This is a genomic window from Agrobacterium sp. El2ro-1b, from assembly GCF_048298475.1.
Taxonomy (GTDB): domain Bacteria; phylum Pseudomonadota; class Alphaproteobacteria; order Rhizobiales; family Rhizobiaceae; genus Agrobacterium; species Agrobacterium fabrum.
Window position 1 is genome coordinate 1,808,670 of sequence record NZ_CP103458.1, and the last position, 115,343, is coordinate 1,924,012.

General features: G+C 59.4%; 103 protein-coding genes and 1 tRNA gene (2 of these 104 cut by a window edge). 56 read left to right on the forward strand and 48 right to left on the reverse strand.

Annotated elements, in window-relative coordinates; all coding sequences use genetic code 11:
- The 4 genes from NYR50_RS09070 to NYR50_RS09085 form a co-directional block, all read left to right on the forward strand.
- Positions 1-978, forward strand: partial view of a DUF3419 family protein gene (locus NYR50_RS09070; protein ID WP_174008886.1) — the 3' portion only. The gene continues 273 nt to the left of window position 1, outside the view; 978 of the gene's 1,251 nt are visible here — the last part of the coding sequence; the start codon falls outside the window, past its left edge; its stop codon occupies positions 976-978.
- The gene (locus tag NYR50_RS09075) at positions 975-1,694 is read left to right on the forward strand and encodes a class I SAM-dependent methyltransferase (protein ID WP_418135700.1); all 720 of its coding nucleotides are present in this window, start codon (positions 975-977) and stop codon (positions 1,692-1,694) included. Before NYR50_RS09070 ends, NYR50_RS09075 begins: the two co-directional genes overlap by 4 nt.
- 236 nt (positions 1,695-1,930) lie before the next feature.
- Positions 1,931-2,710: a GH25 family lysozyme gene (locus tag NYR50_RS09080; RefSeq protein ID WP_162688266.1), complete on the forward strand. Its 780-nt coding sequence runs from the start codon at positions 1,931-1,933 to the stop codon at positions 2,708-2,710.
- Positions 2,711-2,832: 122 nt separating this feature from the next.
- Complete coding sequence (locus tag NYR50_RS09085) at positions 2,833-4,059, forward strand: lytic murein transglycosylase (protein WP_418135701.1); 1,227 nt, start codon at positions 2,833-2,835, stop codon at positions 4,057-4,059.
- 466 nt (positions 4,060-4,525) lie between these two features.
- Here the strand turns inward: NYR50_RS09085 and metF are convergent, their stop codons facing one another.
- The 3 genes from metF to ettA form a co-directional block, all read right to left on the reverse strand.
- Positions 4,526-5,419 carry a methylenetetrahydrofolate reductase [NAD(P)H] gene (gene metF, locus NYR50_RS09090; protein WP_418135702.1) on the reverse strand — a complete coding sequence of 298 codons (894 nt, stop codon included), beginning with the start codon at positions 5,417-5,419 and terminating at the stop codon, positions 4,526-4,528.
- 1 nt (position 5,420) lies between these two features.
- Positions 5,421-6,434, reverse strand: a complete 1,014-nt coding sequence (locus NYR50_RS09095) for an ArsR/SmtB family transcription factor (RefSeq protein WP_418135703.1) — start codon at positions 6,432-6,434, stop codon at positions 5,421-5,423.
- 161 nt (positions 6,435-6,595) lie between these two features.
- Positions 6,596-8,245: an energy-dependent translational throttle protein EttA gene (gene ettA, locus NYR50_RS09100; protein WP_080807832.1), complete on the reverse strand. Its 1,650-nt coding sequence runs from the start codon at positions 8,243-8,245 to the stop codon at positions 6,596-6,598.
- 147 nt (positions 8,246-8,392) lie between these two features.
- On the opposite strand from ettA, the gene NYR50_RS09105 reads away from it, so the two are divergent.
- The 4 genes from NYR50_RS09105 (at position 8,393) to NYR50_RS09120 (ending at position 13,248) form a co-directional block, all read left to right on the forward strand.
- Positions 8,393-9,343, forward strand: a complete 951-nt coding sequence (locus NYR50_RS09105; RefSeq protein WP_418137277.1) for an alpha/beta fold hydrolase — start codon at positions 8,393-8,395, stop codon at positions 9,341-9,343.
- Between the two features lie 101 nt (positions 9,344-9,444).
- Complete coding sequence (locus NYR50_RS09110) at positions 9,445-10,647, forward strand: CaiB/BaiF CoA transferase family protein (RefSeq protein ID WP_418135704.1); 1,203 nt, start codon at positions 9,445-9,447, stop codon at positions 10,645-10,647.
- On the forward strand, positions 10,644-12,296 hold the full coding sequence (locus NYR50_RS09115; protein ID WP_418135705.1) for a thiamine pyrophosphate-binding protein: 1,653 nt from the start codon (positions 10,644-10,646) through the stop codon (positions 12,294-12,296). The genes NYR50_RS09110 and NYR50_RS09115 overlap by 4 nt, the downstream gene beginning before the upstream one ends.
- Before the next feature lie 187 nt (positions 12,297-12,483).
- Positions 12,484-13,248, forward strand: coding sequence for a HugZ family protein (locus NYR50_RS09120; RefSeq protein ID WP_418135706.1), 765 nt, complete (start codon positions 12,484-12,486; stop codon positions 13,246-13,248).
- Positions 13,249-13,402: 154 nt separating this feature from the next.
- Here the strand turns inward: NYR50_RS09120 and NYR50_RS09125 are convergent, their stop codons facing one another.
- From NYR50_RS09125 to NYR50_RS09135, 3 genes are all read right to left on the reverse strand, one after another.
- Entirely contained in the window at positions 13,403-13,744 is a 342-nt protein-coding gene (locus tag NYR50_RS09125; protein WP_006310481.1) for a RidA family protein, read from the reverse strand.
- 47 nt (positions 13,745-13,791) lie between these two features.
- Positions 13,792-14,130, reverse strand: a complete 339-nt coding sequence (locus NYR50_RS09130) for a TIGR01244 family sulfur transferase (protein ID WP_080811858.1) — start codon at positions 14,128-14,130, stop codon at positions 13,792-13,794.
- 97 nt (positions 14,131-14,227) lie between these two features.
- Positions 14,228-15,061 (reverse strand): aldose 1-epimerase family protein, encoded by an 834-nt coding sequence (locus NYR50_RS09135; RefSeq protein ID WP_418135707.1) that lies wholly within the window; start codon positions 15,059-15,061, stop codon positions 14,228-14,230.
- Between the two features lie 155 nt (positions 15,062-15,216).
- Here NYR50_RS09135 and NYR50_RS09140 point away from each other — a divergent pair, with 155 nt between their 5' ends.
- A complete protein-coding gene (locus NYR50_RS09140) occupies positions 15,217-16,611 on the forward strand; it encodes a L,D-transpeptidase family protein (RefSeq protein WP_418135708.1) in 1,395 nt (464 codons plus the stop codon).
- Positions 16,612-16,678: 67 nt separating this feature from the next.
- Here the strand turns inward: NYR50_RS09140 and NYR50_RS09145 are convergent, their stop codons facing one another.
- From NYR50_RS09145 to NYR50_RS09180, 8 genes are all read right to left on the reverse strand, one after another.
- Positions 16,679-17,884: an MFS transporter gene (locus NYR50_RS09145; protein ID WP_418135709.1), complete on the reverse strand. Its 1,206-nt coding sequence runs from the start codon at positions 17,882-17,884 to the stop codon at positions 16,679-16,681.
- Between the two features lie 46 nt (positions 17,885-17,930).
- A complete protein-coding gene (locus NYR50_RS09150) occupies positions 17,931-18,578 on the reverse strand; it encodes a TetR/AcrR family transcriptional regulator (protein ID WP_418135710.1) in 648 nt (215 codons plus the stop codon).
- Between the two features lie 144 nt (positions 18,579-18,722).
- Positions 18,723-19,439: a ParA family protein gene (locus NYR50_RS09155; protein WP_230059523.1), complete on the reverse strand. Its 717-nt coding sequence runs from the start codon at positions 19,437-19,439 to the stop codon at positions 18,723-18,725.
- A 377-nt stretch (positions 19,440-19,816) separates the two neighbouring features.
- Positions 19,817-20,962, reverse strand: coding sequence for an iron-containing alcohol dehydrogenase (locus NYR50_RS09160; protein WP_418135711.1), 1,146 nt, complete (start codon positions 20,960-20,962; stop codon positions 19,817-19,819).
- Entirely contained in the window at positions 20,959-22,347 is a 1,389-nt protein-coding gene (locus NYR50_RS09165) for an aldehyde dehydrogenase family protein (RefSeq protein WP_418135712.1), read from the reverse strand. Before NYR50_RS09165 ends, NYR50_RS09160 begins: the two co-directional genes overlap by 4 nt.
- A gap of 18 nt (positions 22,348-22,365) precedes the next feature.
- A complete protein-coding gene (locus NYR50_RS09170; RefSeq protein ID WP_418135713.1) occupies positions 22,366-23,733 on the reverse strand; it encodes a glutamine synthetase family protein in 1,368 nt (455 codons plus the stop codon).
- Positions 23,734-23,796: 63 nt separating this feature from the next.
- A complete protein-coding gene (locus tag NYR50_RS09175; RefSeq protein ID WP_174008903.1) occupies positions 23,797-25,311 on the reverse strand; it encodes an amino acid permease in 1,515 nt (504 codons plus the stop codon).
- Positions 25,312-25,535: 224 nt separating this feature from the next.
- Entirely contained in the window at positions 25,536-26,309 is a 774-nt protein-coding gene (locus tag NYR50_RS09180) for an N-formylglutamate amidohydrolase (protein WP_418135714.1), read from the reverse strand.
- Positions 26,310-26,480: 171 nt separating this feature from the next.
- On the opposite strand from NYR50_RS09180, the gene NYR50_RS09185 reads away from it, so the two are divergent.
- From NYR50_RS09185 to NYR50_RS09210, 6 genes are all read left to right on the forward strand, one after another.
- The gene (locus tag NYR50_RS09185; RefSeq protein ID WP_418135715.1) at positions 26,481-27,359 is read left to right on the forward strand and encodes a MurR/RpiR family transcriptional regulator; all 879 of its coding nucleotides are present in this window, start codon (positions 26,481-26,483) and stop codon (positions 27,357-27,359) included.
- Positions 27,360-27,649: 290 nt separating this feature from the next.
- Positions 27,650-28,756: an ABC transporter substrate-binding protein gene (locus NYR50_RS09190; protein ID WP_010972095.1), complete on the forward strand. Its 1,107-nt coding sequence runs from the start codon at positions 27,650-27,652 to the stop codon at positions 28,754-28,756.
- Positions 28,757-28,959: 203 nt separating this feature from the next.
- A complete protein-coding gene (locus tag NYR50_RS09195; protein ID WP_080807805.1) occupies positions 28,960-29,844 on the forward strand; it encodes an ABC transporter permease in 885 nt (294 codons plus the stop codon).
- Positions 29,841-30,623, forward strand: coding sequence for an ABC transporter permease (locus tag NYR50_RS09200; RefSeq protein ID WP_080807802.1), 783 nt, complete (start codon positions 29,841-29,843; stop codon positions 30,621-30,623). The genes NYR50_RS09195 and NYR50_RS09200 overlap by 4 nt, the downstream gene beginning before the upstream one ends.
- 13 nt (positions 30,624-30,636) lie before the next feature.
- On the forward strand, positions 30,637-31,695 hold the full coding sequence (locus tag NYR50_RS09205; RefSeq protein WP_418135716.1) for an ABC transporter ATP-binding protein: 1,059 nt from the start codon (positions 30,637-30,639) through the stop codon (positions 31,693-31,695).
- Between the two features lie 97 nt (positions 31,696-31,792).
- Positions 31,793-32,836 (forward strand): zinc-dependent alcohol dehydrogenase family protein, encoded by a 1,044-nt coding sequence (locus tag NYR50_RS09210; RefSeq protein WP_418137278.1) that lies wholly within the window; start codon positions 31,793-31,795, stop codon positions 32,834-32,836.
- A gap of 27 nt (positions 32,837-32,863) precedes the next feature.
- Here the strand turns inward: NYR50_RS09210 and NYR50_RS09215 are convergent, their stop codons facing one another.
- Positions 32,864-33,505: a hypothetical protein gene (locus NYR50_RS09215; RefSeq protein ID WP_418135717.1), complete on the reverse strand. Its 642-nt coding sequence runs from the start codon at positions 33,503-33,505 to the stop codon at positions 32,864-32,866.
- A 332-nt stretch (positions 33,506-33,837) separates the two neighbouring features.
- Between NYR50_RS09215 and NYR50_RS09220 the strand changes: the two genes are divergently transcribed.
- Together NYR50_RS09220 and NYR50_RS09225 are read left to right on the forward strand one after the other, a co-directional pair.
- Positions 33,838-34,614, forward strand: a complete 777-nt coding sequence (locus NYR50_RS09220) for an AAA family ATPase (protein WP_418135718.1) — start codon at positions 33,838-33,840, stop codon at positions 34,612-34,614.
- A gap of 78 nt (positions 34,615-34,692) precedes the next feature.
- Complete coding sequence (locus NYR50_RS09225) at positions 34,693-36,024, forward strand: MFS transporter (RefSeq protein WP_080807791.1); 1,332 nt, start codon at positions 34,693-34,695, stop codon at positions 36,022-36,024.
- Between the two features lie 72 nt (positions 36,025-36,096).
- Here NYR50_RS09225 and metH read toward each other — a convergent pair whose 3' ends face one another.
- Entirely contained in the window at positions 36,097-39,870 is a 3,774-nt protein-coding gene (gene metH, locus NYR50_RS09230) for a methionine synthase (RefSeq protein ID WP_418135719.1), read from the reverse strand.
- Between the two features lie 179 nt (positions 39,871-40,049).
- On the opposite strand from metH, the gene NYR50_RS09235 reads away from it, so the two are divergent.
- A complete protein-coding gene (locus tag NYR50_RS09235) occupies positions 40,050-41,309 on the forward strand; it encodes an AGE family epimerase/isomerase (protein WP_418135720.1) in 1,260 nt (419 codons plus the stop codon).
- A gap of 136 nt (positions 41,310-41,445) precedes the next feature.
- Here NYR50_RS09235 and NYR50_RS09240 read toward each other — a convergent pair whose 3' ends face one another.
- The gene (locus tag NYR50_RS09240; protein WP_418135721.1) at positions 41,446-42,006 is read right to left on the reverse strand and encodes a dual specificity protein phosphatase family protein; all 561 of its coding nucleotides are present in this window, start codon (positions 42,004-42,006) and stop codon (positions 41,446-41,448) included.
- A 36-nt stretch (positions 42,007-42,042) separates the two neighbouring features.
- Between NYR50_RS09240 and NYR50_RS09245 the strand changes: the two genes are divergently transcribed.
- Positions 42,043-42,183 carry a hypothetical protein gene (locus NYR50_RS09245; protein ID WP_418135722.1) on the forward strand — a complete coding sequence of 47 codons (141 nt, stop codon included), beginning with the start codon at positions 42,043-42,045 and terminating at the stop codon, positions 42,181-42,183.
- 23 nt (positions 42,184-42,206) lie between these two features.
- Here the strand turns inward: NYR50_RS09245 and NYR50_RS09250 are convergent, their stop codons facing one another.
- Positions 42,207-42,659, reverse strand: coding sequence for a hypothetical protein (locus tag NYR50_RS09250; protein ID WP_418135723.1), 453 nt, complete (start codon positions 42,657-42,659; stop codon positions 42,207-42,209).
- A gap of 440 nt (positions 42,660-43,099) precedes the next feature.
- Here NYR50_RS09250 and NYR50_RS09255 point away from each other — a divergent pair, with 440 nt between their 5' ends.
- Entirely contained in the window at positions 43,100-43,729 is a 630-nt protein-coding gene (locus NYR50_RS09255; protein WP_010972103.1) for an outer membrane protein, read from the forward strand.
- A 205-nt stretch (positions 43,730-43,934) separates the two neighbouring features.
- Positions 43,935-44,306: a hypothetical protein gene (locus NYR50_RS09260; RefSeq protein WP_174008913.1), complete on the forward strand. Its 372-nt coding sequence runs from the start codon at positions 43,935-43,937 to the stop codon at positions 44,304-44,306.
- Positions 44,307-44,433: 127 nt separating this feature from the next.
- Here the strand turns inward: NYR50_RS09260 and NYR50_RS09265 are convergent.
- Positions 44,434-44,509: transfer RNA gene (locus NYR50_RS09265), tRNA-Ile, on the reverse strand.
- Between the two features lie 179 nt (positions 44,510-44,688).
- Between NYR50_RS09265 and NYR50_RS09270 the strand changes: the two genes are divergently transcribed.
- On the forward strand, positions 44,689-45,432 hold the full coding sequence (locus NYR50_RS09270; RefSeq protein WP_418135724.1) for an SIMPL domain-containing protein: 744 nt from the start codon (positions 44,689-44,691) through the stop codon (positions 45,430-45,432).
- Between the two features lie 150 nt (positions 45,433-45,582).
- Here the strand turns inward: NYR50_RS09270 and NYR50_RS09275 are convergent, their stop codons facing one another.
- Together NYR50_RS09275 and NYR50_RS09280 are read right to left on the reverse strand one after the other, a co-directional pair.
- Positions 45,583-45,918: a hypothetical protein gene (locus NYR50_RS09275; RefSeq protein ID WP_418135726.1), complete on the reverse strand. Its 336-nt coding sequence runs from the start codon at positions 45,916-45,918 to the stop codon at positions 45,583-45,585.
- Positions 45,919-46,068: 150 nt separating this feature from the next.
- On the reverse strand, positions 46,069-46,491 hold the full coding sequence (locus NYR50_RS09280; RefSeq protein ID WP_418135727.1) for a secondary thiamine-phosphate synthase enzyme YjbQ: 423 nt from the start codon (positions 46,489-46,491) through the stop codon (positions 46,069-46,071).
- A 243-nt stretch (positions 46,492-46,734) separates the two neighbouring features.
- On the opposite strand from NYR50_RS09280, the gene NYR50_RS09285 reads away from it, so the two are divergent.
- Positions 46,735-49,287 carry an HWE histidine kinase domain-containing protein gene (locus NYR50_RS09285; protein WP_418135728.1) on the forward strand — a complete coding sequence of 851 codons (2,553 nt, stop codon included), beginning with the start codon at positions 46,735-46,737 and terminating at the stop codon, positions 49,285-49,287.
- Positions 49,288-49,350: 63 nt separating this feature from the next.
- On the opposite strand, the gene NYR50_RS09290 is transcribed toward NYR50_RS09285, so the two are convergent.
- From NYR50_RS09290 to dnaG, 3 genes are all read right to left on the reverse strand, one after another.
- Positions 49,351-50,268 carry a DUF930 domain-containing protein gene (locus tag NYR50_RS09290; RefSeq protein ID WP_418137279.1) on the reverse strand — a complete coding sequence of 306 codons (918 nt, stop codon included), beginning with the start codon at positions 50,266-50,268 and terminating at the stop codon, positions 49,351-49,353.
- 195 nt (positions 50,269-50,463) lie between these two features.
- Positions 50,464-52,518, reverse strand: a complete 2,055-nt coding sequence (gene rpoD, locus NYR50_RS09295) for an RNA polymerase sigma factor RpoD (RefSeq protein WP_010972109.1) — start codon at positions 52,516-52,518, stop codon at positions 50,464-50,466.
- Between the two features lie 393 nt (positions 52,519-52,911).
- Positions 52,912-54,897: a DNA primase gene (dnaG, locus tag NYR50_RS09300; protein ID WP_080807771.1), complete on the reverse strand. Its 1,986-nt coding sequence runs from the start codon at positions 54,895-54,897 to the stop codon at positions 52,912-52,914.
- 185 nt (positions 54,898-55,082) lie between these two features.
- Between dnaG and NYR50_RS09305 the strand changes: the two genes are divergently transcribed.
- Together NYR50_RS09305 and NYR50_RS09310 are read left to right on the forward strand one after the other, a co-directional pair.
- A complete protein-coding gene (locus NYR50_RS09305; RefSeq protein ID WP_080811848.1) occupies positions 55,083-55,364 on the forward strand; it encodes a BrnT family toxin in 282 nt (93 codons plus the stop codon).
- The gene (locus tag NYR50_RS09310) at positions 55,327-55,656 is read left to right on the forward strand and encodes a BrnA antitoxin family protein (protein ID WP_418135729.1); all 330 of its coding nucleotides are present in this window, start codon (positions 55,327-55,329) and stop codon (positions 55,654-55,656) included. The genes NYR50_RS09305 and NYR50_RS09310 overlap by 38 nt, the downstream gene beginning before the upstream one ends.
- A 291-nt stretch (positions 55,657-55,947) precedes the next feature.
- Here NYR50_RS09310 and NYR50_RS09315 read toward each other — a convergent pair whose 3' ends face one another.
- Positions 55,948-56,400, reverse strand: a complete 453-nt coding sequence (locus NYR50_RS09315; protein WP_006310543.1) for a GatB/YqeY domain-containing protein — start codon at positions 56,398-56,400, stop codon at positions 55,948-55,950.
- 335 nt (positions 56,401-56,735) lie between these two features.
- On the opposite strand from NYR50_RS09315, the gene carA reads away from it, so the two are divergent.
- Positions 56,736-57,941 carry a glutamine-hydrolyzing carbamoyl-phosphate synthase small subunit gene (gene carA / locus NYR50_RS09320; protein WP_418135730.1) on the forward strand — a complete coding sequence of 402 codons (1,206 nt, stop codon included), beginning with the start codon at positions 56,736-56,738 and terminating at the stop codon, positions 57,939-57,941.
- A gap of 36 nt (positions 57,942-57,977) precedes the next feature.
- On the opposite strand, the gene NYR50_RS09325 is transcribed toward carA, so the two are convergent.
- Complete coding sequence (locus NYR50_RS09325; protein ID WP_418135731.1) at positions 57,978-59,375, reverse strand: MATE family efflux transporter; 1,398 nt, start codon at positions 59,373-59,375, stop codon at positions 57,978-57,980.
- A 329-nt stretch (positions 59,376-59,704) separates the two neighbouring features.
- Between NYR50_RS09325 and NYR50_RS09330 the strand changes: the two genes are divergently transcribed.
- Together NYR50_RS09330 and NYR50_RS09335 are read left to right on the forward strand one after the other, a co-directional pair.
- On the forward strand, positions 59,705-61,795 hold the full coding sequence (locus NYR50_RS09330; protein ID WP_418135732.1) for a methyl-accepting chemotaxis protein: 2,091 nt from the start codon (positions 59,705-59,707) through the stop codon (positions 61,793-61,795).
- Between the two features lie 307 nt (positions 61,796-62,102).
- On the forward strand, positions 62,103-62,582 hold the full coding sequence (locus NYR50_RS09335; RefSeq protein WP_418135733.1) for a DUF2938 domain-containing protein: 480 nt from the start codon (positions 62,103-62,105) through the stop codon (positions 62,580-62,582).
- A gap of 41 nt (positions 62,583-62,623) precedes the next feature.
- Here the strand turns inward: NYR50_RS09335 and NYR50_RS09340 are convergent, their stop codons facing one another.
- On the reverse strand, positions 62,624-63,541 hold the full coding sequence (locus NYR50_RS09340) for a neutral zinc metallopeptidase (RefSeq protein ID WP_092770875.1): 918 nt from the start codon (positions 63,539-63,541) through the stop codon (positions 62,624-62,626).
- A 98-nt stretch (positions 63,542-63,639) separates the two neighbouring features.
- Positions 63,640-64,128, reverse strand: a complete 489-nt coding sequence (locus NYR50_RS09345; RefSeq protein WP_418135734.1) for a DUF2306 domain-containing protein — start codon at positions 64,126-64,128, stop codon at positions 63,640-63,642.
- Between the two features lie 47 nt (positions 64,129-64,175).
- On the opposite strand from NYR50_RS09345, the gene NYR50_RS09350 reads away from it, so the two are divergent.
- The 3 genes from NYR50_RS09350 (at position 64,176) to NYR50_RS09360 (ending at position 69,085) form a co-directional block, all read left to right on the forward strand.
- Positions 64,176-65,042, forward strand: coding sequence for a LytTR family DNA-binding domain-containing protein (locus NYR50_RS09350; RefSeq protein WP_418135735.1), 867 nt, complete (start codon positions 64,176-64,178; stop codon positions 65,040-65,042).
- Between the two features lie 156 nt (positions 65,043-65,198).
- Positions 65,199-68,687 (forward strand): carbamoyl-phosphate synthase large subunit, encoded by a 3,489-nt coding sequence (gene carB / locus NYR50_RS09355; protein ID WP_418135736.1) that lies wholly within the window; start codon positions 65,199-65,201, stop codon positions 68,685-68,687.
- Positions 68,688-68,926: 239 nt separating this feature from the next.
- On the forward strand, positions 68,927-69,085 hold the full coding sequence (locus tag NYR50_RS09360) for a hypothetical protein (RefSeq protein ID WP_418135737.1): 159 nt from the start codon (positions 68,927-68,929) through the stop codon (positions 69,083-69,085).
- 47 nt (positions 69,086-69,132) lie between these two features.
- Here NYR50_RS09360 and NYR50_RS09365 read toward each other — a convergent pair whose 3' ends face one another.
- From NYR50_RS09365 to NYR50_RS09375, 3 genes are all read right to left on the reverse strand, one after another.
- Entirely contained in the window at positions 69,133-70,272 is a 1,140-nt protein-coding gene (locus NYR50_RS09365; RefSeq protein ID WP_174008929.1) for a GGDEF domain-containing protein, read from the reverse strand.
- A gap of 152 nt (positions 70,273-70,424) precedes the next feature.
- Positions 70,425-71,870 carry a UdgX family uracil-DNA binding protein gene (locus tag NYR50_RS09370; protein ID WP_418135738.1) on the reverse strand — a complete coding sequence of 482 codons (1,446 nt, stop codon included), beginning with the start codon at positions 71,868-71,870 and terminating at the stop codon, positions 70,425-70,427.
- On the reverse strand, positions 71,870-73,102 hold the full coding sequence (locus tag NYR50_RS09375; RefSeq protein ID WP_418135739.1) for a putative DNA modification/repair radical SAM protein: 1,233 nt from the start codon (positions 73,100-73,102) through the stop codon (positions 71,870-71,872). Before NYR50_RS09375 ends, NYR50_RS09370 begins: the two co-directional genes overlap by 1 nt.
- 220 nt (positions 73,103-73,322) lie before the next feature.
- Between NYR50_RS09375 and greA the strand changes: the two genes are divergently transcribed.
- Both greA and NYR50_RS09385 read left to right on the forward strand, forming a co-directional pair.
- Entirely contained in the window at positions 73,323-73,799 is a 477-nt protein-coding gene (gene greA / locus NYR50_RS09380) for a transcription elongation factor GreA (RefSeq protein ID WP_418135740.1), read from the forward strand.
- Between the two features lie 95 nt (positions 73,800-73,894).
- The gene (locus NYR50_RS09385; RefSeq protein WP_418137280.1) at positions 73,895-74,935 is read left to right on the forward strand and encodes a glycosyltransferase family 4 protein; all 1,041 of its coding nucleotides are present in this window, start codon (positions 73,895-73,897) and stop codon (positions 74,933-74,935) included.
- Positions 74,936-74,965: 30 nt separating this feature from the next.
- Here NYR50_RS09385 and NYR50_RS09390 read toward each other — a convergent pair whose 3' ends face one another.
- Positions 74,966-75,433 carry an Lrp/AsnC family transcriptional regulator gene (locus NYR50_RS09390; protein ID WP_006310592.1) on the reverse strand — a complete coding sequence of 156 codons (468 nt, stop codon included), beginning with the start codon at positions 75,431-75,433 and terminating at the stop codon, positions 74,966-74,968.
- Between the two features lie 254 nt (positions 75,434-75,687).
- Here NYR50_RS09390 and trxB point away from each other — a divergent pair, with 254 nt between their 5' ends.
- The 4 genes from trxB to NYR50_RS09410 all read left to right on the forward strand — a co-directional run bounded on the left by trxB (position 75,688) and on the right by NYR50_RS09410 (position 79,713).
- Positions 75,688-76,662, forward strand: a complete 975-nt coding sequence (gene trxB, locus NYR50_RS09395; protein ID WP_418135741.1) for a thioredoxin-disulfide reductase — start codon at positions 75,688-75,690, stop codon at positions 76,660-76,662.
- A gap of 24 nt (positions 76,663-76,686) precedes the next feature.
- Positions 76,687-77,583, forward strand: a complete 897-nt coding sequence (locus NYR50_RS09400; RefSeq protein ID WP_035214662.1) for a LysR family transcriptional regulator VtlR — start codon at positions 76,687-76,689, stop codon at positions 77,581-77,583.
- 604 nt (positions 77,584-78,187) lie between these two features.
- A complete protein-coding gene (locus tag NYR50_RS09405; protein ID WP_418137281.1) occupies positions 78,188-78,478 on the forward strand; it encodes an ArsR/SmtB family transcription factor in 291 nt (96 codons plus the stop codon).
- A 122-nt stretch (positions 78,479-78,600) separates the two neighbouring features.
- The gene (locus NYR50_RS09410) at positions 78,601-79,713 is read left to right on the forward strand and encodes an alkene reductase (protein ID WP_111808126.1); all 1,113 of its coding nucleotides are present in this window, start codon (positions 78,601-78,603) and stop codon (positions 79,711-79,713) included.
- A gap of 45 nt (positions 79,714-79,758) precedes the next feature.
- Here the strand turns inward: NYR50_RS09410 and NYR50_RS09415 are convergent, their stop codons facing one another.
- Positions 79,759-80,148 (reverse strand): DUF6220 domain-containing protein, encoded by a 390-nt coding sequence (locus NYR50_RS09415; protein WP_418135742.1) that lies wholly within the window; start codon positions 80,146-80,148, stop codon positions 79,759-79,761.
- Complete coding sequence (locus NYR50_RS09420) at positions 80,148-81,185, reverse strand: NAD-dependent epimerase/dehydratase family protein (RefSeq protein WP_418135743.1); 1,038 nt, start codon at positions 81,183-81,185, stop codon at positions 80,148-80,150. The genes NYR50_RS09415 and NYR50_RS09420 overlap by 1 nt, the downstream gene beginning before the upstream one ends.
- 90 nt (positions 81,186-81,275) lie before the next feature.
- Between NYR50_RS09420 and NYR50_RS09425 the strand changes: the two genes are divergently transcribed.
- Positions 81,276-82,220: a LysR family transcriptional regulator gene (locus NYR50_RS09425; protein ID WP_418135744.1), complete on the forward strand. Its 945-nt coding sequence runs from the start codon at positions 81,276-81,278 to the stop codon at positions 82,218-82,220.
- Positions 82,221-82,550: 330 nt separating this feature from the next.
- On the opposite strand, the gene NYR50_RS09430 is transcribed toward NYR50_RS09425, so the two are convergent.
- Positions 82,551-82,817 (reverse strand): DUF2188 domain-containing protein, encoded by a 267-nt coding sequence (locus NYR50_RS09430; RefSeq protein WP_006316370.1) that lies wholly within the window; start codon positions 82,815-82,817, stop codon positions 82,551-82,553.
- Between the two features lie 196 nt (positions 82,818-83,013).
- Here NYR50_RS09430 and NYR50_RS09435 point away from each other — a divergent pair, with 196 nt between their 5' ends.
- A complete protein-coding gene (locus tag NYR50_RS09435; RefSeq protein WP_418135745.1) occupies positions 83,014-84,120 on the forward strand; it encodes a calcium:proton antiporter in 1,107 nt (368 codons plus the stop codon).
- 58 nt (positions 84,121-84,178) lie between these two features.
- Here NYR50_RS09435 and NYR50_RS09440 read toward each other — a convergent pair whose 3' ends face one another.
- A complete protein-coding gene (locus tag NYR50_RS09440; protein WP_418135746.1) occupies positions 84,179-85,381 on the reverse strand; it encodes a pyridoxal phosphate-dependent aminotransferase in 1,203 nt (400 codons plus the stop codon).
- A 211-nt stretch (positions 85,382-85,592) separates the two neighbouring features.
- On the opposite strand from NYR50_RS09440, the gene NYR50_RS09445 reads away from it, so the two are divergent.
- The 4 genes from NYR50_RS09445 (at position 85,593) to NYR50_RS09460 (ending at position 88,699) form a co-directional block, all read left to right on the forward strand.
- Positions 85,593-86,519 carry an EAL domain-containing protein gene (locus NYR50_RS09445; RefSeq protein ID WP_418135747.1) on the forward strand — a complete coding sequence of 309 codons (927 nt, stop codon included), beginning with the start codon at positions 85,593-85,595 and terminating at the stop codon, positions 86,517-86,519.
- A 147-nt stretch (positions 86,520-86,666) separates the two neighbouring features.
- Entirely contained in the window at positions 86,667-86,978 is a 312-nt protein-coding gene (locus tag NYR50_RS09450; protein WP_236776999.1) for a hypothetical protein, read from the forward strand.
- 157 nt (positions 86,979-87,135) lie between these two features.
- Positions 87,136-88,038, forward strand: coding sequence for a DMT family transporter (locus NYR50_RS09455; RefSeq protein ID WP_418135749.1), 903 nt, complete (start codon positions 87,136-87,138; stop codon positions 88,036-88,038).
- Positions 88,039-88,483: 445 nt separating this feature from the next.
- The gene (locus NYR50_RS09460) at positions 88,484-88,699 is read left to right on the forward strand and encodes a cold-shock protein (protein ID WP_003494703.1); all 216 of its coding nucleotides are present in this window, start codon (positions 88,484-88,486) and stop codon (positions 88,697-88,699) included.
- Positions 88,700-88,783: 84 nt separating this feature from the next.
- Here the strand turns inward: NYR50_RS09460 and NYR50_RS09465 are convergent, their stop codons facing one another.
- Positions 88,784-89,428: an MBL fold metallo-hydrolase gene (locus NYR50_RS09465; RefSeq protein ID WP_418135750.1), complete on the reverse strand. Its 645-nt coding sequence runs from the start codon at positions 89,426-89,428 to the stop codon at positions 88,784-88,786.
- 231 nt (positions 89,429-89,659) lie between these two features.
- Here NYR50_RS09465 and NYR50_RS09470 point away from each other — a divergent pair, with 231 nt between their 5' ends.
- From NYR50_RS09470 to NYR50_RS09485, 4 genes are all read left to right on the forward strand, one after another.
- Complete coding sequence (locus tag NYR50_RS09470) at positions 89,660-90,259, forward strand: DUF1236 domain-containing protein (protein ID WP_174008940.1); 600 nt, start codon at positions 89,660-89,662, stop codon at positions 90,257-90,259.
- A 240-nt stretch (positions 90,260-90,499) separates the two neighbouring features.
- On the forward strand, positions 90,500-90,997 hold the full coding sequence (locus NYR50_RS09475) for a MarR family winged helix-turn-helix transcriptional regulator (RefSeq protein WP_006316379.1): 498 nt from the start codon (positions 90,500-90,502) through the stop codon (positions 90,995-90,997).
- A 2-nt stretch (positions 90,998-90,999) separates the two neighbouring features.
- The gene (locus NYR50_RS09480; RefSeq protein ID WP_418137282.1) at positions 91,000-91,713 is read left to right on the forward strand and encodes a response regulator; all 714 of its coding nucleotides are present in this window, start codon (positions 91,000-91,002) and stop codon (positions 91,711-91,713) included.
- Positions 91,714-91,744: 31 nt separating this feature from the next.
- Entirely contained in the window at positions 91,745-93,124 is a 1,380-nt protein-coding gene (locus NYR50_RS09485) for an ATP-binding protein (protein WP_418135751.1), read from the forward strand.
- Between the two features lie 13 nt (positions 93,125-93,137).
- On the opposite strand, the gene NYR50_RS09490 is transcribed toward NYR50_RS09485, so the two are convergent.
- The 4 genes from NYR50_RS09490 to NYR50_RS09505 form a co-directional block, all read right to left on the reverse strand.
- The gene (locus NYR50_RS09490; protein WP_092770846.1) at positions 93,138-93,479 is read right to left on the reverse strand and encodes a tRNA-binding protein; all 342 of its coding nucleotides are present in this window, start codon (positions 93,477-93,479) and stop codon (positions 93,138-93,140) included.
- Between the two features lie 11 nt (positions 93,480-93,490).
- Positions 93,491-94,309, reverse strand: coding sequence for a pyrroline-5-carboxylate reductase (gene proC / locus NYR50_RS09495; RefSeq protein ID WP_174008942.1), 819 nt, complete (start codon positions 94,307-94,309; stop codon positions 93,491-93,493).
- A gap of 2 nt (positions 94,310-94,311) precedes the next feature.
- Positions 94,312-94,812, reverse strand: coding sequence for a YbjN domain-containing protein (locus NYR50_RS09500; RefSeq protein ID WP_006311131.1), 501 nt, complete (start codon positions 94,810-94,812; stop codon positions 94,312-94,314).
- A gap of 425 nt (positions 94,813-95,237) precedes the next feature.
- Positions 95,238-95,501 carry an accessory factor UbiK family protein gene (locus NYR50_RS09505; protein WP_418135752.1) on the reverse strand — a complete coding sequence of 88 codons (264 nt, stop codon included), beginning with the start codon at positions 95,499-95,501 and terminating at the stop codon, positions 95,238-95,240.
- A gap of 310 nt (positions 95,502-95,811) precedes the next feature.
- Here NYR50_RS09505 and lgt point away from each other — a divergent pair, with 310 nt between their 5' ends.
- The 6 genes from lgt to NYR50_RS09535 all read left to right on the forward strand — a co-directional run bounded on the left by lgt (position 95,812) and on the right by NYR50_RS09535 (position 101,826).
- A complete protein-coding gene (gene lgt, locus NYR50_RS09510; RefSeq protein ID WP_174009136.1) occupies positions 95,812-96,624 on the forward strand; it encodes a prolipoprotein diacylglyceryl transferase in 813 nt (270 codons plus the stop codon).
- Positions 96,625-96,639: 15 nt separating this feature from the next.
- Positions 96,640-97,740 carry a class I SAM-dependent methyltransferase gene (locus tag NYR50_RS09515; protein ID WP_174008944.1) on the forward strand — a complete coding sequence of 367 codons (1,101 nt, stop codon included), beginning with the start codon at positions 96,640-96,642 and terminating at the stop codon, positions 97,738-97,740.
- A gap of 150 nt (positions 97,741-97,890) precedes the next feature.
- Positions 97,891-98,685, forward strand: a complete 795-nt coding sequence (pgeF, locus tag NYR50_RS09520) for a peptidoglycan editing factor PgeF (RefSeq protein WP_174008945.1) — start codon at positions 97,891-97,893, stop codon at positions 98,683-98,685.
- 1 nt (position 98,686) lies between these two features.
- Complete coding sequence (locus tag NYR50_RS09525; protein ID WP_418135753.1) at positions 98,687-99,838, forward strand: M24 family metallopeptidase; 1,152 nt, start codon at positions 98,687-98,689, stop codon at positions 99,836-99,838.
- 90 nt (positions 99,839-99,928) lie between these two features.
- Positions 99,929-100,672, forward strand: a complete 744-nt coding sequence (locus NYR50_RS09530) for a hypothetical protein (protein WP_418135754.1) — start codon at positions 99,929-99,931, stop codon at positions 100,670-100,672.
- Between the two features lie 221 nt (positions 100,673-100,893).
- Complete coding sequence (locus NYR50_RS09535; RefSeq protein WP_010972147.1) at positions 100,894-101,826, forward strand: ribose-phosphate pyrophosphokinase; 933 nt, start codon at positions 100,894-100,896, stop codon at positions 101,824-101,826.
- 253 nt (positions 101,827-102,079) lie between these two features.
- On the opposite strand, the gene NYR50_RS09540 is transcribed toward NYR50_RS09535, so the two are convergent.
- From NYR50_RS09540 to NYR50_RS09555, 4 genes are read right to left on the reverse strand one after another with little or no spacing between them, the layout of a single operon-like run.
- A complete protein-coding gene (locus NYR50_RS09540; RefSeq protein WP_418135755.1) occupies positions 102,080-102,925 on the reverse strand; it encodes a phosphatase PAP2 family protein in 846 nt (281 codons plus the stop codon).
- Positions 102,915-104,423 (reverse strand): ArnT family glycosyltransferase, encoded by a 1,509-nt coding sequence (locus NYR50_RS09545; protein ID WP_418135756.1) that lies wholly within the window; start codon positions 104,421-104,423, stop codon positions 102,915-102,917. The genes NYR50_RS09540 and NYR50_RS09545 overlap by 11 nt, the downstream gene beginning before the upstream one ends.
- Positions 104,398-104,685, reverse strand: a complete 288-nt coding sequence (locus NYR50_RS09550) for a lipid-A-disaccharide synthase N-terminal domain-containing protein (RefSeq protein WP_010972149.1) — start codon at positions 104,683-104,685, stop codon at positions 104,398-104,400. Before NYR50_RS09550 ends, NYR50_RS09545 begins: the two co-directional genes overlap by 26 nt.
- A gap of 20 nt (positions 104,686-104,705) precedes the next feature.
- The gene (locus tag NYR50_RS09555; protein ID WP_418135757.1) at positions 104,706-105,545 is read right to left on the reverse strand and encodes a glycosyltransferase family 2 protein; all 840 of its coding nucleotides are present in this window, start codon (positions 105,543-105,545) and stop codon (positions 104,706-104,708) included.
- A gap of 198 nt (positions 105,546-105,743) precedes the next feature.
- Between NYR50_RS09555 and NYR50_RS09560 the strand changes: the two genes are divergently transcribed.
- Positions 105,744-108,008: a methyl-accepting chemotaxis protein gene (locus NYR50_RS09560; protein ID WP_418135758.1), complete on the forward strand. Its 2,265-nt coding sequence runs from the start codon at positions 105,744-105,746 to the stop codon at positions 108,006-108,008.
- A 143-nt stretch (positions 108,009-108,151) separates the two neighbouring features.
- Here NYR50_RS09560 and adh read toward each other — a convergent pair whose 3' ends face one another.
- The 3 genes from adh to NYR50_RS09575 form a co-directional block, all read right to left on the reverse strand.
- On the reverse strand, positions 108,152-109,669 hold the full coding sequence (gene adh / locus NYR50_RS09565; RefSeq protein WP_010972152.1) for an aldehyde dehydrogenase: 1,518 nt from the start codon (positions 109,667-109,669) through the stop codon (positions 108,152-108,154).
- Between the two features lie 173 nt (positions 109,670-109,842).
- Positions 109,843-110,802, reverse strand: coding sequence for a helix-turn-helix domain-containing protein (locus tag NYR50_RS09570; RefSeq protein ID WP_121651067.1), 960 nt, complete (start codon positions 110,800-110,802; stop codon positions 109,843-109,845).
- 105 nt (positions 110,803-110,907) lie between these two features.
- Complete coding sequence (locus tag NYR50_RS09575; RefSeq protein ID WP_174009137.1) at positions 110,908-112,992, reverse strand: putative bifunctional diguanylate cyclase/phosphodiesterase; 2,085 nt, start codon at positions 112,990-112,992, stop codon at positions 110,908-110,910.
- Between the two features lie 303 nt (positions 112,993-113,295).
- Here NYR50_RS09575 and NYR50_RS09580 point away from each other — a divergent pair, with 303 nt between their 5' ends.
- Positions 113,296-113,904: a 50S ribosomal protein L25/general stress protein Ctc gene (locus tag NYR50_RS09580; protein WP_006311165.1), complete on the forward strand. Its 609-nt coding sequence runs from the start codon at positions 113,296-113,298 to the stop codon at positions 113,902-113,904.
- 300 nt (positions 113,905-114,204) lie between these two features.
- A protein-coding gene (locus NYR50_RS09585; protein ID WP_418135759.1) for an EAL domain-containing protein crosses the window boundary here: on the forward strand, positions 114,205-115,343 show its 5' end (the start). It continues 1,249 nt past the right edge of the window; only the first 1,139 of its 2,388 coding nucleotides appear in the window; its start codon is at positions 114,205-114,207; the stop codon falls past the right edge of the window.

Genomic DNA, 115,343 nt, shown 5'->3' on the forward strand with positions numbered 1-115,343 from the left:
GACCTCAACCCGCATCACATCGCGCTGAACAAGCTGAAGCTCGCCGCCTTCCGCCATCTGCCCGCCCATCAGGATGTGGTGCGCCACTTCGGACGCGCCGGCACCCGCAGCAACAGCATCGGTTACGACCGTTTCATCGCCGAGCATCTGGATGCCACCACCAAGGCATACTGGTCGAAACGCACCCTTTCCGGCCGCCGTCGCATTTCGGTGTTCGACAGGAACATCTACCGGACCGGCCTGCTCGGCCGTTTCATCGGCGCCGGCCACATCATGGCCCGCCTGCACGGCGTGAAACTCACCGAAATGGCCAAGACCCGGACGCTGGACGAACAGCGCCAGTTTTTTGACAGCAAGGTCGCGCCACTGTTCGACAAGCCGGTGGTGCGCTGGCTGACGAAGCGCAAGAGCTCGCTTTTCGGCCTCGGCATTCCGCCGCGCCAGTATGACGAGCTGGCAAGCCTTTCCAGCGACGGCACGGTTGCCTCCGTCCTCAAGGAGCGGCTGGAAAAGCTTGCCTGCAACTTCCCGCTCAGCGACAATTATTTCGCCTGGCAGGCCTTTGCGCGCCGTTATCCCGAGCCGCATGAGGGTGCCCTGCCCGCCTATCTCAAGCCGGAATATTACGAAACGATCCGCAACAACACCGCGCGCGTCGCGGTGCATCATGCCACCTATACCGAGCTGCTTTCCCGCAAGCCCGCAAGTGGCGTCGACCGCTATATCCTGCTCGATGCGCAGGACTGGATGACGGATGTGCAGCTCAACGAGTTGTGGTCGCAGATCAGCCGCACCGCCGCGCCCAATGCGCGCGTCATCTTCCGCACCGCGGCCGAAAAGAGCGTCATCGAAGGCCGGCTTTCGCCTGACATCCGCAACCAGTGGGTCTATCTCGAAGAGCGCTCCAACGAACTCAACGCCATGGACCGCTCGGCCATTTATGGCGGCTTCCATATCTATCAGAGGGCTATGGCATGAAAACCATCGGCGAGAATGTGGGCCTTGCAGACAGCGCGCATGCCGGCCTGATGGACCGCATGTATCGCCACCAGCGCCATATCTACGATATCACCCGCAAATATTATCTTCTGGGCCGTGACCGGACCATTTCCGGCCTCGACGTGCCAAAGGGCGGCACGCTGCTGGAAATCGGCTGCGGCACCGGCCGCAACCTGCTGCTGGCCAGCCGCCGGTTTCCCGACGCCAGGCTCTTCGGCCTCGATATATCAGCCGAAATGCTGCTGACCGCCTCCGAGAATTTTGCCGGCAAAGCCGAGCGGCCCATTCTGCGTGTCGCCGATGCCACCGCTTTCCGGTCTTCGGAATTCGGCCAGCCCGACGGCTTCGACCGCGTCATGATCCCCTATGCGCTGTCGATGATACCGGACTGGGAAAAAGCGATCGAACAGGCGCTCACGGCGCTGAAACCCGGCGGCTCGCTGCATATCGTCGATTTCGGCCAGCAAGAACAATTGCCGAAGTGGTTCCGCACCCTTCTGCAAGCCTGGCTCACCCGTTTTCACGTTACGCCCCGCGCCAATCTTCGTTACGTTCTTGCCAATATGGCCGGCCGTTTCGACGGTAATCTCGTCTTCGAGGAAATCGCGAGGGGTTATGCATGGCGGGCTGTCATCACGCTTCCGGTTGCCGAAGCCCCGCTACCGAAGATCCACCGCTTATTGGCCGACGCCTGATTCCCGGCGGATTGCGAAACCCGACCGACCGTATGCGGCATCGTCCGCAAGGCTTCTACCGGGCCAAATCTCCGCACTAAAACCGCAAATCGCTTGGAATCCAGCGACTTGCGAGGTGCAAAAAAACGCGCTCCCCCTTGCCATATCAGTTTGTTTACCATGTTATGCGTAAATCGGGAGATGCAGCGCGCCGTTTTGCGGCCGCGGGATGGGCAACAATAATCATCAGGGTTCCAATGCGGCTGCGTTTTTCGGCACTATTGTCGGCTTTGCTGTTGATCAGCGGCTGCACATCCACCAGTTACGACCTGCTGGAAACCGCATCCGTTTCCAAGCCGAAATTTTCCGATACCGACCCGCAGGATTTCGGCGTCAACAACCCGCACCGCCATGAGGTGCACGGCATCGACGTGTCCAAATGGAATGGCGATGTCGACTGGCAAACCGTACGCAAATCAGGCGTCTCCTTCGTTTTCATCAAGGCAACGGAAGGGTCGGACCGCATCGATCCAAAATTCGGCGATCATTGGCGCAGTGCGGCCTCGGCGAATATTCTTCATGCGCCTTACCACTTCTATTATTTCTGTTCGACGGCGGACGCTCAGGCCGACTGGTTCATCAGCAACGTGCCGAAGGAAGCCGTCACCCTGCCGCCGGTTCTCGACGTGGAATGGAACCCCTCTTCCCCCACCTGCAAGACCCGTCCTGCGCCGGGCATCGTGCGCGCCGAAATGCAGCGTTTCCTCGATCGCCTCGAGGCCCATTACGGCAAGCGCCCGATCATCTATACCTCGGTCGATTTCCACCGTGACAATCTCGTCGGCCAGTTCAAGGACTACCATTTCTGGGTGCGTTCCGTTGCCGCCCATCCGGCCAAGATTTACGAAGACCGGAAATGGGCCTTCTGGCAATATACCGCAACCGGCGTCGTGCCAGGCGTCAACGGCCCCACCGACATCAATGTCTTCGCCGGAAGTGAGAAAAACTGGCGGAAATGGATCGCTTCCGCCAAATAATACGGCCAAGAAGCAACACATTCGAAAAATCGGCGTTGTTCTGCACCGGCAGATCGCTGGACCCGTTTTTTTGTCGCAAACATGTGGGTAAAGCGGGCTAACAACCTATCGAGGAAATTCCCATGCCCACTTTTCGGTCGCGCAGCATTGTTTTTGCCGCCGCTTTGTCGCTTCTCTCCGCCGGCTCCGCCCTCGCCACGCCGCCTGTGGCTTCGCCTGACGATCCAAAGCAGGTTGCCTGCGGTGGCGATCTCGGCGCATTTCTCGAGGGCGTGAAGGCTGAGGCCGCTGCCAAGGGCGTTCCGGCCGCTGCCATCGAAAAGGCGCTGGCCGGCGCTCAGATCGATCCGAAAGTGCTTTCGCGTGACCGCGCCCAGGGCGTCTTCCGCCAGACCTTCTTGGAGTTCTCCCAGCGCACCGTCAGCCAGGCGCGTCTCGATATCGGCCGCAAGAAGCTGCAGGAACTCTCCTCCACCTTCGCCCGCGCCGACAATGAGTTCGGCGTACCCGCCGGCGTCATCGCCGCCTTCTGGGCCATGGAAACCGATTTCGGTGCCGTTCAGGGCGATTTCAACACCCGCAACGCGCTGGTGACCCTGTCGCATGATTGCCGCCGCCCGGAGCTTTTCCGCCCGCAATTGCTGGCGCTCATTGAAATGGTCCAGCATGGCGATCTCGATCCCGCTACCAATACGGGTGCATGGGCCGGCGAAATCGGCCAGGTGCAGATGCTGCCCAAGGACATCATCGCCTTTGGTGTCGATGGTGATGGCGACGGCCATATAAACGTCAAGAGCAGCGCACCCGATGCCATCCTGACCGCGGCGAAATTCATCCAGCATCTCGGTTTCAAAAAGGGTGAACCCTGGGTCCAGGAAGTCTCCCTGCCGGAAAACCTGCCCTGGGAAAAGACCGGTCTTGGCGGCCCGCTGACGGCCGGCGAGTGGTTCGCGCTCGGCGTGACCCCGCGCGACGGCAACAAGAACTTCGCCTCCCTGCCTGCCGCCCTCATCATGCCGCAGGGCCGCAAGGGGCCGACCTTCATCACCTATCCGAACTTCAACATCTATCTAGAATGGAACCAGTCGTTCATTTACACGACCTCGGCCGCCTATTTCGCCACCCGCCTGATGGGCTCGCCCGTCTACGAAAAGGGCAACCCGGACCCCGGCTTCGATGACGCGACCATGAAAGAGCTTCAGACCAAGCTCGAAGCGCGCGGACACAATGTCGGCAAGGTGGATGGCATTCTCGGTTCCGGCACCCGCGTCGCCATTCAGAAAGAGCAGCAGCGCCTCGGCCTGCCCGCGGATGGCTGGCCTACGGCCGCGCTTCTCCAGGCGCTTTAATCAGTCTTAACGACGCTTTCCGGCCTTTAATATCTCGGCCGGAATCAAGGCGGAAATCGTTAATCTCGACCGGATGACTGGGGATAACACCCCGGTCATTTACTTTTTTTAAACTTATGAAGCACTGCGTGATAGAGAAATAATCTTTTATTTTCAATTAATTACAGAAAGCGCTTTTTTACGATACGCCAAGCCGTGCTGCACCGCATCACAGAAACCGCTTTTCAAGTGCCACAAAACGGTCATATTATCGAACCTGTCAACAACAGGAGGCACCCATGGGACTTACAAAATCTCTCAATGCCTTGGCAGTCGGTTTGGCGTTTTTGTTCGTAGCGATGATGCTTTTCATCTGACGCGACGTGAAGACCAAACGCAGTTAAGAACCGTAGATGACACGAATTTAAAAAGCGCAGGGCCTTAAGGGACCTGCGCTTTTTTCATGTCGGCAATCGGCTTTCCGGCGTCAGGCGGCGCTGCGGCGCAGGCGCTGCAGCCCGAGGTTTTCCAGCACCGCGTCGACCAGCGGAGCGCGGTTCATAGTGTAGAGGTGGAACTCGTTGAAGCCACGCCGTTGCAGATCGGCGATCTGCTCGGCCGCAACTTCAGCGGCCACGCGGGCGCGCCCTTCCAGATCCTCGTCATAGCCTTCAAAACGCTCATCCAGAAATCCGGGAACGCTGGTGCCGCAGCGGCCGGCGAAACGCTTGAGCTGGGTCAGGTTCTGGATCGGCATGATGCCCGGAACCACCGGAATGGTGATGCCCGCCACGGTGACGCGCTCCATGTAACGTTCAAACACATCATTATCGAAGAAGAACTGGGTCAGCGCCCGGGTCGCGCCATTATCGGCCTTGCGCTTCAGCATGTCGATATCGACCGTCTCGCTTGCGCTTTCAGGATGTTTTTCCGGATAGGCGGAAACGGAAATCTCGAAATCGCCAATCTCGCGCAGTCCCTTCACCAGTGCTGCGGCGTTCTCGTAACCTTCCGGATGCGGCTGGTAAGCCGTGCCGATGCCGGTGGAGGGATCGCCACGCAGCGCCACGAAATGGCGAACGCCGGCGCTGCGAAACTCTTCGATGACTTGATGGACGTCGTCACGGCTTGCGTCGACGCAGGTCAGATGCGCAGCGGTCGGCAGATGGCTGTCACCGATCATGCGGCGCACGGCATCCAGCGTCGGCGCCTTGGTGGAACCACCAGCGCCATAAGTGACGGACACGAAATCCGGATCCCACTTCTTCAGCTCGGCAACCGTTTCCCAGAGCTGGGCTTCCATCTCGGCGTTCTTCGGCGGGAAAAACTCGAAAGACAACCGGATATCGCCGTCACGGCGTGCGGTTTCAGACCTCAACATATCATGCCCTCCCGGAGCGAAGTAAAACCGCCTCTTGCACCATATCGTCTGCCATCAGCAGCCGCTGGTCGCGGGCAACCCATATCGTCACGTCCAGAGCCTCGTCGGACGCTTTTTCAGAATGAAGATCGACAGCGCGCTCCAGCGAAAGCCCGGCCTTTTTCATCCATTCTTCCATCAATGGATGCGAGAAGCCGAGCCGCACATGCGCATGTTCATCACGAAGATATTCGAAGGAATGCGGTGCAAGATCGATGACGATCAACCGCCCGCCCGGTCGCAGCATGCGCGCAGCTTCGGAAAGCGCAATTTCCGGCTGGTCGAGAAAATGCAGAACCTGATGGATGACGATCAGATCGAAATCCTGTCCCTCCAGCGGCAGGTTGAGAATATCGCCATGGCGCACGGATGCATTTCCCACGCCCGCCTTGTCCAGATTGGCGCGCGCCACAGAGAGCATGTCGCGGCTGGCATCCACGCCGATCGCGCGGCGGTAGATGCCGCTCAGAAGCTGGAGGATGCGGCCGGTGCCGGTGCCGAGATCAAGAAGCGAATCGATCGGCGTTGTGCCCACCAGCTTCAACAGCGCGCCTTCCACGGCCTCGTCGCTGACATGCAGGCGGCGCAGCTCGTCCCAGGCAGAGGCGTTACGGCTGAAATAATCCTGCGCCCGCTCCGCCCGCACCCGCTTGACGGTGGCGAGACGTTCGCTGTCACGCTGGAGAACGGCGTCAGACGGCGATGCGGCGCCAAGCAGCTGCCTGACGACAACGGCGGGCTCACCATCCTGCCGAAGCCGGAAATAGGCCCAGGCGCCTTCCTGATAACGCTCGATCAGCCCCTCTTCCGTCAAAAGCTTGAGATGGCGGGAGATGCGCGGCTGCGACTGGCCGAGAATTTCGGTAAGGTCAGTGACGGTCAGATCGCCGGCGGACAGAAGCGCCAGCAAACGGAAGCGCGTCGGCTCGCCCGCCGCCTTCAAGAGATCCACCAATTTGTCCAAACCGAACGCCACTTTGCCGCGCCTCGCACACTAATCAAGATATAAAGATATCTTTATGTCGATGTCGCGTTCGATGCAAGCGCAAAGTGCCATGCGCCGTCTTCAAGTCGAATTATTGCGCGAAAAAAGGCCCGCTTTGCGGCGGGCCTTTCCGAAGAGATGCGACAAGAGGATCAGCGCGTCAGGCGCTTGTAGCTCACGCGGCCGGGCTTGATGCTTTCCGGGCCGAGGCGGCGGACCTTGTCCTTTTCGTAGTCTTCGAAGTTGCCTTCGAACCATTCCACATGGCTGTCACCCTCGAAAGCAAGGATGTGGGTGGCCAGACGGTCGAGGAACATGCGGTCGTGGCTGATGATAACGGCGCAACCGGCGAAGGCCTCCAGCGCTTCTTCGAGCGCTGCCAGTGTTTCCGTATCAAGGTCGTTGGTCGGTTCGTCGAGCAGCAGAACGTTGCCGCCGGCCTTCAGCATCTTGGCGAGATGCACGCGGTTACGCTGACCGCCGGAGAGATTGCCGACCTTCTGCTGCTGGTCGCCGCCCTTGAAGTTAAAGGCGCCACAATAGGCGCGCGAGTTCACTTCGAACTTGCCGAGCTTGATGATGTCGTTGCCGCCGGAGATTTCCTCCCAGACGGTCTTGTCACCGGCGAGCGTATCGCGGCTCTGGTCGACGTAACCGAGGTGCACAGTTTCGCCAACGGTCACCGAACCGCTATCGGGCTGTTCCTGACCGGTGATCATGCGAAACAGCGTGGTCTTACCAGCACCGTTCGGGCCGATGACACCGACAATGCCGCCCGGAGGCAGCTTGAAGGTGAGGTTTTCGATCAGAACCCGATCGCCATAGGACTTGGTGAGGTTTTCCGCTTCGATAACGACACGGCCCAGACGCTCGGCAACCGGAATGACGATCTGCGCGTCGCCGGGACGACGGTTTTCAGCGGCTTCCACCAGCTCGTCATAAGCGCGGATACGCGCCTTGGACTTCGTCTGGCGAGCCTTGGGGCTGGAAGCGATCCATTCCTGTTCGCGGCTGATGGCCTTCTGGCGCGAGGCGTCTTCACGGGCTTCCTGCTGCATGCGCTTGGCTTTTGCCTGCAGATAGGCGGAATAGTTGCCTTCGTAAGGAATGCCGCGGCCACGGTCGAGTTCGAGAATCCAGCCGGTGACGTTGTCGAGGAAGTAGCGATCGTGGGTGATCATCATCACGGCGCCGGGATAGTCGCGCAGGTGCTTTTCGAGCCAGGCGATGGTTTCGGCGTCCAGATGGTTGGTCGGTTCGTCGAGCAGCAAGAGGTCAGGCTGCGAAAGCAAGAGCTTGCAAAGCGCCACACGGCGGCGCTCACCACCCGAAAGGCCTGTAACAGCCGAGTCGCCGGGCGGGCAACGCAGCGCATCCATGGCCATTTCGACCTGATTTTCCAGATCCCACAGGTTCTGGCTGTCGATCATGTCCTGGAGCTTTGCGCCCTCATCCGCCGTTTCGTCGGAATAGTTCATCATCAATTCGTTGTAGCGGTCAACGATTGCCGTCTTATGCGCCACGCCTTCCATGACGTTTTCCATCACGGTCTTGTTCTCGTCGAGCTTCGGCTCCTGCTCGAGATAACCAAGCGTTGCACCCTCGGCGAGCCAGGCTTCACCGGTATATTCCTTGTCGAGGCCGGCCATGATTTTGAGAACGGTCGACTTACCGGCGCCGTTCGGGCCGAGGATACCGATCTTGGCATCGGGATAGAAGGAGAGATGGACGTTCTCCAGAACCTTCTTCGCGCCATAGGACTTGTTCAGCCCAGCCATGTGATAGATGAATTGACGTGCCATTGTAGCGAATGCTCCACATCGGATTTTTAAGAGTACGTATCGGGAAATTTGCCGCTATGTAGGGTAAATAGGACCTTGGGGCAACCTCTGGCACGATTATGACCCCATGAATATGACAGGCTGCGTGATGAGGCGATGGGTGCGATGATGAATGAGACGACCGATAACTTCGCGTTCAGCCAGATCCAGAGGCTGGAAGCCCCTTCCGGCGCATCGATCGCCTTCCGCCATCAGCCTTCCGCTCTATCCCCCGCCCGTGGCGTGCTGATGATCTGCCACGGCCTTGTCGAGCACGCCGGCCGCTACCGCCGTTTTGCCGATGTCATGGCGAAACAGGGTTTCGAGGTCTATGCCCATGACCATCGCGGCCACGGCCGCACCAAAGCGGCGGATGCGCCTCTCGGCCGCTTCGCCTGGAAGGACGGCGCGGAAAAGGTCGTTGCCGACGTCATGGCGATGCGCGTGATGGTCGGGGAAAGACATCCCGGCCTGGCAACGATCCTGTTCGGCCATTCCATGGGTGGCCTCGTGGCGCTCAATACCGCCGTCAGCCACCCGGATGCCTTCGATGGCCTGTCGATCTGGAATTCCAATCTCAATCCGGGCGTGATGGGCCGCCTCGCACAGGTCGTGCTCCGGCTTGAAAAGATGCTGAAGGGATCGGACGTGCCGAGCGCCATCCTGCCGAAGGCGACCTTCCGCGCCTGGAATGCAAAAATGCCGGAAAAACGCACCCATGCCGACTGGCTGAGCCACGACAAGGCGGCGGTGGATGCCTATGTGGAGGATCCGCTCTGCCAGTTCGAGGCCAGCGTCTCCCTCTGGCAGGATGTCTTCGAACTCTCCTATCGCGCGCCAAAACTCATCGAGCGCCTGCCAAAGACCTTGCCGCTTCTCCTCGTCAGCGGCGATCAGGATGCCGCTACCAATGATGGTAGGGAGATCGTGTGGCTGGCCGAACGTTTCCGCCAGGCGGGCTTCAGCAATGTCGAACACACGATCTACAAGGGCATGCGGCACGAGACGCTGAACGAGATCGGCTGGCAGGCCGTGGCGGCGGATTTCGCCGCCTGGTGCGGCCGGGTCGTCAAAGACTGAGGGCGTCTTTGCCGAAACGGAATAAGTCCATGAGATAAAATCACATGCGGCGCGGCAAGCAGCGGTCTATAAACCGGCAAGCAGAAAATCCCGGGGGACAGATGACCGACATGCCGAACAGGAAACCGCCGCTCTCAGGCATTCGCGTCATTGAACTGGCGCGTGTTCTGGCCGGTCCCTGGGCGGGGCAGATGCTGGCCGACATGGGCGCTGACGTCATCAAGGTGGAAAACCCCGAAGGTGGCGACGATACCCGCGCATGGGGGCCGCCCTTCGTTGAAGGTGCTGATGGAGAAAACCTGTCCGCCGCCTATTACCACGCCACCAATCGTGGCAAACGCTCCATCGTCGCCGATCTGAAAACGCCCGAAGGCTGCGCGCTGGTGCGCCGGCTGGTCCGCACCGCCGATGTCGTGATCGAGAACTTCAAGCGCGGCGGGCTTGCCAAATATGGCCTCGATTACGAGAGCCTGAGGGTGCTCAATCCGAAGCTGATCTATTGCTCCATCACCGGTTTCGGCCAGACCGGGCCCTATGCCGATTTTGCCGGATACGACTATATCGTGCAGGGCATGTCCGGTTTCATGTCGATTACGGGCGAACCGGACGGCCAGCCGATGAAGGCCGGCGTGGCGGTTGCCGATATCTTTACCGGCATCTATTCCGTGTCAGCCATTCAGGCCGCCCTCATCCACGCCATGCGGTCAGGCGAAGGCCAGCACATCGACATGGCGCTTCTGGATGTGCAATCGGCCGTGCTCGCCAACCAGAACATGAATTATCTGATTTCCGGCAGGCCGCCCGTCCGGCTCGGCAATGCCCATCCGAATATTTCCCCCTATGAGGTGGTGCCGACGGCCGATGGGTTCCTGATCCTTGCGGTCGGCAATGACGGCCAGTTCCGCCGCCTCTGCAACATTCTCGGCATTGGCGCGATTGCCGATGACGAACGTTATGCAACGAACAAGGCCCGCGTAGCGCATAAGGTCGAAGTCCGGCAGATCGTTTCCACCGAAACGCTGAAATGGAACAAGCGCGATCTTCTGACCGCTTGCGAAACGAACGCCGTGCCGGCCGGGCCGATCAACTCCATCGAGGAGATGTTCGCCGATCCGCAGGTTCAGGCACGCGGCCTTCGCGTTGATCTCGAGGCGGAAGACGGCACCGTCATCCCCGGTGTGCGGACACCGATTATCATGTCACAGACGCCGCTGCGTTATGAGCGCCCGAGCCCGAAACTCGGCGAACATCAGGCGCAGGTGCTGGCCGAACTGGAAACTATCGAAAGGACCACGACGCCATGAAAAGAACAGGCGGGCAATTGATCGTCGAAGCGCTGAAGGCCAATGGCGTCTCCCGCGTTTCCTGCGTTCCGGGCGAAAGCTATCTGGCGGTGCTGGACGCGCTTTATGAAAGCGGCATCGAGACCGTGGTCTGCCGCCAGGAAGGTGGCGCTGCCATGATGGCTGACACCTGGGGCCGCCTGACCGGCGAACCAGGCATCTGCATGGTGACGCGCGGACCGGGCGCCACCAACGCCTCGGCCGGGCTGCACATTGCACGGCAGGATTCCATTCCGATGATCCTGTTCATCGGCCAGGTCCAGCGCGAAGCCCGCGAGCGCGAGGCATTCCAGGAAGTCGAATACCGCCGCGCCTTCACCGAATTCGCCAAATGGGTGGGCGAGATCGACGATGCCCGCCGCATCCCCGAATTCGTCACCCGCGCCTTTGCCGTCGCCACCTCCGGCCGCCCCGGCCCGGTGGTTCTGACGCTGCCCGAAGATATGCTGGTGGAAGAGGTCGAAGCGCCCGAGGCAAAGCCCTATATGCCGGTCGAAGCGCATCCCGGTCCTTCGCAGATGACGGCCTTCGCAAAAATGCTCGGCGAGGCGAAACGGCCGATTTTCATTATCGGCGGCACGCGCTGGTCCGAGGAAAGCGTCGCAGGCCTCCGGGCTTTCGCCGAAAAACACAAACTGCCCGTCGGCTGCTCCTTCCGACGCCAGATGCTGTTCGACCATTTGAGCCCCTCTTATGCTGGCGATGTCGGTATCGGCATCAACCCGGCGCTGGCGAAGGAGATCAAGGAATCCGATCTGGTGGTGCTGCTCGGCGGCCGCCTCTCGGAAATGCCGTCCTCCGGTTATACGCTCATCGACATCCCCTACCCGTCGCAGAAGCTGATTCATATTTATCCCGAAGCCGAAGAGCTCGGCCGCGTCTATCGCCCCGATCTGGCGATCTGTGCTGCACCGGAAGACTTCGTCGCCGCCCTCTCCTCGCTCACGCTTTCCGGCGACGCCTCATGGGCCGAGCGCACCGCCGCGATGCACGGGGCTTACCTCAACTGGTCGACGCCGCCGCAGACCGGCCCCGGCGCGGTGCACATGGGTCCGATCATGGACTGGATCGAGGCCAATGTGGCCGATGACGCCATCTTCACCAATGGCGCGGGCAACTATGCCACCTGGCTCCACCGCTTCCACCGTTTCCGCCGCTACAACACGCAATCGGCTCCGACGTCCGGTTCGATGGGCTACGGCCTGCCGGCGGCCGTCGCCGCCAAGCATCTGTTCCCGGAACGCGAAGTGGTCTGCTTTGCCGGTGACGGCTGTTTCATGATGCACGGGCAGGAATTCATCACCGCCGTGCGCTACGGCTTGGCCGTCATCACCGTGCTGGTCAACAATGGCACCTATGGCACCATTCGCATGCATCAGGAGCGGGAATATCCCGGCCGTGTCAGCGGCACCGATCTCGTCAATCCGGATTTCAACGCTTTTGCCAAGGCCTATGGCGGCCATGGCGAAACGGTGGAAAAGACCGAAGACTTCGCCGCCGCCTTCGAGCGGGCGCGTGCAAGCGGCAAACCCGCCATCATCGAGGTGAAGCTGGACCCGGAAGCAATCACGCCGACGCGCACGCTGACCCAGATCAGGACAAAAAGCTGACATGACGCATGGACATGCCTCCGGCATGGTGTAAAGCCTGACGCTCGCTGGACGTCATCCTCGGGCTTGTCCCGAGGATCCAACCACGTCGCGTTAAATCGATCGGTTGCAGATACTCGGGACAGGCCCGAGCATGACGTGGAGAGGTTTTACGCTTCTCTCAGCATCCACTAACTCAGGATACGACATGCCGGATGTTGCCCCTCCCGTCATCACCCCACGCGGCGCGAAGATCGAACCCTCGGCCGGCGCGCCTTTCGAGGCCGTGCGCGTCGCCCGCGATGTGCTGCATACATCCCGCACGGCAGCGCTCGCCACGCTCGACCCGCTCAGCGGTTATCCCTATACGACCGCCACCAATATCGGCATCGAGCCGGATGGCACGCCGTTCTTTTTCGCGGCCGGGCTGACATTGCATGCCCGCAACATGGAGGCAGACCCGCGCATCTCGCTGACGCTCGCGCCCTTCGGCAAGGGCGATGCGCTGACGCTGCCGCGGCTGACGCTGGTGGGGAAAGCGGAGCAGCTCAGCCCCGATGAGACGCAACTTGGCATCAGGCGCTACATTGCCCGTTATCCCAAAGCGAAGCTTTACCTCTCCCTTCCCGACACGAGGCTTTACCGACTGCGGACGGAAGGTGTGCAGATCAATGGCGGCCCGGCCCGCAATGCCAGCAATATTACGCCTGCCGATCTGCGCACCGATCTTTCCGGCGCAGAGGAACTGCTGGCTGTAGCGGAAAGCGAAGCGGCCCGCCTCAACGCCATCAAGGGCGAGGCGTCGCGGCTCGCCGTTCTCGCCGGCGCAAAGGCCGGCCGGTGGACGATCACTTCCATCGACCCTGACGGCATCGATCTCGCTTCGGCCAGCGATCTGGCCCGATTGTGGTTCGAAGAGCGGGTAGAAACCTTGAAGCAGTTTGAGAAGGCGCTCGCTCAGCTTTTGAAGTGAAGGGCTCAAGCGATTCACAAATCTGGGACAATCGCCTCTCTTCCGTCATGCTCGGGCCTGTCCCGAGCATGACGAAGCGACGTTTCGAGTTTGCCCATCAAAAAAGGCCGGGCCGCTTCCGCGACCCGGCCTTTCCCAAAAATCAAACCGTCGCTCAGAGAGCAGCGGTCACGATAAACTCAACCTTGTAGTCCGGCGTCGCCAGTGCTGCTTCGCTGGTGGCGCGGGCTGGCGGGTTTGCCGGGTCGATCCAGCCTTCCCAGACGGCGTTCATTTCGCCGAAGGTGGACATGTCGGAGAGGTAGATGATGGTCTGCAGGATCTTCGACTTGTCGGAACCGGCAGCGGCCAGCAGGCGGTCGACTTCAGCGAGAGCCGACTTGCTCTGTTCGGTCACACCAGTGCCTTCGCCAACCTGGCCGGCCAGATAAACGGTGTTGCCGTGAACGACGGCGCCGCTCATGCGCTTGCCCGGCTCGATACGCTTGATGGTCATGGAAAACTCCTGTTGATTGGCATTAAAAATCGAAGATGCGCGGAAAATCAGCCGCGCAGGTGATGTGTCTTTTCGTAGATTGCCGTCGAGCGCGCGCCGGAACGGCAATAGCCGAGCATCGGGCGCTGCAATTCGTCAAGCGCGTCCACCATGCCGGTAACGGCATCGGCGTCGACGCCGTAACGACCGACAGGCACATGCATGATGGTAAGCCCGAGCTGCTCTGCACGCTCGGCGATGTCGGCGAAAAGCGGCTGGCCGTCTTCTTCGCCGTCGGGGCGGTGGCAGACGATCGACTTGAAGCCGAGTGCCTTGACCTCATCCAGATCGGCGACGCTGATCTGACCCGTTACGGAATATTCGTCGTCTATGCGCCTGATATCCATTTTCATGCCTCCGCTGGCCGTCACCCTTGAAATCCGCATCCGATGTAAGCGGTCAAAACCCCTGCGTCAATGACGGGACATCTTCATTCGGTACGGCTCAGAGGATGGAAAAGCGCAGGCCGAAGGAACGGCTTTCGCCCGGTTGGAGAATATTGAACTCGCCGGCCGCCTCCAGCTCGCTGCGCCCCACCCAGCGATGCGAAACCGGTTCGATGCCAAGCACATTGGCCGGCTCCTGCTGGTTGCGCCACATCTGCAGATAGGGCAAGGTCTCGGTGCGAAAACCGACGGTCAGCGTCTTGCCGCCGATGGCCGCGATCGGGCCCAGCTTCAATTCCGCCCACTCGTTCTTGCCGGCGGAGACGCAGAAAACGTTGCCCGGCTCCTCGCCAAACCGCCAGCCGTGGCCGCCACCATCCAGCATCGCGCCTTCAAGCCGCACGGCATCGTCAAACAGGCGCGCGCCGATGTTCATGTGATACATCAGGAACACCGGGATTGGCCGGTCCGATGTATTGACGACCCTGTCATCGAGGCTGACTTCGCCGCTTTCGCCATCGATACGCCATGTCCGCTCCAGAATTGCTGTACCACCATCGGCAAGCTTCACGGGAACCTCAACGCGCGCCAGCGCATTGGTCTCATGAACATCGAAGGCGATGATGGTCGCGGGATGCGAGGAGAAGGAGCCATGCAACGGATACCGGCGCCCCTCAACGTCTCCCTCGATCGGCTCGGGATGGCGGATATGATCAGGGCCGCAGGTGAACAGAAAACCTTCGAGCGAATGATCGATGCGCGCATCGCCATCGTCGGGAATGGCGCGGCCGGGCGCGATATCGATTCCATCGACGATACAGGCGCCGATATCGAAAACGGAGGTTTCATCGAGGAAAATGCGTGGCGATCTGCCGGCCTGAAACGAACGCAAGACAACCTCCCTATGGCAGTAAAAACGCAGAAATCACAGAAACGCTACTAACTGTAAGGAAAATTAAGATTGCATTAACCGCGAATTCACCTTTTTCACAATAGGGTCAAGATTAGCGTGTGTTTATCGGTGACGAAGCAAGGGATAGCAGTATCGTGAAACATTTTCTTAACGCCGCTCTGGGTCTGACGGTCGCGCTGGCGTCGGTTTTCGCGCCGCTACAGGCGGGCGCGCAGCAGCGTTATGGCGACCAACAGCAAACCATGCTGGTTACACCGGATGGTCGTGTTCTCGATTTCATGCCCGAGCGTGGCGATATCGTCATCAGCCGTGACACGATGGGCCGCACGGTATTTTACGACCGCTACGGCAATCTGCTGGCCACCGAAATGCCCTCCGGCTATCAGCAGCGCCAGCAGGCGCGCCAGCAGCAGGACACCACCTATTATCCGCCCGCCCCCGGCGGCCAGTACCGCGAGCCGCAGCGCGACTATGGCTATCAGGACAATGGAAGCGTGCGCGATTATCGCGAATATCGCGGCGACGGCACAGACGATAACGTCTATACCGGCTCCGTTCCCGCCCCCGGCGCGGTTGAAAGCGGGCCACTTGGCCAGCCGATGCCGGACGAAAGCACCACGGCCGCCGTTCCGCAGCCGGAGCACCTGATCGAACGCCACACACCGGTGACCACGCCGGTCAACCGTTCGCGCCAGGAAATCGTCGCGCTCCAGACCTTCCTCGACCGCGAGGGCATTTCGCCCGGCGTCATCGACGGCAAGATGGGTGACAACGTCAACAAGGCGATTGCCGCCTGGCAGGACATGACCGGCGAAAAGCTCGACCCGAACAATTCCGACGATATTCTGGAACGCCTGCGCGCTTCCGGTGGCATGCCGATCGTGGATTATACGATTACCGCCGCCGATGCCGCTGGCCCCTATGTCGCGTCAATTCCGGACGACTACGCCGAAAAATCCCAGCTGCCGGCGCTCTCCTTCACGTCGACGACGGAAGCGCTGGCCGAGCGGTTCCACATGGATGAAAACTACCTGAAAGAGCTGAATCCGGGTATTGACTTCTCCATCCCCGGCACCATCATCAAGGTCGTTAATCCAGGCGAGGCGAAAAAGGGACAGGTTGCCCGCATCGTTGCCCATAAGGGCATAAAACAGGTCTTCGCTTACGATCAGGGCGGTAATCTCATTGCCGCATACCCCGCCACTATCGGCTCCACCGACACCCCCTCGCCGAGCGGCACGCATACCGTGGAGCGCATCGCGCTCAATCCGGGCTACACCTACAATCCGAAGATCAACTTCAAGCAGGGCCAGAACGACAAGATCCTGCAAATTCCGCCGGGCCCGAATGGCCCCGTTGGCACGGTCTGGATCGCCCTGTCGAAGCCGACCTACGGCATTCACGGCACCCCGGAACCGTCCAAGATCGGCAAGACCAACAGCCACGGCTGTATCCGCCTGACCAACTGGGACGCGACCGAACTGGCGAAAATGGTCCGCCCCGGTGTCGTGGTCGAATTCGCCGAATAAAGCGACGGCAGGAAAAAAAGAAAGCCCGGCGGATTATGGTCCGCCGGGCTTTTTCGTTGATGGCGCTTTATGCCCGCTTTTCCGTCAGGAAATACAGGAGCGCCGCTACCGGCAAGGCGAAACCAATCCACGAGGCGGCTGGCCATTCGCCGACCGCATAGGCCCAGCCACCCACGGCGGAACCTATCGCACCGCCCATGAAAAACGTGGCCATGTAAATTCCGTTCAGGCGACTGCGGAATTCCGCTCCAAGCGTGAAGATCGCCCGCTGGCCGAGCACCAGATTGGTGGTGACGCCGAAATCCAGAACGATTGCCGCGACGACCAGAATGGCGAGCGCCAGATGCGAACCTTCAGGCGCCAGATGCGTGACGGCGAAAGAGAGCGCCACCGACACCAGCGCAAAGAGCGTGGCCACACGGGTCCAGCCACGATCGGCCATCCGCCCGGCAATTGGTGCGGCCACGGTGCCGGCCGCGCCCGCCAGTGCGAAGAGCGCGATCTCACCTTGGCTGAGATTGAAATGCGGCCCGCTCAGATAAAGCGGCGTCGTCGTCCAGAACAGGCTGAAGGCGGCAAAGAGGAAAGCGTGGTAGATCGCCCGCCGCCGCAGGATCGGAGTATGCAAGGCAAGCCTGCCCATCGAGGCCATCAACGCGCTGTAGCTCAGCCGCGCTTCGGGCATACGGACGGGCAGAAGTCGGAAAAGCACCACGGCAAGAAGCGCCATGACCGCTGCGGACGTCAGAAAGACGCCGCGCCAGGAAACCACTTCCGATAGCAGGCTGGAGACCGGCCGCGCCAGCATGATGCCGGCCATCAGCCCGCTCATGACATTGCCGACCACCCGCCCCCGAATGGCGTGCGGCGCCATATGCGCAGCATAGGGAACGATGACCTGTACCGCCACGGAACTGACGCCAACCAGGAAGGCGGCGATCAGGAACGGCGCCGCATGCGGCGCAAACGCAGCAGCGACGAGCGACAACACCGCCATCGAGACCGAACTGACCACCAGCTTGCGGTTTTCGACGAGATCACCGAGGGGCACGACGAACAGCAGACCGATACCATAGCCGATCTGCGTCAGCGTCACGATCAGGCCAGTCGCGCCTGCGGAAAGACCAAGTTCCGCCCCGATGATGCCGGCAAGCGGCTGGCCATAATAAAGATTGGCTGCAATCAGCCCGCAGGCTGTCGCCAGCAAAAAGGTCAGAGCCGGGGAAATGGATGTTGCCTCAACATCCTCCCCTTCAATTACACGCGTCGTCATCATTTTCTCCAATATGGAAACAAATGTTTCCTAAATATTCACAAAATTACGCGGCAAGCTTCATGGCGATATCCACCACGGCAACCATGTCTTTCAGGCTGCGCCCGGTTTTTCCCACCACGCGCATGCCGTACATCATGCACAGCATCGCCCGGGCGAGATCATCCGGGTCGGCATTCGACTGCACTGAACCATCCTTCTGCCCTTCGGTGATGATACGGGCGACGATCCGTTCCCTCGCCTTCACCGCCCGCTCGACCACGACGGCAATGTCGTCGTCCAGGGCAGCCAGATCGGCAGCGGCACCCACCACCAGACACCCGTCCGAGCCCACACCGCCATGGGATCGTTCGGCATAAAACATCAGCCCGGCTCTCAGACGTTCATAACCGGTCTCGAAACCGGCCACTGCCGCTTCGAAACGTTCGGTCTGCACGATCCTGTAGCGTTCCATCGTGGCGATGAAGATGGCTTTCTTATCCTTGAAGGCCTTGTAGAGACTGCCCTGCGCCAACTCCATCGCATCGGTGAGATTACCGACCGAGGTGGCGTGATATCCGCGCCGGGAAAAGACACGGATCGCGCCGTCAAGCGCACGATCGAGATCGAACTCGCGTGGCCGGCCGCGATGGCGCTGCTCTCGGGAATGAGTTTGGGTCGTATTGGTCATGACCGCAATATAGGAAACGATCATTTCCAAATCAAGCGAAAAACGCGTGCCATGAGGAGGCGATGGGAAGCGCCTCATAACGACGCCTCTCCTCAGCAATTTGTGGGGTGCCAATTTCATCCAACCGCGGCAACGTCGCTGCAACCAGCCGGAAATCGCAAGGTGGGGTCAGGCAGCCTTGCGCGTCACGAGACGTGCTAGGTGCGCAACGCGCCTCGGAAGTCTTTTCGGCAGGAGGTTGATGACTTCTTCGGCAAAGGCCGTCGCGTTTTCGACCGCCTTGTCGATATTGCTGACCTTCTTACAGTCCAGACAGAGGAGTGTGCCGCCATAGTCGAAAATATCGCGATAGGCCGCCCGCTCGACAATCGCCGTATTGAGCACGGAGACGTTCTTTTCCGCCAGCAGCATCTTGACGAGCAGCAGCGAACGCGTCGCCACCATGGCGTTGACCCGCGTCAGCACGATGGAATGGGCGATCTCCTTGCCCATCCTGCGGTTCAGGAATTCGATGTGATCGAGCACTTCGGCAGCGCCCCGCGCATCCATGGCAGAGCCCTGAACGGGGATCAGAACATGATCGGAGATACCGAGCGCCATGGTCAGAAGCGGCGTTTTCGCACCCGGCAGGTCGATGATGAAACAGTCGGTATTGGCCTTGTTCTCGCGAATATGGCCCTCGAGCGAGGCCATCGTCACATGCGAAATAACCGAGAGGTTTTCGATCTCACCGGAGAGTTCATGCCAGCGGGAAATCCACAATTGCGGATCGGCATCCAGAACCGTCACGCGATGGCCGCTGCGGGCCAGTTCGGTTGCCAGAAGCAGCACGGCCGTGGTTTTCCCGGCCCCGCCCTTGGTATTGGCAAAAGTGATGACTGACATGATGCCCCCTGTTGGTCAGAGCCATTTCATGCTCATTCACGCACCGACGCCTTCATGGTGCTTTCCACAATCTTAACGAACAGGGTTAATAAAACACTAAGAACCGTGAAGCGGCGCAACAAAAAGCCCGCGATGGGGTCATCGCGGGCTTCATGGATTGGAGGTCGTATCCTGGCTCGGTCCGGCAAGACGTTGCCACTCGCTTCTTCTCCCCGCCGGGGAGAAGGTGGCCCGAAGGGTCGGATGAGGGGGCAACGTTGCCGGATTTCGGAGAGCTTGCCCCCTCATCCCGCTGCCGCGGACTTCTCCCCCACGGGGAGAAGAAACAGGCGGCCCCCTCTCAACCTCTCACAAAACTGACGAATAAAGGTAGCTCCTTAAAAGCAATCCTCGAACAACTTCCTCGTATTTTCCAGAGTCATCGGCACCGGATTACCACCGCAGCTCGGATCCTTGATCGCTTCTGCCGCAAGCTCGTCGATACGATCCGGCTTGATGCCCATGGCGGTCAGGTTTTCCGGCACGCCGAGTTCCCTGCGAAGATCCAGCACGTAGTCATAAAAACCGTCAAAACCGCCGGAAATGCCGAGATAGGCGGCCGCACGCGCGATCTTGTCTTCGATAGCGGGACGGTTGAAACGCAGCACCGCCGGCATGACGACGGCATTGGTCATGCCGTGATGGGTGTTGTAGACAGCACCGATCGGGTGCGAGAGCGAGTGAATGGCGCCGAGTCCCTTCTGGAAGGCAACCGCCCCCATCGCCGCCGCCGCCATCATATTGGTGCGGGCTTCAATATCCGTGCCATCCTTATAGGCGCGCGGCAGGAACTCCTTGACGAGCCGCAGCCCTTCCAGCGCGACGCCGGCGCTCATCGGATGGAAGAACGGCGACGAATAGGCTTCGAGGCAATGGGCAAAGGCATCCATGCCGGTGCCCGCCGTGATGACCTTCGGCATGCCGACCGTCAGTTCCGGATCGCAGATGACGACCCCAGGCAAAAGCTTCGGATGGAAGATGATCTTCTTCACATGCGTCTGCGAATTGGTGATGACGCTGGCGCGACCGACTTCCGAACCGGTGCCCGCCGTCGTCGGAACGGCGACGATGGGCGCGATCTTCGAGGCGTCCGCCCGTGTCCACCAGTCGCCGATATCCTCGAAATCCCAGACCGGGCGCGTCTGCCCGGCCATGAAGGCGATCATCTTGCCAAGATCGAGGCCCGAGCCGCCGCCAAAGGCGACGACGCCGTCATGACCGCCATCGCGGTAAGCTTTTACGCCGGCTTCCATGTTGATTTCGTTGGGGTTCGGATCAACCTCGGCGAAGATCGCCCGCCCAAGACCCGCCTCTTCCAGCACATCCAGCGCGTGCGCGGTGATCGCCATATTAGCAAGGCCACGATCCGTGACGAGCAGCGGCTTCTTGATACCGAGCGTTTTGCAGGCTTCCGCCAGTTCCTTGATCCGGCCACGGCCAAGCTTGACGGCGGTGGGGTAGCTCCAGTTGGCGACGATATTCATTTCGTGACTTTCTTCAGATGGTAGGATTTCGGGCGGGTCAGATTCTGGAAACCGAGGACGGAGAGCGAACCGCCACGGCCGGTTTCCTTGACGCCGGTCCAGCAAAGCGCAGGATCGAGATAATCGGCACGGTTCATGAAGACGGTACCGGTTTCGATTTCGCGGCCGATCCGGGCAGCCCGCGCCGCATCCTGCGTCCACAGCGAAGCCGTGAGGCCATATTTGCTGTCATTCATCAGGGCGATGGCTTCGTCGTCATTTTTGACCTTCATGATGCCGATAGCAGGGCCGAAAGTCTCTTCAGTCATGAATTCCATGGAATGATCGACATTGACGAGGATCTGCGGCGCGACATAGGCACTCTCGCCATCGTCGGCCGGGAAAAGCTTCTGATCGACCAGTGCCTTGGCGCCCTTCGAAACCGCGTCCGCAATCTGCGTCCGCACCACCTTGGCGAAACGCTTGTTGGCCATCGGCCCGAGCGTCGTTTCCTGTTCCAGCGGATTACCGAGCTTGTAGTTCGAAACCCACGCCACCGACTTCTCTACGAATTCGTCATAGAGGTTTTCATTGACGTAGATGCGCTCGATACCGCAGCAGCATTGCCCGGAATTATAAGTGCCGCCGTCCATCAGCGTGTCGACGGCGGCGTCGAGATCGGCATCCTCCATCACGTAACCGGGGTCCTTACCGCCAAGCTCAAGCCCGAGGCCGGTGAAGGTGCCGGCAGCCGCGCGCTCGATGGCACGGCCGCCCTCCACCGAACCGGTGAAGTTGACGAAGTTGAAAAGGCCTTCGGAAATCAGCGCCGAGGTCGTGGCGTGATCGAGGAAGACGTTGATGAAGACATCCTCCGGCACGCCAGCCTCGACAAAGGCCCGCACCATGCGCTCGCCCACCAGCAGCGTCTGCGCCGCGTGCTTGATGACTACCGTATTCCCAGCCATCAGGGCAGGCGCGACGGTGTTGATCGCCGTCATGTAGGGATAATTCCACGGCGCGATGACAAAAACCACGCCATGCGCCTCGCGCTCGATACGGCGTTCGAAATTGCCGCTTTCTTCGATGACGAGTGGAGCCAGCGCATCGGCGGCAATCGAGGCGACATAATTGGAGCGCTCGTTGAATCCCCTAAACTCGCCGCCATAACGAACCGGACGGCCCATCATATGCGCCAGTTCCGGCACGACTTCCGCCACCATTTCATTGAGGCGTGCGACACCCTTCAGAACCAGTTGAACGCGGTCCTCTAGCGGACGTCGAGCCCAGTCCTTTTGCGCCTTGCGCGCTTTAGAAACGGCGGCCCGCGCCGCCTCCAGCGACATCGCCTCCCGCTCGGCATAAACCGAGCCATCGATGGGCGAGATATTCTGGATCATGGTCATGATGTTTTCCCGTAATGATTAGGCCCGTTCGAAACCGCGCGCCACTTCCCAGTCGGTCACGCGGCGGTCGTATTCTTCCTGCTCCCACCGTCCGGCATGGACGTAATGATCGATCACATCGTCGCCAAAGGCGTTGCGCAACATTTTCGATCCGTCCAGAAAAGCAGTGGCGTCGCGCAATGTCTTGGGTATCTCGCGCACGCCATTGCCGCCATAGGCATCACCGACAAAAGCGGGCTCAAGTTCGAGTTTATTTTCGATGCCGTCAATGCCCGCCGCAAGAAGAGCAGCCATGGCGAGATAGGGATTGAGATCGGACCCGCCGACACGGCATTCGATGCGGATGCCTTTGGTGCCTTCGCCGCACAGGCGATATCCCGCCGTGCGGTTGTCGAGGCTCCAGATCGCCTTGGTGGGCGCAAACGTGCCGGCCATGAAGCGCTTGTAGGAATTGATATAGGGCGCCAGAAAATAGGTGATCTCGCTGGCATGGGCGAGAAGCCCGGCAACATAATGCCGCATCAACTCCGACATGCCATGCTGGGCGTCCTTGTCCAGAAACGCCGGGGTCTTGCCGTCGAGGCTCCACAGCGACTGGTGAATATGCGAGGAACTGCCAGCGGCGTTGTAGTTCCACTTGGCAAGGAAGGTCACCGCCTTGCCCTTCGACCAGGCGATCTCCTTGGTCGCATTCTTGATGATGGCGTGCCGGTCGGCCATGGTCAGCGCCTCGGCATAACGCACATTGATTTCCGCCTGGCCGGGAGAGGCCTCGCCCTTGGAATTCTCGACCGGAATTCCCGCACCCTGCAGACCCTTGCGTAGCGCCCGCATGACGTCCTCTTCCTTGGTCGTCTGGAAGATGTGGTAATCCTCGTTATAGCCGCTGGCGAGGTTCAAATCCTTATAGCCGCTGGCGCGGGCTGCGTTGAAGGTCTGGTCGAACAGAAAGAATTCCAGTTCGGTCGCCATAAAGGCCTTCAGCCCCATGGCCTCCAGCCGCGCCACCTGCTTTTTCAAAAGCGCGCGCGGCGAGTGCGGCACTTCTTCATGGGTATGGTGATCAAGCACGTCGCAGAGGACAAGCGCCGTACCTTCCAGCCACGGCACGCGCCGCAGCGTCGAAAGGTCGGGTTTCAGCACATAATCGCCATACCCCTTTTCCCAACTGGATGATTTGTAGCCGGGAACGGTTTCCATCTCCATGTCGGTCGCAAGCACATAGTTGCAGCTATGGGTTTCCTCATAGGCGCTTTCGACGAAGAATTCGGCCTGGAACCGCTTGCCCATCAGACGCCCCTGCATGTCGACAAGGCAGGCCAGAACCGTGTCGATGCGCCCTTCGGCGACATCCATCTTAAGCGCGTCGAATGTATAGCTCGTCATTTTGTCCGTTCCCTTTAATGTGGCGACCGGGCGGCCGCATGCGGCCGCCCGTTTGTTTGAGTATCAGGCCTTTGCAGCCGCCGCTGCCATGGCAGCCTGCTTGTGCTCCAGCGCGAATTCCTCTTCCGGCGACAGGATGAGGCGATGGCGTCCGATGAAGGCGAAATAGGCGATCGCCACGGCAAACCAGACAGCTACCCACAGCACGCCCTTGCTGAAGTTCGGATCCTGGATCTGGTAAAGCAGCGTGACGATGGCGATGACGATCGTCAGCACCGCACCCGGAATACCGAAGGGCGACCGGAACGGCCGCTCGATATGCGGCAGGTTCTTCCGAAGCAGGATGAAGGAAATCGCCTGCAGGATATAGGAGAACATCGCACCGAACACGGCCATGTTCAGAAGCACGCTGCCGATGATGCTGCCGCCCTGTTCCGCGCCCAGTGCGAACCAGATGACCAGCATGACCGCAAGACCAACGAGAGCGCCGGCGATATTGGCCACGAAGGGAGTGCGATATTTCGAGTGGGTGATGGAAAGTACGGTCGGGAAGTACCCGGCCCGCGACAGCGAATAGATCTGCCGGCCCTGCGCATAAAGGATCGTATGGAAGCTGGCGATCAGGCCGGTGAGCGCGACGATGCCAAGCAGCACCACGCCGCCATCGCCGTAGATCGCCTTGAAGCCATCCAGCAGCGGCTCAAGCGAAGAGCTGAGATGGAAGGCGCCAACGCCCGGCAGGGACGGATTGAGCAAGACGATCATGAAGGCCGAGACCATCAGCGTGATGACGCCGAGGATGATGCCCTTCGGCATATCGCGCTTCGGATCGACCGATTCTTCGGCCGCCAGCGGCAATTGTTCGATGGCGAGGAACAGCCAGACCGCGAAAGGCAGCGTGGCGAGAACGCCCGAAAAACCGAAGGGGAAGAACGAACCGCCGCCCTCCGGCAGCTCGACCGCCTTGCCATCAGGACCGACGCCGATGTTCAGCGCATAACGGGAGAAATCCATGTTCGGAATGGCGCTGATCCAGAAGAACACCAGAACGCCGAGCGAAATCAGCGTGATGACCAGTGTCACCTTGAAGGAAAGTTCCAGCCCGAAAACATTGAGCGCCAGAAAGATCACATAGAACCCTATCCACACGAAGGGTGAATAGGCTGGATCAAGCCCCAGAATGGAGTTCATATAGGCCGTGATGAAGGTCACGATGACCGCCGGCGTCAGTACATATTCGACATTCTCACAAAGGCCGGTGACGAAGCCGCCCCACGGCCCCATCGCCGTGCGGGCGAAGGAATAGGCCGCGCCGGTATGCGGCAGGGCCGGGCTCATTTCCGCGATCGAAAATGTCAGCCCGAGATACATGACGGCGATGATGATGCCCGCCACCAGCATGCCGCCCCAGCCGCCGGTGGAGAATCCGAAATTCCATCCGGAAAAATGCCCTGATATAACCGCCCCGACGCCAAGCGCCCAAAGCGACCACACCCCCGCATAACGGGAAAGCCCGCGTTTTTCGAAATAGGATGCATCAGCCTTCTTGTAGCTGACGCCCGATGATGAACTGTCCATGCCCTTCTCTCCTGATAAGAAAAAAACAAGCCAGTCAGCCATTATTGGCCGATTGTGCCCCAGTTTTCAGCGTTACGCGGGTGCTCCCCGCGCTCTGCCGCACGCACTGCTGTTCCCTTGCCGTTTCGCGTCTTCCCGGCTTCTCTGGCCGGCTTTGTTGAATGACGGCAGTCTCCTTTTGAAGCCGGCCCCGGCGTTTTCACCATCGACCGGCCCTTGCTCCCTCACTCTTCAATCGATGAGAGCGCCTTCCCCATAAGTTCGTGGAGGAAACCGGCAATGGTCGCCTGTTCCCCTTCATTGGTGATGAGATCGTTGCGGATTTCGATCATGACATTCAAAAGACCGTCCGGCAGCGCATGCAGCCGGAGCGTATGCGTCACACCGTCTTCCGGCCCGTAAGGATCGTTGCGCCTGACCGTCAGCGAGGCGCCTTCGGCACTCGCCAGCATCGCGTCCGCCAGGCGGCTGTCGCTATCGTGCAAAATGCCGATTTCAACCTCGCGGAACCGGCCGTGATAAACCGGCGTGAAACTGTGGATGGTCACCACCACCGCCTTGCGGCCGGCGGCCTGCCGCTCCGTGATGATCTCGCTCACCCGGTCATGAAACGGCACGTAAAGCGCTGACGTGCGCGCGAAACGTTCCGCTTCGTCGAGATCGAAATTGCCGGGAATATCGTAAATCTCGCTCTTCACCGGCATCGCGGACGGCGATTCGGGCGGGCGGTTGCAATCATAGACCAGACGCGAAAACCGCTGATAGACGAGCGTGGCGTCGAATTTTTCAGATAGCAGACGGGCAACGGCAAGAGCACCCGGGTCCCAGGCCGCATGGCTTGAAAGCACATCCGCCGAAAGACACAATGTGCCGTATTTCTGCGGAATGGTGGCGGAGGCATGTTCGCAGACGAGAAGAACATCGCCCTTCGCCGTCGCATTCTCGACGCCGACGGCCTGCCCCTCCGCTTCTGTAAAAAACCGTGAACGCACCGTCATGCACGACCCCGCCCGGAACCCGCTATCCCGCCAATGACGAAAAGAATTCTTCACATTATTGCGAGTGTCAAATGGAATTTGAAATTTTCTCTTCATTTTTCCATTGACTCGATGGCTGGCGCAGATGTTTATTTTAGCCATGCACCGGCAGAAGACCGGAAGGGGAAAAGTTTGCGCAGCACGACGGCCACCGTCTCGGATGTCATCCATGCCCATTACGACGCACTGACCCGTTCGGAAAAACGGCTGGCGGAAAGCCTGCTCGGCAACTACCCGGTTTCGGGCCTCGGCAGCATCACCACCATCGCCGAAAATGCCGGCGTTTCGACGCCGACGGTGGCGCGCATGGTGCAGAAGCTCGGTTATAAGGGCTATCCGGAATTCCAGGCGCATCTGCATCAGGAGCTGGAGGCGACGATCTCAGGCCCGGTCGCCAAACACGACCGCTGGGCGACCAATGCCCCGGGGCTGCACATTCTCAACCGCTTCGCCGACGCCATCACCGGCAATCTGCGCGATACGCTTGGTGATCTCGACACCGCCGCCTTCGACAATGCGGCAAGGCTGCTCTCGGACCGCAAGCGCAGCATCTATTTCGTCGGCGGGCGCATCACCGGTGCGATTGCCGAATATTTCTTCACCCACATGCAGGTGATTCGGCCGAAAACGACGCTGATGTCGTCCAATTCCAGCGCCTGGCCGCAATATATGCTGAACATGAGCGCAGGCGACGTGCTGGTCATTTTCGACATCCGCCGTTACGAGCACGACATGACGACGCTGGCCGAGGTGGCCAAGGCAAACGGCGTGCAGATCATCCTCTTCACCGACCAATGGACATCGCCGGTGGCCCGCCATGCGCTGCACACCTTCCGGGTCCGGATCGAGGCTCCCTCGGCATGGGACTCCTCCGTCGTCACCCTGTTCGTGGTCGAAGCCCTGATCGAAGCGGTGCAGAACGGCACCTGGGATGAAACCAAGGAACGCATGAACGCACTCGAGGGGCTGTTCGAACAGACACGGCTGTTCCGCAGGCCGGAAAGAACATGAAACTATCTAGCCGGCAACTTACTTGACGCGGATGCCGCACGCTGATTGGATACCTGTAATCGCTACCAGCACGATAAAACAGGATAATAGACCAAGCTGGGGAACATATCTGGACAATCGGACAACGAGGGGAATCTCCCGCAATTGCAGGCACAAAAGCCTGATAATGGCGGAAAACGAGTGTAAAGTGGCGGAATCCGGATAAATAAATTGCAATCCAGCCGTCACATTAGCTTCATTGAGACTCCGTATCAGCGTCCGCAATATGAGAACACGAAGAGGAGAAAAAAGTGATCTCTCACTGCCGCCGACTGCTTGCTACGACCACCGCACTGGTCATCGCCTCCACCGCGATTGCCGCCGCTGAACCGAGCGCTGAACTGATCGCTGCCGCCAAGAAGGAAGGCATGCTGACCACCGTCGCGCTGCCGCACGACTGGTGCGGTTATGGCGACGTGATCGCCGCGTTCAAGGCAAAATATCCGGAAATCACCGTCAACGAACTGAACCCCGACGCCGGCTCTGCGGATGAAGTGGAAGCGGTCAAGGCGAACAAGGACAATAAGGGCCCGCAGGCTCCTGACGTTGTCGACGTCGGTCTCGCCTTCGGCCCGCAGATGAAGGCCGAAGGCCTGCTGCAGCCCTACAAGGTCTCCACCTGGGCCGAAATCCCTGACAACGTCAAGGACGCCGACGGTTACTGGTACGGCGACTATTACGGCGTCATGTCGATGTTCGTGAACAAGGACCTCGTCAAGAACGTGCCGAAGGATTGGGCCGACCTGCTGAAGCCGGAATATTCCGGTCAGGTAGCGCTCGCTGGCGACCCGCGCGCCTCCAACCAGGCGATCCTCGGCGTTCTCGCCGCCGGGCTTTCCACCGGCGCAAAGTCCGGCAAGGAAGCCGGTGAAGCTGGCCTGAAGTATTTCGCCGACCTCAACAAGGCTGGTAACTTCCTTCCGGTCATCGGCAAGGCTGGCACGCTGGCACAGGGCGCAACCCCGATCATCGTCGCCTGGGACTACAACGCCCTCTCCTGGAAGAAAACGCTGAACGACAACCCGCCGACCGAAGTCGTCGTGCCTGAAAAGGGTGTTCTCGCCGGCGTTTACGTTCAGGGCATTTCCGCCTACGCACCGCATCCGAACGCTGCAAAGCTCTGGATGGAGCATCTCTATTCGGACGACGGTCAGCTCGGCTGGCTGAAGGGCTATTGCCACCCGATCCGCTTCAACGCCATGGTCAAGGCCGGCAAGGTTCCGCAGGAACTGATCGACAGCCTGCCGCCGGCAGCAGCCTATGAAAAGGCGATCTTCCCGACACTCGAGGAAGTTGATGCCAACAAGGCTGCCGTCACCGGCGGCTGGGACAAAGTCGTCGGCGCAAACGTGAAGTAAACTGCTGAAAACGCACCCCGGCCAATCGAAAGCCGGGGTGCTTCTTTAAAAGCATTTCCAGTAAAAGTGCGTCGCGGTTTTACGTCCGGAAAATGCGCAAGACAAAAATCGAGCGCGCGTCCGACATTTCCGTTTTAACCGGATGTGCTCGAGAAAGACCTTTAGAGACAGACCGTTTCGAAAACGGCGTTTGGGGACAAGGCATGCCATCAACCAACACCGGCGGACCATCCGACGCGGGCAGAAAGTTGCCGCTGAACTGGATAGGCGTCGTACCTTTTGCCGTCTTTGTTATGCTGTTCCTGATCCTGCCGACGATGAAGATCGTCATCGGCGCGTTTCAGCAAACGGACGGCAGCTTCACGCTTGATAACATTGCCGGGCTTTTCACCTCTTCGATCCTTGCTGCCTACTGGATCTCGATCAAGATCAGCCTCGCCTCCGCGGCGCTGGGCTGCCTGATCGGTTTTGCCGTGGCCGCAGCCGTCGTTTTGGGTGGCCTGCCGCAACGTATCCGCGGCCCGCTTCTCACCTTTTCCGGTGTCGCCTCGCAATTTGCCGGCGTGCCGCTCGCCTTCGCCTTCATCGCCACACTTGGCCCGGTCGGCCTGCTCACCGTCTTCCTGAAGACGCAGATCGGCATTGATCTGAGGCTCCTCGGTTTCAACATCCTGTCTTTCTGGGGCCTGACGGTCACCTATCTGTTTTTCCAGATACCACTGATGATCCTGATCATCACACCGGCGCTGGACGGGCTGAAGCGTGAATGGCGTGAGGCGGCCGAAATTCTCGGCGCCACCGGCCTGCAATATTGGCGCATGGTGGCTTTCCCGATCCTGTTGCCGTCGCTGCTCGGCACCATGTCACTGCTGTTTGCCAATGCCTTCGGCGCAGTGGCCACCGCGATCGCGCTCACCGGCTCCTCGCTCAACATCGTGCCGATCCTGCTCTTCGCGCAAATCCGCGGCGACGTTCTGGGCAATCCGCATCTGGGTTACGCGCTCGCCTTCGGCATGATCGTCCTGACCGGCATCGCTAATGCACTTTATATCTGGCTGCGCGCCCGCAGCGAAAGGTGGCTGAAATGAAGCGTTTCTTCGCCTGGGGCGCGCTGGCATTCGGCCTGCTTTATTTCGCTCTGCCGCTGATTGGCATGACCAACTTTTCGCTGAAGATGCGGCGCGGCGAATATTCCTTCGACGCCTATGGCAAGGTGCTCACCGATCCGCGCTTTCAGGAAACCTTCAGCTATTCGGTGGTGATGGCGCTGTTCACCATCGTTTTCGGGGTTCTTCTGGTGGTGCCGACAGCCTATTGGGTGCGTCTGAAACTGCCGGGCCTGCGCCCCTATATCGAATTCATCACGCTGCTGCCGCTGGTCATTCCGGCCATCGTCATCGTGTTCGGTTATATCAGGCTCTACAACACCTCGAGCTGGTTACCGCTGACCGGCACGACCTTCGGCACCAACCTGCTTTTGATGTTCGGTTATGCCACGCTTGCCCTGCCCTATATGTACCGCGCCGTCGACACGGGTCTTAGAACCATCGACGTCTCGACGCTCACGGAAGCGGCGCAGAGCCTTGGCGCGGGCTGGACGACCATTCTGTCGCGCATCATTCTGCCCAATGTACTGGTCGCCGTGCTTTCGGGCGCGTTCTTGACCTTCGCCATCGTCATCGGTGAATTCACCATGGCGGCCCTTTTGAACCGCCCGGCCTTTGGCCCCTACATGCAGCTGCTTGGCGCCAACCGCGCCTATGAACCGGCCGCACTTGCCGTGATTTCCTTCGGCATCACCTGGGGTTGCCTCGGTCTGATCCAACTCGTTTCCCGCTATCAGAAGGGCGCGCCTCCCAAGGCCTGAGGACAAGATTTTCATGAGCTTTTTGACACTTAGCAACATCAAGAAATCCTTCGGCTCCGTGCAGGTCGTGCATGATTTCAACATGGCCATCGAAAAAGGCGAATTCGTCTCCTTTCTCGGACCATCGGGCTGCGGCAAGACCACCGTGCTGCGCATGATCGCCGGTTTCGAAATCCCGACCGGCGGATCGATCGTCATCAACGGCAAGGACCAGACGACGCTCAGACCGAACCAGCGTAATATCGGCATGGTGTTCCAGGCCTATGCCCTGTTCCCGAACATGAATGTATATGAAAACGTCGCCTTCGGTCTCAAAGTCGCCGGCAAGCCAAAAGCCGAGATCGATACCCGCGTGAAGGAAATGCTCCAGCTCATCCATCTGGAACATCTGGCGGACCGTTATCCCTATCAGATGTCGGGTGGCCAGCAGCAGCGCGTGGCGCTTGCCCGCGCGCTTGCGCCGAAGCCGGAAGTGCTTCTGCTGGACGAGCCGCTCTCCGCGCTCGATGCCAAGATCCGTGTCTCGCTGCGTGAGGAAATCCGCCAGATCCAGCAGAAACTCGGCATCACCACCATTTTCGTGACCCACGATCAGGAAGAGGCCCTGTCGATATCCGACCGCATCGTCGTGATGAATGGTGGCCGTGCCGACCAGATCGGTTCGCCCTTCGATATCTACAACAAACCCGCCACCCGCTTCGTCGCGTCCTTCGTCGGCACGTTGAACCTCATCGACGCCACCGTGGTGGATTCCTCGTCCAATGCCATCCGTGTCGGAGAGCAGCAGATCGCCCTGCCCAAGCCGGTAGATGCGGCGAATGGCGAAAAAATCACGCTGGCGCTTCGCCCCGAAGCAGGTTCCCTCGGCAGCGATGCGAAAGGCGACGTTGCCATTTCCGGCCTCGTCACCTCCAGCCAGTTCCTCGGCTCCGTCATCCGCACCCGCCTTGATCTGGGCGGTTCGACGCTGTCCTTCGACATGTTCAACGATCCCGGCACAGCGCCGCCCGCTGTCGGTGAGCAGGTGACACTGAAATTCGCAGCCGGCGACCTGATGCTCATCAAGGACTGAAGCGCTTCTCCTGACGTAAAACGGCTTCGCACTTTTGCTGAAAATGCTCTAGAGCAGGTTGGGATTTGAACCTGCGGACCAATGATGTGAGGCCATGATGCGCGCGCTTTATTACGAACGATTCGGCGAGACCCCTGTAGTCGCGTCCCTGCCCGATCCGGAACCGAGCGATGGCGGCGTGGTGATTGCGGTGAAGGCAACCGGCCTCTGCCGCAGCGACTGGCATGGCTGGATGGGACATGACACGGATATCCGCCTGCCACATGTCCCCGGCCACGAGTTCGCCGGCGTCATCTCCGCCGTCGGCAGAAACGTCACCCGATTCAAGACGGGTGATCGCGTTACCGTGCCCTTCGTCTCCGGCTGCGGCCATTGCCATGAGTGCCGCTCCGGCAACCAGCAGGTCTGCGAAACGCAGTTCCAGCCCGGCTTCACCCATTGGGGTTCCTTCGCCGAATATGTCGCCATCGACTATGCCGATCAGAACCTTGTGCACCTGCCGGAATCGATGAGTTATGCCACCGCCGCCGGTCTCGGTTGCCGTTTCGCCACCTCCTTCCGGGCGGTGACGGATCAGGGACGCCTGAAGGGCGGCGAATGGCTGGCGGTCCACGGCTGCGGCGGTGTTGGCCTCTCCGCCATCATGATCGGCGTAGGTCTTGGCGCACAGGTCGTCGCCATCGACATTGCCGAAGACAAGCTCGAACTCGCCCGGACGTTGGGTGCAACCGCAACCATCAACAGCCGCTCCGTTGCCGATGTCGCCGAAGCGGTCCGCGACATCACCGGTGGCGGCGCGCATGTGTCGGTGGATGCGCTTGGCCATCCACAGACCTGCTGCAATTCCATCAGCAACCTGCGCCGGCGCGGACGCCATGTGCAGGTGGGGCTGATGCTGGCCGACCATGCCATGCCGGCCATTCCCATGGCCCGGGTGATCGCCCATGAGCTGGAGATCTATGGCAGCCACGGCATGCAGGCATGGCGTTACGAGGACATGCTGGCCATGATCGAAAGCGGCAGGCTTGCGCCGGAAAAGCTGATTGGCCGCCATATCTCGCTGACCGAAGCGGCCGTCGCCCTGCCCGGAATGGATCGGTTCCAGGAGAGTGGAATCAGCATCATCGACCGGTTCGAATAGTACCGGTCGAAGCCATTCGGCTTCGCTTCACTTGTTCCTGCGCCCAAAAGCCCGTGCCGTGCCGTCTGTCGGCGGCGAGGACTCCACCGGCGGTGGCGCCGGGCGGGCAGCAACGGAATCTGTCCTCGGCTGGCTGTACTGACGTCTCACCAGCCGCTTCTTGCGACCTTTGAGTGGATCGTAAGGCTCTGCCGCCTGCCCTTTGTCAGTGTCGACGAGCATTGTCAGCAATCGCCAGAACCACCGGACGGCGTCCAGCCCCTTAAGGACGACCAGAAAAAAGCCGACCACCAGCACGACGAAAAAAATAGCCAGATTCCAGCGCTCATTCTGCTTTTCGCGGGCTGCGCGTTCCAGGCGGTGCTGGATCGTCGGATCGAAACCAAGCCTGGTCTTCAAGCGCGCAACATCGGCATCACTGAGCCTAGTATAACGGTCGCCATAATACAGAACATAACCGCTGCCACTGTCGCTGTTCAGAAAACCGAGATCGAGCGTGTTTCCCTCCGCCAGAAAAGCGGGGGTATTCGGCAAATCGTAGACGAGAGCAATCGTCTCGCCGCCACCGGATTCGGAGATGGCGAATAAACGATCCTTCCGCGCTTCAGCCACACTCGCGAATATCACGGAAAACAAGGCTGCGGCTGAAAATAGCGCTGTGTAACCCATCCATTCCTCAAAATAGAAAAAAGAATGAACAACTAATAGAATATCTCGCTTAAACTGACATTTACATCGGAATTATAGTTTTAACAATACCATATATATTTATGGTAGATCGAATAGACGTGATTATTTATTTTAAATACCTGAATTATTATTTCACGCCTCTCTAAATAACCACAAGATTCAACACGGTGGAGCATACTGAATGGGCCGTTGGCGCGGGCCACGCGACGGGTTAAGCTCCGGCCACACTCACCCGCTCCGGTGCACGGGCCTCGAACAGGCCTCCGGGCGAAACATCTCCGGACAGGATAAATATTGGCAAGGACTGCGACATGCTGTTTCTCGACAGCGTAGCCATGAAGGAAAAGCCGGAGGGACGGGAGGAATATCCTTTTTCCGTTCCGGCCATGCGCCATCTGGAACGCCTCGAATTCAAGACACCGATCACCTTTTTCGCCGGCAATAACGGTTCCGGCAAATCGACATTGCTGGAAGGGCTGGCGGCGGGAATGACGGCCTATGCCATCGGCAATCATGGCGAGGTCAAGGGTGACCTCTATCTCCAGCACGCCGAGACCGTGGCGAAGGCCTTCTATTTCGCCCGCAAGAAATATCCGAAGATACGCATGTTTCTGCGCGCCGAAGATTTGCTGGGCTATATCCGCCGGCAGAACGAGGATGCGCTGGACGATTTTCGCTGGGAGCGGGAAAAGGCCCTGAAGAAAGGCGAGGATTTTCCCGAGGAAACGCCGGAGACCTTTCGCGGGATTGTCAGGAACAACAGCCTCGACCGACGGTCACATGGTGAAGGCTTCCTCGATATCATGCACCGGCGGCTGCACGGCGCCGGCCTTTATTTTCTCGACGAACCGGAAAGTCCGCTTTCGCCGCAAAAGCAGCTGGAACTGGCGGCAATCATCCGCCAAGCGGCCGATGGCGGCGGGCAATTGATCATCGCCACCCACTCACCCGTGCTTTTAGCCATTCCAGAGGCGACGATTTATTATTTCGATGAGGATGGCATTACAGAACGGCTCTATGACGAACTGGAAAACATCGCCTTTCTGCGCCGCTTTCTCGATCGTCCGTCGAAATACCTCGACGATTGAGGATCGATAAGGCTTGAAATCCCGCCGCGCTTGCCGCATTCCCATAAGTAATACGTAATTTAGAAAAGAAGCAGGCTCATGTCTCCCACCACCACACCGGCGGCGGCCCGTCCCCTCAACAGCCAGGATTTCAGAACGCTCGGTCTTTCGGCCCTCGGCGGCGCGCTCGAATTTTACGACTTCATCATTTTCGTATTTTTCGCCACCGTCATCGGCCATCTGTTTTTCCCGCCGGAAATGCCGGACTGGCTGGTGATGATCCAGACCTTCGGCATCTTCGCCGCCGGTTATCTGGTGCGGCCGCTGGGCGGCATCGTGCTGGCGCATTATGGCGACCGGTATGGACGCAAGCGCGTCTTCGCCTTCTCCATCCTCCTGATGGCGCTCTCCACACTCGGCATGGCGCTGATGCCGACCTATGCCACCATCGGCGTGGCGGCACCCATCCTGCTCATCATCCTGCGCATGCTGCAGGGCGCTGCCATCGGCGGCGAGGTGCCGGGGGCGTGGACCTTCGTTGCCGAACATGTGCCCTTCCGCCGCGTTGGCCTCGCCTGCGGTTTCCTCACCTCCGGGCTTTCGTTCGGCATCATGCTGGGGTCGCTGATCGCCTTTGCCATCAACTCGCTCTTCACACCGGAAGACGTGGCCGGCTACGCCTGGCGCATCCCGTTCCTGCTTGGCGGCGTTTTCGGCCTCATCGCCGTCTATCTGCGCCGTTGGCTGGAAGAGACGCCGATCTTCATGGAAATGAAGAAGTCGAAGTCGCTCACCGACAAGCTGCCGCTTGGTCTCGTGCTGAAGCATCACAGGCGCGGCGTGATCATCTCTGCCCTGTTGACCTGGGTTCTATCGGCGGCCATCGTCGTCACCACGCTGATGACGGCCACCTTCCTGCAGAAGCTCTACGGTTACACCCCGACGCAGGCCTTAGCCGGTACCAGCTTCGGCACGTTGTTCCTGATCTTCGGCGTCATCATCGCCGGCGCGCTGATCGACCGCATCGGCTCCGGCATCTTCTTCATGGGCGCCAGCATCTTCTTCGGCATCGCCACCTTCACCTTCTACAGCTATGCCGGCACCTCGCTTCAGACCATGTTCGTGCTTTATGGCGTGATGGGCCTTTCGGTCGGCATGGCCGGCGCCGTGCCCTATGTCATGGTGCGGGCCTTCCCGGCATCGGTCCGCTTTTCCGGTCTCTCCTTCGCCTATAACGTCTCTTATGCCGTCTTCGGCGGGCTGACGCCGATCGGCGTAACGACGGCGCTTGCCATCAATCCGATGGCCCACGCCTGGTATCTGGTCTTCATCGCCGTCCTTGCCTTCGCGATCGGCCTCTACCTCTATCTGCGCGGCAGCGAGGTCGAAAGCCATGTCGGCATTGAGGAACTGGCGGCATTGCGGTCGTAAGCTCAACTGAAAACACAAAAAAGCGCGGGCAGGACCCGCGCTTTTTTATTTGTCCCGGCGATGCGTGAAACATCACGCAGCGCTGTCGATTTTTTCCTCGCCGTTGGTTGGCACGTAGTTGAGCACCGGCCCGAGCCAGCGCTCCACCTCTGTGACTGGCATATCCTTGCGGCGCGCATAGTCGAGAACCTGGTCGCGCTCCACCTTGGCAACGCCGAAATAATAGCTTTCGGGATGGCCGATATAGAGGCCCGAAACCGACGAGCCGGGCCACATGGCATAGCTTTCCGTCAGCTCCACACCCGCCGCATTGGTGGCGTCCAGCAGGGCAAACAGCGTCTTCTTTTCGGTGTGGTCCGGCTGGGCCGGATAACCCGGTGCCGGGCGAATACCGGCATAGGCCTCGCCAATCAGATCGTCACCGGCAAGAGCCTCGTCCGGCGCATAACCCCAGAACTCCTTGCGCACGCGCTCATGCATACGCTCGGCAAAGGCTTCGGCAAAACGGTCCGCCAACGCCTTGACGAGGATGGACGAATAATCGTCATTGGCCCGCTCGAAGCGCTCGGCAATCGCCACCTCTTCGATACCCGCCGTCACCACGAAACCGCCGACATAATCAGCAACGCCGCTTTCGACAGGCGCGACGAAGTCGGACAGCGCCACGTTCGGACGGCCATCGCGCTTGGAAAGCTGCTGGCGCAGCGTGAAGAAGGTGGCAAGCTCTTCGCCGCGGCCTTCATCCGTAAACAGCCTGATATCGTCACCCACGGCATTGGCCGGCCAGAAGCCGATCACCGCGCGTGGTCGGAACCACTTTTCCTCGATGATCTTCGCAAGCATGGCCTGCGCATCGGCATAAAGCTGCCGCGCCGCCTCGCCCTGCTTTTCGTCTTCAAGGATCGCCGGGAAGCGGCCCTTCAATTCCCAGGTCTGGAAGAACGGCGTCCAGTCGATGTAACGGGAAAGCTCCTCCAGATCATAGGTCTCGAACACCCTGGTGCCGAAGAACTGCGGCTTGACGACGCTGTAGCTCGACCAGTCGATCTTGTGCGCATTCTCCCGGGCGCGGGAAAGCGGCAGACGCTGCTTTTCGCGCTCGTTGCGGGCATGGGCTTCCGCCACCTTGGCATATTCGGCTCGGATGCCGTCGATATAAGCGGGCTTCTGGTCGGCCGAGAGAAGCGCGGACACGACACCCACCGCACGCGAGGCATCGGTGACATAGATCGCCTGCCCCTGCTCGTAACGCGGATGGATTTTTACCGCCGTATGCACACGGCTGGTCGTTGCACCGCCGATCAGCAGCGGTATGTCGAAACCCTGCCGTTCCATTTCGGCCGCCACATGCACCATCTCATCCAGCGACGGCGTAATGAGACCGGAGAGGCCGATCACATCTACCTTTTCGGCGATCGCCGTTTCGAGGATTTTCGTCGTCGGCACCATCACGCCGAGATCGATGATCTCGTAATTGTTGCAGGCGAGAACGACGCCGACGATGTTCTTGCCGATATCGTGCACATCGCCCTTCACGGTCGCCATTAGCACCTTGCCGGCAGCACTGCGCTCGGAACCGCCATTCAGGCGCTTTTCCTCTTCCATGTAAGGCAGCAGAACGGCAACGGCCTGTTTCATTACACGGGCGGATTTCACCACCTGCGGCAGGAACATCTTGCCGGAACCGAACAGGTCACCCACCACATTCATACCGGCCATCAGCGGCCCTTCGATGACATGCAGCGGGCGGGCGGCCTGCTGGCGCGCCTCTTCCGTGTCAGCCTCGATATAGTCGGTAATGCCGTTGACCAGAGCATGCTCCAGCCGCTTTTCAACGGGAAGCTCGCGCCAGGAAAGGTCCTGAGCCTTCGCCTGTTTTTCACCCGTACCACGGAAACGCTCTGCCACCTCAAGCAGCCGCTCCGTCGCATCGTCGCGGCGGTTCAGCACCACATCTTCGCAGGCCTCGCGCAGTTCCGCATCGATATTGTCGTAAACCGCAAGCTGGCCGGCGTTAACGATGCCCATATCCATGCCGACCTGAATGGCGTGGTAGAGGAACACGGCATGCATCGCCTCCCGCACCGGCTCGTTGCCGCGGAAGGAGAAGGACAGGTTGGAAACGCCCCCGGAAATATGCGTGAGCGGCATGGTTTCGCGGATGGTCTTGGTCGCCTCGATGAAGTCCACGCCGTAATTATTGTGCTCCTCGATACCGGTCGCCACCGCAAACACGTTCGGATCGAAGATGATGTCTTCCGGAGACAGACCGGCCTTTTCGGTCAGCAGCTTGTAGGCGCGCGCGCAGATTTCCACCTTGCGCTGATAGGTGTCCGCTTGCCCGACCTCGTCAAAGGCCATGACGACAACCGCCGCACCGTAATTATGAACGAGACGCGCCTGCTGGAGAAACTTCTCCTCGCCTTCCTTCAGCGAAATCGAATTTACGATCGACTTGCCCTGCACGCATTTCAGGCCAGCCTCGATGATCTCGAATTTCGACGAGTCGATCATCACAGGCACGCGGGCGATATCAGGCTCGGCGGCGATGAGGTTCAGGAACTCGACCATCGCCTTTTCGGAATCGATCAAGCCCTCATCCATGTTGATGTCGATGATCTGTGCGCCGTTTTCCACCTGATCACGGGCAACCGCCAGCGCCGCCGTATAGTCGCCGGCGGTGATGAGCTTGCGGAAGCGGGCGGAGCCGGTAACGTTGGTGCGCTCGCCGACATTGACGAAGGGAATGTCCTTGGTCAGCACAAAAGGCTCAAGGCCCGACAGCGACATGAACGGCTTGTGTTCAGGAATTTCGCGCGGCTTGTAACCCTTCACGGCCTCGGCAATCGCCCGGATATGTTCCGGCGTCGAACCACAGCAACCGCCGACGATGTTGACGAGACCGTCACGAACGAAGCCCTCAACCTGGCGCGCCATCATCTCGGGCGTTTCGTCATATTGGCCGAACTCGTTTGGCAGGCCGGCATTTGGATAGGCGCAGACAAAGGTGTCGGCCACGTCAGACAGTTCCTGCAGATGCGGGCGCATGGCATCCGCACCGAGCGCGCAGTTAAGCCCGATGGTGAAGGGGTTGGCGTGGCGCACCGAGTTCCAGAATGCCGAAGGCGTCTGGCCGGAGAGCGTGCGGCCGGAAAGGTCGGTGATCGTGCCTGAAATCATCACCGGCAGGCGAATGCCCTTTGCCTCGAAACGTTCCTCGCAGGCAAAGATCGCCGCCTTGGCGTTCAGCGTATCGAAGATCGTCTCGATGAGGATGATATCGGCACCACCATCGATCAGGCCGTCGATCTGCTCGCCATAGGCAATGCGCAGATCGTCGAAACTGACAGCACGGTAACCGGGATTGTTGACGTCAGGCGAAATCGAGGCCGTGCGGTTGGTCGGGCCGATGGCACCGGCCACGAAACGGCGACGGCCATCCTCCCGCTCGGCGCGCTGAGCTGCACGGCGCACGATCGCCGCCCCCTCGCGGTTGAGGTCGTAGACGGCATTCTCCATCTCGTAATCGGCCTGCGCAATGCGGGTCGACGAAAACGTGTTGGTTTCGAGAATATCCGCGCCCGCCATGGCGTAGCGATAGTGGATTTCCTCGATGGCATCGGGCTGGGTCAGGATCAGAAGGTCGTTATTGCCCTTCTGATGACAGGCGCAGCCGATAAAACGGTCGCCACGAAAATGATCCTCGTCAAAACCCAGACCCTGGATCTGCGTGCCCATGGCGCCATCGAGAATGAGGATGCGTTCGCTGGCGGCATCGCGCAACGCCTTGAAAATTTCCGCGCCGTCGCGCTTTGCCCCTTCAGGGCCAAACAGGTCGTCAAACACGGGCACACTCCTCATTTCGATTTGCAAGATCGCAAGCAGTCAAGTCACATAAAGATATGTTTATGTCAATATATCTTCAAGGGACAGACATGGCTTTGCGCCATTCCTTCACGTTACGAAATATCGCTGACAGATGACAGGTTTATACGGCAAGGATATAAGCCGAAGCAGCAAACCGCATGGAGGACGAGATGCCCGAAGACGATCACAACAGCCGCAACTGGAACACCCTGCCCTGGCACCGCCAATGGCTGGTAAAACAGGCAGAGGGACTTTTCGACTTCTTCCAGCACCGTGCCCTTAATCCCGCCGGCGGTTTCTTCGATCTGGACGCCAAGGGCGCGCCGCTACAGGCGAATGACCCGGTGCGCGGCATTCACGCCTCCGCCCGCATGGTGCATTGCTTCTCCATCGGCCACCTGCTCGGCCGCCCGGGCTGCGGCGATATCGTCGACCACGGCATGACCTACCTCTGGAACAAGCACCGTGATGGCGAACATGGCGGCTACTTCTGGCAGGTGAATGATGCAGGCCCAGTGGACGCCACCAAGCAGGGTTACGGCCATGCCTTTGTGCTTCTGGCCGCTTCTTCCGCCAAGACCGTCGGACATCCGCTTGCCGACCCGATGCTGGCCGACATTACCGAGGTGCTGGAAACCCGGTTTTGGGAAGAAAAACACGGCGCCATCGCCGAGGAATTCAATCGCGACTGGTCGCCCATCGATAATTATCGCGGCCAGAATTCCAATATGCATCTGACCGAAGCGCTGATGGCCGCCTATGAGGCGACGGGCGACAGCAATTACCTGACCAAGGCCGAGCGCATCGCCGATCTCGTCATCCGCCGTCGCGCCGGCGAACTGGATTTCCGCGTGCCGGAACATTTCGATGACAACTGGACGCTCGACAAGGGCTACCGCGGCAACGAAATGTTCCGCCCCTCCGGCTCCACCCCCGGCCACTGGCTGGAATGGGCGCGTCTCATCCTGCAATTATGGGTGCTCGGCGAGCGCCAGCACGACTGGATGCCGGTGGCCGCCAAATCGCTGTTCGTACAATCCATGGCGCTCGGCTGGGACCGGGAAAAGGGCGGCTTCTTTTATACGCTCGACTGGAACGACACTCCCGACAAGACGGCAAAGCTATGGTGGCCGATGTGCGAGGCGGCGGGCGCTGCCCACTTCCTCAACGAAAACCTGCCGGCAGACCCTTTCTACGAAGACAGCTACCGCCGCATCTGGAGCACCATCGCCAACAACTTCATCGATCATGAGAATGGCGGCTGGCACGAGGAACTGACGGAAGATCTGGTGCCGGCCCACACGCTGTTCCCCGGCAAGGGCGATATCTACCACGCCCTTCAGGCATGCCTCATCCCGCTTTTCCCGGCAGCGGGAAGCCTGACGAAGGTGATCAAGGAGAGCGGCGGGGATTATTGAGGTGCATTACGGGAAACGGATGCCAGCTGACGACGGCGTCGAAGACTTCTCTGCCGTCATGCTCGGGCTTGTCCCGAGGATGACGGCACGCAGAAAAGGACACCGCCAGGGTAAATCAAAAGGCGTCCCAAAACCCTCAAAACCCGATGGTTTCCTCGAAATCATCCCAGGACTGGTACATTTCGTAGCGCCCGATGCCGGGGATCGGCACGTGCCCGTAATAGGGCGAAAGCTGAAACTCGGCGGCGGCCTCGCTTTTGCCGGCCACAACAGCCACGTAAATGGCGGAGGCGAGCCCGGTGCGGTTCGCGCCGTGTTCGCAATGGATGAGAACGGGCTTTTCCGCATTGCGCAGCACCGCCGCCAGCGTTTCTGAATCCTCCACCGAGACCTTTTCGCTTGAGCTCAGCGGATAATCGACAAGCCGAATGCCGTTGTTTTTCGCAGCAAGGCTTTCGGCCTCATACCAGCCCTCACGCTTTTCATCACGCAGGTTGATGATCGTCTTGATGCCATAGGCCTTGGCATAAGCGGCGATATCCTTGCCGCTCGGCTGGGCCGAACGATAGAGCTCGCCGGGGATGACCTCGTGAAAATTTCCGGTCAGCTGACCGATACCCATATGCGCGCCGGCCAGAACCGGCAGGACGACAAGGCCAATGGCCGTGATTTTCAGAAACTTCAGAACACTATACAAACCGTCAACCCGCGACATAATCGGATGGACGGGGAGATGGCATCGCAAATCGACGAAAACAAGTCAGCGGCTTTACCAGTGCCGGCGCGAGGCATTCCCCTGTCCGGTGAAGTCGCTGTGACACAAGGCTTTCCCGCGCGCCATTCAGCAGCGCTGAAAATTTTCAAAATCCCGTGATCGCAAAATGCCGTGGGAGCAGCTCAGTCGAATTCCGCGGAAATGACGGTCACCCGCCATTCCAGCCGCTGCGGCTCCACCCGTTCATTGTTGCGCAGCCGGAAAGACCGGCAGGCCGCGAAAGTCTCACCCGCCTCGATCCGCCTTTCGCTCACCTGATAGGGATCAAAGGCAACGGAGGCACGGAATGCCGGTTCAAAACCTTCCAGCGTATAGGTCAGCCGCTGCACGGCGACATTGTTGTCGTTGCGGAAGCTGACGCGAATGGGCAAGGCCGGATCCGCGCAGCTGGCATCGAAACTGGCGGTCGCAACGATATGCTCGAGCCTCTGGCTACCGCGCCGCCAGTCATAAATGACAAAGGCGGCAGTGGTCGTCCAGATCAGCAGCAGGCAGATGACGACGGGTTTGAGATGCCGCGGAAACGCAATGAGGGTGAGAAGAAGAATGGCGCTGAGAACGGCTCCGACAATCACGTCATTCCTCCCCAGCCAATACAAAACCCCATGCGACCTCATCCTCCCATGCCCTCACCTCGCAACGACCACCATCGTGGCGTGGTCGCGGCGGTATCATCTCGACCGCGATAATGCTTCCTGAGAGGCGGCGCGAAGCACCGGCATTATCACCGTCAGTTGCAACTCTATGGTCGCCTCCCCCGCTGTCAAGACAACCAAGCGTGACACCCGCTGATCGCCACGCCCGAGCTTCGACGGAACTGCGGTGGGAACCAAACGCCGCCGAAGACGTTCGCAGCATCAGAACTATAGAGCGGGGCGATAGAACGCCACGATCCGGGGTAAGGACGGCCGAAACGCCGGGAGGACAAAAGCGCCTCTTGGAACCGCCGAACCCCAACCCATATTAAAAGTAGCTAATCTATGCTATGGATGTCAGTCAGCTCAGGGAGAAAACGATGAAAACGCTGATCGTAACGTCACTCCTGGCCCTGTCGGCCAGCACCGCAATGGCCGCGGATGCCGTCTATGAAACCCCGGCCCCGCCGGTTGCGCAGGAAACCCTGCCGGTCTTCACCTGGTCCGGCCCCTATCTTGGTATTCAAGGTGGTGCAGGCTGGGCAAATGGCGATTTTTCGGCAGGCGGCCCCGTCGTCTCGGATGATTTCAACGGTGGCATTCTCGGCGCCTTCGCCGGTTACAATTACCAGTTCGACAATAACATGGTCCTCGGCATCGAGGGCGATGTGGATTATAACTGGAACGACAACGACTATTCCGGCATCAAAGTCGGCACCGACTGGCAGGGCTCTGTCCGTGGCCGCGTCGGTTATGCCTTTGATCACGCGTTGATCTATGCCACCGCCGGCTGGACGGCCACCCGCGGTTTTATCGAAACGCCCGTTGGCGACGACAAAGCTACCTTCAACGGCTACACGGTTGGCGCAGGTGTGGATTATGCCTTTACCGACAACGTCTTCGGCAGGCTGGAATATCGCTATAACGACTATGGCGACAAGGACATCTTCGGCATCAACACCGATTTCGACCAGCATACCGTGAAAGTGGGTCTCGGCGTGAAGTTCTGAGCCGGACCGCATAAGTTCAGTAAAAAGCCCGGCCACCCGCCGGGCTTTTTGTTGCGGGAAGCCTGCGCGGGCTGTGATGCCCATCGGAAGGTTGGAATATGAACATCGGGGCACTGAAACATTCACAGGCCGTTCACCCGTGCCATGCCATCATGCGGGCATAATGAGCCTCTATCTCCGCAAGCAGGCTTATGGAGTAGCCCCGATGAAAAAGATAATTCTTTCCACAATTGCTGCCCTGGTCGCCACCGGCAGCGTCTTTGCGTCCTACGGCACCGCTGCCGCGCAGGACTATCCCTATCGTCCGCGCTACGACCGTGGTTATGACCGCGGCGGCCCGCCCCCACCGCCCTATCGCGAACATCGCCGCCACAATGATGGCGCAGCCATCGCCGGCGGCCTCGCCGCAGGCGTCATCGGCGGCCTGATCGGCGGCGCCATCGCCAACGGCAATGGCGGCCCCCGCTACTACGAACCGCCACCGCCGCCCCCACCACGCTGCTGGTTCGAAGACCGCCGCGTTCCCAACGCCTATGACGGCGGCTGGCACATGGAGAGCATGCGGGTCTGCAACTGATCTGAGATAACTTCAGGTCTGGTTTGTCATATGCACAAGCCAGACCGATCTCCCAATGCGATACCACGCTTCCCAACCTGCGCAGCGGCAGGGATATCCTCGTAAGCATATGATTTCAGAAGAAAAATGGTGGGCCCGGAGAGACTCGAACTCCCAACCAAGCGGTTATGAGCCGCCGGCTCTAACCATTGAGCTACAGGCCCTTTCGGAAAAAATGATCCGAAACACCGGTTTCGCAATGGCTCGAATCCGGCAGGTCACGCTCTAACGCAATTTTTACAGCCCGACAAGCCAATCCTGCTTTCGCAAAGCAGTGTCGCCGTATTAGCTACACAATCTAAGGCAATACCCTTCAAAGGGACTCAATCAACGAGGAAACACCATGAAGACAAAAACGGCCCGCCTTTTCGCACTCACCGCATTGACCGCGGCGGCCATGATGCCGCTTGCCGCACAGGTATCTGCGCAGGAGGCTTCCCCGCGCGAAGCCACCATCAGTGTTTCCGGCGAAGGCCAGGCGGCCATCGCGCCCGATATGGCGATCCTCTCCTTCAGTGTCGTCAAGCAGGCGGAAACCGCAGCGGCGGCGCTGACGGAAAACTCCAAGGCGCTTGCCGATGTCCTGAAGGCGCTGAAAGAGGCCGCCATCGAAGACCGCGACCTCCAGACGAACAATTTTTCGATGCAGCCGCTCTACAAGCATTATGAGCCCAAGGACGGCGTTTACGTCGCGCCCGAGATCACCGGCTACCAGGTTTCCAACGGCCTGACGGTGCGGGTGCGCGATCTGAAGAAGCTGGGCGCGATCCTCGATACCTCCGTCAAGCTCGGCATCAACCAGGGCGGCGATATCACCTTCACCAATGACAAGCCCGAAGCCACGGTAACGGAAGCCCGCAAACAGGCCGTTGCCGATGCGATCGCCAAGGCGAAGACGCTGACGGAAGCCGCAGGCGTGAAGCTCGGTCGTGTCATCCAGATCAGCGAAAATTCGCAGCGCCCGATGCCGATGCCAGCCGGCGCGATGCGTGCTTCGATGATGAAGGAAGCCGACAGCGTGCCGATCGCTTCGGGTGAGAACAATTACAGCGTGGTGGTCAACGTCACCTTCGCGCTCGACCAGTAAGATCGACGGCGGCGGCACCCTGGTGCCGCCATCTTCACTTCCGCCACAGGCATAAAAAGAAATGCCCCTCGCTGCCATTCCGGAAGCGAGGGGCATTTTTTATCGATCTGCCATACGGGGATATCGACAGATCAATGAAGATCGCTGCTGTTAGCGGCGAATAACCGGGCAACCGCGCTCATTGGCGAAAACGATCCGATCACGGCCGCGACGGTCAAAGCCTGCTACCACGACACGGCGCGGCGACACGTCAACCACGCGGGCACGGCGAAGGCCCATGCGGCTGGCTTTTTCTTCTGCAAGCGAGGCCGAGCAACCGCGATGCGGGCGGTCCGGGCGGCCCCAACCGGGACGATGACCATAGCCATCCTGCACCTGAACCCGGTACTGGACATCCGGGCCTGCGGAAGCAGCCGGCGCCATAAAGGAAATTCCACCAATGGCGATGAGGGTAGCCAGGCCGGCTTTTGCAAAGTTGCTGAACATGAACTCACTCCGTTTGTGTCATTGCCGACAGGGAACATTCCCCGGCGATTGACGAGACCCTAAACCCGCCCGTCTGAATATCAGCAGAACCGAATGTTCAGCAGGCGTTCAGGGTGCTTAACGCGCACCATGGCGCTCTGGATCCGTATCTCAGGGCGAGATATGCAGCACAATTTCGCGGCGATGCGGCTGGTCACGGTGTTCAAACAGGTAAAGCCCCTGCCACGTGCCGAGCACCAGCCGCCCCTCGCTGATCGGCACACCGATAGAAACCGCCGTCAGCGCCGATTTGATGTGGGCGGGCATATCATCCGGACCTTCGAGTGTATGAACGATCCAGCGCATGGAAGGATCGCTGGACGGCGGCACGAGGCGGGAGAAAAATGTCTGCAGATCGTGCTGGACGTCAGGGTCGGCATTTTCCTGAATGAGCAAGGAGCAGGATGTGTGCCGCACAAAGATCGTCAGCAACCCCTCCTCCAGCCCTGCCTGCCTCACCATCGCTTCCGCTTCAGATGTAAACTCGTAGAGGCCTTGTCCGCGGGTTGCGATGGTTATTGTTTTTTGCGGCACATTTTTTCTTTCTGATAGTCGGAACAAAATCAGCATTTCCGACGTTTTGTGATGTCAAATTGTATCCAGCAACGTTAGGGATACATGAATTACGCAACAACGGCTTCCAAACCATACAACAAAGAAACCGGTTGATAGTTGCAAAGAACGGGGAAGGGCAGACCTTTAAGAATGATCGACTTTGGCTTCCCCTTTATTCGTCAAACGGCATTTCTTCATGCACTGGGTGCGAAAGACTGATTCATGGCATCCACTGACTATCATGTTGACCTGACCAATTGCGACCGCGAACCCATTCATATTCCAGGTTATATTCAACCGCATGGCTGTCTCATCGCCTGCGATAACGCCATGAGAATGGTGCTCCGGCATTCCCAAAACTGCGGCGAACTGCTCGGGCTTGAAGGCGATCTCAACGGCAGGACCGCCGAGGAGGTGCTCGGCAAAAAGCTCGTCCACGATCTCCGCAATGCGCTGACCGTCACCGGCAGAACCACCCGCCCCGCCATGCTGCCCGCCATGGAAACAAGCGACGGCCGCAGCTTCGATATTTCACTCCATCGCTACAAATCCACCACCATCATCGAATTCGAGCCCTCGGGCAGCGACGCGCAGCCGCTCGGCACGGCGCGCAAGATGGTGGACCGCATCCGCGAGGCGGACAGCGTCGAAAGCCTGATCTCCAGAACCACACGCCTGGTAAAGGCGACGCTGGGTTACGACCGGGTGATGATCTACCGCTTCGAGGAAGACGGCGCCGGCAAGGTCGTGTCGGAGGCAAAACAGCCGGAGCTGGAGAGCTTTCTCGGGCAATATTTCCCCGCCAGCGATATTCCGCAGCAGGCCCGCGCACTTTATCTCAAGAACACCTTGCGCATCATCTCCGATGCCAGCGGCATCCGCATTCCGGTCCTACCGGCTGTCGATGCCTCCGGTGAGCCGCTCGATCTTTCTTACGCGCATCTGCGCAGCGTCTCGCCCATCCATTGCGAATATCTCCGCAATATGGGTGTTGCCGCCTCCATGTCGATTTCTGTGATTGTCGATGGCGCCCTGTGGGGCCTGATTGCCTGCCACCATTATTCGCCGCGGGTGCTGAGCATGCCGGTTCGGATCGCTGCGGAAATGTTCGGGGAGTTTTTCTCCATGCATCTGCAGGTTCTGAAGCAGAAGCGCCGTCTCGACACCGTCAACCACGCCCATGCGGCGCTCGACCGCTTTCTGCGGCTTGCCGCCCATCACGCCAACATTGAAGAACTGCTGGTCGACAGTTTTCAGGATTTTGCCGATCTGATGCCCTGCGACGGCGTCGGGCTGTGGGTCGGCAACAACTGGCACGGCCATGGCGCAACACCACCGAATGATACCATTCCAAGGCTGGCGCGTTTTGTCGCTTCGGCTTCGGAAGGCAGGGTCTGGGCAACGCACGCCCTGTCGCAGGCCATACCGGAAGCGGAAATCTACGCCGGCACCGCAGCCGGAATGCTCGCTATCCCGCTTTCGCAGGTCAAGAACGACTATCTCCTGTTTTTCCGCAAGGAGATCGTGCAGAATCTGAACTGGGCCGGCAATCCGGAAAAATCTTATGAAACCGGCCCGATGGGCGACCGCCTCACGCCGCGTAAAAGCTTCGCAATCTGGAAAGAGACCGTCCGCCTGCAGGCCCAGCCCTGGTCGGAAGCCGACCGGGAAATCGCCGAAGCCGCGAGAATCGCGCTTGTCGAGGTGGCATTCCATCACAGCGAGCTGATGGCCGGCGAAAGAGAGCGTGCCGAGGTGCGCCAGCGCATGCTGAACGAGGAGCTTAATCACCGCGTCAAGAATGTTCTCGCCATCATCAAATCGCTGGTTGGCAATCCCTCGCAGGAGGGCAAGACCCTGCAGGAATATGTCACCGCTCTGAAGGGCCGCATCCAGGCCCTATCCTTTGCCCATGACCAGATCATTCGCGGCGAAGGCGGCGGCGCGCTGCGCGATCTGCTGGAGGCCGAATTGTCGCCCCATCGTTCGCCGGAAGCGATGGTGAAGCTTGAAGGACCGCAGATCACACTCGATTCCCGCGCCTTTTCGGTGATGGCGCTGGTTCTGCACGAACTGGCGACGAATGCCGCCAAATATGGCGCGCTCTCGCAAAATGGCGGGCAATTGCATGTGCGCTGGGACATCAACGAGAATCGCGATTGCGAAATATCGTGGCGCGAAACCCTGCTGACCACTCTGCCCGCGCCATCGCGCGCCGGTTTCGGCACGGCGCTCATCAGCCGCAGCATTCCCTACGATCTCGGCGGGCGCAGCACGATACGGTATTTGCCGAATGGACTGGAGGCGGAGATTCTCCTGCCGTTCCGCCATGTATCATCGGCTTCAGCGGCGTCCGAGCCAAAAACCGAGGCGGAAACCCTGCCGCAACCCAGACGTTACAACCGGGAGGAGCCATTGAAAGTATTGCTCGTCGAAGACCAGATGCTGATCGCCATGGATGTCGAGAACATGCTGGAAGATAATGGTATCAAGGCAATCGAAACCGCGACCTCATCGGCCATGGCGCTTGAAAAGCTGAAAACCTATCTGCCTGACGTCGCCATTCTCGACATCAATCTCGGTTCCGATACCTCCATCCCCGTCGCCCGCGAACTGCACCGCCGCGGCATCCCTTTCCTCTTCGCCACCGGTTATGCGGATGGCAGCATGGTGCCGGATGAATTTGGCAATGTGCCGGTTATCCGCAAGCCCTATGATGAGGATGCGCTAATGGCGGGAATTGGGGTTTTGGTGGGGGATACGGAACGGGTTTGAGCGATCTCGGGTAGGTGCTTCCGATGGCCGGTCGGTTTTCCGGAGACGCCTGCGAATCACATTCTAGCGTCCGGTGAACCCTCGTTTCGTTGCTTCACCCGGCGTAATGATATCCCCTATCTTAATTCTAAAGGCAGTCACTGCGTAGTTATCGACGTCTACCTCGCATTGAAAAGTGACATCGCGCCAGACGTCGTTGACGTTGAATGCACCGCCGGTAGCGTCAAGCACATTGCCAGTTATGCGTCCACCCGTGTCGGAAAAAGCGTACATGCCGCGAGTATCAGCGTAAACCTCCCTTATTTGTGCCAGCGCTTCGGCTTGGCAAAGTTGCACGATACGACGCCGTGGAGGAAGATCCCCGAACATCTGCCGTCTCAGCGCCGGCGTCAACAGAGCCGATGACAGCAGGCTCTTAGCCGCAGGAAGTTTCGCAGGCGTGTTTTCATTTACATCGGAGGGCTTTTCCTCAGACGGTTTCGCCTGCGGCACAGGCGGCTGGTCAGGCGGGGGCTGCTCGCTCGTCGGCGAAACCGCGATCTCCCCCTGTTCGGCGGAAGCCTTGAGATCGCTGTTGGCGGCAACAGGCGCAGGCTTTTCCTCAGCCGCTTTCTCCGGCTGGCTAGCTGGTTCCGCTGTGACCTCGCTCTTTTCCGCGTCTTCCGTCTTGCCGGGCTTGTCCTCTTTGTCGGCCTGCATTTCCTCCGGCCGCATGGAGATGGACGGCAGCGTCGCCTGCGGCTGTGGGACAGGTTTTACTTCTTCCTTCGGCGGTGCGGGCGGTGGTGGTGGCGGAGGTTGCGGTTTCTCCTCCTTGGCCGCCGCAGCCGGCGGCGGGGCAGCTTCTTCTTTTTTCTCCTCGGGCGGCGGCACGAGTTCGACGTTGACGCTTTCCGGCTCCTGCGGCTCGGCCATGGGTTCCGGCATTTCGAAAAAGAAGAGCGCGACGACGACAAGATGCAGCAACACGGAGACGGGCACAGCCCATCCTCTCTGCCGCCATTTGCCTGCCGAAACCTGTTGCATTCTGTCGAACCAAAACGAAGCTGAGCATTTCCAGTAAAGCGGAATGCTTGTTTTCACACATAAGGCTTGTCGCAGAGTTCGCCAGTGCGGGAAACAAAAAACCCGGCCTGCGCTCGCTGACCGGGTTCAATTTTGAAGGAAGCGGGAAGCTTAGCTGTCGAGGAAGCTGCGCAGCTTTCTCGAGCGGCTCGGGTGCTTCAGCTTGCGCAGCGCCTTTGCCTCGATCTGGCGAATACGTTCGCGCGTGACCGAGAACTGCTGGCCGACTTCTTCCAGCGTATGGTCGGTATTCATGCCGATGCCGAAGCGCATACGCAGAACACGTTCCTCACGCGGCGTCAGCGAGGCGAGAACGCGAGTGGTCGTCTCACGCAGGTTCGCCTGAATGGCGGCGTCGATCGGCAGAAGCGCGTTCTTGTCCTCGATGAAGTCGCCGAGATGCGAATCCTCTTCGTCACCCACGGGGGTTTCGAGCGAAATCGGCTCCTTGGCGATCTTCAGAACCTTGCGCACCTTTTCAAGCGGCATGGCGAGCTTCTCGGCCAGCTCTTCCGGGGTCGGCTCGCGGCCGATCTCGTGCAGCATCTGGCGCGACGTGCGAACGATCTTGTTGATCGTCTCGATCATGTGAACCGGAATACGGATCGTGCGGGCCTGGTCGGCGATCGAACGGGTGATCGCCTGCCTGATCCACCAGGTCGCATAGGTCGAGAACTTGTAACCACGGCGATATTCGAACTTGTCCACCGCCTTCATCAGGCCGATATTGCCTTCCTGAATGAGGTCGAGGAACTGCAGACCGCGGTTTGTGTACTTCTTCGCAATCGAGATCACGAGACGCAGGTTGGCTTCGACCATCTCCTTCTTGGCGATACGCGCTTCACGTTCGCCTTTCTGCACCATCGAAACGATGCGGCGGAATTCGGCGATGGAAATGCCGGTTTCCGTGGAGAGGTTCTGGATTTCCTGACGGATTTCCCGGATCGTGTTGCTTTCTTCGCGGGCGAATTCTTTCCAGCCGCGCGCGGCCAGATTGGTGATCGACTTCATCCAGTTCGGATCGAGTTCCGCACCGTGATACTGCTCGAGGAAGCTGTCGCGCTTGACGCCGTAGGATTCGGCAAGGCGCAGCAGCCGGCCTTCGTTCTGCATCAGCCGCTTGGAAATGTCGTAGAGCTGCTCGACGAGGCTGTCGATACGGTTCTGGTTCAGCGACAGCGACTTGACGGCCGTGATCAGCTGATCCTTCAGTTCCTTGTAACGACGCTCCTGGCCGGAAGACAGGGTGCCGGTGCAGGCGAGACGCGCCTCTACCTGCTGGTCCTGAAGCTTGCGCAGCTTCTTGTAGGTGTCGGCAATGGTGTCGAGCGTTTCCATGACCTGCGGGCGCAGTTCGGCTTCCATCGCGGCAAGCGAAAGATTGGACTCGTCGTCGTCCTCTTCTTCCTCTTCCGGCGGCAGGCCATCGCCACCAACGTCCGTCACGTCTTCGTCGCCGGTCGGCGCACGCAGCCTGCGGGTCTTTTCCTTCTCTTCGGCGGCCTTGCGGTCAGCCTCGATCTTTTCCGGGCTCTGGAACTGCGGAGCAGCCTTGGCTTCCGGCCCGGAATAGGTCGTTTCGAGATCGATGATCTCGCGCAGCAGCGTCGTGCCTTCGTTCAGTTCGTCGCGCCAGATGATCAGCGCCTGGAACGTCAGCGGGCTTTCGCACAGGCCCGAAATCATCGTTTCGCGGCCGGCCTCGATGCGCTTGGCGATGGCGATTTCGCCTTCGCGCGACAGAAGCTCGACGGAACCCATTTCGCGCAGATACATGCGCACGGGATCATCGGTGCGGTCGGTCGGTTCTTTCTTCTTGGCGGTCGCAAGCGCCGTGCCGCCGGACGGCGCCAGTTCGCCGCCTTCGGACTCCTCATTGTCGGAATCGCCGTCGTCTTCGGCAGGCGCGGCTTCCTCGGCATCCTCGTCCTCGATAACGTTGATGCCCATATCGGACAGCATCGCCATCGTGTCTTCGATCTGCTCGGACGTCACCTCTTCGGACGGCAGAACGGAATTTAGCTCGTCCATCGTCACATAGCCGCGCTTCTTGGCGGCCTTGATCATCTTTTTGACCGCGTCATCCGAAAGATCGAGAAGCGGACCGTCCGTCGCACCGTCGCGTTCGTTTTCTGCTTCTTCGTTTTCTTTGACTTTGGTTGCCATCTATCTCGTCGCTTTCCCTGACGCTAACACCTGTTCCGCCGCATCGCCGTCAGCCCCTTGAGCATCCAGCGGTTTGCCGCGAATCACTGTCAGACACCTAACGGAGTGATCTTTAATTGCCGATTAACCACGGCAGCCTCAGGCAGAATGCAAACACAGTGCACCCGGAAATGCTTGCTCATGCAATTTCTATCCGCCAAGGCTCATTCCACCTTACTATTCCTGAATTGGTGATTCCCGCTATTTCCCGCCCCGTCAAGCCTTTGAGGGCGAGACAGCCACGGAAATTCTCAAAAAAGGCCGCATTTCGCGGTTATCACCAGACTATCCCCTATTTAGGACGCTTGCCGCAAAAGGCAACCCCACACGTCTTTCTATTCTTGGCCGGCCCTCTCAGCCATGGCCGAAGGCCGGCCCCTTCACTCTGCCCGACATGACCCCGAAACCGTCAATGATCGCTTCCTGATTTTCCATGCGGCCGATTTCCAATTGAACTTCGGCAATCGCCCGCACCAAAAGCGTGCCGCGCTCGTCATCGGTCGCCTCGGCGATTTCCCGTTCCAGCTCCCGTTTCTGCCAGAGCAGAGATTTCGTCCTCTTATGCAGCGAAAGCGCCTGCACATAACCTTCGCGCGCATCCTCCATCGCCGCCTGTTCGGTCGCCGTCCACAGGCGCGCATTGCGCACCTGCTGATCCATGGTCTTCAACAGCGGCTCGAAACCGTGCTGCGACAGCCGGTCGATCAGCCCTGCCCGCGATATGTCCGCCGCACTCTCGGCCGCATAGGTCAACACCGTCGACCACAGCCGCTGCAGATCGCGGTTCTCGTAATCGATGGCGGCGATCTCGTCATATTCCTCCAGCAGCAACTCGGGATGGTTGACGATGGTGATGGCAAGAACGCTTTCGCGCAGAGACGGCTTGGTCTGATGCCCCCTGACGAGACCGGATTGCGTCAGCCGGTCTGAAATGCTGCTGGCCGGCGCAGACATCGCCCCGCCCCGCCCCGGCGCATTGCGCTGGAAACCGCGACCGGCACCCTGACCACCATCGCGGCGGAAATTCCCGCCCTGCGAGCCGCCCTGCTGAAAGCGCGGCTGGAAGAAACCGTTCAGCCTGTCGCGCATATCCTGCTGGTAAAAGCGGCGCACGGTCTCGTCGGCAATCACGGCAACGGTCTGGCGCAGGCGGCTTTCAAGCTGAGCCCGTTTTTCCGGCGTATCGAACGTGACGCCTGATGTCTCGCGGCTCCAGATCATCGCGGCAAGCGGCTTGGCTTCCGAAAGCACCCGGTCGAAGGGCGCGCGCCCCTCCAGCCGCACAAGATCATCCGGATCCTTGCCGTCAGGCAACAGGGCAAAGCTGACAGAGCGATCCGGCTTGATGTGCGGCAAGGCAAGATCAGCCGCACGGTTGGCGGCACGAATGCCGGCGCCATCACCATCAAAGCACAGAACCGGCTGCGGTGACATCTTCCAGAGGAGATCGAGCTGGCTTTCGGTCAAAGCCGTCCCGAGCGGCGCGACGGCATTTTCGACACCCGCCTGATAAAGCGCGATGACATCCATATATCCTTCGACGGCAATGACAGTGCCGCCGGCCGCCTGCGAGGCGCGGCGCGCACGCGCGAAATTGTAGAGAACATTGCCCTTGTGAAAAAGCTCGGTCTCGTTGGAATTGAGATATTTCGCCACCGCATCCGCCGCCATGGCGCGGCCGCCAAAGGCGATCACTTTTTCCCGCGACGACAGGATCGGGAACATGATGCGGTCGCGGAACCGGTCGTAGGAGACCGGCACGTTTTCATGCACCACCAGGCCGCAGGCTTCCATCTGCTCCTTGGCCACGCCCTTGCCTGCCAGATGCTCCTTCAGCGCATTGCGGCTGTCAGGCGCATAACCCAGCCGGAAGGTCTCGATGGTGCGCCCGGTCAGCCCGCGATCCCGAAGGTAAGCCCGCGCCCGCGCGCCGAGCGAGGTCTGCAACTGATCCTGAAAGAACAGCGTCGCCATTTCCATGACGTCCTGCAGCGAGGTGCGCTCGCGCTCGCGCTTTTCAGCCTGAGGATCGGGCTGCGGCATGGAAATGCCGGCCATATCGGCAATCTGCTGCACGGCTTCGGGAAAACTCAGCCCCTCAAGCTCCGTCAGAAAGCGGAAATGATCGCCGGAAACGCCGCAACCAAAACAATGATAGCGCCCCTTGCGGTCTTCGCAGTGAAAGCTCGGGCTTTTCTCGCCATGGAACGGGCAGCAGGCCCAATAATCCCCCCGCGGCGCATTGGTCTTTTTCTTGTCCCAGGACACACGTCGGCCGATCACATCGGAGATGTTCACGCGGTCGCGTATCTCATCGAGAAAAGAATTGGAAAAGCGCATGGGTTACCTGTTCGAGGCCAGTCTTTCATATAAGCGCATAACAGTCGCAATACAAAACACTCCGCAAACAATACCCGATATTCACAGGCGGCGTTGACAGCAGTGTATATACAGACGAATATACAAGCATGGTGCATGAGTGCCCGCAGACTGGAAACAGTATCGGGTGTCTCATGGACATTGTGATGAAAGAGTTCATCTCCTTTGAGTGGGATGAACGCAAGCGGCTGATTAACATCGAGAAACACGGGATCGACTTTCCGAGAGCAGCCAAGGCGCTTACGCAACCCCATCTGGAAAGTCGCTCCGATCAAAACGGGGAGTGCCGTATTCTGGCGATATGCACGGAAACAGACGATCTGATCGCGATCGTTTATACGATGCGGGGAGAGGTTTGCAGGATCATATCGGCAAGGGCGACAAGGAAAAATGAGCGAAGAACGTATCGTCAGATATTCCTTGGATGAAATCCGGGAGAAGATTGCCAAAGGCGAGGATCGGACAGACTGGGCACGCGTCGATGCCACGACCGACGAAGACATTGACCGCGCCACGCGTAACGACCCGGATTGGGCGGACTTTGAGGATATCGACTGGTCGAAGGCCCAAGTCGTGTTCCCCACCGCCAAAACATCCATTTCCATCCGTGTCGATCAGGATGTCGTGGATTTTTTCAAATCCACCGGCAAAGGCTATCAAACCCGGATGAATGCGGTGCTGCGCCACTATGTGCATGAGCAGAAAAAACGGCCGGGTTGAAAAAGGATCGCCGCCTTTGCGCCTGCTTCCGGCGAATTTATGGCAGCGCAACATCACCAAAAATTATGTTTTTGTAATTTGAGCGACGCGTTGCGACGATGTAAAAACGAAACACAGTCAAAGGCAGTGTCTGAACATTTCCATACATCTGCCGACACCCGCAGGCACGCCCCCCCCCCGAAAAGCCTGCGCGGGAGAGCATTTTGATCCGCCGGAATGCATCTTCGTCGGCAGAAAAAAGGCAGGGTAGCCATGGCTACCCTGCCTTTACTTTTTCAGAAGTGACGAAAGCTACTTCAGCAAGTCCTTGACGACACCGGAGGCCTTCGCAAAGTCGATCTGACCGGGATAACGCTCTTTCAGCGCATTCATGCACTTGCCCATGTCGCGCAGGCCGGATGCGCCGGTCTCGCTGATGACGGCCTGGCAGAGTTCGCGCACCTTCTCGGCCGGAATTTCTTCCGGCATGAATTCCTTGATGATGACGATTTCCTCGCGCTCCTGAGCGGCAAGCTCGGGACGGCCGGCGCCTTCATAGATGGTGGCGGACTCTTCCCGCTGCTTCACCATCTTGGTCAGGATCTGCATGATATCCTCATCGCTGACGGGGTCCTTGCCCACGCCACGATTGGCGATATCGCGATCCTTGACGGCCGCCTGGATGAGACGCACGGTCGAGGTGCGGCGTGCATCACGAGCCTTCAAAGCGTCTTTCAAAGTATTAGCGAACGTGTCGCGCAGCATTTCTTCTTCTCCTTGGGAAAGCGCATTCCGCCGCTTTTCGATGCGGAAACTTTCCACCCTGTTTTTCGAAACGACATAAACGAGCAAACAGGCTCAAGCAAATCAAATGCATAAGGCCTTGAATATACGGTGGTTTAATTCCACGTAAATCTTGGCCCTGTGGTTGACCGCTTGGGCTGCTTTCGTTATTTTCCGGCACCTGCACGAGATTTTAACGAAGGGTCGGAACGCGAGTTTTTCGCGCGCCCCTTTATGTCACGAAGCCTGCGACAAAAATGGCCCCTTACCCCCTGCCTTTCAAGAGGCGGGGTGCGAAGCGGCAGAAACGGAACGAGATGACCGAGACAGCGCCCTGGACTACCCGCAAACCGACCGCAATGCTTGTTCTTGCCGATGGCACGGTGATTGAAGGAACAGGCATCGGCGCAACCGGCAAGGTTCAGGCCGAAGTCTGTTTCAACACGGCGCTGACGGGTTACGAGGAAATTCTCACCGACCCCTCCTATCTCGGCCAGATCGTCACCTTCACCTTCCCGCATATCGGCAATGTCGGCACCAATGAGGAAGACATTGAAGACCTGACACCCGCCGCCCGTCGCGGCGCCGTCGGCGTCATTTTCAAGGCCGACATCACCGATCCGTCGAACTTCCGCGCCGTCAAGCATCTGGATGCCTGGCTGAAGGCCCGCGGCGTCATCGGTCTTTGCGGCATCGATACCCGCGCGCTGACGGCCTGGATCCGCGAAAACGGTGCGCCGAACGCGGTCATCGCCCATGACCCGAACGGCGTCTTCGATATCGAAGCGCTGAAGGCCGAAGCCAGGGCCTGGAGCGGTCTCGTCGGCCTCGATCTCGCTATCGAAGCGACATCCGGCCAGTCCTCCACCTGGACGGAAACGCCGTGGGTATGGAACAAGGGTTACGGCACGCTCGGTGAAGCAGATGCGAAATACCACGTCGTCTGCGTGGATTTCGGCGTCAAGCGCAACATCCTGCGCCTCTTTGCCGGTCTCGATTGCAAGGTGACGGTTGTTCCGGCCCAGACCTCGGCTGAAGATATTCTGGCGCTGAAGCCGGATGGCGTCTTCCTCTCCAACGGTCCGGGAGATCCGGCCGCAACGGGCGAATATGCCGTGCCGGTTATCCAGAACCTCATCAAGAGCGAACTGCCGATCTTCGGCATCTGCCTTGGTCACCAGATGCTTGGCCTCGCCGTTGGCGCGAAGACCGAAAAGATGCATCAGGGCCATCACGGCGCCAACCATCCGGTCAAGGACTTCACGACAGGCAAGGTGGAAATCGTGTCCATGAACCACGGCTTTGCGGTCGACGCCAAGTCGCTGCCGGAAGGCATCGAAGAAACCCACACATCGCTGTTCGACGGCACCAATTGCGGCCTGCGCATCGTCGGCAAGCCGGTCTTCTCCGTCCAGCACCACCCGGAAGCATCGCCCGGCCCGCAGGACAGCCACTATCTCTTCCGCCGCTTCGTCAACCTGCTGCGCGAAAACAAGGGTGAGGCAGCGCTCGCCGAGCGCTGATCCTTTAAAATCCGAAAGTTATATGCGGCTCGCTTTTTAGCGGGCCGTTTTCATTTCACGCTTCACCAAGAACACGAAGCGGATTGTCAACAGAACGGCCGCCGTCGAAAGACCGATCACGAAACCGAACCATACACCGCGTCCGCCAAAGCCGAGCGGAAAGGCCATGGTCCAGGCGAGCGCCAGCCCGATCGGCCAATAGGAAATCAGCGCCAGCATCGCCGGAATGCGTGCATCCTTCAACCCGCGCAGCAGGCCCGCCGTCACGGCCTGAATGCCGTCCACCAGCTGGAAGATGCCGGCAATCACCACGAGGCTGCTGGCATAGGCAAGCACTTCCGCAGCTTCCGGCAACTTCGGATCGAGGAACCATTTCGCCAGAAATTCAGGTACGGCCGCAAACAGGATGCCACCGCAAAGGGCGATACCGCAGGCAATGGCGTAGATCATGATCGAAGCGCGGATGAGGTTTTTGAAATCCCCCTGCCCGCGCGCCACGCCCACACGCACCGTCGCCGCCTGCGACAGGCCGAGCGGGATCATGAAGGCGATGGAGGCAAGCTGCAGCGCAATGCCGTGGGCTGCAAGTTGCACCGTGCCGATCTGCCCCATCAGGATCGAGGCGGCCGCAAACAGCGTCACTTCGGCAAGAATGGTGATGCTGATCGGCAGGCCAAGACGCAGCACTTCAAACAGCGCATGCCAGTCCGGCCGCCAGAAGCGCACGAACAATTCGTATTTCTTCGTTTCCTCGCGCGTCTGCACATAGGCGACGATGAAGATGAAGCTGAAGGCATTAACGATGATGGCAACAACGGCAGCACCATTCATGCCCATCGCCGGCAATCCCAAATGGCCGAAGACCAGCACATAGGCCATCAGACCGTTCATCACCAGCATGATGATCGTGACATAAAGGATGATGCCCGCGCGACCGATGGCGCTGACAAGCCCGCGCAGCACATAAAAAAGCAGCGCCGGCAGCAGGCCGAACTTGGCAATGGCGAGATAATGGCCGGTCAGTGCCGCAACATTGGGGTTCTGCCCGAGATAGACCAGAATACGTTCGGCATTGAAGAAGATCGGCAAGGCGAGCAGCCAATAGGCGATCGCCACCCACATGCCCATGCGCAGCGAACGGCGGGCAGACGTCGCATCGCCCTGCCCGTAGGCCTGCGCCACCATAGGCACGACGGCAACAGAAAAGCCCGAGCCGAAAATGAAGACGACAAAGAAGAACTGCCCGGCCAGCACCATGGCCGCCAGCTTTTCAGCCCCCAGCTGGCCAACGATGACCATGTCAGTGGTGTGGATGCCAAGCTGTGCGAGCTGTGCGCCGATAAGCGGAATTCCCAGCACAAGCGTAGCCTTGAAATGCGAAAACCACGACCCCGATCCGGAAGGAACGGTTCCTGCAACAACCGACGAAGACATTGTAATTCACCTGAACCTTGGCCGTTGCCCGCGAATTGCGCAACGGTAGCAGGCTGATGAATAAAATATTCCCCTCCTGCACGCAACCTTTGCAGATCAATGATTAAAATTTGCGCATATGAACGATTTCCGCAGCACATGATCGCAAACGGCACGACCTGGATAAATTTAGCCGAATTTTACCATTTCACTTTACTTATTAGAATATCACGAAGTTATTCTAAACCATAAGCTGCATGATGCAGAATATTCCCGCCTCCGAGGCATGTCTTTCCCACCATTTTACAAGATGAGCCGAACGGGTTCACCCGGATTCAAGGACGTGTAGCTTGCCTAAAAAAACCAGCCTCATGACGCGCATTCTGTTTGCTGCGTCGTCACTTGTTGTCGCCGCCTTCGCGGGCTTTTCTTTCTACATCGACAGCCTCCAGCACCGGGTCACCACGGAAGCGGTGGCGGAAAATATCGATTCTTCCGGCAAGCAGGCCGCGCAGAGCATCGCCAACTGGCTGAACGGCCGCATCATGCTGACCGAGACGGTGGCAAAGACGCTTGCCAAGCTTCCGGATGACGACGCAAAGCTGAACTTTCTGGAAAACGACGTGCTGACAGCGCAGTTCATGTCGACCTATTTCGGCAATGCGGGAACTGGCAGCTTCACCACCTTCCCGAAGACACCGCTGCCGGAAGGTTACGATCCGCGCAAGCGTCCGTGGTATTTGGATGCGGTGAAAGCCGGCAAGACGGTTCTGACCGAACCCTATAATGACGCCTCGACCGGCGGCCTCATCATCACCGCCGCCATACCCGTATCCATCAATGGCAAGCTTGCCGGCGTAACAGGCAGCGATTTCTCACTGGATTCGCTGGTAAAGATGATCAAGTCGGTGGATGCCGGCACGGATGGATACGCCTTCCTCGTCAGCAAGGACGGCAAGATCCTCATTCATCCCGATCCAAAATTCGTCGACAAACCGCTGGCCGATCTCTTCAAGGTCGATACGCCGGCGATTTCCTCCGCGATTTCCCAGACCGAAATCGATGGCAAGGGCAAGATCACGAGCTTCATCCCGGTTGCCGGCCTGCCTTCGGTCGACTGGTATCTTGGTTTCGTCGTCGATTCCGACGTCGCCTACAGCGCGATCGGCCAGTTCCGGCTGGCCGCAACCATCGCCACGGTTCTCGCCGCCGCAATCATGATTGCCCTGCTTGCCACCGTGCTTTCCCGCTTCATCGTCCGCCCCGTCACGCAGATGACGTCGGCCATGGAAGGTCTTGCCGCCGGTAATCTCGATGTCGGCATTCCCGGCCAGGAACGCACCGACCAGATCGGCTCCATGGCTGCAGCCGTCGCCGTGTTCCGCTCGAACGCCATGGAGCGCCTGCGCCTTGAGGGCGATGCCGAACAGAACCGCACGCTCTCCGAACAGGAACGCAACGAGCGCGAGAGAACGGCAGCAAAAGACGCGGCGGATATCCAGTTCGCGGTCGACTCGCTTGCCAAGGGTCTGGCGCATCTATCGGACGGCGATCTCAACTACCGCATCGACACGCCTTTCGTGACCCGCATCGACCGCCTGCGCGACGATTTCAACAATTCCGTCGCCAAGCTGAATGCCGCGCTCGGCACCGTCGGCCAGAATGCCCGCGCAATCGATGCGGGTGCCGGCGAAATCCGCCAGTCCGCCGACGATCTGGCGCGACGCACCGAACAGCAGGCGGCGTCCGTGGAAGAGACGGCGGCAGCGCTTGAGGAAATCACCACGACAGTGAAGGATTCCGCCCGCCGCGCCGAAGAAGTCGGCCGTCTGGTCGATCGCGCCCGCGGCAATGCCGAACAGTCCGGCATCATCGTGGAAGATGCCGTGCGTGCCATGGAAGGCATCGAAAAATCCTCGTCGGAGATCAGCAACATCATCGGCGTGATCGACGAGATCGCTTTCCAGACAAACCTGCTCGCGCTGAACGCCGGTGTCGAAGCCGCCCGCGCCGGCGAGGCTGGCAAGGGTTTTGCCGTCGTCGCACAGGAAGTGCGCGAACTCGCCCAGCGCTCCGCCAATGCCGCCAAGGAGATAAAGACGCTGATCAACGCCTCGACATCGCAGGTGCAGTCGGGCGTCGAACTCGTCGGCAATGCCGGCAAGGCGCTGGAAACGATCGTCCGCGAAGTGCAGGAGATCAACCGCCATATCGACGCCATCGTGACGTCGTCGCGCGAACAGTCGACCGGGCTTCAGGAAATCAACACCGCCATCAACACCATCGATCAGGGCACACAGCAGAATGCCGCCATGGTCGAGGAACAGACGGCAGCGAGCCACGGGTTGGCCTCGGAAGCGGCGGCGCTCAATGAGCTGCTCGCGCAGTTCCAGCTCGCCACCGCCACGCGGCGGCAGGCGGAATACGGGCGGGCTGCTTGAGGGCGTAAATTGAGGGCGGAAAAGCAACTGGCCGACGCTACAGCGGCCAGACATTCACCAAAACACTAGCCTCCTGGCGTCATCCTCGGCCTTGTGCCGAGGATCTAACCACGTCTCATTCAATCGACACGTTGCAGATGCTCGGGACAGGCCCGAGCATGACGGAGGAGAGGTTTCAGCCTGCTTCTCACCAATCTCATGGCCGGAGCAATCCGGCCATTTTTCTTGCCCACCCCGGCAATAGACCATTCCCGCCAATGCCACGATCCGCTAGAGCTTGATCGATCATGATCATGCGGAGGGATCTATGCTGGAACTGATTTGGCGCGGCATTGCCATGGGGATTGGCGGCACCGTGTATATGGATATATGGGTAATCATACTGCACCGGTTTTTCGGCCAGTCCGCGCCGAACTGGGCGCCGGTCGGCCGCTGGTTCTGGCATGTGCCGAAGGGTCGGATATTTCACGACAGCATCGCGACCGCCACACCCTATGAGCACGAAATGGCGCTCGGCTGGATTTCCCATTACGCGGTCGGTATCTTCTACGGCATCATTCTTGCCCTGATCGTCCCGGCCGCATGGTTTGCCAATCCATCCTTCGTTGAGCCTTGGATCGTCGGCATCGTCACGGTTGGTGCGGGCTGGTTCCTGCTGCAGCCGGGGCTGGGCATCGGCTGGGCGGCATCGAAGACGCCGAACCCCACAAAGGTCCGTATCCTGAACCTCGTTGCCCATACGGTTTTCGCACTCGGCATGTATACCGTGGCGCTTCTGATGCATTGAATGAAAAAGGGGGCTGAAAGCCCCCTTTTCCGTCTGATCTCTCAGATATTCGCCGAGAAAGTGTCGCAATCCTCGACACGACCATTTTGGAAGCCGCGCTTGAACCATTCCATGCGCTGCGCCGAGGTGCCGTGGTTGAAACTGTCAGGCACCACATAACCTTGCGTCTGCTTCTGCAGCGTATCGTCGCCGATCTGGTGGGCCGCATTCAGCGCTTCCTCAAGATCGCCGGTCTCGAGAATGCCCTTCTGCTCGGTGAACTTGCCCCAGATACCGGCATAACAATCCGCCTGAAGCTCCACACGCACCGACATCTTGTTGGCATCCGTCTGGCTCATCGACTGGCGGCGACGGTTGAACTCCGGCAGGACACCGGTGAGGTTCTGTACGTGGTGGCCAACCTCATGCGCAATCACATAGGCCTGCGCGAAATCGCCGGCTGCGCCGAACCGCTGATCCAGTTCCTTGAAGAAGTTGGTATCGAGATAGACCTTGCGGTCACCAGGGCAATAAAACGGACCGCTGGCAGCGGAGGCGTTGCCACAGGCGGAGGACACCTGTCCGGAGAACAGCACCAGCGTCGGTTTCTGATAGGTCTCGCCCGCAGACTGGAAGATACCGCTCCAGGTATCCTCGGTCTCCGCCAGCACGGTGCGCACAAAAGCCGTCGTCTCATCGGATGACTGGCCCTGCGGACGTGTGCCGGACTGCTGGGTTCCAGATTGTGTCGTGCCGCCGCCGTCCATCGACATATCTCCGCCGGTCAGCAGCGTCAGCGGGTTGATGCCGAGCACCCAGCTGATCAGAAGAATGACCAGAAGACCGCCGATCCCTATACCGCCGCCGCGACGCCCGATTGGCACGCGCATGCCGCCTCGGGAAAAAGGATCACCCGAACCCGCCGACATGCCGCGCCGGTCCTCGATATTGTCCGACTGGCGACGCCCTCTCCATTCCATATTTTTCTCCCGGCGAACGTCGCCTCAACAAGCTGCCTTATAACGGCACTATAATACATCTTGTTCCGGAAGAAAGCAGAGCAGGCCAACGGAACCTCTCATACGGTCCTGCGTGGTTGTTTCAATACCGTCAGAAACAGGAAGCCAAATACCAGTGCACCGGCGGAAAAGGCCACAAAACCGGCTTTTCCGTCACCGAGAACAACCTCATGCATGATGCGTCCGGGAAGGAAGGTGAAGCCGCCGGCAATCACGATACCGCCGAGATAAACGCTCTGCATGATGCGCATATGGCGTCGGATATCGCCGCGGCGCGCGAAATAGACCGATTGCAGACAGCCGTAAATGGTAAAGATGGAAAGCAGATGGATCGGGCTGAAACCATAAAACACCTTCAATTCATGGATGAAGAAGGTCGAAACGGATGTCGCGACCATCAGCACCACCCAGATCTTGCCTAATAGCCGGTGGATGGCGGTGCCCTTGGGACGCAGGAAAACGAAGGCGCCGAGAACGGCTGCGGGTATAACGGTGGCGACATGGAATTGCACGGCAAGCGGTGCGTCTAACAAAGGCTGGAATGACATGGGCGCTGCTTCGGCTCGGTTGAAATCACCGGCAATTTGGGCGAAACATGCGGACAGAAAAAACGGATTGGCGCCATCAGCAGGAAAACTTCGTGGATCACCCGTATCTGCAATCCACGCTTCGTGAAATGCACGCCATCCTGCAATCGCGCAGGCTGTGGCTGACATTTCTTGCCGTGCTGGCGATTTTCATTCTGACCGGGCCTTTCGGGACCAGCGAAACCATGAGCTTCGCCGATCGGCTGCTTTACTGGACGATTGTCCACGGGGGCGCCTGGATATTCGCCATATCCTTTTCGGTCATCGCCAATACAATCCTTGCAGGCGACATCGGCAACATGCTGACACGCATGATGATCGGCTCGCTGACGTCTGCACTGCCTATCGGGCTGCTGCTCACGGTCACCAATCAGATTTTCTACGGCAGGGAGATGGCTCTTGCATCGGTTCTGAAAAGCAGCCTCTCATCCCTGCCCCTCTGCGCGATCTTTTGCCTGTTGAGTTATCTCACGACCTGCCAGTCGTTCGAAAAAGTGGCGGAGGCTGCAACGGACATAAATGCAGGTGCCGATCTTGACGTGAACGGCAGCATCCCATTGCTGGAGCGGCTGCCGCCGCAAAAGCGCGGAGAGTTGCTGCGACTATCCGTGCAGGATCATTACACGCAAATCGTCACCACGCGCGGGCAGCAGTTGGTTCTGCTGCGTTTTGCCGATGCGCTGAAAGAACTCGGTCAGACGGCGGGCTTGCAGGTGCATCGTTCCCACTGGATTGCCGATGCCGACATTGTTTCCCTGCGGAAACAGGCCGGCCGTCTGCATGTCATGACGAGAGACAGCACGGAAATCCCGGTTAGCCGCTCTTACCGTGCTGCGGTGCAGGCCCGTTTTGCCGCGCTTGTCCCTGCCCGTTAAGAGTTTCTGTCGATTCCGGAATTTATGGGGTTCCGTTCTCAAAAACATTTGCCTATAAGCCGCTTCTAGCCTGAAAACTTTGAATTGCGCGCCCCGGCCGGTGATCCGTCACCCTGGCTGGTGCTTTGCGCAACCAAAAAGCGGAACGAGAGAGCCATGCCGAAGCGCCAAGATATCAAGTCCATCCTCATCATCGGCGCGGGACCGATCGTTATCGGTCAGGCATGTGAATTTGACTATTCCGGCACACAGGCGTGCAAGGCGCTGAAGGAAGAGGGTTACCGGGTCATTCTGGTCAACTCCAACCCGGCGACGATCATGACTGATCCTGGCCTTGCCGATGCGACCTATGTTGAGCCGATCACCCCGGAAGTCGTCGCCAAGATCATCGCCAAGGAGCGCCCGGATGCACTTCTGCCGACCATGGGCGGCCAGACCGCGCTGAACACCGCGCTTTCTCTCAAGCGCATGGGCGTTCTCGACCGCTACAATGTCGAAATGATCGGCGCCAAGCCCGAGGCCATCGACATGGCCGAAGACCGCGCTTTGTTCCGCGAGGCGATGGCCCGCATCGGCCTTGAAACGCCGAAGTCGATGCTCGCCAACGCAACCGAAATCAAGGACGCCGACCGCAAGACGCACGAAGCCGCCCGCACTGAACTCAAGGCAAAACTGTCAGGCGCAGAGCTGGACAAGGCTCTCGACAACCTCGAAAACCAGTGGAACCTCGGCGAGACGGACCGCAAGCAGCGCTATATCAGCCACGCCATGGCCATTGCCGCGCAGGCCATCGACGTCGTCGGCCTGCCCGCCATCATCCGTCCTTCCTTCACCATGGGCGGCACAGGCGGCGGCATCGCCTATAACCGCTCGGAATTCTTCGAAATCATCGGCGGCGGTCTCGACGCATCGCCCACCACCGAAGTGCTGATCGAAGAATCCGTTCTCGGCTGGAAAGAATATGAAATGGAAGTGGTCCGCGACAAGGCGGACAACTGCATCATCATCTGCTCCATCGAAAACATCGACCCGATGGGCGTGCACACCGGCGACAGCATCACCGTTGCCCCTGCCCTGACGCTGACCGACAAAGAATACCAGATGATGCGCAACGCATCGATTGCGGTGTTGCGCGAGATTGGTGTCGAGACCGGCGGCTCCAATGTGCAGTTTGCTGTGAACCCGAAGGATGGCCGTCTTGTCGTCATCGAAATGAACCCGCGCGTTTCCCGCTCCTCGGCGCTTGCTTCCAAGGCAACCGGCTTCCCGATTGCGAAGGTCGCCGCCAAGCTCGCTATCGGCTATACGCTGGACGAGCTGGAAAACGACATCACCGGCGGCGCCACACCTGCGTCCTTCGAGCCCTCCATCGACTACGTCGTCACCAAGATCCCGCGTTTCGCCTTCGAGAAATTCCCGGGCGCCTCGCCGATCCTCACCACGGCCATGAAGTCGGTCGGTGAAGTCATGGCCATCGGCCGCACCTTTGCCGAATCGCTGCAGAAGGCGCTGCGCGGCATGGAAACCGGCCTCACCGGTCTCGATGAAATCGAAATCCCCGGTTACGAGGAAGGCGAAGGTTCCAAGAACGCCATCCGCGCCGCCATCGGCACACCGACGCCGGACCGCCTGCGCATGGTCGCACAGGCGATGCGCATGGGAATGAGCGAGGAAGAGGTCCACGAAAACTCGAAGATCGATCCGTGGTTCATCGCCCAGCTCAAGGCCATCGTCGACATGGAGTCCCGCATTCGCGAGCATGGCCTGCCGCAGGATGCCGAAAACCTGCGCATGCTGAAAGCCATGGGCTTCTCCGACGCCCGTCTCGCCAGCCTGACGTCCAAGCGTCCGAAGGAAGTGGCCGAGCTGCGCAACAGCCTGAACGTTCGCCCGGTCTTCAAGCGCATCGACACCTGCGCTGCCGAATTCGCTTCGCCCACTGCTTATATGTATTCGACCTATGAGACGCCCTTCGTCGGCGCTGCCCGCTCGGAAGCGCAGGTTTCCGACCGCAAGAAGGTCGTCATTCTCGGCGGTGGTCCGAACCGTATCGGCCAGGGTATCGAGTTCGATTATTGCTGCTGCCACGCCGCCTTCGCGCTGAAGGATGCCGGTTTCGAAGCGATCATGATCAACTGCAACCCGGAAACCGTTTCAACCGACTACGACACCTCCGACCGACTTTATTTCGAGCCGCTGACGGCTGAAGACGTGATCGAGATCATGCGAGCCGAGCAGGAAAAGGGCGAGTTGGTCGGCGTCATCGTGCAGTTCGGTGGCCAGACGCCGCTGAAGCTGGCCGAAGCGCTCGAAAAGAACGGTATCCCGATCCTCGGCACCGCGCCTGACATGATCGACCTTGCCGAAGACCGCGACCGCTTCCAGAAACTGCTGATGAAGCTCGATCTTGCCCAGCCGAACAACGGCATCGCCTATTCGGTCGAGCAGGCCCGCCTCGTCGCTTCCGAAATCGGCTTCCCGCTGGTGGTTCGCCCTTCCTACGTTCTGGGTGGCCGCGCCATGCAGATCATCCATTCGGAAGGCCAGTTGCAAACCTATCTGCTCGATACCGTTCCGGGCCTGGTGCCTGAGGATATCAAGCAGCGTTACCCGAACGACAAGACCGGCCAGATCAACACCCTGCTCGGCAAGAACCCGCTGCTGTTCGATAGCTACCTGACCAACGCCGTCGAAGTCGACGTCGATGCGCTGTGCGACGGCGAAAACGTCTTCGTCTCCGGCATCATGGAACACATCGAAGAGGCCGGCATCCATTCGGGCGACTCGGCCTGCTCACTGCCGTCCCGTTCGCTCAGCAAGGAAACCCTTGACGAGCTGGAACGCCAGACGACGGCGCTCGCCAAGGCGCTCAAGGTCGGCGGCCTGATGAACGTTCAATACGCCATCAAGGACGGCACGATCTACGTTCTCGAAGTCAACCCGCGCGCGTCGCGTACCGTGCCTTTCGTCGCCAAGACCATCGGTGCGCCGATCGCCAAGATCGCCGCCCGCGTCATGGCCGGCGAGAAGCTTGATGCGGCGATTGCCGCTTATGGCGAGAAGCCCGACCCGCGCAACCTGAAGCACATCGCCGTCAAGGAAGCCGTCTTCCCCTTCGCGCGCTTCCCCGGCGTCGACATTCTGCTCGGACCGGAAATGCGTTCGACCGGCGAAGTCATCGGCCTCGACACGGATTTCGCGCTGGCCTTCGCCAAGAGCCAGCTCGGCGCTGGCGTCGACCTGCCGCGCTCCGGCACGGTCTTCGTTTCGGTGCGTGACGAGGACAAGGAAGGCGTGCTTTCCGCCATCCGCATTCTCGTGGAAAGCGGCTTCAAGGTGCTGGCAACCGGCGGCACCCAGCGTTTCCTCGCCGAACAGGGCATTAATGCCGAAAAGATCAACAAGGTGCAGGAAGGCCGTCCGCATATCGAGGACGCCATCCGCAACCGTCAGGTCCAGCTGGTCATCAACACCACCGACAGCAACAAGGCGATCTCGGATAGCAAGTCGCTACGCCGCGCAACGCTGATGCAGAAGGTGCCTTACTACACGACGATGGCCGGTGCGGAAGCAGCAGCGCTTGCCATCAAGGCACTGAAGGCCGGCAATCTGGAAGTGAAGCCGCTGCAAAGCTACTTCAACTAAGCGTTCTGCGGGGAAGCCCGCAAGTTCGAAAACAAGACGCTGCAGGTCGCCATGCCCGCGGCGTTTTGTTTTGCGCAATCCCGCTGCAATCCAGTTCCCATATCAAAACGACATCATTCTCACATGAGGCTCATGATGTTCCTTTGCATTCCAGAAAAACCCTCCCCCACCGCCGGCCGCGACGCTCCCCTGAATTCGAGGGTTAATTCATGATCGGACGTCCTTTAGGGCCACAGCGGGTGGCATTTCCGCTTCGGATCGAACCCGCCATATTGAACGCGATCCGCCAGACCGCGAGCGGCGAGTTGCGCAGCATCAATGCCCAGATCGAAATTCTGTTGAAAGAGGCCTTGCGACATCGCGCCGCTGCGGACGCAACGAACGAACCGACAGGCTGAGCAGACGGCTGCCATCTTGGGAAAACAGGCGCCGGCTTTTCCGCCTCTTACGCCGCCAGCGCCTCGCGAACGCAATTGCGCCCTTCGGTTTTTGCCCGGTAAAGCGCCCGATCCGCCTTTTCGGCGAGCATCTGGAGATCGCAGCGCATATCGCCTGGGGTGGCAACGCCGATGCTGATGGTAACCCCGACACGCAGACCGCCGCAATCGACCTCATTTATCGCAACCGCGTCGCGAATACGCTCGCCGATCATACAGGCCTTGTCCACACCGGCGCCCGGCAGGAAAATGATGAATTCCTCGCCGCCGTAACGCGCCAGCACATCGCCGCCACGGATGCTGCCGCCGATGCGGTTTGCCACTTCCTGCAGCACGCTGTCGCCGACAGCGTGGCCAAAACGGTCATTGATCGACTTGAAGTGATCAATATCAAGCAACATGGCCGCATCAGCGGGATCCGGGGCTGCGGGCATGGTCTGGAAGAAGAAACGCCGGTTCTTGACGCCTGTCAGCGGATCGGTATTCGCCAGAACCAGCAATTTCCGTTCGGACCGCTCCGCTACCAGCATCATCACAAAGAGCGAGATGGCGAAGTTGAGCATGATAATGAAGAAAAACGCCGTGACCAGATTGATGCTGGCGTAGCCTGGGAAAAGCACGCTTTTCATCACCGCCAGCGATATTAGACCGGAAACGCCTGTAATCGCACCAAGAGCCAGCCGGGAAAGAAGCGGCTCTTTCCGCCACCGGGCAAAAAGCACGCCCGCCCCGCCAAGATAGGCCAGAGCCGCACAGCCATTAAAAAGCGCCGCGCGAAACGTATTGTTGTCGGCCACCTGCAGCGCAACGCCAATCGCCAGCAGGGCGACAAGACAGGTAAACAAGATGGTTTTGCGATTAACAAAGCGTCCGTCGCTCAACGTCTTCAGCCCAAGCCAGATCAGCGCATATCCGGCAATGCCGAACAAAACGCTGCCAAGCTCCCAGACGTCCGGCGAGAGTATCTTCCATTCGCCGTACCCGGCAAGCGTCGAGCCGACCGTCATCGCCGCGAAACCCGCCGCAAGAGGAACGGGGCCGGGCAAACCGCGATTACTCATCTTCAGGTAGATAAAACTCAACAGCCCAACGATGTAAGAACATTTTTGCATCAGTATGACTGTTGCAAGGTCGAGTTCACCCAGCATAATACGCCCATACAATAAATAAAATTTGAGATGAGCTATTATAATATGGAGATAAATTTTCAATAAAAATTACAGATAAACAACCTGTAAAAAGTATTATTGAGAATAATGGTCTACATTCAAAGTAAACGTTTAATATATAAAAAAATATATTAGAATTTCCTTATTATCTCCATATCCGTCCGGAAGCGCGCCATTTCCACCTCTTTCGCCCCGATATCGGCAAGGCGCAGGAGATAGGATGGATGCACTGTGACAAAAAGTGTCCGGCCTTCCTCCATCGGCAATGGACGCCCGCGGATTTCGGTAACCTTCTCCTTACCGCCGGTCAGCGCATAAAGTGCGGTTGCGCCCATGGCCACGATCAGTTTCGGCCGAACGAGCGCGATCTCCCGGTTAAGCCACCAGCGACATTGCTCCACCTCTCCCGCATTCGGCCGCTGATGGATGCGCCTCTTGCCACGCGTCTCATATTTGAAGTGCTTGACGGCATTGGTGACGTAGAGCTTTTTGCGCTCGACACCGATCTCACGGAGAGTGCTGTCGAAAAGCTGACCCGCCGGGCCTATGAAAGGCTTGCCGGCGAGATCTTCGTGATCACCGGGCTGTTCGCCGACGATCATGATATCAGCATCTTCGGGCCCCTCCCCGAAAACGGTCTGCGTCGCCTTGCAATGCAGGGGGCAGAGGGTGCATTGGCCAGCCTCCCTCGCCAGCGATTGAAGCGTGCCGTCCGACACCGGTTGCGGCATCTCGCGCGCAGACGCTGCGGCCTGCAGCCGGTGGTGAAAGGGTTGCGGCTGGCTTGCCGCCTTGGCCGCCATCTCCAGCACGCGCGCTTCTGCCCCCAGGACAAGACCGGGTATGAGGTCCGCTTCCGGCAGGTTCTTCCAGTATTTTTTCGGCATCTCCGCCGTCATCGCCTTGATCTTCAGGCGGGCCGGATTGAAAATATTGGCATAATAGGTTCGCCAGAGTTCATCCGTCTCATCCGTCAGATCGGGTTTTACCGCCGACGCCCGCGAGGTCTGCAACTCATCTCCATCCCACCGTGCGGACCCTTTCGGCGTCGCGATCAGCCAGTCCATATCGGTGAACCGGCGCTGGAAAAACGCTGCCGTCCGCTCGACGATGAAATGATCCGGCTCGAACCAGGCAATAAACCGCCGACGCCCGCCCCGCCCCTGCGGCAGCGGCACTTCCTTGAAACGAACGAAGGCCGTCATCTTGTGACAATCGCGGCGCACGGATTTCTCCAGCAGCCGCGCCTCGGCAACGTCAGGATCGGACTTGAACTGCAACAGGGCGCGATCCCGCCTCAGCCGCCACAGCAGCCGGTAAAGCAGCGCGAAGCGGCCGGGATCGCTGTGACAGATGATTGCCTGCGCCAGCGCGACGAAGGAGGCCGGGACGGAAACCTGTCCGTCCCCGGCAGCACCCCCCGGCAATGGCTCACCCGCAAAGTCGAGAAGCCCCGCCTCGTCATCCCGCAGCCGCCAGTCAATCATCTCAGGCCTGACATCGGCAGCAAGGGCCGCGCGCGCGGCATCACGCCACTCGCCAAAACTGCCCCGCCCTTCCAGAACCGGGCCATACATCAGAATAGCGACAATTGTTCGGGCTGTGGCGCAAACATCGCCCGCAGATCCGGCCGCTCGGTCAGCTTGCCCGGCGTCCAGCCGTCAGCCACCACAAAGGCCTTAACCTTTTTCAGCGACACGCCAAAACGCGCCAGATCTTCCAGCCGCAAACGCCGAAACCTGCGGGAAGACAGAATGGAGGCCACGGTCTTCGTGCCGAATCCGGGCACCCGCAGCAGCATCTCCCGATCCGCCACATTGACATCGACCGGAAAACGGTCGCGCTGTTTCAGCGCCCAGGCGAGCTTGGGGTCGATATCGAGATCGAGCATGCCGTCGCCACCGATTGCCGTTATCTCGCCGATGTCGAAACCATAAAAACGATAAAGCCAGTCCGCCTGGTAAAGCCGATGCTCGCGCATCAGTGGCGGCTTGATGAGCGGCAGGTTTTTTGATGAATCCGGAATGGGGCTGAAAGCGGAATAATAGACGCGCCGCAGACCGTAACTGCCATAGAGCCGGGCGCTGGTGGAAAGAATGGTGCTATCGTTAGCGCCATCCGCCCCCACGATCATCTGCGTGCTCTGGCCGGCCGGCGCAAAACGTCTGGTCTTTTTTGTCCGGACGGTTGGCTCCCCCGCCTCTTCGATCTTCAGGCGGATATCTGCCATGGAGCGGCGAATATTGGCAGGCTGCTTTTCCGGCGCGAAACGACTGACACCGCTATCGGTGGGTAATTCGATATTGATCGACAGGCGATCGGCATAAAGCCCCGCCTCTTCGATGAGCCGGGGCGATGCTTCCGGGATGGATTTCAGGTGGATATAACCGCGAAAACCATGAGTGACACGCAATTCCCGCGCCACGCGCACCATCTCTTCCATCGTATGATCGGAGGAACGGATGATGCCGGAGGACAGGAACAGTCCCTCGATATAGTTGCGCCGGTAAAACTCCAGCGTCAGCCACACCACCTCCTCGGCGGTGAACCGTGCCCGCTCGACATTGCTGGAGGAACGGTTGATGCAATAGGCGCAGTCATAGATGCAGAAATTGGTGAGCAGGATCTTCAGCAGTGAAATGCAACGCCCATCCGGCGCATAGGCATGGCAGATGCCCGACCCCTCCGTGGAGCCCAATCCGCCCGACGCTGCGGAGTAGCGTTTCACCGTGCCGCTCGATGCGCAGGATGCGTCATACTTCGCCGCGTCGGAGAGAATGGCCAGCCTTTGCCTGATCGACTTCTTCATGCTATGTTCACTATATGTTCTATTAAGGGCTGTCAATATTGGAAATTAAGCCATTGATTAATTAGAAAAATATCCTCGGCTCAAATTTGCTGGCATTTCGCTATCGTCTTCTGATATAGTCGGCTCAGTTCTGATTTTGGCATGGTTCCGGAGTTCCTCTCCGGAACCTGTTTCTTTTTGTGTCTGCAAGTAAAGCGACAGGAATACGAAGGATAAAAAAATGGTAGAAAAAGTACCGATGACTCAGGGTGGATTCGTCAAGCTGCAGGAGGAGCTGCGCTTTCGCCAGCAGGAGGAGCGTCCCCGTATCATCGAGGCAATTGCGGAAGCGCGCGCCCATGGCGACCTTTCGGAAAATGCCGAGTACCATGCTGCCAAGGAAGCACAGAGCCACAATGAAGGCCGCATCACCGAACTCGAAGACCTGACCGCGCGCGCGGAAGTCATCGATCTTTCCAAGATGTCCGGTTCCAAGATCAAGTTCGGCGCCACCGTGAAGCTCATCGATGAAGACAGCGACGAGGAAAAGACCTATCAGATCGTCGGCGATCAGGAAGCCGATGTGAAGGCCGGTCGCATTTCCATCTCCTCGCCGATTGCCCGCGCCCTCATCGGCAAGGAAGTCGGCGACAGCATCGAAGTCAACGCGCCGGGTGGTTCCAAGGGTTACGAGATTCTCGCAGTTCAGTGGGGCTGATCGGCCCGATGCGATGCGCCCCAAACGGGCGCATCGCTCCCTGACGAATCAACCTTCAGCCGCAGAGACGGAAGCCCATCTTGTCCCACGTCAGTATGAAAGATGTGCAGGTACTCGCGCCGAACTTCAAGCGCAGGCTCTCCGGCGTCACTTCCACCATCGTTCAGCTCATTCCGGTACAGAACCGGCTGGGGCAGAAGGTGGCCACCATCGGCCCCGGCCTGCCACCGCATCTGCCGCATGTGCGCTTCCGTGACCTGTGGCGGCTGTGGCAAAACGGTCCCTCTGGCGGCCCGCGCATCTGGCATGCCCGCCGCAATCTGGAAATGCTGCCCGGCATTTTTATGCGGGACGTTCTGCGCATGAAGGTGAAGCTGCTCTTCACGTCAGCCGCACAGCGGCGTCATTCCGCCTATACACGCTTTCTGATTTCGAAAATGGATGCGGTGGTTGCGACGAACATCCGCTCCGGCTCGTTCCTGGAAGTGCCCCATCGCGTCGTCATGCACGGCGTCGATACCGAGCTGTTCCACCCGGCTACGGGCCCCGAAGACATGATCGCGGCAACCGGCCTGCCGGGACAATATCTGATCGGCTGTTTCGGGCGGGTGCGCCATCAGAAGGGCACCGACCTCTTCGTGCGCGCCATGATCGAGCTTCTGCCCCACTACCCGCAATGGACCGCCGTCGTTTCCGGCCGCATAACGGCAGAACACAAGGCCTTCGGTGATACGCTCAAAGCCGATGTTGCCGCAGCCGGCCTCACCGACCGAATCATCTTTCAGGGCGAAGTTGACGACATCAAGCCCTGGTACCGGCGGCTGACGCTTTATGTCGCACCGTCCCGCAACGAAGGTTTCGGCCTGACGCCACTCGAAGCCATGGCCTCGGAGACGGCCGTTGTCGCCAGCAATGCCGGCGCCTATGAGGAAATGATCGTCACCGGCGAAACCGGGTCGGTCGTCGGCGCGGGTGACTATGCCTCGCTCAGAGATGCGATAAAGACCTATCTCGCTGATCCCGCACTGGCCAAAGCCCACGCAAGCGCTGGACTTTCGCATGTGCGCAGCACTTTTCCGCTGGAAAAAGAAGCGACGTGCCTCGGTGATGTCTATGAGGCGTTACAGCGGGAGTGATGTCCCCCGAAATCGACCTAAGGCCGCGGCTCAGATTTCAACGAGACCGACACGCTTGACCTGACGAATGGTCAGCATGGTGCGCACCGTATCGACATTCTCATCCGCCGTCAGAACCTCGATGACGAAATCCTGAAATTCCGTCAGGTTCTTCGCGACGCAATGCAGCAGGAAATCGCTTTCGCCCGACACCATCCAGGCCTGCCGCACCAGCGACCATCCGCCCGTCGCCGCCGCGAAGGCCTTCAGATTACTGTCGGACTGGCGCTTGAGACCGATCATGCAGAAGGCGACGAGGTCGAAACCCAGCTTCGGCGCGTTCAACATGGCGTGATAACCCTGGATCACGTCAGCTTCTTCCAGCTTGCGGACACGCCTGAGGCATGGCGGCGCGGAAATGCCGACCCTTTCGGCCAGCTCCACGTTGGTCATGCGCCCGTCGCGCTGCAATTCGCGTAGGATTTTCAGATCGATGGCATCGAGTTCGACGCTGGTCACGGAGAAGTACCTCGTTAAGCTGGAGAACTTCCTTGTACTACCAGGCGCAGGATTCGCAACATTATGCCACCGCCCGGTCACAAAATTGCGCATGCATCCACAACTGCCTTGTTGGTAACGCAAGGCTGCCCTTGAATAAAGACACTAGACAACCTTAAATACCGAGCAACGAAGGGGTTGCGGCCTATCCGCCGTCTTGCGGCTGGATGGTTTTGCCGCCGAAAGGCCCCGCTGCTGAAAAAAGGAATATTTCCATGTCTGCCCGCCACACGAAGGTATTGATCATTGGCTCCGGTCCGGCCGGTTATACCGCGGCGATCTACGCGGCCCGCGCAATGCTGAAACCCGTGCTGATTGCCGGCATGGAGCAGGGTGGCCAACTGATGATCACCACTGATGTCGAAAACTACCCGGGCTTTGCCGATCCGATCCAGGGCCCGTGGCTGATGGACCAGATGCTGAAGCAGGCAACCCATGTGGGCGCGGAAATCGTCAGCGACCTCGTGACCGAAGTTGAAACCAACGTGCGGCCTTTCGTGGTCAGGACCGATTCGGGTCAGGTCTGGACTGCCGACACGCTGATCATCGCCACCGGCGCCAAGGCCAAATGGCTCGGCATCGAGAGCGAGCAGCATTTCCAGGGCTTCGGTGTCTCCGCCTGCGCCACCTGCGACGGCTTCTTCTATCGCAACAAGGATGTGATCGTGGTCGGCGGCGGCAACTCCGCTGTGGAGGAAGCGCTCTATCTCGCGCATATCGCCAAGTCTGTGACCGTCGTGCACCGCCGCGACAGCTTCCGCTCGGAAAAAATCCTGCAGGAACGGCTGTTTGCCAAGGAAAACGTCAAGATTCTCTGGAATACGGAAATCGCCGAAATCACCGGCGCGCCGGCAAAGCCGCCCATGCCGCCTTCCGTTTCCGGCGTCAGGCTGCGTGACACCAAGACTGGCGCGATCAGCGACACGCCCATCGATGGCGTCTTTGTCGCCATCGGCCACGCCCCGGCGGTCGAACTGTTCAAGGGCAAGGTGAAGCTCAAGGATAACGGCTACATGTGGACTGCTCCCGATTCCACGGCCACCGACGTGGAAGGCATCTTCGCCGCCGGCGACGTTACCGACGACATTTACCGCCAGGCGATCACCGCCGCCGGCATGGGCTGCATGGCCGCTCTCGAAGCAGAACGTTATCTCACCGTGCAACAACCGCTCGCGGTTGCAGCGGAATAACCGAAAGGCAGGATAGGCATGGCAATGCCATTGGACTGGGATAAACTGCGCATTTTTCATGCCGCAGCCGAAGCAGGGTCTTTCACCCATGCTGCCGACAAGCTGCATTTGTCCCAGTCGGCCATCAGCCGCCAGGTCAGCGCACTGGAACAGGATGTCGGCGTCAAGCTGTTCCACCGCCATGCCCGCGGCCTGATCCTCACCGAACAGGGCGAGCTGCTGTATCGCACCGCCCATGACGTGCTGCTGAAGCTCGAAACGGTGAAGATGCAGCTGACCGAAACGACGGAGAAGCCGAGCGGCAAGCTGCGCGTGACGACGACGGTTGGTCTCGGCCAGGGCTGGCTGACGGACAAGGTGCAGGAATTCCTGCAACTCTATCCGGAAATGTCGATCCAGCTCATCCTCGACAACGAGGAACTGGACGTGAACATGCGCCATGCCGATTGCGCCATCCGCCTGCGCCAGCCGCAGCAGTCGGACCTTATCCAGCGCAAGCTGTTCACGGTGCACATGCACGTCTACGCCGCACCGTCATATATCAATCGCCATGGCGAGCCGCAGTCGGTCGAAGATCTCGACAATCACCGCATCATCTCCTTTGGCGAACCCGCGCCTAACTATCTGCTCGACGTTAACTGGCTGGAGAATGCCGGACGATCGTCCGACAACACGCGCATTCCGCATCTGCAAATCAACAGCCAGACCTCGATCAAGCGCGCGTGCCTGCTGGGGATTGGTATCGCCTGTTTGCCCGACTATATCGTCGGTCGCGATCCCGGCCTCATCCAGCTGTCCCTCGCCGCAGACATTCCGTCATTCGATACCTATTTCTGCTATCCCGACGAGATGAAAAACGCTGCAAAGCTGAAGGCTTTCCGCGACTTCATCGTCGCCAAGGCGCGGAACTGGAACTTCTGACGTAAAAATAGTCGACGTCGAAAGATAATCCTTAAAATTCAAAGACTTACAAAGACAGAAGCAAGAGGGGCGCGCAGGCGCCCTTCTTCAGCTTTGCACATAAAATATACCGGAAATATCGAGGGCTGCGCGGCACGCATGCCTGACCTGCACAAAAAAGAGTTGTTTCGTGCACAAAAAAACACCAAATAGCTCTCAGTTGATGCACACGGTGGCTTTTCCTCCCAGTTCCACCGCATCAGCTGTTCCCCTCTGGAGGTTTTTGACCTTCACACTTAAAGGGCCCTGGATCTATCCGGCGGCCCTCTTTTTTTACCCGCAAGAATTTTCTCCAAATTGGCGAAATATCGCATGATGCAACCTTGTTTTGCATTCTTGCCGCTCCCATATTTTAGTAAGCTGTCACGCTCGCCCCAAAGGCACGCGACAGCTGTTCCCCTCTGGAGGTTTTTGACCTTCAAACTTGTCAGGCCGCGGAGACATCCAGCGGCCTTCTTTTTTGGAACCGCCTGGCTGCTTCCCCACTGTCCTCACAGAGACGTGACTTGTATATCGAGAATGGTCGATATACATATCGGTCATGTCAGATATTAAAGAAGCACAGATGAACCCGGAGGAAGTCCTCAAGGCCCTTTCGCACCCGGCAAGGCTGAAATTTCTGGAATGGCTGAAAAGCCCTGAAAATCATTTCTGTCAGGAACATCCGCTCAGCATGGGCGTGTGCGCCAACCAGTTTCAGATCAGCGGTCTGTCGCAATCCACCGTCTCGTCGCATCTGGCGGTGTTGCAGGCAGCCGGCCTCATCCGGTCGAAAAAGGTCGGGCAATGGGTGTTTTTCGAACGCAACGAAGAAACCATCGATGCCTTCCGCCATTATCTGCAAGCCAATCTCTGAGCCTCCCAAGCTTTGAGCCCCGGGGTGCCGGACTGGAAACCGCAGCGGTTTTCGTTCCGGCACCCGAAAAACACAGCGCGCCCGCCGCGCAATTACGCCAACCGACCAGAAAGTGAAGTTGCATGACCAGTCTTTTCGAACCGGCACAGGCCGGCGATATCGCACTCGCCAACCGTATCGTCATGGCTCCCCTCACCCGCAACCGTTCGCCGGGGGCAATTCCCAACAACCTCAACGCCACCTATTACGAGCAGCGCGCCACGGCTGGGCTGATCGTCACCGAAGGCACGCCGATTTCCCAGCAGGGTCAGGGTTACGCCGACGTTCCGGGCCTCTACAAGCAGGAAGCGATCGAGGGCTGGAAAAAGATCACCGACGGCGTGCACTCGGCCGGCGGCAAGATCGTTGCGCAGATCTGGCATGTGGGCCGCATTTCCCACACCTCTTTGCAGCCGCATGGCGGCCAGCCGGTCGCTCCTTCCGCCATCCCTGCCAAATCGAAGACCTATATCATCAATGATGACGGCACCGGCGCCTTTGCCGAAACCTCCGAGCCGCGCGCGCTCACCATCGACGATATCGGCCTCATCCTCGAGGATTATCGCAGCGGTGCACGCGCAGCCCTGGAGGCCGGTTTCGACGGCGTCGAAATCCATGCCGCCAACGGCTACCTGATCGAGCAGTTCCTGAAATCCAGCACCAACCAGCGCACGGATGATTACGGCGGCACGATCGAAAACCGCGCCCGCTTCCTGCTGGAAGTTGTCGATGCGGTTGCGGAAGAGATCGGCGCTGGCCGCACCGGCATCCGCCTCTCCCCCGTCACCCCGGCCAACGATATTTTCGAGGCCGATCCGCAGCCGCTTTATAATTACGTGGTGGAAGAACTCGGCAAGCGCAATCTCGCCTTCATCCATGTGGTCGAAGGCGCAACGGGCGGACCGCGTGATTTCAAACAGGGCGACAAGCCCTTTGATTACGCCGCCTTCAAGGGCGCCTATCGCAATGCCGGCGGCAAGGGCCTGTGGATTGCCAATAATGGTTACGACCGCGAGAGCGCCATCGAAGCGGTGGAAAGCGGCAAGGTCGATGCCGTCGCCTTCGGCAAGGCCTTCATCGCCAATCCGGATCTGGTACGCCGCCTCAAGGACAACGCGCCCTTGAATGAGCCGAACCAGCCGACCTTCTATGGCGGCGGAGCCGAAGGTTATACCGACTATCCGGCACTCGGCTGATAAACCGAACGCCGCACCGCCCCTTGGCTGTGCGGCGTTTTTCTTTCAGCGCAGGCCTCTAGCCTGCCGCGCGGCAAAATCTGAAAACGCACCCATGATGAAGGCGTTGGGCACATGCAACGCCTGCAGGAAGCCATTGCCCGTTTCCCGGCCGATGCTCATCAACGCCACCTGCAGACAATAGAGGGCGAGCAGCACCAGAGAACGAGCAAGGTTCGGTCGCAGATCATCATGACGCAGCGCCAGGACCACCAGTGAGATGATGGGAACGGCGATGAAGATGCCAAGCCCCTTGTGCAGCGAAAGCAGCGACCCGTCATAATAGATCGACAGCCCGGCCAGCAGCACCTGCGCGAAAATCAGCACCGGCACCACAGTCGATACCACGGCAAAGATACCGCGCTGGCGAGATGATCCACCCGTTGCCGTGGCCATCACACCCTCCCCCCGGCATCGACCGGCCGATGAAGGCTGGCCGGCTCCCGCACCTCTCCGATGCAGCCAAGGCTTGCCAATGTCGCCGATACCGCAATATCAACAGGCGTTTTGGGCTCCGCACCGATGAAATCCGTAAGCTTGCCGTTGCTCATGCGCAGCGGCATCTGCCAGAGATATTGCATTTCCAGCACTTCACGGAACAGGGGAACGAAGGGCGCGGCCAATTTGATGGCCAACCAGGACATCCGCCGCATCTTGACCGGACGACCAACGGCCCGCTCGATCGCCCCGACTAATTGCAGACCGTCGAAATCCCAGAAACCCTCCATATGATAGACGGCGAAGGCGGGAAGTTCGCCCGAACGATCCAGCAGCCGTCCGATCGTCTCGGCCACGTCAGGCAGATAGGCCCATTGATGCCCGGCATGCGGTGCGGCGGGGTTCTGGATGCTGCGCACCGGTTTGCCCGGCCGCACCAGCATTTGCGAAAACCAGTTGTTTTTCGCATCCGGCCCGAAAAAGTCACCGGCGCGGACGATCAGCACCGGTACGCCGCGCATCGATGCCATTTTCAGCCGCCGCTCCATCTCCATACGCAGCGCGCCTTTGCGGGTGAACGGTTGCTGCGGGCTGTCCTCCGTCAGCAGCGGAAAGGCATCCGGCCCGAAATTATAGACGGTGCCCGGAAGTACGATCCTTGCTCCGCAGGCTTCGGCAGCGGCGATAGTGTTGTCGAGCATCGGCAGCACCTGCCTCTCCCAATCGCGATAGCCGGGAGGATTGACCGCGTGGACGATGAGTGTGGCGCCTTTCGCGGCATCCATCACATCCTGCCGGTTCATCACGTCGCCGGTCACACGTTCGATACCATCGGACGCACCGGCCGCCACACGCTGGCGCGTCAGCGCCCGCACCTGCCAGCCGCGTTGCAGCAACATCTTCAAGACGTGGCTGCCGACACCGCCATTGGCGCCCAGAACCAGGGCCAGAGGACCATTATTCTCTGCTGTATTTGCAAGGTTTTCATATATCATCGTCGTTACTCCTTCTTCTGAACTGGAGTATCGGCGTCATGCGCGATATACGAAATTGTCGAAATAGGTGGAGCGGCCATACAAAATTTTATGACCAAAAGCCGGGATGTCAGCTGGGATTTTTACCGCACCTTCCTCAGCGTGCTACGTGACGGCTCGCTTTCAGCCGCCGCGCGCGAGCTCGGCATCACCCAGCCGACGGCAGGGCGGCACATAGGCGCGCTGGAAGAGGCCATCGGTTTTCCGCTGTTCATCCGCTCACCGCACGGGCTGATGCCGACCGAGGCCGCCCTGGCGCTCAGGCCCTATGCGGAAAATCTGGCAGCGACGGCGGCCGCCCTCATGCGTGCGGCCTCCGGCGAGGTCGGCAAGATTGAAGGCACCGTGCGCATCAGCGCATCGGATATCATCGGCGTGGAAATGCTGCCACCAATCATCGCCGTGATGCAGGAGGTCCACCCCCGGCTGGAAATCGAGCTTTCGCTCTCCGATACATTGGAAGACCTGTTGCGGCGTGAGGCCGACATCGCCATCCGCATGACCGAACCGCAGCAGGATGCGATCGTCATGCGCTACATCGGCAATTTCCGTCTGGGATTTCATGCGACGCGCGACTATCTGGCGAAAGCCGGCATTCCGGGGAGCATGGAAGAGCTGGACCAGCACCGGCTGATCGGTTTCGACCGCAAGACGCCTTTCATCAGGGCGGCCATCCAGCGGATGCGTTCGCTCGATCCTGACATACCCGATATTGAAGATATCTCCTTCGAAATCCGCGCCGACAGCAACCTCGCCCAGCTTGCCATGATCCGCGCCAGCGCGGGTATTGGCGTTTGCCAGGTCGGCCTGGCGCGCAAGGACCCCCGGCTTGTCCAAGTCCTGCCGAAGGTCGACATTCCGCTGCATACCTGGGTGGCGATGCACGAAAATCTCAAGACCTCACCGCGGTGCCGTGCCGTTTTCAGTGCTCTCGTCGATGGTCTGAAAGCCCATCTCAAGGAGACCGATCCGAACGCCCCGCCGAAACGGCGTTAGGGTTTGTCCATTCACGGCGGACCGGAGGTGCGTGCGGCTTTACCCCCCTCTGCCCTGCCGGGCATCTCCCCCTCAAGGGGGGAGATCGATATGCGGATAAGTCTCGCCCATCTTAACGTTTGCGAATGAAGTGGCGGTAGTGCCTCTTGCCGATCTCCCCCCTTGAGGGGGAGATGCCCGGCAGGGCAGAGGGGGGTAAAGCTCCACGCACCTCAGGTCCGCTGTGAATGAACAACCTTCTTAAAGGCAACATCCAGAGCATTTCGACTTATATCCAGCCGGCATCAAAACACCGCAGGGCCGCCTCTCCAGAAATCCGCAGCCCACCCGTCAAAACGGTCTGGCCAGATCCGTCGTCTTGTCCACCACCTCGGCTTCCGGCCGGTCGCCGCCCTGGCTATATTCCTCATGCCATTGGCCGCGCTCATCCTGATAGCTGATTTCCTCGTCATCGCCGCCCACCTGCTGTTCGGCGGCGACAATGCGGGCTGCCTCGACGGCATCGGCATAGGTCGGGAAAGTTTCGGAATAGGCGCCGTTCATGCGGTAGGCGAAGCCTCCGTCATGTTCGACGATTTCATACACCACTTTGGTCATGCATGGTCCTCCTGTTTCGGTAGGCGACATGGCAACCACAACCGCGCTTCAAGCATTGCACCCGACGGGGACACCGCGGCATGAGCAGCATGTCCTGCGACATCACTATCCTACCAAAAGCATTCAAGCGCAAATCCTGCTTGATCTGAGGGACGATACGTCACAGCCTAGGCCTGTCAGGGGGGAAGGGAAATCGATGGTGGGTTCTATTCTGAAACAGGAGCGCATGCTGCTTCTGGCAATACCGGCGGCAATAGCGGCCTATATGGTGGAACATGCGATACTCGAAGCCGGAAAGACGGCGGGGCTGATTGCCGCAATCGTGCTCATCGGGCTCATCGTTCTCGTCTCGATGCGGGTTGCCCATCACGCTGAAATTCTCGCCGCCAAGGTCGGCGATCCCTACGGCACGATGATCCTCACACTCTCGGCTGTCGCCGTGGAGGTGCTGATCCTCGCCATCATCATGAGCGAATCCAGTTCGCCCACCCTGGTGCGGGATACGATCTATTCCGCCGTCATGATCGACATCAATGGCATCCTGGGGTTGGCCGCCCTGATCGGCGGTCTGCGCCACGGCGAGCAGCCCTATAATGACGATTCCGGCAAGACCTATGGTGTGATGATCCTCACCGCCATGGGCATTTCGATGATCGTGCCGGAGTTCATTCCGCAACAGAGCTGGCACATCTATTCCGTGTTCACCATCGGGGCGATGGTCGCGCTCTATGCGCTCTTCCTCAAGATGCAGGTCGGTCCGCACAGCTATTTCTTCAGCTATACCTATCCCCGCAAGGCGCATCCGGCCGGTCAGGCATCAGACGGGCATGGGCAAGAGGAAGACGAAGGCAGTGTGCCGCTCTCCATCGGCCTCATCATTGCCGGTGTGGTGTTGATCGGCGTGCTGGCGGAATTCATGTCGGCCTTCCTGGGCGAAAGCCTCCAGGGCACGAATGCGCCGCCCGCGCTGATGGCGGTGGTGGTGGCGACGATCTCGGCATCGCCGGAAATCCTCACCGCGCTCCGGTCCGCCCTGCGCAACCGCATGCAGGCCGTGGTCAACATCGCCATGGGCGCCTCGCTGTCGACGGTGATCCTGACCGTGCCGGTCATGGAGGGCATCGCGCTTTATACCGGCCAGCCCTTCATCATGGCGATGACGCCGGTTCAGACCGTGATGGTTTTCATCACCCTCATCGCCGCCGCCATCAACCTCAATGACGGTGAAACCAATGCGATCGAGGGGATGACGCATTTCATTCTCTTCGCCACCTTCATCATGCTGCTGTTTCTCGGGCTCTGACCGAAACGAAAAAGCCCGGCATCGCTGCCGGGCTTCTTTATACAATATAGCGGGCCGATCAGCGGCAATCGGCGCAGAAACGCTGGATGCGCTTGCAGGCCTCTTCGAGAAGAGTTTCCGACGTGGCGTAGGAAATGCGGAAGTTCGGGCCAAGGCCGAAAGCCGATCCCTGCACGACGGCAACGCCTTCGGCTTCCAGAAGCTCGGAAACGAAATCCGTATCCGTCTCGATGACCTTGCCCGACGGCGCGGTCTTGCCGATCAAGCCGGCGCAGGACGGGTAGACGTAGAATGCGCCTTCCGGTGACGGGCAGCTGATGCCTTTAGCCTGGTTGAGCATGGAAACGACGAGATCCCGACGGCCTTCGAATATCTTCTTGTTTTCCGGAATGAAATCCTGGGTGCCGTTCAGCGCTTCGACAGCAGCCCACTGTGCGATCGAGCTTGCGCCCGAGGTCTGCTGGCCCTGGATCATGTCCATGGCCTTGATCAGCGGCAGCGGGCCGGCAGCGTAACCGATACGCCAGCCGGTCATGGCATAGGCCTTGGAAACGCCGTTCATCGTCAACGTGCGGTCATAGAGCGAAGGCTCGACTTCCACAGGGGTGACGAATTTGAAATCGCCATAGGTCAGGTGCTCATACATGTCGTCCGTCAGCACCCAGACATGCGGATGCTTGACCAGCACGTCCGTCAGCGCCTTCAGCTCGTCATGCGAATAGGCCGCACCCGACGGGTTGGAGGGCGAATTGAAGACGAACCACTTGGTCTTCGGCGTGATCGCCTTTTCCAGTGCTTCCGACTTCAGCTTGAAATTGTCTTCGAGAGTGGCGTTGACGAAAACCGGCGTGCCGCCGCAGATCGCCACCATTTCCGGGTAGCTGACCCAGTAAGGCGCGGGAATGACGACCTCATCACCGGGGTTCAGCGTCGCCATGAAGGCGTTGAAGAGGATCTGCTTGCCGCCGGTGCCGACGATCGTCTGTTCCGGCTTGTAGTCGAGGCCGTTTTCACGCTTGAACTTGTCGGCAATCGCCTTGCGAAGTTCGGGAATGCCGGAAACCGGCGTGTATTTGGTTTCGCCGCGCTTGATAGCGTCAATGGCCGCTTCCTTGATATTATCGGGCGTATCGAAATCCGGCTCGCCGGCGCCAAGGCTAATCACATCGCGACCCTTGGCTTTCAGCTCACGGGCTTTCTGGGTAACGGCGATGGTGGCGGATGGCTTTACGCGGGAGAGAATGTCGGCAAGGAAGGCCATTTTTAATCGGTCCTATTGGGGTTGACATCGGCAGAGGCTGGAAATCTTGTCTGCTACGGCAATTTCTATGTCGAAAGACGGACATAGTTTCAAGGTCAAAAGCCGGCTTATCTGCACCGGCGGAGAATTTAAACCTTCCTTAACCCGGAAGTAACGCTTGATACGCTACATTGGCGAGCCTAGGGGTCGTGTCTCTATAGCTGGTTGAAAAATGGCGCCCAAAAGCATCTTTTCCAGTCTTGTCCGCGAGGTCGATGGCACATGGTCCACGGCCTATCAAACCTTCAACCTGAAATCGGCCCTGCAGCCGATTTTCCGTCGCACGCCAAGCGGCATGCTTGATATCGATTCCTTCGAAGGTCTGGTGCGGCCCTACCGCAATGGCGAGCCGGTGACGCCGGGCGAATTCTTTTCGCTTGTGGCATCTGAAGACATCGAAAATATCGACAGCATCCTGCGCACGATCCATATCCTCAACACCGGCAAGCTCAACCGTTCCCGCGCCCGCATCTTCGTCAATTTCCATCCTGGCCTGTTCCAGACCCCGGCCAAGATGCGGCAGGAAGTGGAGCGCATGCGGTTGACCGCACATGAGGCGGGCATGACGGCGGACCGCATCGTCTGCGAAATCTCGGAGAAAAAGGCCTCCGAAACCCAGATGGTCGCCGACTTCGCATATCATATGCACGATATCGGTTTCCGCGTGGCGCTGGACGACTATGGTGCCGGCGATTCCGACATCGACCGCGTCAAGCTCATCAAGCCGGATTACGTCAAATTCGAAGCGGGCTGGGTGCGTGATTTCATGCAGAATTCAGCCGGCGCCGCCCTCCTGCGTGTCATCGTCCGCCAGTTCCGCGAGGACGGCATAGAGCCCGTATTCGAAGGGCTGGAAACCAGTTGGCAGGTCGATCTGTGCGAAGACCTCGGCGTCCTGCTGATGCAGGGTTATGTTCTGGCAAAACCCGAACTCGCACCGACAAGTTTCGATACGCGCTTCCCGGAACTCGGCAGCGAATATTTCTCCCCTTCAAGGGCGGAGAGATACACGGCGGCACCGGCATTTTCCCGGGAAGACCGCGCGCCCGATCCGCATCCGCTGCGCCAGGTCAGAACCTTCGGAAAACGCGGCCTCTGACGCCGTTTGCTGGAGAAATAGCCTCCCCAAGTGGCTCTGCCACAATATGGCCGCAATAAATGCCGCGGAACGCCAGAATTCGGTCTCCAAGCCGTCCATTTCCGGGCCTCTTTTATCCTTTAAGAACAGGGACAAGAGGCGACAGCCATGTTTACCAACGATCGGACTTCCGTTGAAAGGTTAAGAGCGCAGAGAACGCTGTTTTCCCTCTGGATGGCCGTTGCGGCTTTTCTTGTCATCGTTACCATGGCCGCCGGCATCGCAACCTCGGCCAATGCGGCCACCGAAGCACTCGACACCCTGCACACCTCAGCCATTCCGCAGGTAGCGGCAACCACCAAGGCCGGCTCTCACCTTCTGCTCATTATACTTTCAGCCGCAGCCTTTATCGGTCTCGGCATTGGCGGCCTGACGTTGACCCGGCGCAGCCTGAAGGATGAGGCCCGACGCTACAAATAAAGCCGCTCCCACCGCGACTTGCGGCACCGGCAGGTTGCTGCTAAAGCACCCGGGAAACAGTCGTCCGAAACTTTGGATCGGCATTTCAAAAAATCCCCTGTTTGCCACGGCCGTGACTGGACGATGTTCCCGGCCCCTGCTGTGCTGGTGCCAACTCATGACGCGTGTTCAGGCCAATATGCTGCTTCTCCTCGCAGCAGCGATCTGGGGAGGTGGCTTTGTCGCCCAATCCTCCGCCATGGCCTCGATCGGCCCATTCTGGTTCGTCAGCCTGCGTTTCGCCATCGCCGCCATCGCGGTGCTGCCCTTCGCGCTGATGGAAACACGCTCGCTGAAATCGCCGCCGCGCCGGCGTGAAATCGGCAGCTTCATCCTGGTGGGATTGGCCCTGTTCGGCGGCGCCACCACCCAGCAGGTCGGCCTTCTGACCACGACCGTCACCAATTCAAGCTTCCTGACCGGGCTTTACGTCATCTTCGTGCCTGTCATCGCCGTCGTGCTTTACCGCCGTCATCCCCATTGGGTCGTCTGGCCCTGCGCGCTGATGATGCTCGGCGGCATATTTCTCCTCTCCGGCGGCGCCTTCGAGACGCTGACGAAAGGCGATATTCTCAGCATCATCTGCGCCTTCTTCTGGGCAATCCAGATCACGCTCGCGGGACGCTTCGTCTCCGAAAGCGGACGGCCGCTAGCGCTTTCCTTCACTCAGTTCGCGGTTTGCTCTCTTCTTAGTTGCATGATCGGTGTCGTCTTCGAACCGATCAGCCTGGCGGCTATCGAGGCGTCAATGATGGAAATTCTCTACGTCGGCCTCGTCTCTTCCGGCCTCGCCTTCGTGCTACAGGTCATTGGCCAGCGTTACACCACGGCGCCGCAGGCGGCGATTTTCCTGTCCTCGGAGGCGCTTTTCGGCGCCATGATGGCCTCGATCTTCCTCAAGGAAACCATTTCCAGCGCTGGTTATGTTGGCTGCTTGATCATTTTCATCGCCATCCTGATCGTTGAATTGGTGCCGGAACTGACGCGCAAACGGCAGAAAATCGTGGCGGAAGCGTCCTGACACGGAGAGAACGGATTTTTCTGTTTTCGCAGGGAATTCCGGTTGCGCGTTAAAAATTTTGCCGGGAAAGTCCGCCGCAAACGACAATTATTTCATCAATTATCGCTTATGCGAAAAAAATGTGCGATTTCCCGGTGTAATTCTACCGGAGGTTTTTTATCTGACAAAAAGCCCGTGAAAACTTTTGCTTGCCAATTTTCGATAAACGCAGCAATCTACCGCGGTTCGGGCAATTTGCGAGCATGGGAAGGCCTATAAATGTGCGCACCGGGGACGCTATAAACCTCGGGCGGTGGGACGAAAAACGTTGGATGAGAACGCCATTACTTCCCGCTGCGAAGGTCCATTTTCTCAATAGTCAAGAACTGCCTGCCAACGCCCACGCGGGGCAAAACTGTAATGCTGCCTGTAGCTGAACGCGGGCAGAGCGAAAAGGACCTGATGCATGGCCGAAACTGGCACCGTAAAATTCTTCAATACCGACAAAGGCTTCGGCTTCATCAAGCCAGACAATGGTGGCGCTGATATCTTTGTTCACATCTCTGCCGTACAGGCTTCTGGCCTGTCCGGACTTTCAGAAAATCAGAAAGTGAGCTTCGACACGGAACCGGATCGTCGCGGCAAGGGCCCGAAGGCAGTCAATCTGCAGATTGCTGGCTAACCCTAAAACGGCTTTCTTTTCTAGTTGAAGCCCGGCAGGAATGCCGGGTTTTTTTATGCGCCCTGCAGGCCTCTATTCGCCAATTCAAAGCCCCTTGAGATAGGGGTTGTTGAGCCGTTCCTCACCTAGCCGCCCGCCCGGGCCATGGCCGCAGATAAACCCCACGTCGTCACCCAGCGGCAGCAGCTTGTCGCGAATGGACGCCATCAATTGCTCGTGGTTTCCGCCCGGCAGGTCGGTGCGCCCCACCGATCCCGAAAACAGGACGTCGCCGACATGGGCGAAGTTCTGCTCGCGGTTGTAATAGATGACATGACCGGGCGCATGGCCCGGGCAATGATAGACCTCAAAGACGTGGTCTCCGAAGGAGACCTTGTCGCCATCCTTCAACCAGGTGTCCGGCTCGACGTTCTTCAGACCGCTGATGCCGTATTTCTGTGCCTGCACCTCGATCCTCTCCAGCAGCGGCCGGTCATCCTCATGCGGCCCGATGACCGACAGGGAAAGCTTTTCGCGCAGTTCGTCGGCACCGCCGGCATGGTCAAGATGCCCGTGCGTCAGCCATATTGCCTTCAGCGTGATGCCGTTTTCAGCAACGACCTGGAGAATGACGTCCACATCCCCGCCGGGATCAACGACGACACCTTCCTTGGTATCCTGATCGAACAGGATGGTGCAGTTCTGCTCGAATGGCGTGACCGGAATAATGCCTGCCTGCAACTTTCCCATATCCCGTATCTCCTGTCTGAAAGGGTCCGCCTCCTATAGCCCGCGACCGGTTGCGGCACAATGGCGACGGAAAGATACCCGTTTCAGCAGCCCCGCCACTCAAAAAAATCACCATATAATACATATAGATAACAGGAATTTTTGGGCTCGCTGCGACAATTTCCGGCGAAAAATGTGGAACGCCCTCTTGGCTGCGACGTTGTAGCACCAGTCTTAAAAGGAGTGAGACACATGGACAAGACGCTTAAAATGCTGATCGCTGGCGGCGCCTTCGCCTTGATGGCGGGTTACGCAAACGCCGCCATGGTCGCCACGACAGCATCGGATATTTCCGTTCGCTCGGGCCCCGGTGAAGACTACCCTGAACTGGGCCTTGCCACCCGCGGCAGCAACGCCGTTCTGGATGGCTGCATGGAGGGCAGCAGCTGGTGCCGCATCGAAGTCAACGGCCTTCGCGGCTGGGCTCATGCCGACTACCTGAATGTCATGTATGAGGGCTCGCCGGTCATTCTGGAACAGCGCCGCTCGGACCTCAGCGTGCCTGTCGTGACCTATGAAAAGACCGCGAGCGTTCAGGCAGAGCCGAATCCGGGTGACCCGAACCTTGGCCGCGTCGGCGAAGTTGATCCGCCACAATCGGTTATCACCTATATGGACGAGCATCCTGCCGACACCGTCACCTACGACGGCGACATCGCCATTGGCAGCGTTCTGCCCGCAGATACCCGTATGGTTGAAGTTCCCGACTATCAGTACCGGTATGTCCGGGTGAATGACGTCCCGGTTCTCGTAGAACCTTCGACCCGTCGTATCGTCTACGTTTACCAGTAACACCACCATCACGGCAAAAAATGAAGGAGAGCGCGGAGTTTCCGCGCTCTTTTCTATTTCCGGTAAAGGCCACTCAGGATTCCAGTTGCACCCGCACCCGCGCCATATTATCCACCGCAACAGAAAATGATCGGCGGCATTCTCCCGAGGGGACGCATTTTCGGCTATGTTTACAGAATATAGGCGCATCGACGCCTGTCAGCCTATGATCAGACAGCCGCAGGATATGAAGGAACCGCAGTGCCACCGCAATCGCTCAAAACCGCCGCCGCGAGGCAGACACCGGCACTCCCGAAGGTTGACGACGGCAAGATCGACTTCGACACCATCGAGGCGCTGTTTTTCGCCTATCGCGATTTCGTCTCCGATCCCGACGTCATTCTGTCTAAGCTTGATTACGGCCGGGCGCATCACCGGGTGGTCTATTTCGTCAGCCGGCAGCCCGGCATGACGGTGGCGGATCTGCTTGACACATTACAGATCACCAAACAAAGCCTCGCCCGCGTGCTCAAGCAATTGATCGACGATGGTTACATCCGCCAGATGGCCGGCCCTGAAGATCGCCGGCAGCGCAGGCTTTACCCGACTCTGACCGGCCGCGAACTGGCGCTGGCGCTCAGCGAACCGCAATCGCGCCGCATCGACCGCGCGCTGGAAGGCCTGGGACCGGATGCCCGCGCCTGCGTGCGCAAGTTCCTGGCGCAGATGCGCAGCCCGACAAGCGTGGAGGGTGAATGACGATGGCACAAGCTCCGACCAACCGCGTGCCGGTGGATGACGATGCGGCCCATCTGCTGATCGTCGACGATGACGCCCGCATTCGCAATCTCCTGCAACGCTTCCTTGGCGAGAAGGGCTATCGCGTCTCCGTGGCCGGCGACGCGGCCGAAGCCCGGCGCAAGATGGTGGGCATCCGTTTCGATCTGCTCATCCTCGACGTAATGATGCCCGGCGAAAACGGGCTTTCGCTGACCCGTTCGCTGAACGAGAACAAATCCGTACCGGTCATTCTCCTGACCGCCCGTTCGGAAGCGGATTCGCGCATTGCCGGATTGGAAGCGGGCGCCGATGACTATCTCGCCAAACCCTTCGATCCGCGCGAGCTTGTCCTGCGCATCAACAACATCCTGCGGCGCAACACCTCGCCCGATACGCTCAAGATCGAACAGATCATGTTCGGCCCCTACAGCTTCTCCATTCCGAAGAGGGAATTGCGACGCGGTGCCGAAACGATCCGGCTGACGGATCGCGAACAGGAAATCATGCTGCTTTTCGCCCTGCGCGCCGGCGATACCATTCCCCGCCACGAGCTGGTGGAGGCGGAATCGGAAGTGGGTGAAAGAACCATCGACGTGCAGATCAACCGTCTTCGCCGCAAGATCGAGGACGACCCTGCCAATCCTGTCTATCTGCAAACGGTGCGCGGCATCGGTTACCGCCTGAGCGTGGACTAACGGGCAGCTAACGAAGGGCGAACGCACGACCATGGTGAGCCTCGATTTTTTCGACACGTTCAAAAAAAGTCCCGTGGCAAAGGCATGGCGCTCGGCCGGCAGATGGCTGCGCCACTGGCTGCCAACAGGCCTTTACACCCGCTCGCTGCTCATCATCATCCTGCCGATGATCCTGCTTCAGGCCGTGGTCGCGGCTGTCTTCATGGAACGTCACTGGCAATTGGTGACGGAGCGCCTGTCCGCCGCCGTGACACGCGATATCTCTGCCGTCATCGAGCTTCTGCAGACCGACCCCGAAGAAGACGATTATCAGCGCGTCATCCGCATCGCGCGAGAGAAACTCGACCTCAGCGTCTATATCGAGCCCAAGACCGATCTGCCGGCCCCCAAACCCGAACCGCTGTTTTCGATCCTCGACAGGATCCTTGCCGATCAGTTGAAACAGCAAATCGGAAGACCGTTCTGGATCGACACTTATGGCAACGGCTCGCTGGTGGAAATCCGTGTTCAGCTGGAAGACAAGACGTTGCGCGTCTTCACCAGCCGCAGTTCCGCCTATGCCTCCAATACCCATATCTTCCTCGTCTGGATGGTCGGCGCGTCACTGGTGCTGATTGCCATTTCCATCCTGTTCCTGCGCGGACAGATCAAACCCATCGAAGCGCTTGCCAAGGCGGCCGAAAACTTCGGCAAGGGCCAGAGGATCAGCGGCTATTCCCCACGCGGCGCCGACGAGGTGCGGCGCGCCGGTCTCGCCTTCATCCTGATGCGCGAGCGTATCGAGCGGCAGATGGAGCAGCGAACCGCCATGCTGAATGGTGTGAGCCATGACCTGCGCACCATTCTCACCCGCTTCAAGCTGCAACTGGCGCTCGCCGGCGACAATCCCGACCTCGAAGGGCTTGATAAGGATGTCGACGACATGCAGTCGATGCTGGAGGGCTATCTGACCTTCGCCCGCACAGAGGTCGAAGAGGATGTCGGCACACTGGAGCTTCCGGCACTTCTGGAAAAGATCGGCCATAATTTCGAGCTGCATGGCAAGAAATTCAGCTATGAACTCTATAATATCGAAAAGATCATCGCCCGGCCGAACGCGCTTTCCCGCCTCGTCGCCAATCTGGCCGAAAATGCGCGGCGTTACGCCAGCAATCTCCACGTCGATATCCGCAAGGCGCCTCGCTCCATCATCATGACCTTCGACGATGACGGTCCGGGCATTCCGGAAATCTCCCGCGAGGATGTATTCAAGCCGTTCTTCCGGCTGGACGAGGCGCGTAACCTCAATGCCTCGGGCACGGGCCTTGGCCTCTCCATCGTTCGCGATATCGCCCGCAGCCATGGCGGCGACGTATCGCTCGATGAAAGCCCGATGGGCGGATTGCGGGTCATCGTCAAGATTCCGGCCTAACTGCAAACAGCCGTCAGCACATCTTCTCGCCGTTCGGCACCGGGCGTTCAACCGCGGCCAGCACGATATCGCCGTTCGCATCGGCAAAACCGAGCGTCAGAACTTCGGAGCGGAAAGGGCCGATCTGCCGCGGCGGAAAATTCACGACGCCCAGAACCTGCCGGCCGACCAGGCTTTCCGGCGTATAATGCACCGTGATCTGCGCCGAGGATTTCTTGATGCCGATCTCCGGTCCGAAATCGATCTTCACTTTGATCGCCGGCTTGCGAGCCTCGGGAAACGGCTCCGCCTCCACGATCGTGCCGACGCGGATATCGACCTTCTCGAAATCGGCATAGGAAATTTCGCCGCTCATGATCCGCTCCTTTAGCCCGCCAGTTCTTCGGCGCGCGTTTTTGCGGCGGCGACGGCCCTGTCGAACAGGGGCTGCATGCCGTCTTCGGCCATCAGCACGGACAACGCGGCAGCCGTGGTACCACCCGGCGAGGTCACATTCTGGCGCAGCCGCGCCGCCTCCTCGGGGGACTGATGCAGGAGTTCACCGGCACCGGCCACGGTTTCGCGCGCCAGACGCATAGCCACATCGGCCGGCAGACCGGCCTTGCGGCCGGCTTCCGCCATGCATTCCACCAGATAGAAGACATAGGCCGGGCCACTTCCCGAAACGGCGGTCACCGCGTCGATGTCGCTTTCGGCCTCAACCCATTCGACCGGACCGCTGACCTTCAGCAACCCGTCCACAACGGTTTTCAGCTCGGAAGTGACAAGATCGTTGGCATAAGCGCCGGTGACGCCACGGCCGACCATGGCCGGCGTATTGGGCATGGCGCGCACGGCGGCAACCGCACCGAAATGCGAAACGAAAGTGGCGATGGTGGTGCCGGCCGCGATGGAGACAACGACCGTTTCCGGACCCAGCAGGGGCTTCAGCGACGGCAATATGGCATCCATCATCTGCGGCTTCACCGCCACGAAAAGAATGCCGGCCTTGACGCCCTCAGGCACGCTTTCGCTGTGGGTCGCGCCGGCTTCCGCAATCGTCGTGCGCATGGCGTCGGAGGGGCGTGGGTCGATGACGACGACCTTCGATCCCGGCACACCCTTTTTCAGCCAGCCCGAAAGCATGGCGCCGCCCATATTGCCGGCCCCCACGAGGACAAGCGGACCGGAAGCCTTGTACACCATGCTCAAGCTTCTCCGACGGTCTCGAACATGACCGCTTCGATTGCACTTTTGGCATCCAGTCCCGACCAGACGACGAACTGGAATGCCTGATAATATTGCTCGCAGGCCTCAAGCGCGCTGGAAAGCAGCACTTCCACCTGCTGATTGTTCGGCTCGGCACCGCCGGCCAGAAGCAGCGACTGGCGGAAGATCACCACATCTTCCTGCCGCCACAGATCGAAATGCCCCATCAACACCTGGCCATTGACCTGCGACAACAGGCGAATGACCTCGTTGACGCGCTGGTCCGGCACCTTGATGTCGAAAGCGCAGGCCAGATGCAGTGCCTCGAAGTCTTCCATCCACGAGAAGGAAACGTGATAATCGGCCCAGTGACCGGCCACCGTCATGGCGATCTCGTCTTCGCCGGAACGTTCGAACGACCAGTCGTTCGAGGCAGCGACAATCTCGATCATGTCCACTGGATTGGACTGACGCTCAATTTCAAATTCTATCAGACTCATGCGGCACCTTCTCAGCCGGCCAGAATGTCGTGTTTTGAACGCCGGGCACAAAACGCACATACGAACCGGGATAAACATTTGAGACGATTGCCCGACACCACCAGAATAACGCATTCACCCTGTCTGGAGCTTACCGGTCTTTTCGAATCATCATTTAAAATCAGTGTATAATGGCCGAGTCCGGCTGCCACCCCTCCCCTGCCATTTTTGCCTTTTGAGCAGTGGATATCTTCTCCCCCATCACCTCAGGCGAGAGTCTTAAGCGACTCTGCCGACTGCGTTTTTTGGAAGTGTCCACAGGCACAAAAAAATCGCGTCAGACGACCGCTTTTAACAACCGCAAGTCTTTCGAACGAAACACCCCGAAAACAAAAGGCCCCGGAATCGCAAGCGATCCGGGGCCTCTCAAAAAAATGCTGAAAAAATCAGTCCTTGGCGGCGGAAAGCTTGGCTTCCAGGGCCTCGACGCGGGCGCGCAGCGCGTCGTTTTCATCCCGCGCCTGAATGGCCATTTCGCGAACCGCGTCGAATTCCTCGCGCCGGACGACATCCAGGCTGTTCAGCCAACGATCCGCCTGCGCATGAAAAGCAGCCTCGGCTTCCTTGCGCACGCCCTGCGCCGCGCCGGCCGCATCGGTCATCAGCTTGGCGAATTCATCCAGAAAACGATTGGTGCTTGTCGTGCTCATGGCGCTCATCCTTCGTCGGTTCAGGGGCATCGTCTGGCCCGCTGTTGCTAGCCTTCAGGTAGGCACTCCACCGCCGCCTTGCAAGCGAAATCGAAAAATCGCAACAGCTTGGCAGGCCTTCGGTATCTTAAGCCGCAGCTTAAAGAATCACCCTTGACCGCCGCCATCGCAATCGCCATTTTCCTTGGCGTCAGGAGGCCGGTGAGCATCATCGCCCGGTCCCTTGAGGCAATGGATATCTCCGTTGACCGCCCAGCAACGATGACGGAATATATACGGATTGATAGCCGCACCTACCTCCCTCGCCATCATGCCCTTCCCCAATATTGATCCGATAGCGTTGTCTATCGGTCCTCTGGCGATCCACTGGTACGGCATTGCCTATGTCGCGGGCATCATGCTCGGCTGGTTTTATGCCCGCCGCCTCGCCCGCACGGATCGCCTCTGGCCGAACGACACCTCGCCCATCTCGGCGCAGCATCTTGACGATTTCATCCTCTGGGCGGCCGGCGGCATCGTGCTTGGCGGCCGTATCGGTTACATCCTGTTTTACGATATGGCAGCCGTCGCCGCCAATCCCATCCGGGCGGTCGAAATCTGGAATGGCGGCATGTCGTTCCATGGCGGCCTGATCGGCACGACGATCGCCATGATCCTTTTTGCCCGCCGGAACGGCATTCCGGTCTGGAGCATGTTCGACATCATTGCCGCCGTTGCGCCCATCGGCCTGCTGTTCGGCCGCATTGCCAACTTCATCAATGGCGAATTGTGGGGTCGCATCGCCGATGTGCCATGGGCAGTCGTCTTCCCGACCGGTGGCCCCTTTGCGCGGCACCCGAGCCAGCTTTATGAAGCAGGCCTCGAAGGCCTCGTCCTCGTCATCCTCCTGGCAATCGCAATATACGTTTTCAAGGCGCTGAAAACACCCGGCACCGTCACCGGCATCTTCGTCTGCGGTTACGCGCTATCGCGCATCTTCGTGGAATTCTTCCGCGAACCGGACGCCCAGATCGGTTATCTCGCCGGCAACTGGCTGACCATGGGCATGGTGCTTTCCACGCCGATGTTCCTTTTGGGCCTCTGGGCAGTCCTGCGGGCACGCAGCGCGACGAAAAGCGCCTGAGCGGTATGATCGCCCATGACCACACCGCTCGCGCAACGTATCAAATCCCTTATCCGGCTTAACGGTCCGCTCAGCGTCACCGACTTCTTTTCGCTGTGCCTCGCCGATCCCGAACACGGTTATTACAAGAGCCGCGAGCCCTTCGGCCGCTCGGGTGATTTCATCACCGCGCCTGAAGTCAGCCAGCTTTTCGGCGAAATGCTCGGTGTTTTCGTCGTCCACGCCTGGCAGCGGCATGGCGCGCCGGCGCAAACGCAGCTGGTGGAAATCGGTCCCGGCCGCGGCACCATGATGTCGGACATGCTGCGCGTCATCCGCCGCATCGCGCCGCCGCTTTACGAGATGATGCGGGTGCATTTGGTAGAAACCAGCCCCCGCCTTTCCGCCATCCAGAAGGAAACGCTGACAGCACATGCGGACCGGCTGACCTGGCATGACAGTTTTGACGACGTGCCGGATGGTTTTCTGCTGCTTGTCGCCAACGAGCTGTTCGATGCCATTCCGATCCGGCAATTCGTCAGGACGCCGCAGGGTTTCCGCGAGCGGGTTGTCAGCCTGGATGCCAATGGCGAACTCGTTTTCTCGACAGGCCTTGCCGGCATAGACCCGGCACTCCTGCCGCCGCAGCCCGAACGGCAGCCGCTTGGCAGCATATTCGAGATTTCCCCTGCCCGCGAAGCCGTGATGACCGCGATCTGCCAGCGCCTCTCGGCCCATGGTGGCACAGCGCTTGCGATCGATTACGGCCATCTGGTCGCCGGTTATGGTGACACACTACAGGCCATGCGCAACCACGCCTTCGACCCGCCGCTTGCACATCCCGGCGAGGCCGATCTCACCAGCCACGTGGATTTCGAAAGCCTCGTCAAAACGGCACAAGCGACCGGCGTGCATGTCAACGGCGCCCTGAGACAGGGCGATTTTCTCCACGGCCTCGGCCTCAAGGAGAGGGCGAGCGCGCTTGCCGCCAAGGCTACTCCCGACCAGACGCTTGAAATTGCCGAAGCGGTGAACCGCCTCGCCGGCGAAGGCGCCGGCAAGATGGGGGAACTTTTCAAGGTCATCGCCGTTTCAAGTCCCGCGCTTCATCTTCTGCCGTTTCGTGCGGTGGATTGACAGCGTAATAACCTCTGGGCCAACATCGCCGCGACACACGAAGCAGGCACACTGCATCACACCGCCACGCAATGCCGTGGCAACAGGAAACATCTCGCTTAACCCTGCTCCACTGGCCAACAGCGACATTCTCCAAGGAATTCCCCCACCATGCAGAACGCAACGCTGCCGCTCCCGCTCCAGTCTCCCCTGCTCGCCGCGTCAGGTGAAAACCGTGTCCGCCACGGCTTCTTCACCCGGCAGGGCGGCGTCTCGGAAGGGCTTTATCAGGGCCTTAATGTCGGCCTCGGTTCCCATGACGAACCCGAAAAGGTGCAGGAAAACCGCCGGCGCGTGACGCAATGGTTCGGCCTTTCCGCTGATCGCCTCGCAACAGTGCATCAGGTCCACTCCCCCGACGTCGTCGTTGTTGATGACAATTACGACGGCAACCGTCCGCAGGCCGACGCGATGGTCACGGCAACGCCTGGTTTCGTGCTGGGCGTTTTAAGCGCCGATTGCGGACCGATCCTGTTTGCGGATGCGCAGGCGGGCGTCGTGGGTGCGGCCCATGCCGGCTGGAAGGGCGCGCTCTTCGGCGTGCTCGAAAACACCATCGAGGCCATGGTGAAGCTCGGCGCCAGCCGCGAGCGCATCGCCGCCTCGCTTGGCCCCTCGATCAGCCAGGATAATTATGAGGTCGGGCCGGAATATGTGGCGCGCTTCACCGATATCGATCCGGCCTATGCGGATTATTTCGCCGCGACGGAGAAAGAAGGCCACGCCTTGTTCGACCTCAAGCAATTCACCATCGACCGGCTGACGAAAGCTGGCGTGAAGGCGGAAAATCTCGGCCTCTGCACCTATCCCGACGAACATCGTTTCTATTCCTACCGCCGCACCACCCACCGCGCCGAACCCGATTACGGCCGGCAGATTTCCGCAATCGCAATTCTGGAGGACTAACATGGCCCTGCATTTCGAGCTTTCGGAATTCGATGCCCGCCGCGAGCGTCTGCTCGCGAAAATGGCCGAGGAGAAGCTGGACGCCCTGCTGCTTTTTGCGCAGGAGAGCATGTATTGGCTGACCGGCTACGACACCTTCGGTTACTGCTTCTTCCAGACGCTGGTGGTCAAGTCGGATGGCTCCATGACGCTGCTGACCCGCTCGGCCGATCTGCGGCAGGCCCGCAATACCTCCGTCATCGACAATATCCTCATCTGGGTCGACCGGCCCAATGCGGACCCCACACTCGATCTGAAAAACCTGCTGAGCGATCTCGATCTGCTCGGCGCCAAGATCGGGGTGGAATACGACACCCACGGCATGACCGGCCGTGTTGCCCGCCTGCTGGACAACCAGCTCGCCAGTTTCTGCCAGATGAGCGATGCCTCCTATCTCGTCAGCACGCTCAGGCTCGTCAAAAGCCCGGCCGAGATCGCTTATGCCCGCAAGGCCGGGCAACTGGCCGATGAGGCTCTGGATGCAGCATTGCCGCTCATCAAGCCAGGCGCGGACGAGGCTGCGATCCTTGCCGCGATGCAGGGTGCGGTGCTGGCCGGCGGCGGCGATTATCCTGCCAATGAATTCATTGTCGGTTCCGGCGCTGATGCGCTGCTCTGCCGTTACAAGGCCGGACGCCGCAGGCTCGACACGAAGGATCAGCTGACGCTGGAATGGGCCGGTGTCAGCGCCCATTACCATGCCGCCATGATGCGCACGGTGGTGATTGGCGAACAGGATTTCCGCCAGAAGGAGCTTTACAGCGCCTGCCTGCAAAATATCACCGCCATTGAGGAAGTGCTGCGGCCGGGCAGGACGTTCGGAGACGTCTTCGATGTGCATGCCCGCGTGATGGATGAACGCGGATTGACTCGCCACCGCCTGAACTCCTGCGGTTATTCGCTGGGCGCCCGTTTCTCGCCTTCCTGGATGGAGCACCAGATGTTCCATGCCGGCAATCCGCAGGAAATCACCGCCGACATGACGCTCTTCGTGCATATGATCGTGATGGATTCCGATTCCGGCACGGCCATGACGCTCGGCCAGACCTATCTGACAACGGAGGGCGCCCCGGAAGCGCTCTCGCGCCATAACCTCGATCTTCTCACAGCTTAAATCGCCACCGGGTTTGACAGAGCGGGAAAACCGCCCTTACATTGCGCCACCTTGGGGCAAGAAGGAGCGGAACATGAGAGGGAAAATCGCATGAGCCGGACGGGGTTCCCCCCCTTTTTTCCGGCCATCATTGTTCCAGTACTGGTGCTGGCCCTTTCGGGCTGCAACACGACGGAAGCGCTGACACCGCAGGTGAATGTCGGCCACAATAATGCCTCGCAATCGACGCCGGTAACGCAGGGCGATCTCGACCAGATGGCCGCCGCCGCCGACCGCGCACCCGCAGGCGCCCCGGCAACCGCGACCTCCGTGCCCGCTTATGCGCCGCAAAACTCGCTGCAGGCGCAGGCACAGGCGATGTCCAGCGGGAACCAGTATGGCGAACCGCTTAACCAGACCCCAAACGCGGCGCAGCCTCCCGCGGCGCCCCCCTCGCAGCAGACGGCGTCGCTCGCGCCCGCTTCTTCGGCAAATTCCATCCGCTTCCTGCCGATCATCGGCGCGCCCGTTCAGGCCGTCACGCCCCTGTCGCGCCAGCTCGGTGCCGAAGCACGGGCAAAGGGGCTGACCATCCGCGCCTCAAACGACAATTCGGCCGAAAACATCCTGAAGGGATATTTCTCCGCCTTCGCCGATGGTAGCAAGGTCAATATCGTCTACGTCTGGGACGTTCTCGATGCCAATGGTGTGCGGCTGCATCGCCTGCAGGGGCAGCAGACGGTGGCGGCAAAAGGCAGCGATCCATGGGCCGCCGTGACCGACAGGGCCATGCAGGATATCGCCGCAAAAACACTGAACGACTATACGTCCTGGAAGCATTCTCAACGCGGATGAGGTGAAACGGCGGGAGAAGTCATAGAGATTTCACGAAAATCATTGCGAAAGCGCGGAGTCCTCTTGCAATCGGAAGCAACAGCGCTATTAAGGCGCGCATGGCAACAAGGCGTATCCGGCAAAGGCTTTTCGGCCGGATGTTCCTCCCCCTTGAACGACGCTTGGTTACGGTGGATTGAGCCCCGTGGCGCAAGGCGATGGCATGGAAACAGGCGGCCGCAATGAAGGTTTTCGCAGGCAATTCGAACCGGCACCTCGCCGAAGCGATCTGCAAGTATCTGAACGTTCCTCTCGGAAATGCCACTGTAAAGCGGTTTGCTGACCAGGAAATATTCGTAGAAATCAGCGAGAACGTGCGCGGCGAGGACGTTTTTATCGTCCAGTCCACCTCCTTCCCGGCAAATGATCATCTGATGGAACTGCTCATCATGATCGATGCCATGCGCCGCTCTTCGGCAAAACGTATCACCGCGGTGCTTCCCTATTTCGGTTACGCCCGCCAGGACCGCAAAGCCGGCCCCCGCACCCCGATTTCCGCCAAGCTCGTTGCCAACCTGATTACCGAAGCCGGCGCCGACCGCGTTCTAACGCTCGATCTTCATGCCGGCCAGATCCAGGGCTTTTTCGACATCCCCACCGACAACCTCTTCGCAGCGCCCATTCTCGCCCGCGACGTGAAGGACCACTACGACACCAACAATGTCATGGTCGTTTCGCCTGATGTCGGCGGCGTGGTTCGCGCCCGCGCCCTGTCGAAGCGCCTCGACTGTCTGCTGGCAATCGTCGACAAACGCCGTGACCGCCCGGGTGAATCCGAGGTCATGAACGTCATCGGCGATGTCTCCGGCAAGGATTGCATCCTGATCGACGATATCATCGATTCGGGCGGCACGCTCTGCAACGCCGCCGAAGCGCTGCTGAAAAAGGGCGCAACCAGCGTTACCGCCTATATCACCCACGGTGTGCTTTCCGGCGGCGCGGTTGCCCGCGTGGCCTCCTCGAAGCTGCGCGAACTCGTCATCACCGACAGCATCCAGCCGACCACCGGTGTGCAATCCGCGCACAATATCCGCGTGGTCAGCACCGCAGGCCTGCTTGGCGAGGCGATCAACCGCACCGCGCAGGAACAGTCGGTCTCCGGCCTGTTCGACTAAGGGCTCCAGAAACCTCAATCGTCACGCTGAGCCGGCCCAACCCCGTCCAGCTTAGATGGCAGACTGCATTTATGTCGGGGTCGATTGCGGGAGAGGCATACTCTCCTGACGTCATCCTCGAGCTAGTCCCGAGGTTTTAAACACACCAACAAAATCAATATGTTGCAGATCCTCGAGACAAGTCCGGGGATGACTTGGACTATCTGGCGAGCGTCGCCATTCATCTCATTGATGCCGTACTACAAACGTCCTCTTAGGACGAGGCCTGACCCGCGCCGGGCGGCCGCAGGCGGGAAGCTGCCGCCTTGATTTTCGGCCACCAGCGCCGAACACGGGCAAGGACGGCATGGCGACCATTGCGCCAAAGGCTGATCGTATCGGCCGAGACGGCATCACCGGTGAAGAGGTGACGGTGTCGGCTTATCGCCAGTACCCTGTACAGAAACAGCGTCGTCAGGGCGGAAAACAGGATGGACATCACCACATCGCTGAGGAAATGCCCGCCGGCTGCGATGCGAAGACCGGACATGAGGATGATTGCCCCGGCAGCAAGAACACCCACCACCCATTGCCCCAGGGGACGCAGGCGCGGCCAGACGAGCACGCAGAGTGGCAGGAAAAAGCTCGCGATCAGCGCGGTTTCGCCCGAAGAAAACGAACAGTTCGAATAACATTGTGTGCTGAACTGAAAAGGTGGCGTAAACAGCTGATGCCCACCAAATTCGGTAACGCTGAACGGACGCGCGCGACCGATCATGGCCTTCAGCACGCCATTGACGAGAAGGCCGGCACAGAGGATTACCGGCCCACACAGGAACGCCCAGACCCGCCAGCCGGTTCGCTGCAAAGCGCCAAGCCTGAGATTGCCGACGAGGACCAGGAAAGCCAGAAGCGTGGCAAGCTCCGCACCTTCGCGCAGCGTGTCGCGCAGCCATTCGGGAAACGGCTCCCGGCCGGGCCATGGCTGGCCCGTCGGAGAAAAGAACAGGGCGGAAAACCGCAGATCGATGGAGGGGAAGGTTGCAAACAGGATGACGAGCGCCAGAGCTGCGAGCGTCACCCAGATGGTGATCCGCATATGGGAGAGATCATTGTCCATGAGCGCCCTCCGGAATGCATTGCGGCGGCAGGCGCCATAGCCCGATTTCCCGGCCCTCCAAAAAGCCCGGCCCGGCGGTCCAATGCGCGACCGGCGCTTCGCCGGCAAGGCATGCCGGTAAACCATCCGCGCTCGCCAGAAACAGCGGATTTTTCGCTTCGCCTGATTTCAGCGGATAAAGAAGCGCATAATGGCTTGATGGCACACCGATTTCGGGCAAGGCGCGCGTCAACACCTGTTTTTCATCCCGCAACTGGTAAAAAAGCTCGGCCAATATCGAACGATCATTGGCGACGATGGCATCCGCCCCCGCCTCACGCGCTCGCGACAGGCCGGTCGACACCAACTCGGAGCGCCCGAGATAACGCGCCATCGCCAGTTCGCCCTTCGGCAGGCGCAACTCCGTTCCGGCAATCGTCATCAGCGGCAATGCGACGGCCACGACGCCGCCGAGCACCAAAGTGGACACGGTGAGCCAGCGCCGTGACGCCAGCACCGGCACCGCCAGAAGCACGCCGGCCGCATAAGCCCCCACCGCCCAGTTGGCGAGCGAGCGCGACATCAGGCCCTGTGCCGTAATCAAAAGCACGATCGGCACCGAAAGCGCGACCAGCGCACGGGCTTCTGCCGTCTTTGCGCGGATTGTTGCGACAATCATGCCGACAAAAACGAAGGGGCCAACCACACCCGCCTGCGAGAAGAAGAATTCCAGCGCGGAACCGATCTTCAGCTGGACGCCATGCCAGTTCGCATTGTCAGCCGTATGGCGCGCGGTCATGAAATCATGCGCGGCGTTCCACCACAGATTGGGGGCGATGACGACACCGCAGATCAGCACGGCAATTGCCGCGTCACGCAGCCGGATGCGCCATGCCTCGCAAAGCCAGCCGGCGGCAATGAAGCAGGGCAGAAAATAGATCATCGCATATTTCGACATCAGGCCGAGGCCGAAACAGAGGCCGAGAGCGATGCTCCAGCCCAGTGTGCCAGTGTTTTCGGTCCGCGCCTGCGCAAGCTTCCTGACCGAAATCATCGACAGCACGATGAACAGCATCATCGGTGTATCGGTGGAGATCAGCAGGCTGCCGAGTGTCACGGCGGGCAGCGTCAGATAGAAAAGGGCGGCAAGCGACGCCAACCTGACATCATAGATCATCCGGCCCAGCACAAGAATGGCCGCCGCCGCAACGCCATGCACGACAGGTGCGGCCAGCCGCACCTGGAAGGTGCCCTCGCCGCCGCCGATAATAGTTGCCGCGCGAATGAGCCAACCGATCAGCGGCGGCTTGGAATAGGCGCCGAGCGCCATCTCCCGGCCCCATAGCCAATATTGCGCCTCATCGACGAAGAGATCGGTACGATTGAAGGCGAGCCCAACAACCCGCAGCGCTGTCACGACAATGATTGCCGCAACCGCAAATGTCAGCCAGCCGCGCTGTTCGCTCGCCTGCGCATGAGGCAGGGCCACGCCGTCATGCATGCTGGCGGCGTTCTGCATGGATCAACCAGAGATTTCGAGCATAGATGAGAAGGCCTGACGCCTGCCCGATAACGAAGACCGGGTCGCGCCGCCACAGTGCATAAGAAAGCAGCACCACACCGCCGAGAATGGAAAAATACCAGAAGGCGACCGGCATGACCGAGCGGCTGGCCCTTTCAGACGAAATCCATTGAACCAGAAAACGCATGGTGAATAGCATCTGGCCCATGAAGCCGGTCAAGACCCATACGAATTCCTTCCAGCTGTTCACATGCAGCATGGACCATAAAGCCGGTGCATTCACGGCGATGTCTCCGTTTTGAAGGTTTCAGCCCAGCTTGACCGCTTGCGCCGGCGCAAAAGCCAGGCGACGCCGATCAGATCGTGGATGCCGACAAGCGCGCGGCCAATATTGGTGTAGTGGGAATTTCCGTGCTGCCGCGCCCGATGCGTGACGTCGACATGGGCCACCTGCCAGCCGTCGCGATTAAAAAGCGCCGGGAAATAGCGGTGGTGGTGATCGAAATAGGGCAAGGCGAGATAGGCGTCGCGACGGAAGGCCTTAAGCCCGCAGCCGGTATCGCGCGTGCCGTCCTTGAGGATACGCGCCCGCAACCCGTTTGCAAAGCGCGACGAAAGGCGTTTTCCGAGCGTATCGCGCCGGCCGACGCGCTGGCCGGCCACAAGACCGAGCCGGCTTGTTGCCGTGGCGGAGAGAAGCGGCGCAAGAAGTGCAGGCAGATTGTCCGGCGGGTTCTGTCCGTCACCGTCAAGCATACAGATAACAGGTGCGCGCGCGGCCTGCACGCCGCTGTGGATCGCCGCCGATTGCCCGCCCTGACGGTCGTGCCGGACGAGCCGCAGCATCGGGTAACGGTCACCAAGCGAAAGCACCGCACTCACCGTCCGGTCGGAGGAGGCATCGTCCACGACAACGATTTCGAACTGGCCCACCGGCTGGCAGGCCGCCACGATCTCGGCCACAAGCGTTTCAACGCTCGCTTCCTCATTGTGCATCGGCACGATAACGGCGAAATCCGGGATCGATCGCAAAGGGGCTCCGTCATATCCATCTGCGCGGGTTCCGCAGACATCATCGATAGTGCCGAGAGAAGGAGCGCGAAAAGCTTGCATGAACATGAACAGCCGTTGATCTTCGCTGCATATGCGCCTGTTCTATTGCAGTTTTATAACGGCACGTGTCGGTGGAGTGTCGGTGGCGGTCAAAGTTTTTTTCGCGGCATGCGGGAAATAATCGTACGATTTGCAGCCCTTTAACGCGACCGTAAGCAATTTTTGCCACCGTGCGGCAACGTTTTTTTGGGGGGAGGAAACAGGATGCCGGGTGTAAATCCGACTGCTGTCAAAGCTAAATCATTGTCGATCAAGGCCAAATTCGCGGCGCTCGTCACGGGCGCAACGCTGGTTTCCTGCCTGTCCGTGGGGTTGTTATCCTATGAGATGGGCAAATCGGGCCTTATCGACGCCAGCGAAATCAGGCTCGAAACGGTTGCAAGCAACCAGTCCAAGCAGCTTGACGCCTATACTTTGCGTGTCGAACAAAGCATCACCGAACTGTCGCAGAATGCCGCGATCGCCCAGTCTCTGGACGCGATGACCGCCGTCGTTCCGACAGAAAAGGACGCGATCATTCAGGCTTTCCGCCGCGAAGGCGTCTCCGAGGAGGAGCGGGCCTCCTTCAACGGCGAAGGGTTGCGACTGCTTTATGCCATTCGCCACGCGACCATCAACGCCGCCATCGCCAGCGTCTGGCGCAATACCCGCGTCAGCGACATCTATGTCATCGACAAGAACGGCCTCATTATCTATTCCGTGACCAAGGCGAAGAACTTCCTGACCAACGTGACGGAACCGCAGAACGCCGCGATCAACGACCTCTTCCAGCGCATCGAAGCCGGCAAGGATGGCGTCATCAGCACCACCGGCTTCACCGGCAACGACAGTGATTCGGCCATGATCGGCATGCCGCTCGCGGTCTCCAACTGGGGCCAGATTCAGCGCAAGGGCGCCGTCATCATGCGTATTGCCGCCGATCGCATCGGCGCAGTCGTCACCCCCGAAGAAACCGGCAAGACCATCGATGACGCCGTTCTTCTGAGCGCGGAGGGCAAACGCCGCGCCGGCGTGCTCTCAGGCGGTGCGGATGCCGCCATTTCCGAAAATCTCGCAGCCCTCTCGGGTGCAAGCGACCCTGGAATGGTGCTGGCGCAGACACCTGCCGGCAACATCTTCTATGCCTATCGCCCGGTCACCGTGTTCGGGCAGAAGCATCTTCTGGCCATCGGCCAGCAGGAGAGCAAGGTGCTGGCCGCCGCCAACGATCTTGCCTTCTGGGCGGCCGTTGCGACGCTTGCCGTGCTTGCGATCATGACGCTGATCGGCATCTTTGTATCCGCAAGCCTCACCAAGCCATTGACCGGTCTTGCCGGACTGATGGAGCGCCTCAACGGCGGTGAGAACAATATCGAGATCAAGGCGGTTTCCCGCGGCGATGAGATCGGCACCATGGCGCGCGCGCTGGAATCCTTCCGTCAGGGCATTCTGGACAAGCAGCGCATGGAAGCCGAATCCCATCGCAAGGGTGAAGAACTGGATGAGGAACGCGCCCAGCGCGAAATGGAAAAGGCCAGGAGCGCCAAGGAACTGGAAGAGGCCGTCGATGCACTGGCGACCGGTCTTGCCAATCTGGCCGCCGGCAGGCTCGATCGTCGCATCGAAAAATCCTTCGTGCCGTCGCTCGATCATCTGCGCGTCGACTTCAACAACTCCATGGCCGGGCTGGAAGCGACAATCTCCAATATCGGAGAAAGCGCCAACGCCATCCGCTCCGGCTCCGGCGAACTGAAGAGCGCATCGGAGGACCTGTCGCGGCGCACAGAACGTCAGGCCGCGGCCCTCGAGGAAGCGGCTGCTGCACTCGGAGAGATGACGCAGGCCGTCGATCTCTCGCTTTCGCGCTGCAATGTCGCCGTCGAGGCGACGGCGGGCACGATGCAGGACGCCCATAAATCCACAGCGGTCGTGAAAGAAGCGATCGTCGCGATGGAACGTATCGAAACCTCGTCGTCCAAGATCCGCCAGATCATCGACGTCATCGACCAGATCGCCTTCCAGACCAACCTGCTGGCGCTGAATGCCGGCGTGGAAGCCGCGCGCGCCGGGGAAGCCGGAAAGGGCTTTGCCGTTGTGGCGCAGGAAGTCCGCGAACTGGCCCAGAAATCGGCCGCCGCCGCGCGTGACATCACAACGCTGATCGCCACCTCGGCGGGCGATGTGGAAAGCGGCGTGGCGCTGGTGCTAAAGACCGGTGAAAGCCTGGAGCAGATCCAGAAGCGCATCCAGTCGGTCAACGACCAGATCGGCGAAATCGCCACCGCATCGCGCGAACAGTCCGGCCGCCTCAGCGAAATCAATGCCTCCGTCAACGAACTCGACCATGTCACGCAGCAGAACGCGGCGATGGTGGAGGAAACCACGGCGTCGGCCTTCTCGCTGGCAAGCGAGGCGGATGGCCTGACCGAACAGGTGGGGCAGTTCTCAGTGGGCGAGACCCGGCACGCGGACCAGCGTTACGCGGCATAAGCCACAAGGAAAAGAGGCCGGAGGCAAAACCTCCGGCCTTTTATTTTGTTTAAAACTCCGATCCGTGTTCCCAGGGGCCGAAGCCCCTGGGAACACGCCGGCGACCCGGCACCGTTGCCCATCGCCGGCTTCCGGGGAGGACCTCAGAAGAAACCGACCTTGTTCGGGCTGTAGGAAACCAGCAGGTTCTTGGTCTGCTGGTAATGATCGAGCATCATTTTGTGGGTCTCGCGACCGATGCCCGACTGCTTGTAACCACCAAAGGCAGCACCCGCCGGATAGACGTGATAGCAGTTCGTCCACACGCGGCCCGCCTCGATGCCGCGGCCGGCGCGGTAGGCGATATTGGTGTCGCGGCTCCAGACGCCCGCGCCCAGACCGTAAACCGTGTCATTGGCAATTTCGAGCGCTTCTTCCACCGTCTTGAAGGTGGTGACGGAAACGACAGGACCGAAGATTTCCTCCTGGAAAATCCGCATCTTGTTGTTGCCCTCGAAGACGGTCGGCTGGATGTAATAGCCGTCCTTCAGGTCGCCCGTCAGCGTCTTGCGATCGCCGCCGGTCAGAACCTTGGCGCCTTCTTTCTTACCGATCTCCAGATAGCTCATGATCTTGTCGAACTGTTCCTGCGAGGCCTGCGCGCCCAGCATGGTCGACGGGTTGAGCGGATCGTCCTGGCTGATGGCCTGAACGCGCTTGATCGCCTTTTCCATGAAGCGGTCATAGATTGATTCATGCACTAGAGCGCGCGAGGGGCAGGTGCAGACCTCACCCTGGTTCAGCGCAAAGAAGGCGAAACCTTCGAGCGCCTTGTCGAGGAAGGCATCGTCCTCGTTCATCACATCGGCAAAGAAGATGTTCGGCGACTTGCCGCCCAGCTCCAGCGAGATGTTGGTGACGTTGTCAGCCGCATAACGCATGATTTCCTTGCCGACCGAGGTGGAACCGGTAAACGCGATCTTGGCGATGCGATTGCTCTGCGCCAGCGGCTTGCCGGCTTCAAGGCCCGTGCCGTTGACGATGTTGAGGACGCCGGGCGGCAGAAGGTCTTCGATCAGTTCCATCACGATGAGAATGGAGGCAGGCGTCTGTTCCGCCGGCTTCAGCACCACGCAATTGCCGGCCGCAAGCGCAGGCGCCAGCTTCCACGCAGCCATCAGGATCGGGAAGTTCCACGGAATGATCTGGCCGACGACACCGAGCGGTTCATGGAAATGATAGGCAACCGTGTCGTTGTCGATTTCGCCGATCGTGCCTTCCTGAGCGCGGATGCAGCCTGCGAAATAACGGAAATGGTCGATCGTCAGCGGAATATCCGCATTGGTGGTTTCGCGCAGCGGCTTGCCATTATCCCAGGTTTCAGCCCGGGCGATGAGGTCGAGATTGTCTTCGATCCGCTGGGCGATCCTGAGCAGGATGTTGGAGCGTTCCGTGATGCTCGTCTTGCCCCATTTTTCGCGGGCCTTGTGGGCAGCATCGAGCGCGAACTCGATGTCGGATGCATCCGAACGCGGCACTTCGCAGATCTTGTGGCCGGTCACCGGTGAGAGATTGTCCATGTAGCGGCCGGACTTCGGCTCCACCCATTTGCCGCCGATGTAATTGCCGTATTTCAGCTTGAAGGGCGCTTCGCCCGCTTTCTGCTGAACCTGAATGTTCATGATTTCATCCTCCCTGATGAAAACGATCCTGAGCGGACCGCATGGGAGGAAGGTGGGCCTAGATGGCGCGGTTCGGTAGAGGGGCGGCGTGGTTCCGCAGCGCACATTGTCTCACATCTGCGACAAAGCCGCCGCGATCCGGCGTAATCGGCCGGATCGCACGCTTATGGGCCTTAGTGCACGTCGAATTTCTTCATCTTGCGGTGAAGCGTGGCGCGGCTGATACCGAGCAGAGAAGCGGCCTGCGTGACATTGCCGTTGGTGCGCGACAGGACACGGCGGAGCGCCGAGCGTTCCGCTTCCGCAAGGTCGGAGCCGCCGTCGTGGCGCTGTTCCTGAAGAATATCCGCCGCCGGCAGTCCCTGCTCGATCCTGGCATCATCGAGCTTCAACGCAAGGCGGGCGGCCCGCGTCGCGCCCAGCACGAGATCGTCCTGATCCACAGCCAGCAAGGAAAGCGCCGCGCCGAACCCGGTCGGCACAACGACAATGCGCGCGCCGGGAAAGGCGCGGCGGAAAAGATTGCCTTCGATGCGCTGCGCCGCGTCCTTCACCGCCTGGGTGACGAAGGAGAAGGTCATCTCGTTGATATCGTCGCGGCAGGTGGAAATATCGAGCGCGCCCGTCACCCGGCCCGTATGGTCGCGGATGGGCGCCGTCGTGCAGCAGAGTTCGGTGTTCGACGTGAAGAAATGCTGGTCGCGATAGACCACCACCGAGCGCTCATCCACCAGTGCCGTGCCGATGCCGTTGGTGCCCACGCTCTCTTCGCTCCAGACGGCCCCGTTCCAGAGGCCGAGCGCCCGGAAATCGCGGTCATCACCGGAAGCACCACGTCGCTCCAGGGCAACGCCCTGCGCGTCGGTCAGAAGCAGGCAGCAGCCGGATTTGCCGACGCTGTGAAAAATGCGGTCCAGCTCATCCGTGCTCTCGGCGATCAGGCCGGCGGCACTTTCGCGAGCGCGGCGAAATTCAACCTCGCTGAGGAAGATCGGCTTACGGTTTTCCTCCGGCGCAAGACGGTGCTTGACCATGCAGCGCCGCCATGAGGCGATAATCGGAGAACTTGCGGCGGCGGAACGATGGCGTGCTGTTTCATACACGCGTTCCGCATGGGCGATGTCTGTCGGCATACGCTCCTCCCAAAGCTTTTGTGCGATGGTGCGCTGGAAGCGTGCATGTTTCAACAAAAAACTTCGCGACCGGCCCTGCCGGGAGAAACCGCTGGCTGTGCCGGACTAACGAACTGCCTTGATATAACGCCGGTCGGAGGCCTCTTCCGTTTCATCCTCCGCCGAGAGGAACGTGTCGTCCACGAGATTGGCGATGGAGGTCAGCGGACCGGGCTTGCCGAAAAAGAAGCCCTGCACCTGCAGGCAGCCTTCGCGCCGCAGGAATTCAATATGGGCCTTCGTCTCCACTCCCTCTGCAAGCACCGGAATATTCAGGCTGTGCGCCAGAATGAGCGTCGAGCGAACGATCGCCTCCGACTGCACATTGGTGGACAGGCCATCGATGAAGGCGCGGTCGATCTTGATCTTGTCGAAGGGGAAGCTCTGCAGGGTCGAAAGCGAGGAATAACCCGTACCGTAATCGTCCATGGCGATCTTGACGCCGAGCGACTTGAGCTTGCGGATGGTGACGAGCGCATGGCGATGATCGGCGATGATGCTGCCTTCGGTAATTTCGAGCTCGAGCCTTTCCGGCGCAAGTCCCGTCTCGGCAAGAATTCTCTCCACCTTGTCGGGGAAATCATTATCCGCAAGCTGCTGCGGCGCGACGTTGACGGCAATGGCGAGTGACTTTTTCCACCGCGCTGCCTGCGAGCATGCTTCTCTCAGAACCCATTCGCCCAGTTCGACGATGAAGCCGGTCTGTTCGGCAATCGGAATGAATTCGACGGGCGAGACCATGCCGCGTTCGGGATGTTTCCAGCGCAGAAGCGCCTCGAAGCCGACAATGCTGCCGCTTTTGGTGTCGTTCTGCTGCTGGTAATAAAGCTCGAACTCGTTATTGGCGAGGCCGCTGCGCATGGCGATGGCAAGCGCATTGCGCGCGCGCGCGGCCTCGTCCATGGATTTGTCATAAAAGCAGATCGTGTCAGACGTCCCGCTTTTCGCCCGGTACATGGCAACATCGGCCTGCGCCATCAGGGTATCGGCATCGATGGAGCCGGTGTTGCGGACCGATATGCCGACACTTGCGCCGACCGAAAATGTCTGGCCGTTCCATTCGACCGGCTTGCTGATCTGCTCGATCAGTCGCTGCGCAAATTCTGCACCATCGGCCCGGGTGTAATAGGAATGGGTCATCGCCACGAATTCATCGCCGCCCATGCGCGCCAGGAATTCACCGGCCTTCAGCACGGAACTCGCCCGATCGGCGATGGCGCGCAGCACGGCGTCACCGGCCGCGTGGCCATGCACGTCGTTGATTTCCTTGAAACGGTCGAGATCGATCGACAGAAGCGCGGTATGCGCCCCCATGGAGACATGGCGCGTGCGGCGGTTGAGATGTTCGATGAATGCCGCACGGTTAGGAATACCCGTCAGCGGATCATGCAACGAAAGATGGCGATAGCGGGCAACAGCCTGCTGGGTGGACTGGGCATCGATGACATAGGTGGAAAGTCCGAGCGCGAGAAGCAGCAGCGTCACGGCGATTGCGCCTCCGCCCATGATGGCCGGCGGCAGCAGATTTTCCGGAATGACGATGCGCGGATCAAAGGCGAAGGACATGGACGCCATGCCGGTATAGTGCATCGAGGCAATGGCGAGGATGAGAAATGTTACCCCACCATATTGGCAGAAGCGGTTGAGGGGCCGGGCAATGCGATTGACTGCAAGCGCGCCAAGCACCGCCCCAAGCAACAGCGACGCGATGACATAGGCCTGATCCCAGAAGATCATGCCCTGAACATTATAGGCCGCCATGCCGGTATAATGCATGGCCGCAATACCAAGACCGAGGATGATCCCGCCGGCTTCCACCAGCACGCTGCGGCCGCCATAGGCGGAAATGCCGAAACCGGCGGTCGTGGTCGTAATGGCGATAAGAAGCGAAAGCCCGGTCAGATAGGGATCATAACCCACGTCACCCGCCGCGACATAACCCAACATCGCCACGAAATGGGTGGTCCATATCGCAGCACCACCATTCACGCCCGCAAGAAACAACCAGTTGACCTTCTGCAACCCCGTCGCCAGACGCGCTTTCGAAAAAAGACGCATCGTGACGAAGCTTCCTAGCATGCAAACGACAACCGCCGCGGCGGTATATCGATAGTCGTGATCGATGGTGAGGCACTGGAGAACTTTGAGCATGGTCATCTACGCAATTGGAATTCTGCGTAGCCTTATCATTCGCCAAGTTTTCACCCGGTTTATGCGCATGGATAAGCATATATTAAAAGTTGCAACAAACGAGTGAATTAGTATTTCCTAATAAAATTACAAAGCGGCAACCGGGAAAACAGGGCCACTCTTGTCTTTGGCCTCCTTTTGTATTATAGCGCCCGCACCCGTGTAGACACCCTTGGAGGCAACGCGGGTGGGATGGCGCCTGGCGCCTCCCCAGTTCAGTGCCCGCGGGCATGAACTCTCCATATAACCTCGAAAGGAATTGCCATGAGCAAAGAATCGTATGAGCTCAAGGCCGAGGCGCGCGAACGAGTTGGTAAGGGGTCCTCTCGTGAACTTCGCCGCAACGGTTTGATTCCCGCTGTCATCTATGGTGACAAGCAGGCCCCCATTTCCATCGCCCTGTCGACCAACGAAGTCACCAAGCGTATCCACGCCGGCGGTTTCATGACGACGGTCGGGACGATCGACGTCGACGGCAAGAAGATCAAGGTTCTCCCGAAGGATTACCAGCTTGATCCGGTCCGCGACTTCACCATGCATGTCGACTTCCTGCGCGTTTCGGGCAACACGCTCGTCAACGTCGAAATTCCGGTTCACTTCGAAAACGAAGAAAAGTCGGACATCAAGATCGGCGGCGTTCTGAACATCGTTCGCCACACGGTGGAATTCCACTGCCCGGCCAACGACATTCCGGAAGCCATCACGGTTGACCTCTCCGGCCTGAAGATCGGCGACAGCGTTCACATCTCGAACGTCAAGCTGCCGAAGAACATCACGCCCGTCATCGCCGACCGCGACTTCACGATCGCAACGATCGTTGCTCCGGCAGCAGGCGTTGAAGAAGAAACGACCGAAGAAGCTTCCGAGGAATAATCGGCGGCCGCAAGGCCTGACAGCTTCGAAGAATGAGGCCCGTTCCGTTTTCGGAACGGGCTTTTTAGTTTTTATGAACTTTAAAACCAGAAAGCTTGGTCTCCGCAGCTGAGACGGGAAGCGTTTCAGTGTCGATTAACACTTCCATGAAACGATACCCTTGCGCTGTCGTGGAAACATCGGACGGTCTGGGAAATTGCACGAGGGAACGCGGACTTTGCCGAAAACCCCTCGCAAACCCTTCCGGATGGGCAAAACGCAGCGCAGCAAGTCTGGGGCAAAGGGTAGCTGCAATTTAACATGGCTCATTCCGTCGAAAGCCGCTTTATCGCGATTGTTTCCGGCGCACTTCTTACAGTGGTCGCACCGCTTTTCACGCTTTTGCTGACGCTTTCCTATAACGAGGCAATCCGCAGCCAGCGCAACCATATCGAAATTCTGCTGTCGACGAATACGCAGGCACTGGCCCGCCCCCTGTGGGACCTTGATGACGACACCATAAACCAGATTACCGGAACCCTTGTTTCCGATCCCATGATCCGCATGGTCGAGGTCAAGGATACATCCGGCCAGCTCGATGTCGTTCAGACTGCGGGCAGCGATATCATTCAGGATGCCGCCTCGACGACACGCGAGGTGATCTACAAGACCACGAAGGGCCCCGTCACCGTCGGACAGCTGACGGTCTATTACGATGATGTCGGCCTTCTGACCTCGCTCAGCCGGACCGAACTGGCCTTTATCACGATTTTCATCCTCGCCGTCCTCACCATCGTTCTTGCCGCCATCGTCGGCAACCGCTTCATGGTCATCCGCCCACTGATGCGACTGGCCGCGGCGATCGAGGCAACACGACGCCTCGGCTCGCGCCACCATGTCGACTGGCGCTCAAAGGATGAAATCGGCCGGCTGGCAAAAAGCTTCAACGAAATGCAGACCCAGCTCGAAAAGGAAGAGCTGGAGATCAAGAATGCCCACGAACGCAAGACGGAGATTTACAACCGTACACCCGCCATGCTGTTTTCGCTCGACAGGCACGACCGGATTGCCGCCGTCAGCGACTATTGGGTGAAGGCGACCGGTTACGACCGCACCAGAATACTCGGCCTCAACTTCGCCGATCTCATCCACCCCGACGACAGGTCCCTGTTCCAGCAGCGCAAGACGGCGCACCCCTCGCCCGACGCTTCGCATACCGGCATCACCGTGCGTTTCCATTGCATGGATGGCGGCGTCATGGACGCGCTCATCCTCGAAAAGCCCCTCGATTCCGGCGATACCACGCAGCAAAGCACATGCCTCTGCGTCATGACCGATGTGACCGAACTGAGCCAGTCGGAAAAACGCAACCGTCAGCAGGCCATTTGCGACCACCTGACCGGCCTCTTCAACCGTCAGGGCTTCGAAGCCATCCTTGATCTGCAGATCCGCGATGCGGA

What these genes read in the sequence shown, in the direction of transcription:
- ettA (WP_080807832.1), bottom strand. Translation starts at nt 8,245, where the DNA reads ATGGCACGTCAATTCATCTATCACATGGCTGGGCTGAACAAGTCCTAT.
- trxB (WP_418135741.1), top strand. Translation starts at nt 75,688, where the DNA reads ATGTCTGCCCGCCACACGAAGGTATTGATCATTGGCTCCGGTCCGGCC.
- NYR50_RS09500 (WP_006311131.1), bottom strand. Translation starts at nt 94,812, where the DNA reads ATGAGTCTGATAGAATTTGAAATTGAGCGTCAGTCCAATCCAGTGGAC.
- NYR50_RS09485 (WP_418135751.1), top strand. Translation starts at nt 91,745, where the DNA reads ATGGTGAGCCTCGATTTTTTCGACACGTTCAAAAAAAGTCCCGTGGCA.
- NYR50_RS09415 (WP_418135742.1), bottom strand. Translation starts at nt 80,148, where the DNA reads ATGGCCACGGCAACGGGTGGATCATCTCGCCAGCGCGGTATCTTTGCC.
- lgt (WP_174009136.1), top strand. Translation starts at nt 95,812, where the DNA reads ATGCCCTTCCCCAATATTGATCCGATAGCGTTGTCTATCGGTCCTCTG.
- NYR50_RS09525 (WP_418135753.1), top strand. Translation starts at nt 98,687, where the DNA reads ATGGCCCTGCATTTCGAGCTTTCGGAATTCGATGCCCGCCGCGAGCGT.
- NYR50_RS09165 (WP_418135712.1), bottom strand. Translation starts at nt 22,347, where the DNA reads ATGACCATGATCCAGAATATCTCGCCCATCGATGGCTCGGTTTATGCC.
- NYR50_RS09375 (WP_418135739.1), bottom strand. Translation starts at nt 73,102, where the DNA reads ATGAAGAAGTCGATCAGGCAAAGGCTGGCCATTCTCTCCGACGCGGCG.
- NYR50_RS09490 (WP_092770846.1), bottom strand. Translation starts at nt 93,479, where the DNA reads ATGAGCGGCGAAATTTCCTATGCCGATTTCGAGAAGGTCGATATCCGC.
- NYR50_RS09270 (WP_418135724.1), top strand. Translation starts at nt 44,689, where the DNA reads ATGAAGACAAAAACGGCCCGCCTTTTCGCACTCACCGCATTGACCGCG.
- NYR50_RS09225 (WP_080807791.1), top strand. Translation starts at nt 34,693, where the DNA reads ATGTCTCCCACCACCACACCGGCGGCGGCCCGTCCCCTCAACAGCCAG.
- NYR50_RS09400 (WP_035214662.1), top strand. Translation starts at nt 76,687, where the DNA reads ATGCCATTGGACTGGGATAAACTGCGCATTTTTCATGCCGCAGCCGAA.
- NYR50_RS09080 (WP_162688266.1), top strand. Translation starts at nt 1,931, where the DNA reads ATGCGGCTGCGTTTTTCGGCACTATTGTCGGCTTTGCTGTTGATCAGC.
- NYR50_RS09470 (WP_174008940.1), top strand. Translation starts at nt 89,660, where the DNA reads ATGGACAAGACGCTTAAAATGCTGATCGCTGGCGGCGCCTTCGCCTTG.
- NYR50_RS09285 (WP_418135728.1), top strand. Translation starts at nt 46,735, where the DNA reads ATGGCATCCACTGACTATCATGTTGACCTGACCAATTGCGACCGCGAA.
- NYR50_RS09275 (WP_418135726.1), bottom strand. Translation starts at nt 45,918, where the DNA reads ATGTTCAGCAACTTTGCAAAAGCCGGCCTGGCTACCCTCATCGCCATT.
- carA (WP_418135730.1), top strand. Translation starts at nt 56,736, where the DNA reads ATGACCGAGACAGCGCCCTGGACTACCCGCAAACCGACCGCAATGCTT.
- NYR50_RS09575 (WP_174009137.1), bottom strand. Translation starts at nt 112,992, where the DNA reads ATGCTCAAAGTTCTCCAGTGCCTCACCATCGATCACGACTATCGATAT.
- NYR50_RS09460 (WP_003494703.1), top strand. Translation starts at nt 88,484, where the DNA reads ATGGCCGAAACTGGCACCGTAAAATTCTTCAATACCGACAAAGGCTTC.
- NYR50_RS09480 (WP_418137282.1), top strand. Translation starts at nt 91,000, where the DNA reads ATGGCACAAGCTCCGACCAACCGCGTGCCGGTGGATGACGATGCGGCC.
- NYR50_RS09555 (WP_418135757.1), bottom strand. Translation starts at nt 105,545, where the DNA reads ATGTTCATGCAAGCTTTTCGCGCTCCTTCTCTCGGCACTATCGATGAT.
- NYR50_RS09085 (WP_418135701.1), top strand. Translation starts at nt 2,833, where the DNA reads ATGCCCACTTTTCGGTCGCGCAGCATTGTTTTTGCCGCCGCTTTGTCG.
- NYR50_RS09110 (WP_418135704.1), top strand. Translation starts at nt 9,445, where the DNA reads ATGACCGACATGCCGAACAGGAAACCGCCGCTCTCAGGCATTCGCGTC.
- NYR50_RS09405 (WP_418137281.1), top strand. Translation starts at nt 78,188, where the DNA reads ATGAACCCGGAGGAAGTCCTCAAGGCCCTTTCGCACCCGGCAAGGCTG.
- NYR50_RS09340 (WP_092770875.1), bottom strand. Translation starts at nt 63,541, where the DNA reads ATGGAATGGAGAGGGCGTCGCCAGTCGGACAATATCGAGGACCGGCGC.
- carB (WP_418135736.1), top strand. Translation starts at nt 65,199, where the DNA reads ATGCCGAAGCGCCAAGATATCAAGTCCATCCTCATCATCGGCGCGGGA.
- NYR50_RS09440 (WP_418135746.1), bottom strand. Translation starts at nt 85,381, where the DNA reads ATGGCCTTCCTTGCCGACATTCTCTCCCGCGTAAAGCCATCCGCCACC.
- NYR50_RS09205 (WP_418135716.1), top strand. Translation starts at nt 30,637, where the DNA reads ATGAGCTTTTTGACACTTAGCAACATCAAGAAATCCTTCGGCTCCGTG.
- NYR50_RS09215 (WP_418135717.1), bottom strand. Translation starts at nt 33,505, where the DNA reads ATGGGTTACACAGCGCTATTTTCAGCCGCAGCCTTGTTTTCCGTGATA.
- NYR50_RS09545 (WP_418135756.1), bottom strand. Translation starts at nt 104,423, where the DNA reads ATGCAGAACGCCGCCAGCATGCATGACGGCGTGGCCCTGCCTCATGCG.
- NYR50_RS09515 (WP_174008944.1), top strand. Translation starts at nt 96,640, where the DNA reads ATGACCACACCGCTCGCGCAACGTATCAAATCCCTTATCCGGCTTAAC.
- NYR50_RS09220 (WP_418135718.1), top strand. Translation starts at nt 33,838, where the DNA reads ATGCTGTTTCTCGACAGCGTAGCCATGAAGGAAAAGCCGGAGGGACGG.
- NYR50_RS09210 (WP_418137278.1), top strand. Translation starts at nt 31,793, where the DNA reads ATGCGCGCGCTTTATTACGAACGATTCGGCGAGACCCCTGTAGTCGCG.
- NYR50_RS09150 (WP_418135710.1), bottom strand. Translation starts at nt 18,578, where the DNA reads ATGATCGTTTCCTATATTGCGGTCATGACCAATACGACCCAAACTCAT.
- NYR50_RS09155 (WP_230059523.1), bottom strand. Translation starts at nt 19,439, where the DNA reads ATGTCAGTCATCACTTTTGCCAATACCAAGGGCGGGGCCGGGAAAACC.
- NYR50_RS09345 (WP_418135734.1), bottom strand. Translation starts at nt 64,128, where the DNA reads ATGTCATTCCAGCCTTTGTTAGACGCACCGCTTGCCGTGCAATTCCAT.
- NYR50_RS09255 (WP_010972103.1), top strand. Translation starts at nt 43,100, where the DNA reads ATGAAAACGCTGATCGTAACGTCACTCCTGGCCCTGTCGGCCAGCACC.
- NYR50_RS09160 (WP_418135711.1), bottom strand. Translation starts at nt 20,962, where the DNA reads ATGAATATCGTCGCCAACTGGAGCTACCCCACCGCCGTCAAGCTTGGC.
- NYR50_RS09335 (WP_418135733.1), top strand. Translation starts at nt 62,103, where the DNA reads ATGCTGGAACTGATTTGGCGCGGCATTGCCATGGGGATTGGCGGCACC.
- NYR50_RS09465 (WP_418135750.1), bottom strand. Translation starts at nt 89,428, where the DNA reads ATGGGAAAGTTGCAGGCAGGCATTATTCCGGTCACGCCATTCGAGCAG.
- NYR50_RS09315 (WP_006310543.1), bottom strand. Translation starts at nt 56,400, where the DNA reads ATGCTGCGCGACACGTTCGCTAATACTTTGAAAGACGCTTTGAAGGCT.
- NYR50_RS09305 (WP_080811848.1), top strand. Translation starts at nt 55,083, where the DNA reads ATGAAAGAGTTCATCTCCTTTGAGTGGGATGAACGCAAGCGGCTGATT.
- NYR50_RS09075 (WP_418135700.1), top strand. Translation starts at nt 975, where the DNA reads ATGAAAACCATCGGCGAGAATGTGGGCCTTGCAGACAGCGCGCATGCC.
- proC (WP_174008942.1), bottom strand. Translation starts at nt 94,309, where the DNA reads ATGGTGTACAAGGCTTCCGGTCCGCTTGTCCTCGTGGGGGCCGGCAAT.
- NYR50_RS09435 (WP_418135745.1), top strand. Translation starts at nt 83,014, where the DNA reads ATGGTGGGTTCTATTCTGAAACAGGAGCGCATGCTGCTTCTGGCAATA.
- NYR50_RS09535 (WP_010972147.1), top strand. Translation starts at nt 100,894, where the DNA reads ATGAAGGTTTTCGCAGGCAATTCGAACCGGCACCTCGCCGAAGCGATC.
- rpoD (WP_010972109.1), bottom strand. Translation starts at nt 52,518, where the DNA reads ATGGCAACCAAAGTCAAAGAAAACGAAGAAGCAGAAAACGAACGCGAC.
- NYR50_RS09120 (WP_418135706.1), top strand. Translation starts at nt 12,484, where the DNA reads ATGCCGGATGTTGCCCCTCCCGTCATCACCCCACGCGGCGCGAAGATC.
- NYR50_RS09200 (WP_080807802.1), top strand. Translation starts at nt 29,841, where the DNA reads ATGAAGCGTTTCTTCGCCTGGGGCGCGCTGGCATTCGGCCTGCTTTAT.
- NYR50_RS09260 (WP_174008913.1), top strand. Translation starts at nt 43,935, where the DNA reads ATGAAAAAGATAATTCTTTCCACAATTGCTGCCCTGGTCGCCACCGGC.
- adh (WP_010972152.1), bottom strand. Translation starts at nt 109,669, where the DNA reads ATGAACATTCAGGTTCAGCAGAAAGCGGGCGAAGCGCCCTTCAAGCTG.
- NYR50_RS09370 (WP_418135738.1), bottom strand. Translation starts at nt 71,870, where the DNA reads ATGTATGGCCCGGTTCTGGAAGGGCGGGGCAGTTTTGGCGAGTGGCGT.
- NYR50_RS09385 (WP_418137280.1), top strand. Translation starts at nt 73,895, where the DNA reads ATGAAAGATGTGCAGGTACTCGCGCCGAACTTCAAGCGCAGGCTCTCC.
- NYR50_RS09430 (WP_006316370.1), bottom strand. Translation starts at nt 82,817, where the DNA reads ATGACCAAAGTGGTGTATGAAATCGTCGAACATGACGGAGGCTTCGCC.
- NYR50_RS09115 (WP_418135705.1), top strand. Translation starts at nt 10,644, where the DNA reads ATGAAAAGAACAGGCGGGCAATTGATCGTCGAAGCGCTGAAGGCCAAT.
- NYR50_RS09245 (WP_418135722.1), top strand. Translation starts at nt 42,043, where the DNA reads ATGGCATCGCAAATCGACGAAAACAAGTCAGCGGCTTTACCAGTGCCG.
- NYR50_RS09170 (WP_418135713.1), bottom strand. Translation starts at nt 23,733, where the DNA reads ATGACGAGCTATACATTCGACGCGCTTAAGATGGATGTCGCCGAAGGG.
- NYR50_RS09235 (WP_418135720.1), top strand. Translation starts at nt 40,050, where the DNA reads ATGGAGGACGAGATGCCCGAAGACGATCACAACAGCCGCAACTGGAAC.
- NYR50_RS09310 (WP_418135729.1), top strand. Translation starts at nt 55,327, where the DNA reads ATGAGCGAAGAACGTATCGTCAGATATTCCTTGGATGAAATCCGGGAG.
- NYR50_RS09365 (WP_174008929.1), bottom strand. Translation starts at nt 70,272, where the DNA reads ATGCTGGGTGAACTCGACCTTGCAACAGTCATACTGATGCAAAAATGT.
- NYR50_RS09445 (WP_418135747.1), top strand. Translation starts at nt 85,593, where the DNA reads ATGGCGCCCAAAAGCATCTTTTCCAGTCTTGTCCGCGAGGTCGATGGC.
- NYR50_RS09425 (WP_418135744.1), top strand. Translation starts at nt 81,276, where the DNA reads ATGACCAAAAGCCGGGATGTCAGCTGGGATTTTTACCGCACCTTCCTC.
- pgeF (WP_174008945.1), top strand. Translation starts at nt 97,891, where the DNA reads ATGCAGAACGCAACGCTGCCGCTCCCGCTCCAGTCTCCCCTGCTCGCC.
- NYR50_RS09350 (WP_418135735.1), top strand. Translation starts at nt 64,176, where the DNA reads ATGCGGACAGAAAAAACGGATTGGCGCCATCAGCAGGAAAACTTCGTG.
- NYR50_RS09195 (WP_080807805.1), top strand. Translation starts at nt 28,960, where the DNA reads ATGCCATCAACCAACACCGGCGGACCATCCGACGCGGGCAGAAAGTTG.
- NYR50_RS09560 (WP_418135758.1), top strand. Translation starts at nt 105,744, where the DNA reads ATGCCGGGTGTAAATCCGACTGCTGTCAAAGCTAAATCATTGTCGATC.
- NYR50_RS09125 (WP_006310481.1), bottom strand. Translation starts at nt 13,744, where the DNA reads ATGACCATCAAGCGTATCGAGCCGGGCAAGCGCATGAGCGGCGCCGTC.
- NYR50_RS09105 (WP_418137277.1), top strand. Translation starts at nt 8,393, where the DNA reads ATGAATGAGACGACCGATAACTTCGCGTTCAGCCAGATCCAGAGGCTG.
- NYR50_RS09130 (WP_080811858.1), bottom strand. Translation starts at nt 14,130, where the DNA reads ATGGATATCAGGCGCATAGACGACGAATATTCCGTAACGGGTCAGATC.
- NYR50_RS09420 (WP_418135743.1), bottom strand. Translation starts at nt 81,185, where the DNA reads ATGATATATGAAAACCTTGCAAATACAGCAGAGAATAATGGTCCTCTG.
- NYR50_RS09410 (WP_111808126.1), top strand. Translation starts at nt 78,601, where the DNA reads ATGACCAGTCTTTTCGAACCGGCACAGGCCGGCGATATCGCACTCGCC.
- NYR50_RS09530 (WP_418135754.1), top strand. Translation starts at nt 99,929, where the DNA reads ATGAGCCGGACGGGGTTCCCCCCCTTTTTTCCGGCCATCATTGTTCCA.
- NYR50_RS09175 (WP_174008903.1), bottom strand. Translation starts at nt 25,311, where the DNA reads ATGGACAGTTCATCATCGGGCGTCAGCTACAAGAAGGCTGATGCATCC.
- NYR50_RS09580 (WP_006311165.1), top strand. Translation starts at nt 113,296, where the DNA reads ATGAGCAAAGAATCGTATGAGCTCAAGGCCGAGGCGCGCGAACGAGTT.
- NYR50_RS09505 (WP_418135752.1), bottom strand. Translation starts at nt 95,501, where the DNA reads ATGAGCACGACAAGCACCAATCGTTTTCTGGATGAATTCGCCAAGCTG.
- greA (WP_418135740.1), top strand. Translation starts at nt 73,323, where the DNA reads ATGGTAGAAAAAGTACCGATGACTCAGGGTGGATTCGTCAAGCTGCAG.
- NYR50_RS09180 (WP_418135714.1), bottom strand. Translation starts at nt 26,309, where the DNA reads ATGACGGTGCGTTCACGGTTTTTTACAGAAGCGGAGGGGCAGGCCGTC.
- NYR50_RS09145 (WP_418135709.1), bottom strand. Translation starts at nt 17,884, where the DNA reads ATGACGACGCGTGTAATTGAAGGGGAGGATGTTGAGGCAACATCCATT.
- NYR50_RS09570 (WP_121651067.1), bottom strand. Translation starts at nt 110,802, where the DNA reads ATGCCGACAGACATCGCCCATGCGGAACGCGTGTATGAAACAGCACGC.
- dnaG (WP_080807771.1), bottom strand. Translation starts at nt 54,897, where the DNA reads ATGCGCTTTTCCAATTCTTTTCTCGATGAGATACGCGACCGCGTGAAC.
- NYR50_RS09450 (WP_236776999.1), top strand. Translation starts at nt 86,667, where the DNA reads ATGTTTACCAACGATCGGACTTCCGTTGAAAGGTTAAGAGCGCAGAGA.
- NYR50_RS09455 (WP_418135749.1), top strand. Translation starts at nt 87,136, where the DNA reads ATGACGCGTGTTCAGGCCAATATGCTGCTTCTCCTCGCAGCAGCGATC.
- NYR50_RS09325 (WP_418135731.1), bottom strand. Translation starts at nt 59,375, where the DNA reads ATGTCTTCGTCGGTTGTTGCAGGAACCGTTCCTTCCGGATCGGGGTCG.
- NYR50_RS09540 (WP_418135755.1), bottom strand. Translation starts at nt 102,925, where the DNA reads ATGGACAATGATCTCTCCCATATGCGGATCACCATCTGGGTGACGCTC.
- metF (WP_418135702.1), bottom strand. Translation starts at nt 5,419, where the DNA reads ATGTTGAGGTCTGAAACCGCACGCCGTGACGGCGATATCCGGTTGTCT.
- NYR50_RS09550 (WP_010972149.1), bottom strand. Translation starts at nt 104,685, where the DNA reads ATGCTGCATGTGAACAGCTGGAAGGAATTCGTATGGGTCTTGACCGGC.